Origin of the sequence: Streptomyces sp. NPDC046759, assembly GCF_040645475.1 — a bacterium.
Lineage (GTDB): Bacteria > Actinomycetota > Actinomycetes > Streptomycetales > Streptomycetaceae > Streptomyces.
In genome coordinates, this window is record NZ_JBEYYJ010000013.1 from 56,505 (window position 1) to 171,847 (window position 115,343).

88 protein-coding genes, 2 tRNA genes, 1 pseudogene and 1 riboswitch (2 of these 92 cut by a window edge) are annotated in these 115,343 nt (G+C 71.2%); of the genes and pseudogenes, 54 read left to right on the plus strand and 37 right to left on the minus strand.

All coding sequences use genetic code 11. The features are described from left to right. Positions 1-343, minus strand: the 5' portion of a protein-coding gene (locus ABZ919_RS19165) for a fatty acid desaturase (RefSeq protein ID WP_361248897.1). Its footprint begins 665 nt before the window's first position; only the first 343 of its 1,008 coding nucleotides appear in the window; it begins with the start codon at positions 341-343; its stop codon lies beyond the left edge, outside the window. A 302-nt stretch (positions 344-645) separates the two neighbouring features. Here ABZ919_RS19165 and ppc point away from each other — a divergent pair, with 302 nt between their 5' ends. Beyond that, on the plus strand, positions 646-3,378 hold the full coding sequence (ppc, locus tag ABZ919_RS19170) for a phosphoenolpyruvate carboxylase (RefSeq protein WP_361248900.1): 2,733 nt from the start codon (positions 646-648) through the stop codon (positions 3,376-3,378). Positions 3,379-3,449: 71 nt separating this feature from the next. On the opposite strand, the gene ABZ919_RS19175 is transcribed toward ppc, so the two are convergent. From ABZ919_RS19175 to ABZ919_RS19210, 8 genes are all read right to left on the minus strand, one after another. Then, positions 3,450-4,145, minus strand: coding sequence for a hypothetical protein (locus tag ABZ919_RS19175; protein WP_361248903.1), 696 nt, complete (start codon positions 4,143-4,145; stop codon positions 3,450-3,452). Positions 4,146-4,270: 125 nt separating this feature from the next. Then, positions 4,271-4,786, minus strand: a complete 516-nt coding sequence (locus ABZ919_RS19180) for a hypothetical protein (RefSeq protein ID WP_361248906.1) — start codon at positions 4,784-4,786, stop codon at positions 4,271-4,273. Between the two features lie 89 nt (positions 4,787-4,875). Further along, a complete protein-coding gene (gene pth, locus ABZ919_RS19185; RefSeq protein WP_361248909.1) occupies positions 4,876-5,478 on the minus strand; it encodes an aminoacyl-tRNA hydrolase in 603 nt (200 codons plus the stop codon). Between the two features lie 76 nt (positions 5,479-5,554). Beyond that, positions 5,555-6,151, minus strand: coding sequence for a 50S ribosomal protein L25/general stress protein Ctc (locus tag ABZ919_RS19190; protein ID WP_361248912.1), 597 nt, complete (start codon positions 6,149-6,151; stop codon positions 5,555-5,557). Positions 6,152-6,356: 205 nt separating this feature from the next. Further along, positions 6,357-7,337 (minus strand): ribose-phosphate diphosphokinase, encoded by a 981-nt coding sequence (locus ABZ919_RS19195; RefSeq protein WP_361248914.1) that lies wholly within the window; start codon positions 7,335-7,337, stop codon positions 6,357-6,359. A 154-nt stretch (positions 7,338-7,491) separates the two neighbouring features. After that, positions 7,492-8,940 carry a bifunctional UDP-N-acetylglucosamine diphosphorylase/glucosamine-1-phosphate N-acetyltransferase GlmU gene (glmU, locus tag ABZ919_RS19200; protein WP_361248917.1) on the minus strand — a complete coding sequence of 483 codons (1,449 nt, stop codon included), beginning with the start codon at positions 8,938-8,940 and terminating at the stop codon, positions 7,492-7,494. Between the two features lie 135 nt (positions 8,941-9,075). Then, positions 9,076-9,146, minus strand: a tRNA-Gln gene (locus tag ABZ919_RS19205). An 11-nt stretch (positions 9,147-9,157) separates the two neighbouring features. Continuing rightward, the gene (locus ABZ919_RS19210; RefSeq protein ID WP_361248920.1) at positions 9,158-9,988 is read right to left on the minus strand and encodes a hypothetical protein; all 831 of its coding nucleotides are present in this window, start codon (positions 9,986-9,988) and stop codon (positions 9,158-9,160) included. A gap of 166 nt (positions 9,989-10,154) precedes the next feature. Here ABZ919_RS19210 and ABZ919_RS19215 point away from each other — a divergent pair, with 166 nt between their 5' ends. Then, positions 10,155-11,468 carry a histidine kinase gene (locus ABZ919_RS19215; protein ID WP_361248923.1) on the plus strand — a complete coding sequence of 438 codons (1,314 nt, stop codon included), beginning with the start codon at positions 10,155-10,157 and terminating at the stop codon, positions 11,466-11,468. Between the two features lie 22 nt (positions 11,469-11,490). Here ABZ919_RS19215 and ABZ919_RS19220 read toward each other — a convergent pair whose 3' ends face one another. Together ABZ919_RS19220 and ABZ919_RS19225 are read right to left on the minus strand one after the other, a co-directional pair. After that, positions 11,491-12,027 carry an SUKH-3 domain-containing protein gene (locus ABZ919_RS19220; RefSeq protein WP_361248926.1) on the minus strand — a complete coding sequence of 179 codons (537 nt, stop codon included), beginning with the start codon at positions 12,025-12,027 and terminating at the stop codon, positions 11,491-11,493. A gap of 76 nt (positions 12,028-12,103) precedes the next feature. After that, a complete protein-coding gene (locus ABZ919_RS19225; RefSeq protein WP_361248929.1) occupies positions 12,104-12,619 on the minus strand; it encodes a YwqJ-related putative deaminase in 516 nt (171 codons plus the stop codon). Positions 12,620-12,881: 262 nt separating this feature from the next. Between ABZ919_RS19225 and ABZ919_RS19230 the strand changes: the two genes are divergently transcribed. The 3 genes from ABZ919_RS19230 (at position 12,882) to ABZ919_RS19240 (ending at position 18,252) form a co-directional block, all read left to right on the plus strand. Beyond that, positions 12,882-13,922: an SMI1/KNR4 family protein gene (locus ABZ919_RS19230; RefSeq protein WP_361248931.1), complete on the plus strand. Its 1,041-nt coding sequence runs from the start codon at positions 12,882-12,884 to the stop codon at positions 13,920-13,922. A gap of 10 nt (positions 13,923-13,932) precedes the next feature. Then, on the plus strand, positions 13,933-16,944 hold the full coding sequence (locus ABZ919_RS19235; RefSeq protein ID WP_361248937.1) for an SUKH-4 family immunity protein: 3,012 nt from the start codon (positions 13,933-13,935) through the stop codon (positions 16,942-16,944). A gap of 420 nt (positions 16,945-17,364) precedes the next feature. Beyond that, complete coding sequence (locus ABZ919_RS19240; protein WP_361248940.1) at positions 17,365-18,252, plus strand: cellulose-binding protein; 888 nt, start codon at positions 17,365-17,367, stop codon at positions 18,250-18,252. A 29-nt stretch (positions 18,253-18,281) separates the two neighbouring features. On the opposite strand, the gene ABZ919_RS19245 is transcribed toward ABZ919_RS19240, so the two are convergent. From ABZ919_RS19245 to ABZ919_RS19265, 5 genes are all read right to left on the minus strand, one after another. Beyond that, positions 18,282-19,925 carry a cation acetate symporter gene (locus ABZ919_RS19245; RefSeq protein WP_361248943.1) on the minus strand — a complete coding sequence of 548 codons (1,644 nt, stop codon included), beginning with the start codon at positions 19,923-19,925 and terminating at the stop codon, positions 18,282-18,284. After that, complete coding sequence (locus tag ABZ919_RS19250) at positions 19,922-20,434, minus strand: DUF485 domain-containing protein (protein WP_361248945.1); 513 nt, start codon at positions 20,432-20,434, stop codon at positions 19,922-19,924. The genes ABZ919_RS19245 and ABZ919_RS19250 overlap by 4 nt, the downstream gene beginning before the upstream one ends. Before the next feature lie 277 nt (positions 20,435-20,711). After that, positions 20,712-20,924 carry a DUF397 domain-containing protein gene (locus ABZ919_RS19255; protein ID WP_361248948.1) on the minus strand — a complete coding sequence of 71 codons (213 nt, stop codon included), beginning with the start codon at positions 20,922-20,924 and terminating at the stop codon, positions 20,712-20,714. Continuing rightward, the gene (locus ABZ919_RS19260; RefSeq protein WP_361248951.1) at positions 20,896-21,735 is read right to left on the minus strand and encodes a helix-turn-helix transcriptional regulator; all 840 of its coding nucleotides are present in this window, start codon (positions 21,733-21,735) and stop codon (positions 20,896-20,898) included. Before ABZ919_RS19260 ends, ABZ919_RS19255 begins: the two co-directional genes overlap by 29 nt. 67 nt (positions 21,736-21,802) lie before the next feature. After that, positions 21,803-23,311: an MFS transporter gene (locus ABZ919_RS19265; RefSeq protein WP_361248953.1), complete on the minus strand. Its 1,509-nt coding sequence runs from the start codon at positions 23,309-23,311 to the stop codon at positions 21,803-21,805. Positions 23,312-23,797: 486 nt separating this feature from the next. On the opposite strand from ABZ919_RS19265, the gene ABZ919_RS19270 reads away from it, so the two are divergent. The 8 genes from ABZ919_RS19270 (at position 23,798) to ABZ919_RS19305 (ending at position 45,364) form a co-directional block, all read left to right on the plus strand. Further along, positions 23,798-24,586, plus strand: coding sequence for an ABC transporter ATP-binding protein (locus ABZ919_RS19270; protein WP_361248956.1), 789 nt, complete (start codon positions 23,798-23,800; stop codon positions 24,584-24,586). Next, entirely contained in the window at positions 24,583-27,165 is a 2,583-nt protein-coding gene (locus ABZ919_RS19275; RefSeq protein WP_361248959.1) for an FtsX-like permease family protein, read from the plus strand. The genes ABZ919_RS19270 and ABZ919_RS19275 overlap by 4 nt, the downstream gene beginning before the upstream one ends. Before the next feature lie 247 nt (positions 27,166-27,412). Further along, positions 27,413-30,946: a transcription-repair coupling factor gene (gene mfd, locus ABZ919_RS19280; protein WP_361248962.1), complete on the plus strand. Its 3,534-nt coding sequence runs from the start codon at positions 27,413-27,415 to the stop codon at positions 30,944-30,946. 335 nt (positions 30,947-31,281) lie between these two features. Next, the gene (locus tag ABZ919_RS19285) at positions 31,282-32,064 is read left to right on the plus strand and encodes an HNH endonuclease family protein (protein WP_361248965.1); all 783 of its coding nucleotides are present in this window, start codon (positions 31,282-31,284) and stop codon (positions 32,062-32,064) included. Between the two features lie 285 nt (positions 32,065-32,349). Beyond that, a complete protein-coding gene (locus tag ABZ919_RS19290) occupies positions 32,350-43,473 on the plus strand; it encodes a LamG-like jellyroll fold domain-containing protein (RefSeq protein ID WP_361248968.1) in 11,124 nt (3,707 codons plus the stop codon). A 20-nt stretch (positions 43,474-43,493) separates the two neighbouring features. Beyond that, positions 43,494-43,793: a hypothetical protein gene (locus ABZ919_RS19295; RefSeq protein WP_361248971.1), complete on the plus strand. Its 300-nt coding sequence runs from the start codon at positions 43,494-43,496 to the stop codon at positions 43,791-43,793. A gap of 250 nt (positions 43,794-44,043) precedes the next feature. Continuing rightward, entirely contained in the window at positions 44,044-44,643 is a 600-nt protein-coding gene (locus ABZ919_RS19300) for a hypothetical protein (RefSeq protein WP_361248973.1), read from the plus strand. A 289-nt stretch (positions 44,644-44,932) separates the two neighbouring features. Further along, positions 44,933-45,364, plus strand: a complete 432-nt coding sequence (locus ABZ919_RS19305) for a hypothetical protein (RefSeq protein WP_361248975.1) — start codon at positions 44,933-44,935, stop codon at positions 45,362-45,364. A gap of 31 nt (positions 45,365-45,395) precedes the next feature. On the opposite strand, the gene ABZ919_RS19310 is transcribed toward ABZ919_RS19305, so the two are convergent. After that, positions 45,396-45,839: a hypothetical protein gene (locus ABZ919_RS19310; RefSeq protein WP_361248978.1), complete on the minus strand. Its 444-nt coding sequence runs from the start codon at positions 45,837-45,839 to the stop codon at positions 45,396-45,398. Positions 45,840-46,051: 212 nt separating this feature from the next. Between ABZ919_RS19310 and ABZ919_RS19315 the strand changes: the two genes are divergently transcribed. Both ABZ919_RS19315 and ABZ919_RS19320 read left to right on the plus strand, forming a co-directional pair. Continuing rightward, positions 46,052-46,999 (plus strand): hypothetical protein, encoded by a 948-nt coding sequence (locus ABZ919_RS19315; protein ID WP_361248981.1) that lies wholly within the window; start codon positions 46,052-46,054, stop codon positions 46,997-46,999. Positions 47,000-47,041: 42 nt separating this feature from the next. Next, complete coding sequence (locus ABZ919_RS19320; RefSeq protein WP_361248984.1) at positions 47,042-48,772, plus strand: insulinase family protein; 1,731 nt, start codon at positions 47,042-47,044, stop codon at positions 48,770-48,772. A gap of 47 nt (positions 48,773-48,819) precedes the next feature. Here the strand turns inward: ABZ919_RS19320 and ABZ919_RS19325 are convergent, their stop codons facing one another. After that, positions 48,820-49,188 carry a hypothetical protein gene (locus ABZ919_RS19325; protein ID WP_361248987.1) on the minus strand — a complete coding sequence of 123 codons (369 nt, stop codon included), beginning with the start codon at positions 49,186-49,188 and terminating at the stop codon, positions 48,820-48,822. Between the two features lie 329 nt (positions 49,189-49,517). On the opposite strand from ABZ919_RS19325, the gene ABZ919_RS19330 reads away from it, so the two are divergent. From ABZ919_RS19330 to ABZ919_RS19390, 13 genes and pseudogenes are all read left to right on the plus strand, one after another. Further along, positions 49,518-50,345, plus strand: a complete 828-nt coding sequence (locus ABZ919_RS19330; protein ID WP_361248990.1) for a glycoside hydrolase domain-containing protein — start codon at positions 49,518-49,520, stop codon at positions 50,343-50,345. A 47-nt stretch (positions 50,346-50,392) separates the two neighbouring features. Further along, positions 50,393-50,722: a hypothetical protein gene (locus tag ABZ919_RS19335; RefSeq protein ID WP_361248992.1), complete on the plus strand. Its 330-nt coding sequence runs from the start codon at positions 50,393-50,395 to the stop codon at positions 50,720-50,722. Positions 50,723-50,801: 79 nt separating this feature from the next. Beyond that, positions 50,802-51,401 carry a hypothetical protein gene (locus tag ABZ919_RS19340; RefSeq protein WP_361248994.1) on the plus strand — a complete coding sequence of 200 codons (600 nt, stop codon included), beginning with the start codon at positions 50,802-50,804 and terminating at the stop codon, positions 51,399-51,401. Between the two features lie 157 nt (positions 51,402-51,558). Next, positions 51,559-52,212: a SurA N-terminal domain-containing protein gene (locus ABZ919_RS19345; protein ID WP_361249230.1), complete on the plus strand. Its 654-nt coding sequence runs from the start codon at positions 51,559-51,561 to the stop codon at positions 52,210-52,212. A 204-nt stretch (positions 52,213-52,416) separates the two neighbouring features. Beyond that, entirely contained in the window at positions 52,417-53,475 is a 1,059-nt protein-coding gene (locus ABZ919_RS19350; protein WP_361248997.1) for a nucleoside triphosphate pyrophosphohydrolase, read from the plus strand. Next, entirely contained in the window at positions 53,472-54,794 is a 1,323-nt protein-coding gene (locus ABZ919_RS19355) for a cytochrome P450 (protein WP_361249000.1), read from the plus strand. Before ABZ919_RS19350 ends, ABZ919_RS19355 begins: the two co-directional genes overlap by 4 nt. A 149-nt stretch (positions 54,795-54,943) precedes the next feature. Beyond that, entirely contained in the window at positions 54,944-56,056 is a 1,113-nt protein-coding gene (locus tag ABZ919_RS19360; RefSeq protein WP_361249002.1) for a transglycosylase family protein, read from the plus strand. A 182-nt stretch (positions 56,057-56,238) separates the two neighbouring features. Next, positions 56,239-56,414: riboswitch (cyclic di-AMP (ydaO/yuaA leader) on the plus strand. Between the two features lie 4 nt (positions 56,415-56,418). Further along, positions 56,419-57,114 carry a transglycosylase family protein gene (locus tag ABZ919_RS19365; RefSeq protein WP_361249004.1) on the plus strand — a complete coding sequence of 232 codons (696 nt, stop codon included), beginning with the start codon at positions 56,419-56,421 and terminating at the stop codon, positions 57,112-57,114. Positions 57,115-57,466: 352 nt separating this feature from the next. Continuing rightward, positions 57,467-58,753 carry a phosphopyruvate hydratase gene (gene eno / locus ABZ919_RS19370; RefSeq protein ID WP_361249007.1) on the plus strand — a complete coding sequence of 429 codons (1,287 nt, stop codon included), beginning with the start codon at positions 57,467-57,469 and terminating at the stop codon, positions 58,751-58,753. A 102-nt stretch (positions 58,754-58,855) separates the two neighbouring features. Continuing rightward, positions 58,856-59,332: a septum formation initiator family protein gene (locus tag ABZ919_RS19375; RefSeq protein WP_361249010.1), complete on the plus strand. Its 477-nt coding sequence runs from the start codon at positions 58,856-58,858 to the stop codon at positions 59,330-59,332. A 28-nt stretch (positions 59,333-59,360) separates the two neighbouring features. Beyond that, positions 59,361-59,810: pseudogene (locus ABZ919_RS19380) on the plus strand (DUF501 domain-containing protein); the annotation flags it as partial. Between the two features lie 156 nt (positions 59,811-59,966). Continuing rightward, a complete protein-coding gene (locus ABZ919_RS19385) occupies positions 59,967-60,944 on the plus strand; it encodes a Ppx/GppA phosphatase family protein (protein WP_361249233.1) in 978 nt (325 codons plus the stop codon). Between the two features lie 557 nt (positions 60,945-61,501). Further along, complete coding sequence (locus ABZ919_RS19390) at positions 61,502-62,881, plus strand: NAD(P)/FAD-dependent oxidoreductase (protein ID WP_361249011.1); 1,380 nt, start codon at positions 61,502-61,504, stop codon at positions 62,879-62,881. A gap of 107 nt (positions 62,882-62,988) precedes the next feature. On the opposite strand, the gene ABZ919_RS19395 is transcribed toward ABZ919_RS19390, so the two are convergent. Continuing rightward, complete coding sequence (locus ABZ919_RS19395; RefSeq protein ID WP_361249014.1) at positions 62,989-63,645, minus strand: hypothetical protein; 657 nt, start codon at positions 63,643-63,645, stop codon at positions 62,989-62,991. A 246-nt stretch (positions 63,646-63,891) separates the two neighbouring features. On the opposite strand from ABZ919_RS19395, the gene ABZ919_RS19400 reads away from it, so the two are divergent. After that, positions 63,892-65,184, plus strand: a complete 1,293-nt coding sequence (locus ABZ919_RS19400; protein ID WP_361249016.1) for a cyclopropane-fatty-acyl-phospholipid synthase family protein — start codon at positions 63,892-63,894, stop codon at positions 65,182-65,184. Positions 65,185-65,249: 65 nt separating this feature from the next. Here the strand turns inward: ABZ919_RS19400 and ABZ919_RS19405 are convergent, their stop codons facing one another. Both ABZ919_RS19405 and ABZ919_RS19410 read right to left on the minus strand, forming a co-directional pair. Continuing rightward, positions 65,250-67,778, minus strand: a complete 2,529-nt coding sequence (locus tag ABZ919_RS19405) for an FtsX-like permease family protein (RefSeq protein WP_361249019.1) — start codon at positions 67,776-67,778, stop codon at positions 65,250-65,252. Then, positions 67,778-68,548, minus strand: a complete 771-nt coding sequence (locus tag ABZ919_RS19410) for an ABC transporter ATP-binding protein (protein WP_361249021.1) — start codon at positions 68,546-68,548, stop codon at positions 67,778-67,780. Before ABZ919_RS19410 ends, ABZ919_RS19405 begins: the two co-directional genes overlap by 1 nt. 413 nt (positions 68,549-68,961) lie before the next feature. Here ABZ919_RS19410 and ABZ919_RS19415 point away from each other — a divergent pair. From ABZ919_RS19415 to ABZ919_RS19430, 4 genes are all read left to right on the plus strand, one after another. Beyond that, a tRNA-Leu gene (locus ABZ919_RS19415) sits at positions 68,962-69,048 on the plus strand. 225 nt (positions 69,049-69,273) lie between these two features. Beyond that, on the plus strand, positions 69,274-72,240 hold the full coding sequence (locus tag ABZ919_RS19420) for an AAA family ATPase (protein WP_361249024.1): 2,967 nt from the start codon (positions 69,274-69,276) through the stop codon (positions 72,238-72,240). Between the two features lie 70 nt (positions 72,241-72,310). Then, positions 72,311-72,502: a hypothetical protein gene (locus ABZ919_RS19425; RefSeq protein ID WP_361249027.1), complete on the plus strand. Its 192-nt coding sequence runs from the start codon at positions 72,311-72,313 to the stop codon at positions 72,500-72,502. Between the two features lie 84 nt (positions 72,503-72,586). Further along, positions 72,587-76,483, plus strand: a complete 3,897-nt coding sequence (locus ABZ919_RS19430; RefSeq protein WP_361249029.1) for a carboxypeptidase-like regulatory domain-containing protein — start codon at positions 72,587-72,589, stop codon at positions 76,481-76,483. A gap of 188 nt (positions 76,484-76,671) precedes the next feature. Here ABZ919_RS19430 and ABZ919_RS19435 read toward each other — a convergent pair whose 3' ends face one another. Then, the gene (locus tag ABZ919_RS19435) at positions 76,672-76,923 is read right to left on the minus strand and encodes a hypothetical protein (protein WP_361249033.1); all 252 of its coding nucleotides are present in this window, start codon (positions 76,921-76,923) and stop codon (positions 76,672-76,674) included. A gap of 310 nt (positions 76,924-77,233) precedes the next feature. Next, positions 77,234-77,641, minus strand: a complete 408-nt coding sequence (locus tag ABZ919_RS19440; protein WP_361249035.1) for a helix-turn-helix transcriptional regulator — start codon at positions 77,639-77,641, stop codon at positions 77,234-77,236. Between the two features lie 232 nt (positions 77,642-77,873). On the opposite strand from ABZ919_RS19440, the gene ABZ919_RS19445 reads away from it, so the two are divergent. The 6 genes from ABZ919_RS19445 (at position 77,874) to ABZ919_RS19470 (ending at position 84,421) form a co-directional block, all read left to right on the plus strand. After that, complete coding sequence (locus ABZ919_RS19445; RefSeq protein WP_361249038.1) at positions 77,874-78,089, plus strand: hypothetical protein; 216 nt, start codon at positions 77,874-77,876, stop codon at positions 78,087-78,089. Positions 78,090-78,134: 45 nt separating this feature from the next. Next, complete coding sequence (locus tag ABZ919_RS19450) at positions 78,135-78,353, plus strand: hypothetical protein (protein WP_361249040.1); 219 nt, start codon at positions 78,135-78,137, stop codon at positions 78,351-78,353. 97 nt (positions 78,354-78,450) lie between these two features. Then, entirely contained in the window at positions 78,451-80,376 is a 1,926-nt protein-coding gene (locus ABZ919_RS19455) for a hypothetical protein (protein WP_361249042.1), read from the plus strand. Between the two features lie 892 nt (positions 80,377-81,268). After that, positions 81,269-81,952, plus strand: coding sequence for a hypothetical protein (locus tag ABZ919_RS19460; RefSeq protein ID WP_361249045.1), 684 nt, complete (start codon positions 81,269-81,271; stop codon positions 81,950-81,952). Positions 81,953-82,178: 226 nt separating this feature from the next. Continuing rightward, complete coding sequence (locus tag ABZ919_RS19465) at positions 82,179-83,354, plus strand: 4-hydroxybenzoate 3-monooxygenase (protein ID WP_361249048.1); 1,176 nt, start codon at positions 82,179-82,181, stop codon at positions 83,352-83,354. A gap of 206 nt (positions 83,355-83,560) precedes the next feature. After that, positions 83,561-84,421: a Bax inhibitor-1/YccA family protein gene (locus ABZ919_RS19470; RefSeq protein ID WP_361249051.1), complete on the plus strand. Its 861-nt coding sequence runs from the start codon at positions 83,561-83,563 to the stop codon at positions 84,419-84,421. A gap of 56 nt (positions 84,422-84,477) precedes the next feature. Here ABZ919_RS19470 and ABZ919_RS19475 read toward each other — a convergent pair whose 3' ends face one another. Continuing rightward, the gene (locus ABZ919_RS19475; RefSeq protein WP_020940491.1) at positions 84,478-84,708 is read right to left on the minus strand and encodes a DUF4287 domain-containing protein; all 231 of its coding nucleotides are present in this window, start codon (positions 84,706-84,708) and stop codon (positions 84,478-84,480) included. Positions 84,709-84,807: 99 nt separating this feature from the next. On the opposite strand from ABZ919_RS19475, the gene ABZ919_RS19480 reads away from it, so the two are divergent. Further along, positions 84,808-85,119, plus strand: a complete 312-nt coding sequence (locus ABZ919_RS19480) for a hypothetical protein (protein ID WP_361249053.1) — start codon at positions 84,808-84,810, stop codon at positions 85,117-85,119. Positions 85,120-85,210: 91 nt separating this feature from the next. On the opposite strand, the gene ABZ919_RS19485 is transcribed toward ABZ919_RS19480, so the two are convergent. The 3 genes from ABZ919_RS19485 to ABZ919_RS19495 all read right to left on the minus strand — a co-directional run bounded on the left by ABZ919_RS19485 (position 85,211) and on the right by ABZ919_RS19495 (position 88,673). Further along, positions 85,211-85,987 (minus strand): hypothetical protein, encoded by a 777-nt coding sequence (locus ABZ919_RS19485; RefSeq protein WP_361249236.1) that lies wholly within the window; start codon positions 85,985-85,987, stop codon positions 85,211-85,213. A 292-nt stretch (positions 85,988-86,279) separates the two neighbouring features. Continuing rightward, positions 86,280-87,497 (minus strand): acetyl-CoA C-acetyltransferase, encoded by a 1,218-nt coding sequence (locus ABZ919_RS19490; RefSeq protein WP_361249056.1) that lies wholly within the window; start codon positions 87,495-87,497, stop codon positions 86,280-86,282. A 156-nt stretch (positions 87,498-87,653) separates the two neighbouring features. After that, positions 87,654-88,673, minus strand: coding sequence for an SGNH/GDSL hydrolase family protein (locus ABZ919_RS19495; RefSeq protein WP_361249059.1), 1,020 nt, complete (start codon positions 88,671-88,673; stop codon positions 87,654-87,656). Between the two features lie 161 nt (positions 88,674-88,834). Between ABZ919_RS19495 and ABZ919_RS19500 the strand changes: the two genes are divergently transcribed. Further along, complete coding sequence (locus ABZ919_RS19500) at positions 88,835-90,226, plus strand: cystathionine beta-synthase (RefSeq protein WP_361249062.1); 1,392 nt, start codon at positions 88,835-88,837, stop codon at positions 90,224-90,226. Between the two features lie 495 nt (positions 90,227-90,721). On the opposite strand, the gene ABZ919_RS19505 is transcribed toward ABZ919_RS19500, so the two are convergent. Beyond that, positions 90,722-91,165, minus strand: a complete 444-nt coding sequence (locus ABZ919_RS19505; RefSeq protein ID WP_361249065.1) for a hypothetical protein — start codon at positions 91,163-91,165, stop codon at positions 90,722-90,724. A gap of 182 nt (positions 91,166-91,347) precedes the next feature. Here ABZ919_RS19505 and ABZ919_RS19510 point away from each other — a divergent pair, with 182 nt between their 5' ends. Next, on the plus strand, positions 91,348-92,205 hold the full coding sequence (locus ABZ919_RS19510; protein WP_361249068.1) for a MurR/RpiR family transcriptional regulator: 858 nt from the start codon (positions 91,348-91,350) through the stop codon (positions 92,203-92,205). 105 nt (positions 92,206-92,310) lie between these two features. Here the strand turns inward: ABZ919_RS19510 and ABZ919_RS19515 are convergent, their stop codons facing one another. The 5 genes from ABZ919_RS19515 to ABZ919_RS19535 form a co-directional block, all read right to left on the minus strand. After that, positions 92,311-92,685: a hypothetical protein gene (locus tag ABZ919_RS19515; RefSeq protein WP_061919232.1), complete on the minus strand. Its 375-nt coding sequence runs from the start codon at positions 92,683-92,685 to the stop codon at positions 92,311-92,313. A gap of 20 nt (positions 92,686-92,705) precedes the next feature. Then, a complete protein-coding gene (locus tag ABZ919_RS19520; protein ID WP_361249071.1) occupies positions 92,706-93,209 on the minus strand; it encodes a roadblock/LC7 domain-containing protein in 504 nt (167 codons plus the stop codon). Positions 93,210-93,240: 31 nt separating this feature from the next. Beyond that, on the minus strand, positions 93,241-94,032 hold the full coding sequence (locus ABZ919_RS19525) for a transcriptional regulator (protein WP_361249074.1): 792 nt from the start codon (positions 94,030-94,032) through the stop codon (positions 93,241-93,243). Beyond that, positions 94,029-94,412: a hypothetical protein gene (locus ABZ919_RS19530; RefSeq protein ID WP_361249077.1), complete on the minus strand. Its 384-nt coding sequence runs from the start codon at positions 94,410-94,412 to the stop codon at positions 94,029-94,031. Before ABZ919_RS19530 ends, ABZ919_RS19525 begins: the two co-directional genes overlap by 4 nt. A 180-nt stretch (positions 94,413-94,592) precedes the next feature. Further along, positions 94,593-96,005: a diaminopimelate decarboxylase gene (locus tag ABZ919_RS19535; RefSeq protein WP_361249239.1), complete on the minus strand. Its 1,413-nt coding sequence runs from the start codon at positions 96,003-96,005 to the stop codon at positions 94,593-94,595. Positions 96,006-96,185: 180 nt separating this feature from the next. Between ABZ919_RS19535 and hutU the strand changes: the two genes are divergently transcribed. Genes hutU through hutI form a run of 4 tightly spaced genes read left to right on the plus strand, consistent with a single transcriptional unit; the run spans position 96,186 to position 101,600 of the window. Next, complete coding sequence (gene hutU, locus ABZ919_RS19540) at positions 96,186-97,850, plus strand: urocanate hydratase (protein WP_361249080.1); 1,665 nt, start codon at positions 96,186-96,188, stop codon at positions 97,848-97,850. Then, a complete protein-coding gene (locus ABZ919_RS19545) occupies positions 97,847-99,064 on the plus strand; it encodes an allantoate amidohydrolase (protein WP_361249083.1) in 1,218 nt (405 codons plus the stop codon). The genes hutU and ABZ919_RS19545 overlap by 4 nt, the downstream gene beginning before the upstream one ends. Beyond that, entirely contained in the window at positions 99,061-100,398 is a 1,338-nt protein-coding gene (locus ABZ919_RS19550; protein ID WP_361249086.1) for a formimidoylglutamate deiminase, read from the plus strand. Before ABZ919_RS19545 ends, ABZ919_RS19550 begins: the two co-directional genes overlap by 4 nt. A gap of 26 nt (positions 100,399-100,424) precedes the next feature. Next, entirely contained in the window at positions 100,425-101,600 is a 1,176-nt protein-coding gene (gene hutI, locus ABZ919_RS19555; RefSeq protein WP_361249089.1) for an imidazolonepropionase, read from the plus strand. Positions 101,601-101,645: 45 nt separating this feature from the next. Here hutI and ABZ919_RS19560 read toward each other — a convergent pair whose 3' ends face one another. Together ABZ919_RS19560 and ABZ919_RS19565 are read right to left on the minus strand one after the other, a co-directional pair. Then, positions 101,646-103,217, minus strand: coding sequence for an RICIN domain-containing protein (locus tag ABZ919_RS19560; protein WP_361249092.1), 1,572 nt, complete (start codon positions 103,215-103,217; stop codon positions 101,646-101,648). A 316-nt stretch (positions 103,218-103,533) separates the two neighbouring features. Then, entirely contained in the window at positions 103,534-104,442 is a 909-nt protein-coding gene (locus tag ABZ919_RS19565; RefSeq protein WP_361249095.1) for an RNA polymerase sigma factor SigF, read from the minus strand. A gap of 232 nt (positions 104,443-104,674) precedes the next feature. Here ABZ919_RS19565 and ABZ919_RS19570 point away from each other — a divergent pair, with 232 nt between their 5' ends. The 6 genes from ABZ919_RS19570 (at position 104,675) to ABZ919_RS19595 (ending at position 111,048) form a co-directional block, all read left to right on the plus strand. Next, positions 104,675-105,052, plus strand: coding sequence for an STAS domain-containing protein (locus ABZ919_RS19570; RefSeq protein WP_361249098.1), 378 nt, complete (start codon positions 104,675-104,677; stop codon positions 105,050-105,052). A 301-nt stretch (positions 105,053-105,353) separates the two neighbouring features. Then, positions 105,354-105,923, plus strand: a complete 570-nt coding sequence (locus tag ABZ919_RS19575) for an ATP-binding protein (protein WP_361249100.1) — start codon at positions 105,354-105,356, stop codon at positions 105,921-105,923. A gap of 288 nt (positions 105,924-106,211) precedes the next feature. Further along, entirely contained in the window at positions 106,212-106,901 is a 690-nt protein-coding gene (locus tag ABZ919_RS19580; protein WP_361249103.1) for an LPXTG cell wall anchor domain-containing protein, read from the plus strand. A 534-nt stretch (positions 106,902-107,435) separates the two neighbouring features. Further along, positions 107,436-108,608 carry a hypothetical protein gene (locus ABZ919_RS19585; protein ID WP_361249105.1) on the plus strand — a complete coding sequence of 391 codons (1,173 nt, stop codon included), beginning with the start codon at positions 107,436-107,438 and terminating at the stop codon, positions 108,606-108,608. After that, complete coding sequence (locus ABZ919_RS19590; RefSeq protein WP_361249108.1) at positions 108,605-109,753, plus strand: hypothetical protein; 1,149 nt, start codon at positions 108,605-108,607, stop codon at positions 109,751-109,753. Before ABZ919_RS19585 ends, ABZ919_RS19590 begins: the two co-directional genes overlap by 4 nt. Positions 109,754-109,776: 23 nt before the next feature. Next, entirely contained in the window at positions 109,777-111,048 is a 1,272-nt protein-coding gene (locus tag ABZ919_RS19595) for a hypothetical protein (protein WP_361249110.1), read from the plus strand. Between the two features lie 109 nt (positions 111,049-111,157). Here the strand turns inward: ABZ919_RS19595 and ABZ919_RS19600 are convergent, their stop codons facing one another. Continuing rightward, positions 111,158-112,663 (minus strand): oligopeptide:H+ symporter, encoded by a 1,506-nt coding sequence (locus tag ABZ919_RS19600; protein ID WP_361249113.1) that lies wholly within the window; start codon positions 112,661-112,663, stop codon positions 111,158-111,160. A gap of 494 nt (positions 112,664-113,157) precedes the next feature. Between ABZ919_RS19600 and ABZ919_RS19605 the strand changes: the two genes are divergently transcribed. Both ABZ919_RS19605 and ABZ919_RS19610 read left to right on the plus strand, forming a co-directional pair. Continuing rightward, a complete protein-coding gene (locus tag ABZ919_RS19605; RefSeq protein WP_020940464.1) occupies positions 113,158-113,835 on the plus strand; it encodes a response regulator transcription factor in 678 nt (225 codons plus the stop codon). A gap of 43 nt (positions 113,836-113,878) precedes the next feature. Further along, the gene (locus ABZ919_RS19610) at positions 113,879-115,150 is read left to right on the plus strand and encodes an ATP-binding protein (RefSeq protein ID WP_361249116.1); all 1,272 of its coding nucleotides are present in this window, start codon (positions 113,879-113,881) and stop codon (positions 115,148-115,150) included. 32 nt (positions 115,151-115,182) lie between these two features. On the opposite strand, the gene ABZ919_RS19615 is transcribed toward ABZ919_RS19610, so the two are convergent. Beyond that, a protein-coding gene (locus ABZ919_RS19615; protein WP_361249118.1) for a GtrA family protein crosses the window boundary here: on the minus strand, positions 115,183-115,343 show its 3' portion. 340 nt of this gene lie beyond the right edge of the window; only the last 161 of its 501 coding nucleotides appear in the window; its start codon lies off the right edge, out of view; it ends in the stop codon at positions 115,183-115,185.

The following is a 115,343-nucleotide window of genomic DNA, read 5'->3' on the forward strand; positions in this document are numbered from 1 at the left end:
CCAGGGGGCCCTCGACCGCCAGCGACCCCATGATCGCCAGCGCGATCCGCAGGGGCCGCTTGGCCTTGAACGAACCATGGGTGAAGTACCGGTGGAAACCGATCGTGATGCCGTGGCACCCCAGGAAGTAGAAGAACACCAGCAGGCCCAGATCGAGCCAGCTCACCCCCCAGCCCCAGGCCAGCGGCACCGCCGCCACGAGCGCCAGGAACGGCACGGTGATGAACAGGAGCAGCGTGATCTGCTCGATCGAACGCTTCTGCTCGCCACCCAGCGTGGCGGACGGGATCAGACCGTCGTCGGCCTTACGGGCTTCTTCGATCACATCGGAACTTGAGGTCATACGCGTCCCCTGTGGGGTCGAGGGTCGAGGCAGGTGCCGGGCCGCCGGGACCGAGCGGGACTCGACGGTACTTCCCTACGGTTCCGTAACCTACGGCGTCGTAAGTATGGCAGCGTGTCGAGCGGCGGCAAGAGCCCCAGAGCCTGCGCGTCCCCATCGACACCTATCCTTGAACTCGGTCGGACAGCGCGGTCCGCTGAAGTTTCCTTCCCGGACGCTCAGGCCCGTATGCGGCTCCCGCCGCGTGGCAGCCGCCCGGGTTCCCTCCCAGACGAGCTTCAACACTGCAAGGAGCCGCACCTGTGAGCAGTGCCGACGACCAGACCACCACGACCGGCAGCGAGCTGCGCGCCGACATCCGCCGGCTGGGTGATCTCCTGGGCGAGACCCTCGTACGGCAGGAAGGCCCAGAACTCCTCGACCTGGTCGAGAAGGTCCGCCGCCTCACCCGCGAGGACGGCGAGGCCGCCGCCGAGCTGCTGCGTGGCATCGAACTGGAGACAGCGGCCAAGCTGGTCCGCGCCTTCTCCACCTACTTCCACCTCGCCAACGTCACCGAACAGGTGCACCGCGGCCGGGAACTGCGCGCCCGGCGCGCCGCCGAGGGCGGCCTCCTCGCCCGCACGGCCGACCGCCTGAAGGACGCCGACCCCGAACACCTGAGGCAGACCGTCCAGAACCTCAACGTCCGCCCGGTCTTCACCGCACACCCCACCGAGGCCGCGCGCCGGTCGGTCCTCAACAAGCTCCGGCGCATCGCCGCGCTCCTGGAGACCCCCGTCCAGGGCTCGGACCGCCGCCGCCACGACGTCCGCCTCGCCGAGAACATCGACCTCGTGTGGCAGACCGACGAACTGCGCGTCGTCCGCCCCGAGCCCGCCGACGAGGCCCGCAACGCCATCTACTACCTCGACGAGCTGCACGCCGACGCCGTCGGCGACGTCCTCGAGGACCTGACCGCGGAACTGGAACGCGTCGGCGTCAACCTCCCCGACGAAACCCGCCCCCTCACCTTCGGCACCTGGATCGGCGGCGACCGCGACGGCAACCCCAACGTCACCCCCCAGGTCACCTGGGACGTCCTCATCCTCCAGCACGAACACGGCATCAACGACGCCCTGGAGATGATCGACGAGCTGCGCGGACTGCTCTCCAACTCCATCCGCTACACCGGCGCCACACCGGAGCTGCTGGAATCCCTCGAGCGGGACCTCGAACTCCTCCCCGAGATCAGCCCCCGCTACAAGCGCCTCAACGCCGAGGAGCCCTACCGGCTCAAGGCCACCTGCATCCGGCAGAAGCTGGAGAACACCAAGCAGCGCCTCGCCAAGGGCACCCCCCACGAAGAGGGCCGCGACTACCTCGGCACCAGCGAGATGCTCAAGGACCTGCGGATCATCCAGGTCTCCCTGCGCGAGCACCGCGGCGGCCTGCTCGCCGACGGCCGCCTGGCCCGCACCATCCGCACCCTGGCCGCCTTCGGCCTCCAGCTCGCCACCATGGACGTCCGCGAACACGCCGACGCCCACCACCACGCCCTCGGCCAGCTCTTCGACCGCCTCGGCGAGGAGTCCTGGCGCTACGCCGACATGCCCCGCGAGTACCGCACCAAGCTCCTCGCCAAGGAACTGAGGTCCAGAAGGCCGCTCGCCCCGACCCCGGCTCCCGTCGACGCGGCCGGCGCCAAGACCCTCGGCGTCTTCGAGACCGTCAAGAAGGCCCTGGAGGTCTTCGGCCCCGAGGTCGTCGAGTCCTACATCATCTCCATGTGTCAGGGCGCCGACGACGTCTTCGCCGCCGCCGTCCTCGCCCGCGAGGCCGGCCTCGTCGACCTCCACGCCGGCTGGGCCAGGATCGGCATCGTGCCGCTGCTGGAGACCACGGACGAGCTGAAGGCCGCCGACACCATCCTGGAGGACATGCTCTCCGACCCGTCCTACCGGCGCCTGGTCGCACTGCGCGGCGACGTCCAGGAGGTCATGCTCGGCTACTCCGACTCCTCGAAGTTCGGCGGCATCACCACCAGCCAGTGGGAGATCCACCGCGCCCAGCGCCGGCTGCGCGACGTCGCCCACCGCTACGGCGTCCGCCTGCGTCTCTTCCACGGCCGCGGCGGCACCGTCGGCCGCGGCGGCGGCCCTTCCCACGACGCGATCCTCGCCCAGCCCTGGGGCACCCTGGAAGGCGAGATCAAGGTCACCGAGCAGGGCGAGGTCATCTCCGACAAGTACCTCATCCCCTCCCTCGCCCGGGAGAACCTGGAACTGACCGTCGCCGCCACCCTGCAGGCCTCCGCCCTGCACACGGCGCCCCGCCAGTCCGACGAGGCCCTCGCCCGCTGGGACGCCGCCATGGACGTCGTCTCCGACGCCGCCCACGCCGCCTACCGTCGGCTCGTCGAGGACCCCGACCTGCCGACGTACTTCCTCGCCTCCACGCCCGTGGACCAGCTCGCCGAGCTGCACCTGGGCTCGCGGCCCTCCCGCCGCCCCGGCTCGGGCGTCTCGCTCGACGGCCTGCGCGCCATTCCGTGGGTGTTCGGCTGGACCCAGTCCCGGCAGATCGTGCCCGGCTGGTTCGGTGTCGGCTCCGGCCTCAAGGCGCTGCGGGAAACCGGTCTGGACACCGTGCTCGGCGAGATGCACGAACAGTGGCACTTCTTCCGCAACTTCATCTCCAACGTCGAGATGACCCTCGCCAAGACCGACCTCAGAATCGCCCAGCACTACGTCGACACCCTCGTCCCCGACGAGCTGAAGCACGTCTTCGACACCATCAGGGCGGAACACGAGCTGACCGTCCGCGAGGTGCTCCGCATCACCGGTGAGCAGGAACTGCTGGACGCCCAGCCCGTCCTGAAGCAGACCTTCGCCATCCGCGACGCCTACCTGGACCCCATCTCCTACCTCCAGGTCACCCTGCTCAAGCGCCAGCGCGACGCCGCGGCCGCGGGCACCGACCCCGACCCGCTGCTCTCCCGCGCCCTGCTCCTCACCGTCAACGGTGTGGCAGCCGGCCTGCGCAACACCGGCTGACGCCCACACCACACAAGAGGGTGCCCCCGGGGTCGTACGACGCCGGGGGCACCGCCCTTTCCCGCCTCAGGTCAGCCTCGCGCCTTCCGGCGCCACAGCGCCAGACAGCCGCCCGCGCCGACCAGCGCCGCCGCGACACCCGACAGCACCCCCACCGGAACACCGTTCCCGGTCTCGGCCAGACCACCGCCACCGCCCTGCGCCGACGGCGAGGACGACGGAGCGGGAGCAGCCGAGGACGACGAGGACGCAGAGGAGGACGGAGACGACGAGGAAGGCGACGAGGACGGCGCGGGGGACGCGCTCGACGTCGTACCGGACGACGGACCCGACGACGGCGTACCGCCACCGCCACCCGAGTCCTGACACTCCGACCAGAACACCTTGTGCTTGGCCGCGCCCTTCTCGCCGTCGAAGTTCCAGAACAGCTTGTAGTGCCCGCCGGGAAGGGTCATGTCCTGCGTGCGGCCGTGACCGTCGGCGTCCAGGGACAGGGCACCCGACTTCACCGTCGTGCCCTTCGTCCCACCGGTCGGGGCCCACACCTCGATGTGCCAGTCGACCTGCTGGCCACCGTCGAAGTGGAAGGCATCGATGTAGAAGGAGCACACGTGCGGCTCGTTGCGCTCGTCGGCTGCGTCCGTCGTGGACTTGTGGATCTTCACATCGCCGTTGTCACCGGGCGGAGCCGCGTGGGCCGCGGGGGCGAGGAACAGTGCCGCGCACAGACCAGAGGTCACTGCGCCGGCACGAATGAGGGTACGCATGGGGCTGGCCCATCTTCGAGTGGCCTACGGGAAGGATGTGGAGGGGGCGGCTCAGCTTCCAGCCACGACTGACCCAAGGTCAATCACGAAGACGCAACACCTGTCCGCCGGCCCCGCGCACCCCGTCACGAACCGGCGGACACCGCCAGATAGGCCGCCGTCAGCAACCCGACCCCGGCGAGCCCCAGCACCCACGCCGCCCGCGTCAACCGCATCCCGCCCGCCACCACCACCGATGCCAGCACCAGCGCCCCGCCGAACGGCACCCAGGCGTACAGAATTCCCGCGGGCCCCGAGCGCACCGCGTCCGCCGTACCCGGCTTCAGCACGACGTCGTACGTCCGCCCCCGGCGCACCGCCACCGACTTCGCGATCTCCACGCGCGCGCGTGCCCGCGCCCCCGAGGACGTCGGCGTGAACGGCCCCGTGCAGGTGTGCCCCGAACATCCCGTCACCCGCACCGTGCCGGCCTCACGCCCCTTGACCAGCATCACGTGCTGCGCGGTACCCCAGGAACCCCACACCCCGGCGAACAGGATCAACGCGGCTAGGGCGCCCATCGCCGCGACCCGCCCGAACCGCAACGCGGTCACGGACGCCTGGCGAGCAGAGCTGGCAGAGGCAGGCATGGCCGGGATCATTGGCCATACCGCGACGACCGGTCAACTCGCCGGCAGCCAAAGCCGTACAAGTCCCCCGTTGTACGGCGCGTCGTACCGCGCCCGCACCCTCAGGAGTTGTACGCGCTCTGCGCCCGCTCCAGCCCCTCCGTCACCAGACACTCCACCGCGTCCGCCGCACGGTCCACGAAGTAGTCCAGCTCCTTGCGCTCCGCCGACGAGAAGTCCTTCAGCACGAAGTCCGCCACCTGCATACGACCCGGAGGCCGGCCGATCCCGAACCGCACCCGGTGATAGTCCGAACCCATCGCCTTCGTCATCGACTTCAGACCGTTGTGCCCGTTGTCGCCACCGCCCAGCTTCAGCCGCAGCGTCCCGTGGTCGATGTCCAGCTCGTCGTGCACGGCCACGATGTTCGCCACCGGCACCTTGTAGAAGTCCCGCAGCGCGTTCACCGGACCGCCGGACAGATTCATGTACGACATCGGCTTCGCCAGGATCACCCGCCGGTTCGCCGGACCCACCGGACCGATCCGCCCCTCCAGCACCTGCGCCTGCGCCTTGCCCGCCCGCTTGAACTTCCCCCCGATCCGCTCCGCGAGCAGGTCCACCACCATGAAACCGACGTTGTGCCGGTTCATGGCGTACTCCGGCCCGGGATTGCCGAGCCCGACGATCAGCCAGGGGCCACTGGCAGGGGTGGTCACGTCCATGTCTCCTTGATACGCGCCAGCCGCCGCTCCCCGCGAGGGAAGCAGCGGCTGAACAAATGACGACGACGGTCGAGGATCAGACCTCGGCCGCCTCCTCGCCCTCCTCGGCGGCCTCGCCCTCGGTCTCCTCGACCTGGGCCTGCAGCACCTGGAGGACGACCGCGTCCTCGTCGACGGCCAGGGTCACACCGCTCGGCAGGGTGATGTCCTTGGCGTGGATGGAGGCACCGGCCTGCAGACCCTCGACGGAGACCGTGACGGCCTCGGGGATGTGGGTCGCCTCGGCCTCGACCGGCAGCGCGGACAGGACGTGCTCCAGCAGGTTGCCACCCGGGGCCAGCTCGCCCTCGGCGTGCACCGGGATCTCGACCGTGACCTTCTCGCCACGCTTGACCAGCAGCAGGTCCACGTGCTCCAGGAAGCCCTTGATCGCGTCACGCTGGACGGCCTTCGGGATCGCCAGCTCGCTGGTCTTGCCGTCGATGTCCAGGGAGATCAGGACGTTCGGCGTACGCAGCGCCAGCAGCAGGTCGTGACCCGGCAGGGTCAGGTGCACCGGCTCGGTGCCGTGGCCGTAGAGAACGACCGGAACCTTGTTCTCGCGGCGGATGCGGCGCGCCGCACCCTTGCCGAACTCGGAACGGGTCTCGGCGGCGAGCTTCACCTCGGACATGTTGATCACTCCTCGTAGTAACTCGGAACGGACGTGGTCACCCGGCCACGAACGGCCTGCTACGAAGAGCGCGTCGATAACGGACCGCCGTCATCGCATACGCGACAACGGCCTCCCTCGCCGAGCAACTGCAGCAGTCTACTCGGAGGGGGAGGCCGCACCAAAAGGATCTTCCACTACCACAGGGAGTGGGGCAGCAGAAACCTCACTGCTCGTCGAAGAGGCTGGTCACCGACCCGTCCTCGAACACCTCACGCACCGCACTCGCGATCGTCGGAGCGATCGACAGCACCGTGATCTTGTCCAGATCCCGGCCCAGCTCCGCCGGCGTCGGCAACGTGTTCGTGAACACGAACTCACTCACCCGGCTGTTCTTCAGCCGATCCGCAGCCGGACCCGACAGCACACCGTGCGTCGCGGTGACGATGACATCCTCCGCACCATGCGCGAACAACGCATCGGCGGCCGCACAGATCGTCCCACCCGTGTCGATCATGTCATCGACCAGGACACACACCCGGCCCTTGACCTCACCCACGACCTCATGGACCGTCACCTGGTTCGCCACGTCCTTGTCGCGCCGCTTGTGCACGATCGCCAACGGCGCACCCAGCCGGTCACACCACCGGTCCGCCACGCGCACGCGACCCGCGTCCGGCGACACCACCGTCAGCTTGTCCCGGTCCACCTTCTCACCCACGTAGTCCGCCAACAGCGGAAGCGCGAACAAGTGGTCCACAGGCCCGTCGAAGAAGCCCTGAATCTGATCCGTGTGCAGATCCACGGTCAGAATCCGGTCAGCCCCCGCCGTCTTCATCAGATCCGCGATCAGACGCGCCGAAATCGGTTCACGACCCCGGTGCTTCTTGTCCTGCCGCGCGTAACCGTAGAACGGCACAATCACCGTGATGGAACGAGCCGACGCACGCTTCAGCGCGTCGAGCATGATCAGCTGCTCCATGATCCACTGGTTGATCGGAGCCGTGTGGCTCTGGATCACGAAGCAGTCCGCACCACGAGCCGACTCCTGGTAACGGACGTAGATCTCACCGTTCGCGAAGTCGAAGGCCTTCGTCGGGACGACCCCGACACCCAGCTGCTGGGCGACCTCCTCGGCAAGCTCGGGGTGGGCGCGGCCGGAGAAGAACATCAACTTCTTCTCGCCGGTCGTCTTGATCCCGGTCACAGCACAGTCTCCTCAGAGGTTGTCTCAGCCAGCCGACCGCGTCTGCGACCTCCCGCCTGCGCATGAGAGGCCGAATCAGCTGGTAGGGATGCGGGTGCACGTGTGCGGATGTGCACTTATCACGGTACGCCGTGTTTGGCGCACGCGTTTCCGGTCAGTCCTCGCCCTCGCCCCTCCGGGACGCCACCTCGGCCGCCTTCGCCGCCGCGCTCCCCGGACGCTTCCGAGCCACCCAACCCTCGATATTCCGCTGCTGACCACGGGCCACGGCCAGCGAACCGGGCGGCACATCCTTCGTGATCACGGACCCGGCGGCGGTGTAAGCACCGTCCCCGACCGTGACAGGAGCCACAAACATGTTGTCCGAACCAGTACGGCAGTGCGACCCGACCGTCGTGTGGTGCTTCTCCTGACCGTCGTAGTTCACGAACACACTCGCCGCCCCGATGTTCGTGTACTCACCGATCGTCGCGTCACCCACGTACGACAGATGCGGCACCTTCGTGCCCTCCCCGATCGAGGCGTTCTTCGTCTCGACGTACGTCCCGATCTTCCCCTTGGCACCCAGCCGCGTACCCGGCCGCAGATACGCGTACGGCCCCACGGACGCCTCCGGACCCACGACCGCCCCGTCGGACACCGTGTTGTCCACCCGTGCCCCCGCACCCACCCGGGTGTCCTTCAGCCGGCTGTTCGGCCCCACCTCGGCACCCTCACCGATGTGCGTCGCCCCGGTCAGCTGCGTACCCGGATGCACCACGGCATCCCGCTCGAAGGTCACGGTCACATCGACCCAGGTGGTCGAAGGGTCGACGACGGTCACACCGTCGAGCATGGCAACGGTCAGCAACCGGTCGTTCAGGATCCGGCGCGCCTCGGCCAGCTGCACCCGGTTGTTGATCCCGGCGATCTCCCGGTGATCGGCCGCGACCGACGCCCCGACACGGTGACCCGCCTCGCGGAGGATCCCCAGGACGTCCGTCAGGTACTCCTCACCCTGACTGTTGTCCGTCCGCACCTTCTTCAGCGCGTCCGCCAGCAACTGCCCGTCGAACGCGAACACCCCGCTGTTGATCTCCCGGATCGCCCGCTGGGCATCCGTCGCGTCCTTGTGCTCCACGATCGCGGTCACCGCACCGGTCGCCCCGTCCCGCACGATCCGCCCGTAGCCGGTCGCGTCCGGCACCACCGCGGTCAGCACGGTCACGGCGTTGCCGTCGGCGTGATGCGTCCCGGCGAGCTGCTTCAGCGTGCCGGCGGTCAGCAGAGGCGTGTCCCCGCACACGACCACGACCGTCCCGTTCACGGTGCCGCCCAGCTCCTCCAGGCCCATGCGCACGGCGTGCCCGGTGCCGTTCTGCTCCGCCTGCACGGCGGTCCTGGTGTCCGGGTCGATCTCGGCGAGGTGGGCGGAGACCTGCTCCCGGGCGTGACCCACGACGACCACCAGGCTCTGCGGGTCCAACTCACGGGAGGCGGCCAGCACATGACCGACCAGGGAACGGCCACAGATCTCGTGCAGGACCTTCGGTGTGGCCGACTTCATACGGGTGCCCTCACCCGCTGCGAGAACGACGACGGCTGCCGGGCGGATGGCGCTCACGGGGTTGCCCTTCGGCTGTGGGTGAGTGGGGATGACAGCCGCAGGATACCGGGGCGTTTCCTGGGTGAGGTGAGAGCGGGCCCTGACGGTGGGGTTACCGGTCAGGGCCCGAACGTGGGTCTTGTGTGCTGTGCGCTCCCGGAGAAGGATTCGAACCCTCATTCAACGGACCAAAACCGTTTGTCCTGCCCTTAGACGATCCGGGATGGTTTATGCGCTATGTCCGATTTGATTGATCGGTTTCGCGCACGGCCTCCACTATGCCGTACCAAGAGCCTTCGATGCGACGGTACAAGTCGGCACCTTTCAGGACTTTGATCACGAGGCACCCCCGGTACTTGTCGCCGGTGTTCTTGCGGACCGTCCTGGGGTTGTGCTTCTTGACGGTCGTCTTGTTGAAGGACGACCGGTCGGCTCCGACGAGGTCTGCCCAGTAGTCTTCCGCAGCTGTGACGTCCGCCGTCTCGTGGATCATCACGATGAACCGGAGGCGGTCGCGTTCCACGCCCAGGAGGTCGAGCCAGGCCATGAAGACCTCGATCATGCCGGGGTCGCTGTTGACGAAGGTGACGTTCTCGCGGCGGTCGTACGGCTTGTCCTTGCCTCCCTCCGCCCAGTAGAGGCCCACGCCCAGCAGGAACAGCTCGCGTGTCGACAGGGTGCCGATCGCCAGCTTGGCCCTCTCTTCCCAGCCCTTGCGTGCGACGGCTGCCGCTTCTTCGGGAGTCCGCCTGCGTTCCGGCCTCGGCAGATCCCGCACCCACAGCGAGACCGAACTCCGCGAGCACCCCAGTTCCGCCTCGATCTGGTCGTAGGGCCGGCCCTGGAGCCGTAGCTCGCGGGCCTTGGTCCTGAGGTCGTCCTTTGCGTTCGGGCGTTTGGTCCACTCCGGTGGCGGTTCCCCCTTCACCAGCTGGTTGAGGACGTCGTTGTTGTAGATCTTCAGCTCGTCGCGGATCTGCCGGAGGCTGTGGCCGGCCCGCCGTAACGCGAGCGCCCGCTCCCGCAGCGCCTCGAAGTCGGCGTATTTGCCTTGTGAATGTGCCATGGGCATACCGTCCGGACGGAATGGGGCGTTCCTGAGTCGAACGGGAAGGGTTCACCAGTTCGAGTGATTTGGTGGGTTTTCGAGGTGGCTCGGTTGCGGGGTGTGGTGTGTGGAGGTAGGTGAAAGTCACCGGAAAAGCCGCAGCCGCCGCCCGTAGGCTGGAGGTATGACCACGACGGGGGAAGAGCAGGCCGTGGCCCGGACGGGGCCGTGGTGGTGGGCCAGGCGGCGTAGTGCCGCGCTCGACGGGAGTCTCGCGCTGGTGTCCGCCCTGGAGTGCGGGGCCGAGGGTATTCCGTTCGCCCGGGACGCGGGGCTCCCGGTGGCGGTGGGGATCGTCTTCGGGTTGATCGCCGGGTCCGTGCTGCTGGTGCGGCGGAAGTGGCCGATCGCGGTGGTTCTGGTGGCGATCGCGATCACGCCGGCGCAGATGGGGTTTCTGCTGGGGATCGTCGGCCTGTACACCCTGGCGGCGTGTGAGCTGCCGCGCCGGATCATCGGGGCGCTGGCGGGGATGTCGCTGGTGGGCACGGCGGTGGTGACGTTCGTGCGGGTGCGGCAGGACATGGCGCGTGGCGATCTGACGCTGGGTGACTGGTTCGTGCCGTTCGCGGCGGTGGCGACGGCGTTGGGGCTGACGGCTCCGCCGGTGCTGCTGGGGTTGTACGTGGGGGCGCGGCGGCGGTTGATGGAGAGCCTGAGGGAGCGGGCGGATTCGCTGGAGCGGGAGCTGCAGTTGCTCGCTGAGCGAGCCGAGGAGCGTGCGGAGTGGGCGCGTAACGAGGAGCGGACGCGGATCGCGCGGGAGATGCATGACGTGGTCGCGCATCGGGTGAGTCTGATGGTGGTGCATGCGGCGGCGTTGCAGGCGGTGGCCCGGAAGGATCCGGAGAAGGCCGTGCGGAACGCGGCGCTGGTGGGGGACATGGGGCGGCAGGCGTTGACCGAGTTGCGGGAGATGCTGGGTGTGCTGCGGGCGGGGGAGGGTGTGGGCCGGCGTGCGGCGGGGGTGCCGTTGGCGGCGGTGCGGGAGGCTGCCGCGGCGGCGGCTTCCCTGGCGGTCGAGGCGCAGAGCGCGGTGGACGGGCCGTGGCTGTCGGAGCTGGAGGAGTTGATCGGGCAGTCGGCGGCGGCGGGGATGGCCGTGGATCTGTCGGTGGAGGGGGAGGTGCGGTCGTACCGGGCTGAGGTCGAGCAGACGGCGTACCGGGTGGTGCAGGAGGCGTTGACGAACGTCCACAAGCATGCGGCGGGTGCGAAGACGCATGTGCGGCTGGCGCATCGGGTGTCGGAGATCGCGATGCAGGTGGAGAACGAGCCGCCGTCGGAGCCGGGGTCGGCGTCGGCGGCGGGGCTGCCGTCGGGGGGGAACGGTCTGGTGGGGATGCGGGAGCGGGTGGTGGGGCTGGGGGGTGTGTTTGTGTCGGGGCCTACGGATGCGGGGGGTTTCCGGGTGTCGGCGGTGATTCCGGCGGCGTAGGCCTGTGCTGTGCGGGGGTGTTTCAGCCGGCGGTGAGGCGGACGGGTTCGATGCCGGTGACGAGGGTGGTGAGGGCGTGGTCGATGTCGGGGCCGATGTACCAGTCGCCGGTGTGGTCGAGGGCGTAGACGCGGCCTTCGGCGTCGATGGCGAGGACGGCGGCGGTGTCGGTCTCTTCGCCGAGGGGGCAGAGTTCGGTGCCGAGGGCGCGGCCGAGGTCGCCGAGGGTGCGGGCGTGGTGGAGGCCGTGGAGGGGGTCGAGGTGGAGGGTGGCGGGGGCGATCTGGCGGCCGGGGCCGTTGGGGGTGACGGTGAGGCCGCCGAATTCGGCCCAGGCTTCCACGGCGGCGGGGAAGACGGTGTGCCGGTGTCCGGCGGGTGAGGTGTGGTCGCGGAGGGTGTCGGCCCAGATTTCGGCCTGCTTTATGTCCCAGCGTCCGGGTTGCCAGCCGGCGGTGCGCAGGGCGGTGTCGACGAGTACGGGGAAGCGGGGCGGGGTGGTCCCGTGCTCGTGGCGGGTGGCGGCGGGCCTGGGGGTGGGGCCGTGGTCGGGGTGCATCTGCCCTTCGTTCGTCTCGTGCGTCGTTCGTCGTGCCGGCGGTGTGGTGCGGTGGTACTGGGGTTGACGGTGGTTTTCAGCCGTCGGTTGCCGTGGGGTCGACGATGCGGACGCCGAAGTGGGCGGTGAGGGCGGTGCAGGCGCGGCAGGGGGTGGCGAAGCTGCCGTGGAGGGGGTCGCCGTCCTCGCCTATGCGGCGGGTGGTGAGTTTGGCCTGCTTGAGGGCTTTGCGGGCTTCGCCGTTGGTCATGGGTCTGCGTGCGGCGCGTCTGCTGCGTGCGGTGTCGGCGGCGGTGAGGTGCCGGGAGATGAGGATGGTTTCGGCGCAGCGGCCGGTGAAGCGGTCGCGTTCGCCGCTGGTGAGGGTGTCGAGGAAGTCCTGGACGAGGGGGTGCAGGGCGGGTGGTTGGTCGCCGCGTGCGGCGGTGCCGGTGAGGGTGGCGCCGCGGACGGAGAGGGCGGCGGCGACGGTGGGCAGGATGCCGTCGCGGCGGTGCCGGAGGGTGGGGGCGGGGGGTGTGTCGGTGCCGCTCCAGCCGATGCGAGGGTCGCCGGCCCGCACGTCCGTACCTCCGGTTCGCAAGGTGTTCATGATCGTTTCCCCTCCCCGGGCATCCCCCCGAAGGACACAGGGTGCCAAATGCCGTGGCCGGTGGGGAAGCTGGGGCGGTGCGACACGCCCGGTCGGGGGTGGGTGGTCACGGTGGGGTGACGGCTGGTCACGGAAGCGGAGGGGTGGTTTCCCCGGGGAGGCGGTGGGCCGGTGACCGGGGTTCGCGTACCGCATAGGCTGTCGGCATCCGCGATCGACACCGCCGTTGAGGCCAGAGAGAACGCCGCAGGGGGCTACCGCCATGACGACAGGTCGGCTCGGGCTGGGGGCACCGCCCAGCCGCCAGGCCGGGGGACAAGCCGCGCCGCCGAACGCGGCCTATGCCGGGCAGGTCGTGCACTTCCCGGATCCGGTGCGGGCGGCGCGTCACCCGAGAGGGGTACGGGTCGACGAGCATGGTTACCCGGATTTCTCTCCGTACGCGCGCGTGGCGGTGGAGATCGCCGAGCCGCCGGAGGGGTTCGGTGTCGACGAGTTGCGGCTGACGGACTATGTGTCGGCGAACGCGGCGTTGGCGGCGGCGGGGCACGAGTTGTGGGACACGGTGCCGGATGTGGCGACGCCGCACGGCTGGACGTGGCATCACGTGGTCGGCACGCGGCGGTTGGAGCTGGTTCCGGTCGAAGTGAAGGCGTTGTTGCGGCACCACGGTGGGGTGGCGACGGCGGCGGTGGACCACGGCAAGCGGGGCACGCGGCCGTTGCAGGAGACACGGCCGGCGCATTTCGGGCTGCCGAAGTCCGGTGTGGCGGTGTCGGAGGCGCAGGTGCAGGGTGTCGAGGAGGATCTCGGTTACCGGCTTCCGGGCGCGTACCGCTCGTTCCTGAAGGCTGCGGGCGGGTGTGCGCCGGTGGGCACGGCGCTGGACGCGGAGTCGGGTCTGCTGCTGGATCAGCCGTTCTTCACGGTGCGGGACGAGGCGGCGGTCAACGACCTGGTGTATGTGAACAAGTGTCTGCGCGACCATCTGACGAAGGATTACCTCGGGGTGGGTTTCGTGCAGGGCGGGTTGCTCGCGGTGAAGGTGAAGGGCGAGCGGCTGGGTTCGGTGTGGTTCTGTGCGTACGACGATGTGCGGGACGTGGATCCTTCGTGGTCGCCGGCGGAGCGGGTGGAGCGTCTGCTGCTGCCGTGCGGTGACGACTTCGATGCCTTCCTGTCCCGACTGGCGGGGAGTCCGCCGGAGTTGGAGACGGTGGCGAATCTGATGGTCGACGGTGGTTTCGCCCGTGTCGTCGCGGTGTCGGCCGGCTCGGCGTCTTCCGGCCCGGTGGGGGAGTGAGCTTCAGGCGATGGTGACCTACGCGCAGGCGCAGGAGCGCGCCGAGGAGTGGATCAACGGTGACGTGCCCGCGTACCAGCATCGTGAGGTGCGGGTGCGGGAGTTCGAGCTGGGTTTCGTGGTGTGGGGCGAGGACCGGGCGGAGGGTCCGCGTTCGGATGCGGGCGCGCAGCGGCTCGTGATCGCCCGGGACAGCGGGGAGGCGACGCTGTGGCCGGGGTTGCCGGTGGGTGAGGTGATCCGCCGGTACGAGGAGGAGTACGGCCGTGCGGACGAGCCCCGGGACGCGGTTCCGGCGCCGGCGGCTGCGCGGGTGGATCTGAATCAGACGTCGTTCCTGTTGACTCCGCCGGAGTGGTTGCAGGAGGCGGCGGACAAGCTGGGCATCGGGGACCGGCGGCCGCAGGAGGCCGGTGGTTCGGGTGCCGGGGTGTCCGGTGCCGGTGGCGGTGGGGCTTCGTCGGGTGGGGCGGGGCCGGCTGAGACGCGGGCCGGGGTGCCGGTGGCGTCGTCCGGGGATCCGGCTGTGTCCGGTGGGGCGCAGGGCGGGCCGGGCGTTTCCGGTGTGCCGGGGGTGTCCTCTCCGGTGGCTGCGCCTTCCGCGGAGGTGCCGGCCGGGGCCACGCCGTGGGCCGGTACGGACACGAACGCGGGGTCCGGTGAGGACGACCGTTCGGTGCCGTTGCCCGCGACGGTGTTCGCGCCGCCGCTGAGCGATTCCGAGGACGAGGGCGTGCGGCCTGCGGTGAGCGCGCCGGATGCGAAGACGGCGTTGATGTCGGGGGGCAGCGCGCTGCCGAGGACGGCGGTCGCGCCGGCGCTCGATTCTCCGGACACGCCGGGCGCTCAGGGCTTTGTGCCGGGCGCGCCCGGTGTGCCCGGGGCGCCTCCCGTCCCTGGTGTGCCGGGCGCCGTGCAGGGCGGTACGCCTCCGCCCGCGCCGCCGGGCACGCCTCTGTACGGCTATCCCCAGGCGCCCGCCGCTCCTGGCGCGCCTGCGCCGGGCGCACCCGCGTATCCGCAGGCGCCCGGCACTCCGCTGCCGCCCCCCGCTGATCCTGGTGCGCCGGGTGCTGGGCAGGGCAGCACGCCTGCGCCGCCGCCCCCGGGTGCCTCGCCCTACGGCCATCCGCAGGGTCCCGGCGCTGCGCCGGGTGCTCCCGGTTACGGCTACCCGCCGCCCTCGGGCGACGCGGGTGGGCCGGTGCGGCCGCTTGCGCCGAACGCCGGGGACATCGCGGATGCCGCGACGAGCAAGGCCGCTCCGCCGCCGAAGAAGGCGCGCGGCGGGGTGGGTGCGCCGCCTCCGCCGCCGGGTGCCCCGGGCATGCCGGGCGCACGTCCGGGCAGCGGGGCTGTGCCTCCGGCGCCGGGTGCGCCTGCCGGTGGGTATGTGCCGACGCAGCTGGTGTCGGCGCTCGGTCCGCAGGGGCCCGAGGGGCAGGGCCTGCCGGGTGGCCCGGGCGGCCCGGTGGGCGCGGACGGGGGACGGACGCCGGGCGCGCCGAATGCTCCGGGCGCCCCCCACCCGCCTTCCACGCCTCCGGATGGCGTGCACCATGCGGCCACGGTGCTGGCCGACCCCAGTCAGCTGGGCGGCGCGCCGCAGCCTCCGGGCGCCCCGGGGGTTACGGGTCTGCCGGGCGCGCAGGGAGGTCCGGGCGCCCCGGGCATGCCTCCCGTGCCCGGCGCCCCCGCTGCCCCGCAGCCTGCGGGCCCCCCTGTCGGTCCCGGTGCTCCGGGCGCTGCGGGGGGCGGGCGCGGGGCCGTGCACCACGCGGAGACCGTGCTGGCCGCGCCCCCGGTGACCGGTCCGGGCGCACCTCCTCCGCCACCCGTCCCCGGTGCATTCGGTGCGCCGGGCGGCTCAGGCATGCCGCCGGGCGTTCCGGGTGTTCCAGGCGTCCCGGGGGTTCCCGGCGTGCCAGGCATGCCGCCCGCCGCTCCGGGCGCCCCGCAGCCGATGCCGCCGGGTGCGGTGCCGCCGCCGGGCGCGCCCGGTCCCGAGCAGCCGCCGGCGTACGGGTATCCGCAGCAGCCCACCGGACAGCCGACGGTCGGCCCGGGTTATCAGGCCGTGCTGCGCTATCGCGCGCAGGACGGCTCGGAGCAGCAGCTGATCCGGCGTTCGGCGCCGGGTACGCCGCACCCGGAGTGGCAGATCTTCCACGAGCTGCGGGCGATGAACGTGCCGCCGGGGCAGGTGCTGGAGCTGCACACGGAGCTGGAGTCGTGCGAGCTGCCGGGTGCCTACTGCGCGCGGATGATCCGGGAGCAGTGGCCGCAGGCGCGGATCGCGAGCATCGCGCCGTACGGCACGGATCACGCGAGCCGGCAGCAGGGCATGCAGCAGTTGCTGGCGCACCAGGGCGAGTTGCACCAGGTGGCGGACGGGCCGGCGCGGCCCGCGCCGGTGCGGGCGCCGTTGCCGCCGGTGCAGGCCGCGCCACCCGTCCCGGCGGAGGGCATCGCCCAGGAGCTGGCGGCGGCGTTCGGGCCGGGGGTCTTCCGGTTCGAGCAGCAGGCGGTGTCCCGGCAGGGTGTGCCGCCGGTCGTGGGGCACACCCTGGTGGTGGCGGGTCTGCCGCTGGACATGGGCCCGTTCTTCTGGGCGCAGGCCCAGCCGGGCCGCCCCGTTCCGACGCTGGCGGAGCTGGCGGCCGAGCGCGGGGTGCAGCCGGCGCCCGACGCGGGCTCGTACCTCGTCATGGGCACCGACTTCGGCAGGGCGATCTGTGTCCAGTACGGCACGGCGAACATCGTGGCCGTGCCGGTGGAGGCGGGGCCGGGCGGGGCTCCGGTGCCGCCGCAGTTCGTGAACAGCGGACTGCCGGAGTTCGCGCGCTGCCTGGCCCTGCTGGGCCGGATGTGGCGTCTGCGGTACGGGCTGAACCAGGAGCAGGCGGGCCGCTGGACCGTCGACTTCCAGGCGCAGCTGGCGGCTCTGGACGCGGCGGCGCTCGGTTCGCCGGAGAGCTGGTGGTCGGTGCTGCTGGAGCAGATGTGGGACGGCCTGCTGTAGGGACGCCGGCCGGGAGGTGAGCGGATCATGCCCTTCACGCGCGTGTGAAGGGCATGACGGGCCGGTGGACTTCCAGCCGTACCGGGCCCAGCTGGTGGTGTACTGCCACCGCATGCCGGGCTCGTTCCACGAGGCAGTCGGCCGAACGGGTGGGCGCCGCGGTCCTCACGGCCCCAGGAGAGGGCGGCCCGGTGACGGCCTGTTTCCTCGCCCTGCACGAGGATCACCCGTACGCAGCATGATCATCACTCTGGAGGGGGAGATGCTGCAGGCGGCCCTGCCACCCCACCGATCCTGAAGTGCGGGATTTCGAGCGTGACGTGACTGCGGAGTGTCGCGTTATGAACACTTACGCCCGATCCATCAAGATGTGCGCGAAATCGTCCTGTCGTGTACGGCTGCTGGAGAGGGGTTCCCAGGGTGAGCAGCGCATCGAGGTCACCGCACGGCTTCGTGACCGGCCGGGGGCGCGGCTACCGCCCCGACCAGGTCGACGCCTGCCTGGAGAAGTTGTCGTGCGACCGTGACGCCGCCTGGGAACGGGCCGCGCGGCTGACCGTGCTCGCCAAGGACATGGAGGCGGAGGCCGCGCGGATGCGCGAGGTCGTCGCCCAGCTCGTACCGCACGAGTACGAGGCGCTCGGGGACAGCGCACGGCGGTTGTACCAGTTCGTGCAGGAGGAGGCGACCCGCCTGCGCGAACGCGCGCGGCGTGAGGCGAAGAAGCAGCGCGCGCAGGCCGAAGCGCGTGCCGAGGCCGTACGCCGTCAGGCGCAGGAAGCGGCGGACGCGCTCCGCGCGGAGGCCGACGAACACGCCCGCCGGCGGCTCCTGGCCGCGCGCGCCGAGGCCGACGACATCCGCATCGGCGCGCGGCGCGCGGTGAAGGAGGGGCGCGGACAGCTGCTCGTCGCGCTGCGCGAGGTGCGGCAGCGCACCACCGGCACGGTCGAGGAGCAGTCCCGGGAGCACGCCGGGCGGTGGGCCGAGGTCGAGCGCGAGGAGGCCGAGCGGATCGCCGCGCTGCACGCCCGGCACGCCGAACGGGCGAGCCGGGTCGAGGCCGCGCTGTCCGAGGCCGAGCGGTCCCTGGCCGAGGCCCAGGAGTACGCGCGCCGCGCCCAGGAGGAGGCACGCGCACGTGCCGCCGAGATCCTCGCCGGCGCGCGTCTGCGCGAGGAACGCATCGCGCGGGAGACGGAGCAGGTGCTGCGCGACCACGGGGAGATGTGGGACGACGTGCGGGCGCAGGTGGATCAGGTGCGCAGCAGCCTGATCACGCTGACGGGCAGAGCGGCCCCGGAGTGATCCCCCGGCCGCCGCCGTCCGCCGCGCTCTCAACGTCGCTCGCGCACCGCCCCCGCCAGGATCCGTCCCTCCACCGCCTCGTACTGGTGCCGCTGTTGCTCCGCCTCGGCACGGCCGGAGGCCACCGTGCCGAGCCAGCCGAAGAAGAAGCCGGCCGGGATGGAGACGATGCCGGTCGTGGTGAACGGGAACCAGTTGAAATCGGCGTGCGGGAAGGCCGAGACGGGTGAGCCGGAGACCAGATTCGTGCCCGGCATGAGCAGCAGCACGGTCAGCGTGCCCCCGATCAGCGTGCCCATGAGCCCGCTGCGGGTGTAGCGGCGCCAGAAGAGCCCGTAGACCAGGGCGGGCGCGATGGCCGAGGCGCCCAGGCAGAAGGAGAGCGTGACCAGGGGCTGCAGGCTGTGGTGCTGCACCAGCGTCGCGAGCAGGATCGTCGGGACGCCTATGGCGAGCGCCGCGACGCGGGCCAGGGCCATCTCGCGCCGGGCCGGCATCTCCTGCACACGGGCCGCGAAGACGTCGTGGGCGAGAGAGTTGGCGCAGGCGAGGATCATCCCGGCGACCGAGGCGAGCAGCGTCAGGAAGAGCGCCGTCGTCACCATCGTGAACAGGAACGTCTCCGCCGTGGACACGCCGGTGCCGAACACCGCCCGCGAGCCCAGCAGGTACGCGGTGTTGCCCTGCGGATCGGCCCCGGCGATCGCGGCGCGCCCGACCAGGGCGGTGGCGCCGAACCCGACCACCGTGATGACCAGTACGAACAGGGCGACGATCGACACCGCCCAGGACATCGAGCGGCGCACCTGGCGGGCGCTGGAGGCCGTGTACATGCGCATGGTGATGTGCGGCAGGCAGGCGCCGCCGAGCACCACGGTCAGTTCCGAGGCGATCATGTCCAGGCGGGACCGGCCGGACGTGCCGAACTCCAGCCCGGAGTGCAGGAAGGCCGGTCCGGCGCCGCTCTGCCGCGCGGCCGCGGTGAACAGGGCGCCCGGGTCCCAGTCGAAGCGGCGCAGGATCAGCACGGCGATCGCGGCGCCCGAACCGACCAGCATCACGATCTTCAGGATCTGGATGAGCGCGGTGCCCTTCATGCCCCCGATCGCCGCGTAGGCGATCATCAGCGCACCGAGCCCGACCACGCATCCGGTCTTCAGGGACTCGTTGGAGAACCCCAGGATGAACGCCATCAGCTGCCCGGTACCGGCGAGCTGGACCAGCATCAGCGGCAGCAGCGCGGCGATGGTCACCGCGCAGGCCGTGATGCGTACGCTGCGCCCCGGCAGCCGGCGGGCCAGCGCGTCGCCCATGGTGAACCGGCCCGCGTTGCGCAGCGGTTCGGCGAGCAGGAACATCAGCAGCATCAGCGACAGCGCCGTACTGAGCGCCAGGACGACTCCGTCGTAACCGCACAGGGCGATCACGCCGCCGGTGCCGAGGACGGTGGCCGCCGAGATGTAGTCGCCCGCGATGGCGAGGCCGTTGCGCAGCGGGGACAGGGAGCCGTAACCGGTGTAGAACTCGTCGAGGTCGTCGTGGTCGGGGCCGGTCATCACGCACAGCAGCAGGGTCACCGTGGCAACGGTGCAGAAGGCGACCAGGGACATGGCCTGCGCCGAGCCGCTGAAACCGGCGAAGCCACCGACGGCCGGTGTGCCGGCGGCGGTCATCGGGTGACTCCTCGGCGCGCGTCCAGTTCGGCTTCCCGGCGGATGCGGTCGGCGAGCGGATCGACGTGCCGGCGGGCGGTGCGCTCGTACAGCGCGATCGCGAGCCAGGTGACCGGGAGTTGGATCAGGGCGAGCAGCAGGCCGGCGGGCATGCCGTCGGCGACCGTGCGGGTCATGACGCCGGGCGCGCAGGCGGACAGCACCAGGAACAGCGTGAAGTAGCCCAGTGCGGTGAGGGTGGCGGTGCGCCGCTGCCAGCGGTAGGCGCTGCGCAGCACCCGCAGGTCGCTGTGGTGGCCGAGGGGTTCGCGGGGCGGCCGGCGTTCCGGGCGGGGCGGCTGCGGGGGAGCGGGCTGCCAGGGGTAGGTGAGGTCCGCGGAGGGCGGCGGGTCGTAACGCCGGCGGGCCGGCGGGCCGTAGGACGTGGGGGGCGGCCCGTAGGACGTGGAAGGCGGGACGTAGGGCGTGGGGGGCGGGGCGTAGTGCGGAAGCGGCGGGTCGTAGGACATCCCGGGGCTCCTTGCGTGGCTCGGGTCCGAGGCGGCGGACCGCAGGGAGGTGGGGGGGTGCGGAGCCACGCACGCTACTCGCGCGTGCCGGGCCGCGCTGCGTTTTCACCGAACTGGCCGGTCGGTATGCGCTAGCTCCCCAGGCGTTCATCTCGTACGCCGGCAGCGTGGAGCGGATCGCCGAGCTCATCATGGAAGCAGTCCGGGCGACCTCGCCGAACCCCTGCGACCCCGGCCTGCTCGACGACCTGCACAACGTGTTCGCAGACGAGCAGCCCTAGCGGATCCCGCCGAGGAACTCCGTCCAGGCGGCGGCCGAGAACACGATCGCCGGGCCGGTGGGGTTCTTGCTGTCGCGGACGGGCACGTGAGCGGGGCGGGCGGGGTCGCTCACTTCGAGGCAGTTGTCGCTGCTTCCGCCGCTGTAGCTGGACTTGCGCCAGCCGGACAGCACCGATGCGTCAGAGATGGTCGGTTCGTTGCGCTTCATGCTCGTAATCCTCCGCGACGGACCGGAGCAGGTCCAGTGACTTGCGGTGCGACAAGGCGTCACCCAGTGCTTGATCGTAAAGCTCCTGGCACGTACGCACTACGGACGGTAGCTCCAGGATGCGCCCACTGTTCACGCCTTCCGCATACGCGATCGGCGGCAGGTCGTCGAACCACATGAGCGAGAGGAAGCCAGCCTGGAGGGCGTGGGCACCCACGGAGTAAGGGAGCACATGGACCCGGATACGGCGGCTCGCGCCCAATTCCATGATGTGCCGGAGTTGTTCGCCCATGACGGCCGGTCCGCCGACGACACGCCGCAGCACCGCTTCGTCGAGCAGGAAGCACAGCTCAGGAGACTGGAACGTGTCGAGGACGCGGGCTCGTTCGAGCCGGGTGTCCACCACCTTGTCGCGTGCCTCGTCGTCCTGACGCGGATAGCCGGTACCGAGCACCTCGTAGGCGTACGCCTTCGTCTGCAAGAGGCCCGGCACCAGATTGGCGGCGTACTCCTTGATGGTGGTCGCCCTGCCCTCGAACTCCAGCGCCTCCTTGAAGTGTTCCGCGACCTGCTTCCCGTCCAGTGTCGGCAGGAAGTTCACGAAGAACCCGTCGCCGCCCAACTCCTGGTCCAACCGCCGCGCATCGTCCACATCGGGCCTGCGCCGCCCCGCCTCGATATGGGCGATGTGCGTCCGGGACATCACCGCACGTTGGCTCAGCTGCTCCTGCGTGAGCCCCGCCGCTTCCCGCCTCCGCTTCAGCTCCGCCCCGTACTGCTCCCGTGCACGCGGATTGTCCTCGATCGCCACCCGGCCAACTCCCCTCCGCGGAGACACCGTTGTCACGCTGAGTCGCTCACCGAGCGTACTCGTGCAGCTACTCCTCACGCACCGGGAACCGCCGCGGCGCCACCACCAGCAGCACCAGGAAGGCCAGCACCGCCGCACAGGCGGCGCCGAGGTACACCGCGTGCACGGCCGCGGCGATCGCCCGCCGGGTCGCCTCCGGGGCCGTACCGGCGTCCAGGGCGCGCGTGACGGAGTCCAGGTCGCCCGCCCCGCCCAGCCGCGCGGCCAGCACCCCGTTGGCGACCGCGCCGAACAGCGAGGCGCCCAGGGTCTGTCCGGTCTGCCGGCAGAACAGCACGGACGCGGTCGTGGTGCCCCGCTCCGACCAGCCCACCGTCGACTGCACCCCGACGATCAGCGGCAGCTGGAACAGCCCGAGCGCCGCACCCAGCAGGAGCATCAGCAGCGTCGGCTGCCACCACGAGCCGGGGTACGGCAGAAGCGGGAACACGCACAGGATCAGAGCGGCCAGGCCGATGCCGAGCAGCGCGGTGTCCCGGAAGCCGATGCGCCGGTAGACGTGCTGGCTCAGCGCCGCCGACACCGGCCAGCTGAGCGTCCACACCGACAGCACGAACCCGGCGGCCACGGGCGCGAGTCCGAGCACCGACTGCGCGTACGTCGGCAGGAACACGCTCGGCGCCACCATCAGCAGCCCCAGCGCGCCCAGCGCCAGGTTGACCGCCGCGATCGTCCGGCGCCGCCACACCCACCCGGGAATGACCGGCTGCGCCGCCCGCCGCTCCACCGCGACCACCACACCGGCCAGCGCCAGGCCCGTGCCGAACAGCGCCAGCGACGGCGCCGACAGCCACGGCCAGGCGACCCCGCCCTGTACCAGCGCGGTCAGCAGCACCCCGCCGCAGGCGAACACCGCGAGCGCGCCGGCCCAGTCCACGCGGGCGTGGGCGGTGTTCTCCGGGTCCTGCGGCCGCTCGGGCTCGTGCAGATGACGGACGATCAGCCACAGCGCGGCCGCGCCGATCGGCAGGTTGATCAGGAAGATCCAGCGCCAGTCGGCGTACGCGGCGAGCACTCCGCCGAGCCCCGGCCCGGCCACCGCCGCCACCGCCCACACCGTGGACAGCCTCGACTGGATCCTCGGGCGTTCGGCCAGCGGATACAGGTCGGCGGCCAGCGTCTGCACGGTGCCCTGCAACGCACCGCCGCCCAGTCCCTGCACGATCCGGAACGCGATCAGCGCCGCCATGTTCCAGGCGCCCGCGCACAGCAGCGAGCCCAGCAGGAACGCGGCCGCGCCGGTCACCAGCACGGGCTTGCGGCCGAAGGTGTCGGACAGTTTGCCGTAGACGGGCAGGGTGACGGTGACCGCGAGCAGATAGCCGGAGAAGAGCCAGGAGAAGACCGAGAACCCACCGAGGTCGCCGACGATCTGCGGTACCGCCGTGGAGACGATGGTGGCGTCCAGTGCGGCCAGCGCCATCGCCAGCATCAGCGCGGCGACCACCGCGCCCCGCCGCCGGCCGTCCCGTCGCCGTACCGCGTCGCCGCGTATCGCGGGTGACGTGCTCCCCACCGCAAACCCCTCCCCGAGACTCCCCGCAAGAGCCTGCCCCGCTCCGTGCTCCCTGCATCCATCTGCGATGCGTCAGCTTGCCACGGGGCGCCCACCTCGGCTCCGGCGCTCGGGGCGGCCCCGCGGCTTGACCCTGACGCGACGGCAGGGTGGAGGCTTGGCGCGGCCGATGGGTGGAGACGACCCCGAGAAGGTCTCCGCCCGCGGGTGGAGCACCCCTAGGGGTATCTCCGTACAACGGCTCGGGGCGGGTTCGTCCCGGCGGAGGACGAGGCGGGGCCGGCCCAGTCCTTAACCTGGCTTTACGCCGCAGGGGGGCGGCCGACCGCACCGGCCGGGGTGGGGTTTTCCCCCGGGCAAGAGGGGGCTTCGCACCAGCGCGCCACCGCCCGGCCGACCGCGAGACTCAACGACGTACCCGAGGACGACACCCCGGCCCACCGGGGTACCACTCACCGACCTGTCAACCGACATAGGAGACATACCGTGACATCGGCTGTGACCATTCCCAGGCACGGGGGCACTGGAGGGCGTACGGCCGTTGCCGCGCGGGCGCGGCAGGTCGTGAAGGCGTACGGGTCCGGTGAGACCCGTGTCGTCGCCCTCGACCACGTCGACGTGGACATCATGCGCGGCCAGTTCACCGCCATCATGGGCCCCTCGGGGTCCGGCAAGTCCACGCTCATGCACTGCCTCGCCGGGCTCGACACCGTCACCGGCGGTCAGATCTTCCTGGACGAGACCGAGATCACCGGCCTGAAGGACAAGAAGCTCACCCAGCTGAGGCGGGACCGGATCGGCTTCATCTTCCAGGCGTTCAACCTGCTGCCGACCCTGAACGCCATCGAGAACATCACGCTGCCCATGGACATCGCGGGGCGCAAGCCGGACAAGGCCTGGCTGGACCGCGTGGTGGAGACCGTCGGGCTCGCCGGGCGTCTCAAGCACCGGCCGACCCAGCTCTCCGGCGGCCAGCAGCAGCGCGTGGCCGTGGCCCGCGCCCTCGCCGCCCGCCCGGAGATCATCTTCGGGGACGAGCCGACCGGAAACCTCGACTCGCGCGCGGGCGCCGAAGTCCTCGGCTTCCTGCGCCGCTCGGTCGACGAACTCGGCCAGACCATCGTGATGGTCACCCACGACCCCGTCGCCGCCTCCTACGCCGACCGCGTGCTCTACCTCGCCGACGGCCGGATCGTCGACGAGATGTACAACCCGACGGCCGATCAGGTCCTGGACCGCATGAAGGACTTCGACGCCCGGGGGCGCACGTCATGACCGTCCTGAAGACCTCGATGCGCAACTTCTTCGCGCACAAGGGCCGCATGGCGCTCTCGGCGGTCGCGGTCCTGCTGTCGGTGGCGTTCGTGTGCGGCACGCTGGTGTTCACCGACACGATGAACACCACCTTCGACAAACTCTTCCAGGCCACGTCCTCGGACGTGACGGTCGGCGCCAAGGGCTCCTCCGACACCGGTGAGACCACCTCCCGCACCGGCAAGCCGCCGGTGATGCCGGCCTCCGTCGTCGGCGAGGTCCGCGGCGCCCGGGGCGTGGAGAAGGCGGAGGGCACGGTCTTCTCCACCTCGGTGACCGTCATCGACGCCAAGAAGGACAAGCTGTCGCCGAACAGCGGCGCCCCGACCATCGTCGGCAGCTGGAACGGCAACGACGCCCGCACCATGAAGATCACCTCCGGTGCGGCGCCCAAGGGTCCGGACCAGGTCATGGTCGACGAGGACACCGCTTCCACGCACCACCTGAAGCTCGGCGACGACATCGGCATGATCTCGGTCGTCGGCACGCACCACGCGCGCGTGTCCGGCATCGCCGCCTTCAAGGTGACCAACCCCGGCGCGGCGATCTTCTACCTGGACACGAAGACGGCCCAGCAGACCCTGGTCGGCCGGACGGGTGTGTACACCAACATCAACGTCACCGCCGCCCGGGGCGTGACGAACGACCAGCTGAAGAAGAACGTCACGGCCGCCCTCGGCCACGGCTACAAGGTGCAGACCGCCAAGGAGGTCGCCGACGCCAACCAGAAGAGCGTCGAGAGCTTCCTGAACGTCATGAAGTACGCGATGCTCGGCTTCGCCGGGATCGCCTTCCTCGTCGGCATCTTCCTGATCATCAACACCTTCTCCATGCTGGTCGCCCAGCGCACCCGCGAGATCGGCCTGATGCGCGCCATCGGCTCCTCCCGCAAGCAGGTCAACCGGTCCGTGCTGGTCGAGGCGCTGCTGCTCGGCGTCATCGGCTCCGTGCTCGGCGTAGGCGCGGGCGTCGGCATCGCCGTCGGCCTGATGAAGCTCATGGGCAAGATGGGCATGCACCTGTCCACGGACGACCTGACCGTCGCCTGGACGACCCCCGCCGTCGGCCTGCTCCTCGGCGTCGTGGTCACCGTCCTCGCCGCCTACCTGCCCGCCCGGCGCGCCGGCAAGGTCTCCCCGATGGCCGCCCTGCGCGACGCCGGCGCCCCGGCCGACGCCAGGGCCGGCACCGTCCGCGCGGTGATCGGGCTGCTGCTCACCGCCGTCGGCGGCTGGAGCCTGTACGTCGCCGCGAGCGCCGACAAGGCCAAGGCCGGCTCGGGCTGGCTGGGGCTGGGCGTGGTCGCCACCCTGATCGGCTTCGTCGTCATCGGCCCGCTGCTGGCCGCCGGCCTGGTCCGGATCCTCGGCGCGGTCATGCTGCGGATGTTCGGTCCCGTGGGCCGGATGGCGGAGCGCAACGCGCTGCGCAACCCGCGCCGCACCGGCGCCACCGGCGCGGCCCTGATGATCGGCCTGGCCCTGGTGGCCTGTCTGTCGGTGGTCGGCTCCTCCATGGTCGCCTCGGCCACCGACCAGCTCGACAAGACCGTCGGCACGGACTTCATCATCCAGGGCGACAACGGCCAGCGCATCACCCCGCAGGCCGTCAAGGTCATCAAGGACACCCCGGACCTTGCGCGGGTCACCGAGTACCGGACGACCGTGGCCGACTACACCACCCCCGACGGGCAGACCCTCAAGGACACCGACATCACGGCGGCCGACCCGACCTACGCGACCGACCTGCGCAAGAAGACCGTCGCCGGAGACCTCAAGGACGCCTACCTGCCCGACTCGATGTCCGTCCACGAGAAGTTCGCCCAGGCCCACGGCATCCACCTCGGCTCGAGGATCACCGTCGCGTTCCGGGACGGCGCCACCGCCCACCTGACGGTCCGCGCGATCACCAGCAGCGACGACGTGATCGACCAGGGCGCCAAGTACACCTCCATCGCCACGCTCGCCAAGTACGTGCCCGCCGACCGGATGCCGCTGGACGAGCTGGTCTTCGCCACCGCCAAGGGCGGCCGGCAGGCCGACGCCTACAAGGCGCTGAAGGCGGCCCTGCACGACGACTACCCGCAGTACACCGTGCGCGACCAGACCGACTACAAGAAGGCGCTGAAGGACCAGATCGGCCAGCTGCTGAACATGATCTACGGCCTGCTGGCGCTGGCGATCATCGTCGCGGTCCTGGGCGTGGTGAACACCCTGGCCCTGTCGGTGGTCGAGCGGACCCGGGAGATCGGCCTCATGCGGGCCATCGGCCTCTCGCGCCGCCAGCTGCGCCGCATGATCCGCCTGGAGTCCGTGGTGATCGCCGTCTTCGGCGCCCTGCTCGGCCTCGGCCTCGGCATGGGCTGGGGAGCGACCGCCCAGAAGCTCCTCGCCCTCCAGGGCCTGAAGATCCTCGAGATCCCCTGGCCGACGATCATCGCCGTCTTCATCGGCTCGGCCTTCGTGGGCCTGTTCGCCGCACTGATCCCGGCGTTCCGGGCAGGCCGCATGAACGTCCTGAACGCCATCGCCACGGACTAGCCGCGCTGGGCCGATGCCACGACCACCGCATACGGGGGTTGCGGGGGAAAGACCCGGTGCCGGGGAGTCTTCGGACCGCCCGGCACCGGGTTCTTCTGTCGTCGGCCGGGTTCTCCTGTCGTCGAGGGAGCCCGGGGTTGTCCACAGGCCCCGGCGCCAGCCCCGGCGGAGTCGTACGCTGGACAGCCCCGGCCGTCACACGCGTCGGGTTATTCGCGTTGCCCACCACCGGACGGAAAGCCCCTCCATGAGCCTGCACGGTCTGCTCGACGCCGTCGTCAAGGACCCCGCCCTCGCGGAAGCGATCACGGCGGCCGCGGACGGCAACCGCATGCACGTCGACCTCGTCGGCCCCCCGGCGGCCCGCCCCCTCGCGGTCGCCGCCCTCGCCCGCGAGGCGGGCCGCCCGGTGCTCGCCGTCACGGCGACGGGCCGCGAGGCCGAGGACCTGGCCGCGGCCCTGCGTTCCCTGCTGCCCGAAGCGGGCGTGGTCGAGTACCCCTCCTGGGAGACCCTCCCGCACGAGCGGCTCAGCCCGCGCAGCGACACCGTCGGCCGCCGCCTCGCCGTCCTGCGCCGCCTCGCCCACCCCAGCCATGACGACCCCGAGACGGGCCCGGTCTCCGTCGTCGTCGCCCCCGTGCGCTCCGTGCTGCAGCCCCAGGTCAAGGGCCTCGGCGACCTGGAACCGGTGTCCCTCAGGACGGGCCGGACCGCGGATCTGAACGACGTGGTGGAAGCTCTCGCAGCCGCCGCCTACGCGCGCGTGGAGCTGGTGGAGAAGCGCGGCGAGTTCGCCGTGCGCGGCGGCATCCTGGACGTGTTCCCGCCCACCGAGGAACACCCCCTGCGCGTCGAGTTCTGGGGCGACGACGTCGAGGAGATCCGCTACTTCAAGGTCGCCGACCAGCGCTCCCTCGAGGTCGCCGAGCACGGCCTGTGGGCCCCGCCGTGCCGCGAGCTGCTGCTCACCGACGACGTACGCGCACGGGCGCGTGCCCTCGCCGAGGAGCACCCGGAGCTGGGCGAACTGCTGAACAAGATCGCCGAGGGCATCGCCGTCGAGGGCATGGAGTCCCTGGCCCCCGTCCTGGTCGACGACATGGAGCTGCTGCTGGACGTCCTCCCCAAGGGCGCGATGGCCGTGGTCTGCGACCCGGAGCGGGTCCGCACGCGCGCCGCCGACCTCGTGGCCACCTCCCAGGAGTTCCTGCAGGCCTCCTGGGCCGCCACCGCCGGCGGCGGCGAGGCCCCGATCGACGTCGGCGCCGCCTCCCTGTGGTCCATCGCCGACGTCCGCGACCGTGCGCGCGAGCTGGACATGATGTGGTGGTCCCTCTCGCCGTTCGCCGCCGACGAAGAGCTCGACGCCGGCACCCTCAAGCTCGGCATGCACGCGCCCGAGACCTACCGCGGGGACACCGCGCGGGCCCTCGCCGACACCAAGGGCTGGCTCGCCGACGGCTGGCGCACGGTGTTCGTCACCGAGGGCCACGGCCCGGCCGCCCGCACGGTGGAGGTCCTCGGCAGCGAGGGCATCGCGGCCCGCCTGGACGTCGACCTCGGCCCACTGAGCCCCTCCGTCGTGCACGTGTCCTGCGGCTGCATCGAGTACGGCTTCATCGACCCGGCACTCAAGCTGGCCGTGCTCACCGAGACCGACCTGTCCGGCCAGCGCACCGCCAGCCGCGACGGAGCCCGGATGCCGGCCCGCCGCCGCAAGACCATCGACCCGCTCACCCTGGAGGCGGGCGACTACATCGTCCACGAGCAGCACGGCGTCGGCCGCTACATCGAGATGGTGCAGCGCACCGTGCAGGGCGCCACCCGCGAGTACCTGGTGGTGGAGTACGCCCCCGCCAAGCGCGGCCAGCCCGGCGACCGCCTCTACATCCCCACCGACCAGCTGGAGCAGATCACCAAGTACGTCGGCGGCGAGGCACCCACCCTGCACCGGCTCGGCGGCGCGGACTGGACGAAGACCAAGGCACGCGCGAAGAAGGCCGTCAAGGAGATCGCCGCCGACCTGATCAAGCTCTACAGCGCCCGCATGGCCGCCCCCGGCCACGCCTTCGGCACCGACACGCCCTGGCAGCGCGAGCTGGAGGACGCCTTCCCCTACGCGGAGACCCCCGACCAGCTCACCACCATCGCCGAGGTCAAGGACGACATGGAGAAGTCGGTCCCCATGGACCGCCTGATCTGCGGCGACGTCGGCTACGGCAAGACCGAGATCGCGGTGCGGGCCGCCTTCAAGGCCGTACAGGACGGCAAGCAGGTCGCCGTCCTCGTGCCCACGACCCTGCTGGTGCAGCAGCACTTCGGCACGTTCTCCGAGCGGTACGGGCAGTTCCCGGTGAGTGTGAAGGCGCTGTCCCGCTTCCAGACCGACACCGAGGCCAAGGCCGTCCTCGAGGGCCTGAAGGACGGCGCGGTGGACGTCGTCATCGGCACCCACCGCCTGTTCTCCTCCGAGACGAAGTTCAAGGACCTCGGACTGGTCATCGTGGACGAGGAACAGCGCTTCGGCGTCGAGCACAAGGAGCAACTGAAGAAGCTCCGCGCCAACGTCGACGTGCTGACCATGTCCGCGACCCCGATCCCGCGCACCCTGGAGATGGCGGTCACCGGCATCCGTGAGATGTCCACGATCACCACGCCGCCGGAGGAGCGCCACCCGGTGCTCACCTTCGTCGGGCCGTACGAGGAGAAGCAGATCGGCGCCGCCATCCGCCGCGAACTTCTGCGCGAGGGCCAGGTCTTCTACATCCACAACCGGGTCGAGTCCATCGACCGCGCGGCGGCCAGACTGCGCGAGATCGTCCCCGAGGCACGCATCGCGACCGCCCACGGCCAGATGTCGGAGTCCACGCTGGAGCAGGTCGTCGTCGACTTCTGGGAGAAGAAGTTCGACGTGCTCGTGTCGACCACGATCGTCGAGTCCGGCATCGACATCTCCAACGCCAACACCCTCATCGTGGAGCGCGGTGACACCTTCGGCCTGTCCCAGCTGCACCAGCTGCGCGGCCGTGTCGGCCGGGGCCGCGAGCGCGGCTACGCGTACTTCCTGTATCCGCCGGAGAAGCCGCTGACGGAGACCGCCCACGAGCGCCTGGCCACCATCGCCCAGCACACCGAGATGGGCGCGGGCATGTACGTGGCGATGAAGGACCTGGAGATCCGCGGCGCCGGCAACCTGCTGGGCGGCGAGCAGTCCGGGCACATCGCGGGCGTCGGCTTCGATCTGTACGTCCGCATGGTCGGCGAGGCGGTCGCCGACTACCGGCGCCAGCTGGAGACCGGCGAGATCGAGGAGGAGCCGCCGCTCGAGGTCAAGATCGAGCTGCCCGTCGACGCGCACGTCCCGCACGACTACGCGCCCGGCGAGCGGCTCCGCCTCCAGGCCTACCGCGCCATCGCCTCCGCCAACTCGGAGGAGGACATCAAGGCCGTCCGCGAGGAACTCACCGACCGCTACGGCAAGCTGCCCGAACCGGTGGAGAACCTGCTGCTGGTGGCCGGCCTCAGGATGCTCGCGCGCGCGTGCGGCGTCGGCGAGATCGTGCTCCAGGGCACCAACATCCGCGTCGCCCCGGTGGAGTTGCGCGAGTCGCAGGAGCTGCGGGTCAAGCGCCTGTACCCGGGCACGGTCATCAAGCCGGCCGTGCACCAGGTGCTGGTCCCGCGCCCGAAGACCGCGAAGGTGGGCGGCAAGCCGCTGGTCGGGCGCGAACTGCTGGGCTGGGTCGGCGAGTTCCTCGCGTCGGTCCTGGGGTCGTAGACGGCGCGGCGAACCCCGTTCGTGCGGGGCGTCGTGAGCCTCGTTCGTGCGGGGCGTCGTGAGCGGGCTCACCCGGGTGCCGGCCGTGCTCCCCCGGTGCGGCACCCCATGCCCCAACTCGCTCGCCGGCTGCCGCAAATCGCCACTTTGGTCCTCATCTGAAGTCGGTCTCCCGGCGGTTACCGTAAGAGGCGCAGTATGGGACGGAACGATTCCGCCCGTGTCCTACGGGCGGACCAGGGCGAGTGAGGGGGCGCACCGTGAGGCGTCTGAGGGGCGGGGCGGTCACCGTGACCGGCGGCGATGAGGACAGGACCGGGGGGGCCTTCGGCCTCATGAGGCACAGTGCCGGAGGGCGGCGCGCCGTCCTGGCGTCCGCCGCACTGCTGGCCGCCGGATCCATGCTCGCCGGCTGCAAGGGCGTTGCACCGCCCGCGGACGGCGGACCCTCCGGTTCCGCCGTCTCGACCGCCGGCGACGGCCGGGCCGTGAACCCGCTGGACAATCCGGACGGGACCAAGCCGGGGCTCGCGGCGGTCACCTCCACCGCGGACCAGGCGAAGGCGCGGTCGCTGATCGAGAAGGTGGCGACGAAGGGGCGCGGCCCCAAGACGGGCTACGCGCGGGACGAGTTCGGCTACGCCTGGATGGACTCGGCTCCCGGCGGCATCCCCTATGCGCACAACGGGTGCGACTCGCGAAACGATCTCTTGAAACGCGATGGTGAGAAGGTGCGCTTCCGGGCCGGCTCGGACTGCATCGTCACCTCCATGACGCTGCACGACCCGTACACCGGCAGGACCATCGAATGGAGCAAGTCCCATGCGACGACGGTCCAGATAGACCACGTCATGCCGCTCTCCTACGACTGGCAGATGGGTGCCTCGCACTGGACCAAGGGCAAGCGCGAGGACATCGCCAACGACCCGCTCAACCTCATCCCGGTGGACGGCCCCGCCAACGGAGCCAAGAGCGACTCGGGACCCGCGACCTGGCTGCCCCCGAACAAGCGGATCCGCTGCGCCTACGTGGTGCGCTTCGCCCAGGTGTCGTTGAAGTACGACCTTCCGGTCACGGCCGCGGACAAACGGATGATGCTGACGCAGTGCGGCGGCTGATGTGGTGCTCCCGCCCCTGCTCCCCCAGGTGTTTGCAGGGGTGTTCCCGTCGGCACAGACGTGAAGCGGGCTACAGATGGATAACGGTTGCGGGTAAGGAAAGTGGCGTGCGAGTAAGTCATTGATCAAGACCAAAGCGGGCCGGTCAAAACAAGTCGGGCTGGTTCAGCAAGCGGTGGTCAAGATCGGTACAAGGCTGTACCTTGAACGCTGTCCACAGCGTGTACACAACAGGCAAGATCCCTTCGTTTTCTTGGTCACTCCCTTGCCTGCTGGAGTCATGCCGTGCGCATCCGGCCCCTTCGCCGCGTCCGTTCCGCCCGCCGCACCCGCCGCGGGCAGCGCCGTGTTGCGGTCTTCCTTCTCACCGCTCTCGCGCTGATGGTGATGGGCCAGACGGCCCAGGCCCAGGACATGCAGTTGGGCGCCATCGAACTGCCCGGCCTCAGCCTGAAGTCGATGGCGAAGTGGCTGGAGGACCCGCACTGGGGCAAGCTCCCGCACCAGCAGTCCGGCACGGCCGCAGGACGGCGGCACCACGTCTCCGCGCAGGCCACCGCGGCCCACCGCGGCAAGGGACACAAGCCGGGCAAGGCGCGCGGCGAGCTGTCCGGGTACCAGGCCCACCACCTCACGGTGAAGCGCGGCCGCAGCGGCGGCGGTCACTTCGACCCCAAGACCAGCAAGCGCAGCGCCACCAAGTCCTCACGCAGCCAGACCGTTTACCAGAACGCCGACGGCAGCCTCACCCGGCGGATCTACAACGCTCCGGTCAACTACCAGAGCGGCAAGGGAAGATGGGTGCCCATCGACGTGGACGTGCGGGCCGGGCCCGACGGCCGCTGGCACGAGAAGGCCAACTCCCTCGCCGTCGACTTCGGCCGCAAGGCCACCGACCCCGCCCTCGCCTCCCTCACCCTGGACTCCGCGCACCGCGTCGCCTACGGCCTCAAGGACGCCGCGCCCGTCACGGGCACGGCCCACGGCTCCACCGTCACGTACCGCGACGTCCTGAACGGCACCGACCTCGCCGTCTCGCCCACCGCCACCGGCGTCAAGGAGTCCGTCGTCCTGCGCTCCGCCACCGCGGACAACGCCTGGACCTTCCCGCTCGACCTCAAGGGGCTCACCCCCGTCCAGCACGACGACGGCTGGATCGACCTGCGCAACGCCTCCGGCAAGACCGTCGAGCGCATCCCTCCGTCGTACGCGTACGACTCCAGGGTGAACCCCCGCTCCGGTGACCCGGCCACGACCCACGACGTCACCAGCGAACTCGTCCGCACCAAGGGCGGTTACGCCCTGAAGGTGACGCTCGACGCACACTGGCTGCACGACACGCACCGCGTCTTCCCCGTCACCGTCGACCCGACCGTCGAGGACGGCTGGACCACCACCTACGCCGAGAGCGGCAACCCGGCCGGCGACCACTCCTACGAGCAGACCATCAAGGTCGGCTCCTACGACTCCGGCACCCACAGCGCGGTCAGCTTCGTCAACCACTGGGACACCGCCTGGGACTCCAGCGGCGCCACCGTGACGTCGGCGACCATGACCCTGTTCGACACGTGGGCCGCCACCTGCACCGCCGAGCGGTTCGACGTCGCGCTGGTGACCAGCGCCTGGACCCCCGAGTCCGTCACCACCTATCCGGGCCCGTCGAAGGGCTCCTCCATCGGCAATGCCACGCCGAGCGTGCCCAACGCCTGCGCCAACACCGCCGCCGACCGCAGCGTCGGAGACAGGGTGACCGTCTCGCTGTCCGCCTCCGCCATCCAGGGCTGGTTCAACGGCACCAGCAAGGACTACGGCCTGGCCGTGTACGCGTCGACCTCCGACGCCCTGCACTGGAAGCAGTTCGACTCCTTCAACGTCGCCGGCAAGGGCCCGTACATCGACGTCACCTACACCGGCAACACCGCGCCGCAGCTGTACGAGCAGTTCCCGAACAACAACGCCGTCGAGTACACCACCACGCCCGAGCTGACCGCCTGGGCGGGCGGCGCCAACTCCAGCGGCAGCGCCGGCCAGTACCTCTTCCAGGTCTTCGACTCCTCCGGCACCAAGGTCGCCGACTCCGGTCTGGTCGCCACCGGCGACTGGACCGTCCCGGCGGGCAAGCTGGCCTGGGGCAAGAGCTACACCTGGACCGTCCAGGCCTACGACTCCGCCACCAACCTCTACTCCCCGGCCACGCCGTACGCGATGTCGGTGCAGGTGCCGGAGACCGTCATCACCTCCGGACTGTCGCAGAACAGCAGCGACCACGGCTTCGACGCGACCAGCCGCAACTACACGACGAGCGACACGGACGCATCCGTCTCCACCGTCGGGCCGTCCCTCGACGTCGAGCGCGACTACAACTCCCGCGACCCGCGCTGGACAGGAGCGTTCGGCGCCGGCTGGTCGAGCATCTTCGACGCGAGGGCCACCGAGCACTACACGCCCTCGGGCGCGGTATCCAGCGTCTACGTCACCTACCCCGACGGCTCCGAGGTCGGCTACGGCAAGAACAGCGACGGCACCTTCACACCCGGCAACGGACGTTTCGCCACCTTCAAGTCGGTCACCGGCGGTTACACGCTCACCGACAAGGACGACACCGTCTACACGTTCACCCAGTCCCTGGGCTCCGGTGGCTACGGCCTGACCTCGGTGACCGACGCCAACGGCCGCTCGGAGAACCTCACCTGGTCCGGCGGCCGCATCACCAAGATGACCTCCGCCGTCTCCGGCCGCTCGCTCAGCCTCAGCTGGTCCACGCCGTCCGGCGCCCAGGCCGCGCACGTCGGCACCGTCACCACCGACCCGGTCACCCCGAGCGCCCCGAACACCGCCGAGACGTGGACCTACGGCTACACCGGTGACCGGCTGACCAGCGTGTGCTCACCGCAGTCCAGCACCAAGTGCACCACCTACGGCTACACCAGCGGCTCGCCGTACCAGACCGCCTCCCTCGACCTCGACCCGCACGCCTACTGGCCGCTGTCGGAGTCCTCGGGCACCACCGCCAAGGACGCGGTCATCGCCAACGAGGGCACCACCGACGCCACCTACGAGAACGTCACCCTCGGTGCCGCCGGCCCGCTGACCGGTTCCACCGCCACGGCCGCCTCCTTCAACGGCACCTCCTCCGACATCGCGCTGCCGAAGAACCTCGGCAACGACACCGACTCCGGCGCGCTCTCCCTGTGGTTCAAGACCTCCCAGGGACCGGGCGTCATCTACTCCTACGCCTCGCAGCCCATCTCCTCGGGCCAGGCCGCCGGCTTCTACACCCCGTCGATCTACGTGGGTACCGACGGCAAGCTGAACGCCGAGTTCTGGTACAGCGGCGGCGAGAACCCGATCCAGACCACCGCCTCGGTCGCCGACGGCAAGTGGCACCACGTGGTCCTGTCCGCGGCGGGCAACTCACAGACCCTGTACCTGGACAACACCAAGATCGGCTCGCGTACCGGCTCCGTCTCCATCAAGAGCGCCACCGCCTTCGGCAAGAACCAGGTCTTCAACTACCTGGGCACCGGCTTCCTCGGCGGCGCCTGGCCCGACGAGCCGCACTACTCCACGACTGCGAAGGACGGCTACGCCACCTACTTCAACGGCTCCATCGCGGACGCCGCCTGGTACAGCCGCCCGCTGGTCGCGTCCGACGTCAGCGACCTGTACAAGTACGGCACCCACAGCACCAGTCTGCTCACGTCCACGACGAGGCCGTCCGGCAAGGCGTTCGCCGCGATGACGTACGACACGGACTCCACGGCGCTCACCCAGCTCACCGACGAGAACGGTGGCGTCTGGAAGCTCAACGCGCCCACCGTGGCCGGCTCCAGCGACACCTACCGGGGCGCGGTCCTCGGCGGTGCCCCGAGCCAGTACTACCGGTTCGGCGAGTCCGCCGGTGCGGCCCAGGCCCTGGACGAGGTACGCGGCGGCAACGGCACGTACAACGCGGTGACGCTCGGCGCGAGCGGCCCGTTCAGCGACCACACCACCGCGTCCTTCGACGGCAGCACCTCCTACACGCAGCTGCCGAACGGCACCGTCCCCGGCTCCGGCGCCCAGTCGGTCAGCATGTGGTTCAAGACCTCCACGGCGAACGGCGTGCTCTTCGGCGCCTCCCGTGACCCGCTCTCCAACGGCACCACCAGCGGCGGATACACGCCGGTGCTCTACGTGGGCAGCAGCGGCAAGCTGTACGGCGAGTTCTACTTCTCCGGCGGCTCCACCAAGCCGCTCGGCTCCTCCGCCACCGTGACCGACGGCAAGTGGCACCACGTGGTGATGTCGACGTCGGCCACCAGCCAGTCGCTGTACCTCGACGACTCGCTCGTGGGCACCCAGACCGGCACCGCGGCCATGACCAACCAGCCGTACACGTACGTCGGCGCGGGCTTCGACGGCGGCAACTGGCCGGACGAGGCGCACCACAGCACCACCGACAACACCGGATACGCCACCTACTTCAAGGGCTCGATCACCGAGGTCGCCTTCTTCCGCTCCCAGTTGTCCGCGGACGACGTGGACGGACAGTTCCAGGCCGCCAAGGACTCCACCGGTCTGCTGCCGGTGAAGACAGTGAAGGTGACCACCCCTGCCTCCGCCACGCTCACCTACACCTACGACGTCGTGCACGGCGACCGCCAGCTGAGCGAGACCGACGCACTGGGCAACACCACCCGCTTCGGCTACGACACCGCCGGCTTCGAGCACACGGTGGTGGACCCCAACGGCGCCACCACCATCACCGGCCACGACGTGCGCGGCAACATCGTCTCCTCGACGACCTGCCAGGACCAGGCCGCGAACAAGTGCAACACCGAGTACTACACGTACTACCCGGACGACACCACGGCCCAGCTGACCACCGCCGACCCGCGCAACGACCAGCTGCTCACCTCACGTGACGGCCGCTCGGCGTCGGCCACGGACACCACGTACCTGACGTCGTTCACGTACGACTCGGCCGGCAACCAGACCGCCATCACCGGCCCCGCCGTGCCCGGCTCGCCGAACGGCCGTACCACCACCACCGAGTACAGCGACGGCACCAGCGCCTACCCCTCCGCCGACGGCGGCGTGGTGCCCGCCGGCCTGCCGGTGAAGACGACCAGCCCCGGCGGCGCCGTCAACCAGGTCTCCTACTACGCCAACGGTGACGTCGCCTCCACCACGGACGCCATCGGGCTGGTCACCCAGTACACCTACGACGGGCTCGGCCGGGTCACCAGCCAGAAGGTCGTCTCCGACACCTACCCGGCCGGCCTGACCACCACCTACACCTACAACGGCAACGACGAGGTGACCGCGGAGCACGACCCGCAGATCACCGACCGGATCACCGGCGCCACCCACTCCGCGGTCACCACCACGGTCTTCGACGACGACAGCAACGTCCTTACGCAGACGGTCTCCGACGCGAGCGGCGGCGACAGTTCCCGCACCCAGACGTGGACCTACGACGCCTACGACCACGTGGCGACCGAGTCCGACGCCAACGCCTCGGCGGGCGCGACCAACGGCAACACCATCACCTACTCGTACGACTCCTCCGGCAACAAGACCAAGGAGGTCTCGTCCAACGGCGACGAGACGCGCTACACGTACGACGCCGAGGGCAACCTGCTCACCCAGGGCCTGATGTACACCGGCGACCCGACCGACCCGCAGCCCGCGACCCTCCTCACCGAGTCCTCGCGCGCCTACGACCCCTCCGGCCGCCTCGCCTCGGTCACCGACGCGATGGGCAGCACCACGTCGTACACCTACATGGACGACGGCCTGCTGGCCACGGCGACGAAGAGCAGCGCCGACGGCGGCAGCAAGTACGTCCTGGAGTCCGACTCCTACGACGCGGCCGGCAACCTCACCTCCCGGACCACGGACAACGGGGAGACCGTCACCAACTACGCGGTGGACGCGGCCTCCCGCACCACCTCCACCACGGTCGACCCCAACGGGGTGGACCGCGTCACCACCGTCTCGTACACCCCTGACGACCAGGTCGCCACCCAGAACGACCACGACGCCTCCGGCTACGACCGCACCGTGACCGACAGCTACGACCACATGGGCAACCTGCTCAGCGAGACGCTGTACGGGGACGCCTCCGGTCACCCGGCCGGCTGGTGGAAACTGAACCAGGACTCCGGCACCTCGGTCACCGACTCCTCGGGCACCGGCAACACGGCCACCGCCGGCAGCGGTGTGACCTGGTCGGACAGCGCCGCCCAGTTCAGCGGCGACACCTCCGGCAAGGGCGACGTCGTCGCCACCAACAGCCCGGTGCTGGACACCAGCGCCTCCTACACCGTCTCGGCGTGGGTGAAGCTCTCCGACACCTCCACCTACCGGACCTTCGTGGCGCAGGGCGGCACCAACCGAGCCTCCTTCTACCTGCAGTACTCCAAGACGGACAACGCCTACCGCCTGCACACCTCCAACGCGGACACCGCCTCCCCCTCCGCCTTCTACGACGCGGTCGCCCCCGGCGCGCCGGCGCTGAACACCTGGACCCACCTGGTCGGCGTCTTCGACGCGACCGACGGCTCGATGAAGCTGTACGTCAACGGCACGCTGTCCGGCACCGGCACCGACGCCTCCCCGTGGACCGGCAGCGGCCCGCTCTCCGTCGGCGGCACCAAGAAGGCCGACGGCACGGTCAGCGACGTCGTCAACGGCGCGGTGTCCGACGTCCAGGTCTACCAGCGGCCGCTGTCCGCCTCCGAGGTCTCCTCGCTGTACGGCAAGGGTCGCACCGGCGGCACGGTCGGCTCCTCCGACGAGCAGACCACCAAGTGGACGTACGACAAGCGCGGCCTGCCGACGTCGACGACCGACCCGGAGACGCACACCACGACGTACGCCTACGACGAGGCGGGCAACCTCGCGACGACCACCGCCCCGTCGGTGCAGGCCGAGGTCGACGGCACCGACCCGGTGACCGTCAACCCGGTGACCACCAGCGGCTTCAACACCTTCGGCGAGGCGGTCGAGGAGGAGGACCCGAACGGCAACGTCACCACGACGGCGTACGACGCGAACGGCGACAAGGTCTCCGAGACGCTCCCCTCGTACACCCCGGCGGGCGGCAGCACGCCGAACGCGGGCACCACGGTGTGGACGTACGACAGCGAGGGCAACCAGACCTCGGTCACCACGCCGGGCGGGAAGACCACCCACTACCTGTACGACCAGCTGGGCGACCTGGCCCAGACCACCGAGCCGGACAACACGACGCTGCACGCCACGTACGACGCGGCCGGCGACAAGCTGTCCGCGACGGACGGCACGGGCGCCCAGACCCAGGCGACGTACGACTTCCTCGGCCGCAAGCTGACCGACACCACGATGGAGCGCTACCCCTCGACGCGGACGCTGACGACGCAGTACTCCTACGCGGCCACCTCCGGCAACCCGTACGGCGCCCATCTGTCCTCGGTGACGACACCGGGCGGGGTGAAGACGTCCTACGGCTACAACCGCGCCGGTGACACCACCTCGGTCACGGACGGCGCCGGCAACACGACCGGCTACACCTACGACTTCGAGGGCAACCAGCAGAAGACGCTCCTGCCGGACGGCACCTGGACCGAGACGGACTACAACGCCTCGGGCGACCCGGTGCAGAGCACCCAGTACGACCAGCTGAACAACGTGCTGGCGCAGTCCTCGCAGGAGTACGACGGCAACGGCAACGTCACCGCGATCACCGACGCGCGGGGCCACACCAGCCACTTCACGTACGACGCGGCGGGCACCATCACCCAGGAGGTGCAGCCGGTCGACGACAGCACGTCGATCACGACGAGCTTCGGCTACGACGCCGCCGGGAACCGCACCCGGTTCACGGACGGCCGCGGCAACTCCTGGCACTACACGTACACGCCGCGGGGCCAGCAGGAGAAGGTCGTCGAGCCGACGACGGCGCAGTACACGTCGGCGGCGGACTCGACCACGACCTACGCCTACGACGCGGACGGCCAGCTGACGAACGTCACCCTGCCCGGCGGCGTGAGCACGTCCATGTCGTACGACTCGGTCGGCCAGCTGAAGTCGATGTCGGGCACGGGCGCCGACGCGGCGACCGCGACCCGCCACTTCACCTATGACTCCGACGGCCGGGTGCTGTCGGCGGACACGGACGCGGCGGGCATCACGGGCGCGGCGGACCACCAGGCGGCCACGCACGACACGTTCACCTACGACGACCGCAGCGATGTGCTGTCGACGTCGGGTTCGGCCGGCACCTCCAGCTTCACCTACAACGACGACGGCTCGATGCTGTCCCGCACGGACGCGGCGGGCACGACGAACTACGGCTACGACTCGGCGGGCCGCCTGTCGTCGCTGAACGACGCCGCGACCGGCACGCAACTGACGTACTCCTACGGCAAGCTGAACGAGCTGACGTCGATCAAGTACGGCTCCACCGGCCAGACCCGGGCGTTCACCTACAACGCCGCGCACGAACTGACCGGCGACACCCTGACCCAGGGATCGTCGACGCTGGCGAGCTTCACCTACGGCTACGACAAGAACGGCAACCTGACGTCGAAGACGACGACGGGCGTGTCGGGCGCGTCGGCCAACACCTACACCTACGACTACGCGAACCGCCTGACGTCCTGGAACAACGGCACGACGACGACGAGTTACGCGTACGACGCCTCCGGCAACCGCATCCGCAACGGCTCGGACGTCTACACGTACGACGCGCGCGACGAGCTGACCTCGGACGGCACGCACAGCTACTCCTACTCGGCGCGCGGCACGATGACGCAGGACTCGTCGGTGTCGGGCACGGTGTCCTTCAAGGCCGACGCGTTCGGCGACCAGATCGTGGCCGGCACCCAGTCGTACACGCTGGACGCTACGGGCCGGAACATCACGGACACGGACACGGCGGACAGCTCCTCGCGCACCTTCCAGTACTCGGGGGCGTCGAACACGGTCGCCTCGGACGGTGAGGACACCTACACCTACGACCCGTCCGGGGGCGTGATCGGCATCAAGCCCGCGTCCGGCGGGTCCGGCGTCCTGGCCCTGACGGACCAGCACGACGACGTGGTCGGCACCTTCACCTCGGGCGCCACGGCACTGGCGGGTTCGGCGTCGTACTCGCCGCTGGGCAAGGTGATCTCCCCGACCGACACGATCACGGGCCACCTGGGCTTCCAGTCCGGCTGGACCGAACCGGGCACGGGTGACGTCGGCACGGCATCACGCTGGTACGACCCCGGCACGGGGCAGTTCCTGAACAAGGACAGCATGTCGCTGGACGCGGTGCCGAACTCGGTGTCGGCGAACCCGTTCGCCTACGTCGACGACAACCCGATGGCGGGCACGGACGAGTCGGGCAACTGCTCCTGGTACGACGTGGTCTGCGGAGTGAAGAAGGCCGCGAGCCACGTGTCCCACGCCTGGCACGCGGTCAAGCGCGCGGCGACGCACCTGTACCACCGGGCCAAGGCCGCGGTGCACCGTGCGATCCAGAGGGTGAAGCACGTGGCCCGCAAGTTCGTGCACCACGTGGTGGACGTGTACCGGGCCACGGTCCGCTACGCCCGGCACATCTACCACTACGCGGTCAGACACGTCCGACGCTTCTATCACCGGGTCGTCCATGCGGTGCACTCGGCGTACCACAGGCTCTCGCGTGTGGTGCACCGTGTGGTGCACGCGGTCAAGTCGATCGCGCACAAGATCGCCCACGTGGTGAGGAAGGCCGCGCACGCGGTCGCCCACGCGGCCCGCACCGCGTACCACGCGACGGTGTCGGCGGTGAAGACGGCGGCGAAGTTCGTCAAGCACCATGCCGCGGCGATCACCTCGATGGTGGTCTCCACAGCGGTGTTCGCGGGCTGCGAGGCCCTGACGGCCGGCGTCGGCTCCATAGGCTGCGCGGCCGCGGCGGGCGCGGCCGGCTCCCTGGTGGAACAGGGCTTCAAGTGTGCCGAGGACGGCGGCGGCGACTGCAGCGCGTCCGCGTTCGCGACATCGGCGGTCACCGGCGCGGTCTCGGGCGCCCTCGGCGGCGCCCTGGGCGAGATAGGCGGCAGCCTCCTCGCCAAGGCGGCCCCGAAGGCGATGGAGGCGGTCGGCGGGCTGTTCGGCAAGGGTGCGACGGAAGCGGCGGAATCGGGGGCGTCGGACGCGACGGACACGGCGGCTTCGGAGGCGGAGTCGGAGGCGGCGGGGACGAACGCGCAGTCGCATTCGAATGAGCCGGCGGAAGAGGCGGGTGGTCAGAAGCCGGACTGTGAGGGCGGCAAACCGCACAGCTTCACCGGCTCGACCCAGGTCCTGATGGCCGACGGCACGACGAAGGCCATCGACGAGATCAAGGTGGGCGATACGATCGCCAACTCGGTGCCGGGAGTTGCGGGGACGGAGGCGCACAAGGTCACCGCGGTGATCGTGACGTACACCGACCACGACTTCGTGGACCTGACGGTCAAGAAGACGTCGGAGTCGGTGGCTGAAGGTGCGGCCAAGTCCACGCTGAAGTCGGGGGCCAAGTCCCTGGTCGGCAAGATCGCCAAGAAGGCGGCCCGCAAGGCGGCCTTCGGCCTGGCGGCCTCGGCAGCGGTGCTCGGTGCCCTGTCGGCGAGCCACCACCACGCCGACCGGCCGGCGACGGCACCGGTGGCGACGGTCAGCGAGGCGGGCTCGGCGCACCACGCCAAGACGGCCCACGCAGTCGGCACGGCGCACGAGGGGAATGCCCAGGGCGCACGTCTGACGACGACGTTCCACCACCCCTTCTACGACGAGACCCAGTCGGCCTTCGTCCAGGCCAAGGACCTGAAGGCCGGCGACGTCCTCCAGACCCCGACCGGCACCGCCGAGGTCACTGGTGTCCGCCTGTACCACGCGCACACCACCACCTACGACCTCACCGTCGGCACTCTCCACACCTACTATGTGGAGGCTGGCGATACTCCGGTTCTGGTTCACAATTGCGATCCTGAAATCCAGGATCTCGGAGCAATGACCAGCGGGAGCCAGCAAAATATCTGGAGCATGAGCTCTCGAGACAAGGGCCTTGCGTTCGAAGAGGAGATGGGCTTCAACAACCTGCCTGCTGGACACAAAGCCTTCGATCACTTCGAGGCTGACACCGGCACTGCGATTAGCCTCAAAGCCATGGACACTGGTCTCAAGAGTTTCCAGAACAAGGGCATGCTGTTCCAGCGACTCAAGAGTGCGGTCGACGATGCAGCCAACTACAATGGCGATTACCGCCATCCAGGTGTTCTCGATCCGGCGAATATTGCAAATCGGGTTGTCTACACGATCGTTAGGTCTGGCACTCTTAAGGATATGCACATGGAGCAAATGTCGCGGGCGGTTGAGTATGCCCAAGGTCGTGGGGTAACCCTCCTGTTCGGGGCCACGACAGGTTAGCTAGCGCGAGGGGATTTGACATGGGTTATGAATTTCATATTACCCGGGCGGAATCCTGGACGGATAGCCAGGATTCGCCGATCTCGCGAGACGAGTGGGAATCCCTAGCTGAATCTCGCGAGGCGCTGAAGAATCAGGGCTTCGTCGAATGGAAGGACATCGGTCCTCAGCCTGTCTATGGGCTTACGGACTCATCGGCTTCATTCTCGTGGCGGCATGGTCGTGTCGATGTCACTGGGCATATGAGTGACGAGGAGTGGGAGTTGGCGGAATCGCTGGCTGCCGCTCTCGAGGCGCGGCTGGTCGGTGATGACGAGTGACGGCCCTGTAAAATCGAATAGTCGCGGAATCGTGTGAACCGTCCGTCAGATTTCCGGCGGACGGTGGGCGGGATTCCCTTGCCCTGCAGAACCCCCGTCGGAGTGTTCATACGACGGGGGTTCTGGGCGTCTTGACGGCAACGCTGATCCGCGACTTGGGTGGATCTCTCGAAGGTCAGACATTCCCAGGGCGCGTGAAGACGTATGCGAATGGTTTCTTCAGCTATCTGGGTGAGAGGATGTTTTCGCCGTGACGGACATTCCTGAAGTGGTCGATCGTGTTTCGCGACTTGATGCGAACGGAAAGCTGATGGTCGGAGCGCTTCTGCTCGTGCGTTACTGCAGCATTCATCGCGATCCAAAGTTCTCTCCGTGGTTCGAGCGAGAGCAGCAAGTGTTGGCGCGAGTGGTTGAGGTGGCGAAGAGTCTGGCTCGCGGCGATGTTGGACATGTGGATCTCGAGGGGCTTCGCGAGGATCTCGATGGCGCCCTCGAAGCCAGTGTCCCCGAAGGGCCGGCATTTCAGACGGAAATCGTCGATCACATGGTCTTTGCAACGGAGGTTCTCGATTTCCTCCAGGCGCCTGATGATGCAAGTGCGCTGACCGCTGCACTCGAGAGGGCTGATGAACTCGCTGAGGCGCATGTAGGGATGGGAGAGGAAGATCATCTCGCTGACAGCTGGGACGAGGTTGATCTCAGCGCCCTGGAGGCCGAGCTTCGTGGGCTTGACGCGATCGCCAGTGAGGATTCAGCCGCTGTCCTCGCCAGAAGCGAGAGCTTCGCACGGGTGTACGCGCGCTTGATCGAGGTTTATTACACCAATGAGGACGCTGGCATTGTCGATTGACGCAATGATCAGTCTGCCTGCTGGTGGGCCTGGCAAAGCTGCCTGTTGCTTTGGGTTTGGAGTCAGGTGAGCTGTTTCCTTAGGTAAGGGCCACACAGGTTCGGCGCCGTTGGGTGCCGGACCTTGGGTTATCGGCGGGTGGGGCCTTGCCGTCGGGTGATCTCTGGCCGCAACGGGCTGGGATAATGAGGGACTTACCCCTGGTTAATGACTTCAATGCGGTCTCACCGTCAGTGGCCTCCACACCTGCCTCCAGCTCCGTTATGGCCCGAATCAGTGGTGGCGAGATATGTTTCCTCAGGACGGCAGCGAAGTCATTGTCTCCTGTGAGCCGGCAAGTGCGCGGGTCGTCGCCGTGAACTCGCGGTACGTCACGCTGGAATGGCCATGGAGGTCGATCGACGAATCCGCGAATTTCCGCTGGAACGGAACCTGTTCGCTGCCCCGAGGCGAGTTCGATCCGGAGTGGGTTCCCTACCGGCTCGAACCGGCGGTGTCCGAGCTCCGCCCCGGGGATGTCTGCACGTTTTCCATTCCGCCGACGCGCCTGCATGTCGGGCATTACGAGGAGTACGACCCTCCGCGCGACCTGGGCTGGGCTCCCGCGCCCACGGCGGGAATCTACGTGATTCCCCCTGAGCACACCGACCAGGAGGACGCGGGATGCATGCTCTATCTGGGCGGTGCTGATCCCATCCGCTTGGAGCCGATCGAGGACTGAGGGCTGGCGACCGCCGTCACCGGCGCGTTCCTCACCGGGTCACCGGCAGAGCCTCCGCCAGCCGCGGCCCGTCACCCCGGTGCTGTACGGGAAACGTGACCTTCAGCCCCTTCTCCTGGCCCGCCACCGTCAGATGGGTGACGTACTGCAGGCCGAGGAACGCCTTCTTCGAGTTGCCCGCGGTGACGTACGGCCGGGGCAGGTTCAGCACGAGCGGGCCCGGCTTTCCGCCGCGGTTGCCGTCGAAGAAGAGGATCCGCTGGTCGGTCAGGACCATGTACAGCGGGCGCGGCCTGACGGTCGCGACGACCGTGCCCGCGGTGACCACGCCGACCACCGCCGCGGTGAGGGCCTGCCTGCGCACCGAGACCGAGCCGACGCCGGCCAGGCTGGTGAGTTCCACCTGCTCGCCCCGCAGCAGCAACGGAGCCACCGCCTCGTGGAGTTGGCGGTTGCGGCGGGCGTTCAGTGCCATGGGGACTCCGGGACTCGGTGGGCCGTGAAAACGGCGATTTCCGGACACCAGGAGTGATGCGCCGGACGGGAAGCGCGGACGCTATGGAGACATGGTTAACCAGAGGTGTCCGCCGGGCCTGAAAATGGTCAAGGAATGGTCGAGCCCGTGCCGCCGACGTGCGGATTCGCCCGGTGGCCGTGTTGTCACAGGCCTCGCCTAATATCCGCGGCATGTCGCTTCGCTCTCCCCTGCCGCCGCCCGACTTCGAGCTGGCCTCCGCCTTCCCGGAAGTGGCTTGGTTGCGTCAGGTCGCCGCCGCGTCGGACTGGACGGCCGTACGCCAGTACGTCGACGGCCTCCCGCAGGGCACGGACCGGGCGTTCGTCGTCCGCGTGCTGGCGGAGACACCCGGCGTCGAGCAGTCGTTGCGGGAGCAGGTCGCCGCCGATCCGTACGACGTGTTCGCCCTGACCGTGCTGGGCGCCCGCGAGGTCGACATCGGCTGGGGCATCAGGACCTCGGCGCGCGCCAAGAACGTGACCTGGGAACAGTTCGCCCGGTTCCACGCCCACCTGCGCGACGCGGAACAGCTGCTCATCCGCGCCACCGCCCTCGACCCGTCCTACGACGCCGCCTGGGCCGAACGCCTCAACACCGCCCGGGGACTGCAGTTGGGCAGGAACGAGGCGCGGCGACGGTACGACCGGCTGGCGAAGTACCACCCCGGTCACTTCACGGGGCAGGCACGCCTGCTCCAGCAGCTGTGCCCCAAGTGGGGCGGAAGCTGGGAGGAGGCGCACGGATTCGCCCGGGAGTGCATGCTCGGCGCCCCGGACGGCACCCTGAACGGCGGACTGGTGGCCGAGGCGCACATCGAGCACTGGCTGGACCTGAAGTCCGAGGCCCGTACCGAGTATCTGCACCGGCCGCACGTGCACGCCGAACTCACCGAGGCGGCCGCCCGGTCCGTGCTCCACCCGCAGTTCGGCCGCCCCCATGGATGGGTCACCGTGCAGGGGGCCTTCGCGGCGTTGTTCTCCCTGATGGGGGACACCGCGAGCGCCGCCGTGCACTTCCGGGCGCTGGGCGGTCTGGCGTCGGAGTATCCGTGGAGCTATCTCGGCAAGCCCGCCGAGTCCTACGTCCGGCACCGTGACGCCGCCCTCGCCCGAGGCTGACCGCCCCGACCCAGACGGGACACCGATGAACAGAGGCCGAAGATGAACCCCCAGGCCGCCGTCCACCACACCGAGGTCGACGGCATACCCACCCTCTTCGCGTACGCCGCGGGGCCGATGCGGGCCGGACTCGTCTTCCGCGTCGGCGTCGCCGACGAGTCGCTGGCCGGGGCCGGCGTCACCCACCTGGTGGAGCATCTCGCGCTGCACCGCCAAGGGCTGGCCGACTACCACTTCAACGGCGCCACCAAGGCCGCGTTCACGCACTTCCACGTGGAGGGCGCAGAACACGAGATCGTCGCCTATCTCACCGCTGTGTGCGCCTCCCTCGCCGGCCTGCCCATGGAACGGCTGGAGACCGAGAAGGAGATCCTGCGCACCGAGGAGTCCCGCCGGGAGCCGGGCCAACTGCCGCTGTGGCGCTACGGGGCACAGGGGTACGGCCTGGTCGCCTGCCCGGAGTGGGGCGTGCGCAACCTGCGCCCGGACGACGTGCGGCAGTGGGCGCAGACGTGGTTCACGCACGACAACGCCGTCCTCTGGATCGCCGGCGAGCGGATGCCCTACGGCCTGTCGCTGAAGCTGCCCGCCGGGGTGCGCCGTGCCATGCCGGCGGTGACCTCCGCCCTGCCGGTCACCCCCGCCTACTTCTCCGACGGCAAGGGCGGCGTCCTGCTGGACGCCGTCGTCACCGACACGACCGCGGCCCGGCTGTACGCCGGTGTCCTGGACCGCGAACTGTCGCGCGCCCTGCGCCAGGAGGGCGGCTACTCCTACACGGCGGCGACCGACTACTCCGCACGCCGGGACGGCTTCGCGACCGTGACGGCGTTCGCCGACGCGCTGCCGGACCGTCAGGACGCGGTGCTCGGCGGTTTCGTCGACGTCCTCGCCGGACTCCAGGTGGGCCGGATCGCGCAGGCCGACCTGGATGCGGTGCGCGGCCGCGCCGACTCGGCGCTGACCGCGCCCGAGGCGGCCGCCCGGCGGCTGCCGGGCCTCGCGGAGGACCTGCTCGCCGGGCGGCCGCCGCGCGGCCTCGACGACCTGCGCGCCGAACTGTGGGCGGTGACGCCGCTGCAGGTGCACGCGGTGGCCGTGGAGGCCGCGGGCACGTCCCTGATGCAGGTGCCCTCGGGACACACCGCCGACTGGGCGGGGTACACCGAGGCCCCGACGAGTTCCCCGTACGCCGTCACCGGACGGCGCTTCGAGCAAGCGGGCGACGGTGGCACCGCCCTGGTCGTGGGCGACGAGGGCGTCAGCCTGACGTGCACGGAGCGGGACGGCAGGCAGCGGGCGGCGACGGTGCTCTACCGGGCCTGTGCCGCCGTGCTGAACTGGCCCGACGGCGCACGCCGGCTCATCGGTACCGACGGCATCTCCGTCGACCTGGAGCCGGGGCTGTACGGCGTCGACACGCACACCCTGGCGGTCGTCGACGCGGCTGTGCCGCCCGCGGCCGTGGTACGGCTGCCCCCTCGGCAGAACCGGCCCCGGCCCGAGACGGCGGCAGCGGCACCCGCCGGGAGAGACGTGTCGTCCCCGCCCCCCGCCCCCGTGCGCCGCACGGCCGGACAGACGGCGGCGTTGATCGTCCTCGGTCTGCTCACCGTGGTCTGTGCCTTCGTCGCCCTCTCGGTCACCGCGTTCGGCAACGATCCGCAGACCGGTGTCGGCGCGTGGATCGGGCTCTCGGTGTTCCTCTGGGGCCTGACGGGCCTCCTCGCCTGGCCCGCGGTACGGATCGTGCGCCGCACCCGCAGGGCGTGAGACGGGGCGGGCCCCCGGCCGTGCCGGTCTGCGGGGCCCGCTCCTCGTCAACGCCCGTAGGGGTGGTACCCGTACGGCTGCCCGGGCGGTGCCGGGTGGATCGGCTGGACCGGCACCGGCCTCGGTGTGCGCTGGTCGAAGACGGCGAACAGGAGCATGGCCGTGGCGATCAGCCACGTCAGAAGTGCGGCCGCGCCGAGCACCGGGTCGCCGTTCCCGCCACTGCGGACGGCCGCCCACGGCAGGGTCACCACCTCGTAGAAGGCGAACGCCGCGAACGCCCCCCAGTCCGAGGGCCGTCTGCGGCGGATCGCCACGTACAGGAACGGAACCCAGGCCAACAGGCCGAAGGAGACCCAGACCAAGGCAGACCAGGCGATTCTCTGGATCCAGCCGGCTTCCAGTCGTCTTTCCATCCCACCCCTCCAGGTTCTCCGCGGCAGAGAGGCGGAGAACGTGGGGAAAGGTTAAAGGAGCGCGGCGTCCCGTCGGTGGGCGGCCGGAAAGGTGACCGAAGATCCGAAGACCGGGCAAAGGTTCCACCCGGCCCTGAATCTTTGCCGCGCCTTGAGGAGATCTTGTGACTCCCGAGGGCCGGGGTTTTCCGGGCCTGGTGGCGGCGTCGGTTACGGTGCGATCCGCTCCGGGCGCCGTGTGCGCGTCAAGCGCCCCGCCCGAGTGCACAGCGTCTTTCGACGACCCTGGCGTGCCGCGCACATGAGTCGTCATCAGGAATGGGGTGGGGATGTCCAGCCATCGGCTGTCCAAGAAGGGCCGTTACATCGCCTGGGCGACGGCGGGCGCCGCCGTCGTGGCCGGCGCCGGGATCGCGGCGCAGGCCTCGATGGCAGCCACGTCCTGGCCGGCGCAGAGGACCTTCACGGGCCACGCGTTCGACACCTGCGCCGCCCCGTCCCTGAGCGCGATGAAGGCCTGGCACACCGGCTTCTACGGCGCGGCGGCGGTCTACATCGGCGGCAAGAACCGAGGGTGCAGCCAGCCCAACCTCACCGCCTCCTGGGTGAAGTCGGTCGACTCGACCGGCTGGAAGCTCATTCCGATCTACGTCGGCGCCCAGCCGCCCTGCCAGTCCGGCTCCAACCCGGAGAAGCTCACCGCCACCACCGCCGCCTCCCTCGGCAAGACGGACGCGGACGACGCGGTGTCCAAGGCGTCGGGTCTCGGGATGAAGGCCGGCAGCCCGGTCTTCCTCGACATGGAGCCGTACGACGTCAGCAACACGTCGTGCAACGACGCCGTGCTGACGTACGTGCGGGCCTTCGACAAGGAACTGCGCGCCAAGATCTACCGCCCCGGCTTCTACGGCTTCACCAGCTCCAGCGCCAAGGCGATCGCCACCGCCGCGGACAAGACGGACCTGCCGGGCAACCTGTGGTACGCGCTGTGGGACAAGCAGTACACCACGACCACGGACTGGCCGTGGGGTTCCACCCAGTTCACCGACCACAGCCGTGGTCACCAGTACATGGTGAACAGCAAGGAGACGCGCAACGGCTACACGATCACCGTGGACCGTGACGCGTGGGACGGGCCCGTCGCGATCACCGGCTGAGCCGGGCGCCGACGTCGGAGAGAGGGACGGACATGGAGGTGCAGGGCATGGAGGCTGCCGGCGTCAGGCCGCCGCTTCGGTCGTTCGCCGTACGGGCGGTCTTCGCCGCCCTGCCCGTGGTCAGCTTCGGACTGCTCTGCCCCCTGCCGTCCCTCGTCCTCGCCCTGCTGCGGGGCGCCCGCACCGACTGGTGGGCCTTCGGCGCGTTCAGCGCGGTCCTCGCGGCCTGGGTCGCCGAGCTCGAACTGACGCCGGACACCACGCACGGACCCGTGTTCGCGGCCGACGTGGCGCTGATCCTTCTGTCCGTGGTGGGCGCCTCGCTGCACGCGTGGAACGCGTGGAAGGCGTGGCCCCGGCGGACGGATCCGAGCTGAGCCCGACGCTGCAGGGGCGTCGGGGCGAGAGCAGAGCACGAGAGCGGGCTGGGCGACAGTGGCGAAGCGGGTCAGACAGGTGGCGCAGACGCGGTCGGCGCAGACGGAGGCGACCGGGCGGCTCGGCGCCGTGGGGCGCGCGGCCGTCACATGGCTGCGTGCGCTGCCCGGGCGCACCCTGTGGCTGGTGGCGGGCGTCCTGCTCGCCTGTGCCGGGCTGACCGCGGCCGGCGTGCTGTTCTTCGGGCACGACGACGGCCGTCCGCCCATTCCCGACACCCGCGCACGCCGCTACACGGAGACCGACGCCTGCCTGCTGACCGACGACAAGGGCATCACGGCGGGAACCACCGCCGCCCAGGTCTGGCAGGGGATGCAGGACGCCTCTCTGAAGACGCACGCGCGCGTGAGCTACGCCCCGGTGACGGGGAAGCAGAGCGCCGGTCGTGCGCGTCCGTTCCTCAACAGCCTCCTCCAGCGCTCCTGTGAGGTCGTCCTCGCCGCCGGCCCGGCCGAGGTCACGTCGGCGCAGCAGGCCGCACCGCGCTTCCAGAAGGTCGACTTCGTCCTCGTCGGCGGGGGGCACACGGGGCGGAACGTGGCCACCGTCGCCCCCGGTGACGGCCTGCGGGCCGGCGTCGCGGACGCCGTCGAGCGCGCGGTGAACGCACGGGAGTGACCGAAAGGCGCCGTCCGGGAACGACCCGTGGCGCGGCGGTGCCCGATGCGCGCGCGAATCGTTGGTCGAATGGGTTGGCCGCGGCCTGCCCACTGCCTACCATCGATCACCGCAAGACTTTGTGCACCGTCGCACAATCTCCCCGTTGGAGGTTTCCTTGCACCGCCGCCGTCGCACCGCGCTCGTCCTCACCGCCGCGATCGCCGCCGCGGCACCCCTGCTGACCGCCTGCGGACACGATGCGCATCCGGGCGCCGCGGCCGTCGTCGGCGGGCAGCGGATCACCGTCTCGCAGCTGGAGAGCCGGGTCGCCGAGGTCCGCAGGGCACAGCGCGCCGCGGTGCCGGACGAGTCCCAGTACCAGCAGGTCCTCGCCTCCACCAGCAGTCTGACCCGGGACACCCTGCACAACATGGTCCTCGACCGGGTGCTGCACCGTGCCGCTCAGGACGCGGGCATCACGGTCACCCCCAGGGAGGTCCAGGAGATGCGCACCGACCTGGAGCAGCAGGCCGGCGGCGCCAAGGGCCTGCAGACCGCCTGGCTGCAGAAGTACGGCATCGCCCCGGCCCGCCTCGACGACAACCTCCGGCTCCAGCTGGAGGCGCAGAAGCTGGCCAAGGAGCTCGGCACGGACACCAGCCAGCCCGCCTTCTGGAAGGCACTGTCCAAGGCCTCCGGGGAACTGCGCATCGACCTCAACCCGCGCTACGGCACCTGGGACGTGCGGAAGAGCAGCCGTGTGGACGCCAAGACGCCCTGGATCCGGGAGGTCACCACCGCGGCGGGCGGTCAGCCGGTGACGGCGTAGCGCGGCCGCGCCGGGCTCCAGAACGGTACGGCAGCGGGGCTCCCGGGGCGCCGGAACGGTACGGCAGCGGGGCGCCGGAACGGTACGGCACGGGAGCGAGCCGGTCCCGGGGACCGGGCCGACGCCGGTCATACGATCACACGGTCGTCCCTGCCCTGTGGACAACCGAATCCGCTCCCCGCCGCCGTGGGTTACGTTCGGATCGTGAACGCATCCAGCTCCGACGCCCCCGCCGCCGGCCCCGGGCACATCGTCCTGCTCACCACCAGCCACCGGGTCGCCCCCGGCCTGCTGTCCTGGCCCGCCTGGCAGGCCCTGCGCGCCGCCGACTGCGTGCTGTGCGCGGACGGAGCGCATCCGCAGCTGCCGTATCTGCGCGAGGCCGGCATAGCGGTGGAGCAGGCGTCCCCCACCGCGCAGGAGCTGGTCGACGCCTGCGCAGGCGGGCGGACGGTGGTGGTCGTGGCCACCGGCGAGGGGGAGCCCGCGCTCACCGACGGCCTGGCCCGGCTGGCCGGCTCCGGTCGCGTCGCCATGCCGCAGCTGGAGCTGCTGCCGGCCTCCTACGACCTGCCCGGTGCCCGCCTGCTGGACCTCGTCCAGGTCATGGACCGCATCCGTGCCGAGTGCCCCTGGTCGTCGAGGCAGACCCACGAGGGCCTCGTCAAGTACGGCATCGAGGAGGCGTACGAACTGGTCGAGGCGATCGAGGCCGGCGACCGTGAGGAACTGCGCGAAGAGCTGGGCGACGTCCTGCTCCAGGTCGTCTTCCACTCCCGGATCGCCGAGGAGCACCCGGAGGCGCCGTTCTCCGTCGACGACGTGGCCGGCGGCATCGTCGCCAAGCTCGTCCACCGTCACCCGCACGTCTTCGGGGACGAGAAGGCCGAGACGCCGGAGGACGTCAAGGCGCACTGGCTGCGCACCAAGGCCGAGGAGAAGCGGCGCGCCTCGGTCACGGAGGGCGTTCCGCTCGGCCAGCCCGGCCTGGCCCTCGCCGCCAAGCTCGCCTCCCGCGCGCGTACGGCGGGCCTCGACGTGCCGCTCCCGCAGGGCGAGGGCATCGGCTATCAGCTGCTGGCGCTGGCGGCCCGTGCCGAGGCGGAGGGCGTGGACCCGGAGGCGGCCCTGCGTGCGGCGGCGCGCGCGTACCGGAGCGCCATCCGGGAGGCGGAGGGGGTCGCGCCCGAGGTGATACCCGAGGCCGGCGGCGGGCACCGGGACGCCGAGGCCCACCCGGATCCGGATACCGTCGAGGAGTGACCGACCAGCCCCACCCCCCGACGGCATCCGCCCCCGCCCCCGCGCTCTTCACCTGGGAGTTCGCCACCGACCCCTACCCGGCCTACGCCTGGCTGCGCGAGCACGCGCCGGTGCACCGGACGCGGCTGCCCAGCGGGGTGGAGGCTTGGCTGGTCACCCGGTACGCCGACGCCAAGCAGGCCCTCGCCGACCAGCGGCTCAGCAAGAACCCGGCGCATCACGACGAGCCCGCGCACGCCAAGGGCAGGACCGGCATCCCCGGTGAGCGCAAGGCCGAGCTGATGACCCATCTGCTGAACATCGACCCGCCGGACCACACCCGGCTGCGCCGGCTGGTCAGCAAGGCGTTCACCCCGCGCCGGGTCGCCGAGTTCGCGCCGCGGGTGCAGGAGCTGACCGACCGGCTCATCGACGGGTTCGCGGCCAGGGGCTCGGCGGATCTCATCCACGAGTTCGCCTTCCCGCTGCCCATCTACGCCATCTGTGACATGCTCGGCGTCCCGCGCGAGGACCAGGACGACTTCCGCGACTGGGCGGGCATGATGATCCGGCACGGCGGAGGGCCGCGCGGCGGGGTCGCGCGGTCGGTGAAGAAGATGCGCGGCTACCTCGCCGAGCTGATCCACAAGAAGCGCGAGGCGCTGCCCGGCGAGCCCGCGCCCGGCGAGGACCTGATCTCGGGCCTGATCCGCGCCTCGGACCACGGTGAGCACCTCACCGAGAACGAGGCCGCGGCGATGGCCTTCATCCTGCTGTTCGCCGGTTTCGAGACCACCGTGAACCTGATCGGCAACGGCATGTACGCCCTGCTCACCCACCCCGTCCAGCGCGAGCGCCTCCAGGAGTCCCTGGCCGGGCGGGAAAGGGACCTCCTGGAGAGCGGCGTGGAGGAACTCCTGCGCTACGACGGCCCGGTGGAGCTGGCCACCTGGCGGTTCGCCACCGAACCGCTCACCGTCGGCGGGCAGGACATCGCGCCCGGGGACCCGGTGCTCGTGGTGCTCGCGGCGGCGGACCGGGACCCGCAGCGGTTCGCCGACCCGGACGTGCTCGACCTCGCCCGCCGCGACAACCAGCACCTCGGTTACGGCCACGGCATCCACTACTGCCTCGGCGCGCCGCTCGCCCGCCTGGAGGGCCAGACCGCACTCGCCGCCCTGCTCACCCGGCTGCCCGACCTGCGGCTCGCCGTCGATCCGGCCGATCTGAGATGGCGTGGCGGACTCATCATGCGGGGCCTGCGCACCCTGCCCGTGGAGTTCACTCCGGCCGCCGGAGACACGCCCGAGAAGGGCGCCCCGGAGGTCGTAGAACCGTAAACATGACAGCAGTTCAACTTTGTGATCTTCACGTGATCTGCGCGGCATTAACTTGTGACAAGTGATCGTCTGCCGATACGTTCACCCATCAGCGTGGCGACGAACAGCAGTTCGCCGCGCGACCCCGCTGTCGCACGAAAGGCATCCGCATGCTCTCCGGGAACGGTCGTCACCGTCGCCCCCGTCAGGCTCCGGCCCTCCTCGTCGCTGCCGGAGTGACCGGCTCGGCCATCGCCATCCCGCTGCTCGGCGCCGCGAGCGCCAACGCCGCCGACGGCACCACGTGGGACAAGGTCGCCGAGTGTGAGAGCGGTGGTTCGTGGAGCGCGGACACCGGCAACGGCTACTACGGCGGCCTGCAGATCTCGCAGGACGACTGGGACAGGTACGGCGGCACGCAGTACGCGCAGAGCGCCGACCAGGCCAGCCGCAACCAGCAGATAGCGGTCGCCGAGAAGATCCTCGCGGACCAGGGGACCAAGCCGTGGACCACCTGCGCCCTGCTCTCCGGACTGACCTCCGGCTCGGCTTCGGCCGACGTCGACACCGGCGTCGGCGGCCCGGGGGACACGTCCGGCTCGGGAGGCGGTTCCGACTCGTCCGGTCTGCCGGATTCGTCCTCGGACTCCGGTCCCGGCTCTGACTCCGGGACCGGTTCCGGCTCCAACGCCGGTGCCGCCACGGACTCTTCCGGATCCGACTCTTCCGGTTCGAGCTCCGCCGGCTCGGAGGCGAGCACCACGCCGGCCCCGAGTCCGAGCGAAGGTGTCACCGGAACCCCCGAGGCCACCGGAACCCCCGACGCGGCCGGTGGCTCCGCCGGGACCGGGACCGCGACCCCCGAGTCCGACAAGAGCGGCAAGTCCGGTTCGTCCGACGGTGGAGGGTCACAGGGGGGTGACAGCTCGTCCACAGCGGCACCCGATGTCGACAACTCGGACAATTACCAGCAGAGTGCCGGTTCTTGGAGTCTCATCGACACCGGAGCCCTCGGCAGCGGCGGACGTCACCGCGGCACGAGTGCGGACGAAAGCGCGACAAACGGTCAGAACGCACCGTCTTCGGGTCGGCACGCCGGCCAGGGGCCGGACACCTATACGGTCCGCGAGGGCGACTCCCTCGCCTCCATCGCCGACTCCCTTGGCGTCCACGGCGGATGGCATGCGCTCTACGAGGGCAACAAGAAGGCCATCGGTGCCGACCCGAACCGCATCACCGCCGGTCAGACCCTGAAAGTAGAGGGCGAAAAGGGCGACGGCTAACGCGAGTTGACGCCCCACTTCGTGACTGATGTCCGGTTTGGTGAAAGTGTGGGATGAGTCTCAGAAGCCCTGATCGTCTTTGAAATTCCGCCGATCGCATGTCTACGGTCAGGACCGCTCGTCACCACGAGCCCCGGCAGCCGCAACGCCGAATCCTGCCAGCGGTTGCCCGGGAACAGTCGTCGCGTCAAGCGCCGTAGGCAGGAGCGGGGGACCCAAGGTAAGCGCCGGGCCCAGCGGTTGACGCTGGAACCGGCTAGGGGTGAAGCCGCACGGCTCGCGAAAGCGGGCGTGCGGCCGGGCAACTCAACCGGCCCGAACCCGACAGCTCACCTCGCAGGCGTCGGTGAGGGGATCGATCCATGCTGTTCTCCGGCAAGGGCAAGCACCGTCGCCCGTCCAAGGCCGTCCGCGCCGTCGCGCTCGCCGGTGTCACCGGCGCCGCCGTCGCCGCCCCGCTGATGGCGGCGGGCAACGCCTCCGCCGCCACCGCCTCCGAGTGGGACGCGGTCGCCCAGTGCGAGTCGGGCGGCAACTGGTCCATCAACACCGGCAACGGCTACTACGGCGGTCTGCAGTTCTCCGCCTCCACCTGGGCCGCGTACGGCGGCACCGCCTACGCCGCGCAGGCCAACCAGGCCACCAAGGCGCAGCAGATAGCCGTCGCCGAGAAGGTCCTCGCCGCGCAGGGCAAGGGCGCCTGGCCGGTCTGCGGCACGGGCCTGTCCGGTGCCGCCTACAACGGCTCCGCCCCGACGGGCACCTCGTCGAGCAAGAGCACGAGCGCCGGCACCACCTCCCGCTCCACCGGCCAGCAGGCCGCCACCCGCTCCACCCAGCGCACGGCCCCGAAGGCGAGCAAAACCGTCACCACCCCGACCGGCAAGAAGGTCAAGAAGGGTGACGGCGAGTACAAGGTCGTCAAGGGCGACACCCTGAGCGCCATCGCCGCCACGCACCACGTCGCCGGCGGCTGGCAGAAGCTGTTCAAGCTGAACAAGGACATCGTTCAGGACGCGGACCTCATCTACCCGGGCCAGCAGCTGCACCTGAAGTGATCCCCGGCCCGGTGGCCGCGCACGTGGCTCCCGGCTCCGAACGGACCCGCAGCGCCCTCACACCCTCACCCCCCACACCGAAGGCTCCGTGAGGGCCACCCCCGTCCCCCGCGGACCCCCCGCCCCGGCGCGTGTTCCCCCGTACGCGCCGGGGCGGGGTCTTTCGTTTTCCCGTTCTTCACCCCCACCCCCCTTTGTTCCGCTGGTGAACAATGGGTACCGTCTGCGTGTCCCTCCTGTCCACGGGGCGGTCGGTCGGTGGCCGACGCCCCCGGGACGGTTAGGCTCTAGTCGCAAGGCACAGCCGTAAGGCACCCGCCCCGCACTTCCAGCGTCACATCCCAAGAAGGAGATGCTCGTGCCGTCCATCGACGTCGTCGTAGCCCGGGAAATCCTGGACTCCCGAGGCAACCCCACGGTCGAGGTCGAGGTCGGCCTCGACGACGGCAGCACGGGTCGTGCCGCCGTCCCGTCCGGCGCCTCGACCGGCGCCTTCGAGGCCATCGAGCTGCGCGACGGTGACCCCAACCGTTACCAGGGCAAGGGCGTCGAGAAGGCCGTCCTCGCCGTCATCGAGCAGATCGGCCCGGAACTGGTCGGCTACGACGCCACCGAGCAGCGCCTGATCGACCAGGCCATGTTCGACCTGGACGCCACCGACAACAAGGGTTCGCTCGGCGCCAACGCCATCCTCGGCGTCTCCCTCGCCGTCGCCCACGCCGCCTCCGAGGCCAGCGACCTCCCGCTCTTCCGCTACCTGGGCGGCCCGAACGCGCACCTGCTGCCGGTGCCGATGATGAACATCCTCAACGGCGGCTCGCACGCGGACTCCAACGTGGACATCCAGGAGTTCATGATCGCCCCGATCGGCGCGGAGTCCTTCTCCGAGGCCCTGCGCTGGGGCGCCGAGGTCTACCACACCCTGAAGAAGGTCCTGAAGAACAAGGGCCTGTCCACCGGCCTCGGCGACGAGGGCGGCTTCGCCCCGAACCTCGGCTCCAACCGCGAGGCCCTGGACCTGATCCTGGAGGCCGTCAAGGAGGCCGGTTACGCCCCCGGCGAGCAGATCGCCCTGGCCCTCGACGTCGCCGCCTCGGAGTTCTACAAGGACGGCAAGTACCTCTTCGAGGGCAAGGAGCGCTCCGCCGCCGAGATGACGGAGTACTACGAGGAGCTCGTCGCGGCCTACCCGCTCGTCTCCATCGAGGACCCGCTGTTCGAGGACGACTGGGCCGGCTGGAAGGTCATCACCGACCGCCTCGGCGACAAGGTCCAGCTGGTCGGCGACGACCTGTTCGTCACCAACCCCGAGCGCCTCGCCCGCGGCATCGAGGAGGGCACTGCCAACGCCCTGCTGGTGAAGGTCAACCAGATCGGTTCGCTGACCGAGACCCTGGACGCCGTGGAGCTCGCCCAGCGCAGCGGCTTCAAGTGCATGATGTCCCACCGCTCCGGCGAGACCGAGGACGTCACCATCGCCGACCTGGCCGTCGCCACCAACTGCGGCCAGATCAAGACCGGCGCCCCGGCCCGCTCCGAGCGCGTCGCCAAGTACAACCAGCTGCTGCGCATCGAGGAGATCCTCGACGACGCCGCGGTGTACGCGGGCCGCTCGGCCTTCCCCCGCTTCAAGGGCTGAGCCGACCCGGGCCACGTCTTAGCCAGTCGTACGTACGTCCCCGGATCCGGTCCCGTACCGTGTCCGGGGACGTACGCACGTGAAAGGGGAGGCGGAGAGCCGATGGCCGTGAAGAACCGGGACCGTTTCTCCACCGCGACCAGACTGCGGCTGCTCGGTGAGCAGACGGCGGCCCGGGTCTACCGCTCCCAGACCAGACGGCAGGCCCGCCGCTCCCGGCTCACCGGCCGGGCGGCGCTGCTGGCGCTGGTGCTGTGCTCGATGATCGTCGCCCTCGCCTATCCGATGCGGCAGTACGTCTCCCAGCGCGCGCAGATCTCCGACCTGCAACGGCAGCAGGAGCAGGACCGCAAGCGGGTCGAGCAGCTGCGCGACCTCAAGGCGCGCTGGCAGGACGACTCCTACGCCGAGCAGCAGATCCGGCTCCGGCTGCACTACGTCATGCCCGGCGAGACCGGGTACGTGGTGGTCGACCCGGGCGCGGCCAAGCAGTCCCGCGCCGACCTCAGGTCCGCCCGCCGGCCCTGGTACGCGAATGTCTGGGACGGGGTCGACAAGTCCGACGCCTCCGACCAGTGAACCGACAGAAAGACAGCTGAAGACAGTCATGGAAACGCCTCCGCCGCCCACTCCGCGCACCGAGCCGACCGCCGCGGACGTCGAGGCCTTCAAGCAGCAGCTCGGGCGTCCGCCGCGCGGGCTGAGGGCGATCGCGCACCGCTGCCCGTGCGGGCAGCCGGACGTCGTGGAGACGGCCCCGAGGCTGCCGGACGGCACCCCCTTCCCGACGACGTACTACCTGACGTGCCCGCGCGCCGCGTCCGCGATCGGCACGCTGGAGGCGAACGGCGTCATGAAGGAGATGACCGAGCGGCTGCAGAGCGACCCCGAACTGGCCGCCGCCTACCGGGCCGCGCACGAGGACTACATCCGCCGCCGGGACGAGATCGAGGTCCTGGAGGGCTTCCCGAGCGCGGGCGGCATGCCGGACCGGGTCAAGTGCCTGCACGTGCTGGTCGGCCACTCGCTGGCCGCCGGCCCGGGTGTGAACCCCCTCGGCGACGAGGCCATCGCCATGCTGCCCGAGTGGTGGCGCAAGGGGCCCTGTGTGCAGCCGCTCGAGGCGCCCGACCCGGCGGACGAGCACCCCGGCGAGGAGGGCCGCGTCCTCGACCCCGCCGAGGTCCGCAGCGGCTTCTTCGCGGACCGGCCGATGGTCCCGGAGGGCTTCTCGCGGGTCGCGGCCGTCGACTGCGGCACGAACTCCATCCGGCTGCTGGTCGCGGACGTCGCCCCGGCCACCGGTGAACTGCTGGAGCTGGACCGGCGCATGACGATCGTGCGGCTCGGCCAGGACGTGGACCGCACCGGACGGCTGGCGCCCGAGGCGCTGGAGCGGACCTTCGCCGCCTGCCGGGAGTACGCGGAGGTCATCCGTGAACTCGGCGCCACCAGGGTGCGGTTCGTCGCCACCTCCGCCTCCCGCGACGCCGAGAACCGGGACGACTTCGCGCGCGGCGTGCGGGACATCCTCGGGGTCGAGCCGGAGGTCATCTCCGGTGAGCAGGAGGCCGAGTTCTCCTTCACCGGCGCGACGACGGAACTGAAGGGGCGTGCCGACCTCGCCAGGCCGTACCTCGTCGTGGACATCGGCGGCGGCTCCACGGAGTTCGTCGTCGGCGAGGAGCACGTGGGGACCGCGCGGTCGGTGGACATCGGCTGCGTGCGGATGACGGAACGTCACCTGCTGCGGGACGGCAAGGTCTCCGACCCGCCCACCGAGGAGGAGATCGCCGCCATGCGGGCCGACATCGAAGCGGCCCTGGACCTCGCCGAGGAGACGGTGCCGCTGCGTGAGGCGCGCACCCTGGTGGGCCTGGCCGGGTCCGTCACCACCGTCTCGGCCATCGCGCAGGAGCTGCCCGAGTACGACTCCGCGCGCATCCACCACTCCCGCGTCTCGCGCGAGAGGGTCCGCGAGATCACCGAGTGGCTGCTGCGCTCCACGCACGCCGAGCGCGCCGCGATCCCGTCCATGCACCCCGGCCGGGTCGACGTGATCGGCGCGGGCGCCCTCGTGCTGCTCGCGATCATGGAGCGGATCGGTGCCGACGAGGTCGTGGTGAGCGAGCACGACATCCTCGACGGCATCGCCTTCAGCGCGGCGGACGCGCCGGCGCCGGGTAAGTAGGCCGCCCCGTCGCACTCCCGTCGCACTCCCGTGTCCCTCGTCGTCGTGGTCGACGACGACGGGGGCAGCCGCCCGGATACGGCGGGCCGGTCGGATGGTGCGCGCTGTTGCGCGGCTCTCTTTTACTACTCATCGGTAGCCGTCTGCTGAGCAGGTCGGATAACGTTTGAGCGGCTTCCGAGGCCCCTCGGCGGTGCCAGGGTGATGCCGGGTCGGAAAAGTTCGTGAAGTTCTTCACAAGGAATTTGGCCCGGCTGACGTACGGAAGGCCCCCGGTTGGCCCTTTCGGGGCACGAAGAGGCCTTTGAACATGTTCAGATAGGGGTCGTACGACACCTTCGGATCGCGTGGCGACGAAGGCGTTACGAGCGGCTCACGCCACCGCCCACGCCGAGAGAGGCAGCTCACGCGGCATTGACAACGGACGCGGAGTGCTGCGGTTCCCCTTGCTCGCCATGACCTGCATCACGCGGGCCGCGGAGTGTAGCACAGGCCCTGTCGAAGCTTGTGAAGGGGCGCACGAGCGACCCCCTCGAGGCGGGTGGATACTCGATGGCATGAGCACCACGGAGCGTCCCAGGATCCTCGTAGTAGGCGGTGGGTACGTAGGCCTGTACGCAGCTCGGCGCATTCTCAAGAAGATGCGCTACGGAGAGGCGACCGTCACGGTCGTCGACCCCCGGTCGTACATGACCTACCAGCCCTTCCTCCCCGAAGCCGCCGCCGGCAACATCTCCCCTCGCCATGTCGTCGTCCCGCTGCGGCGCGTGCTGCCGAAGGCGGAGGTCCTCACCGGTCGGGTCACCACCATCGACCAGGACCGCAAGGTCGCCACGATCGCCCCGCTGGTGGGCGAGGCGTACGAGCTGCCCTTCGACTACCTCGTCATCGCGCTCGGCGCGGTCTCCCGCACCTTCCCGATCCCCGGCCTCGCCGAGCAGGGCATCGGCATGAAGGGCATCGAGGAGTCCATCGGGCTGCGCAACCACGTCCTCGAGCAGCTGGACAAGGCCGACTCCACGACCGACGAGGAGATCCGCCGCAAGGCGCTCACCTTCGTCTTCATCGGCGGTGGCTTCGCGGGTGCGGAGACCATCGGCGAGGTCGAGGACCTGGCCCGGGACGCGGCCAAGTACTACAAGAACGTGTCCCGCGAGGACATGCGCTTCATCCTCGTCGACGCCGCCGACAAGATCCTCCCCGAGGTGGGTCCCAAGCTCGGCCAGTACGGCAAGGAGCACCTCGAGGGCCGCGGTGTGGAGATCTACCTCTCCACCTCCATGGACTCCTGCGTCGACGGCCACGTCGTGCTGAAGAACGGCCTCGAGGTCGACTCCAACACGATCGTGTGGACGGCCGGCGTCAAGCCGAACCCGGCCCTGTCCCGCTTCGGTCTGCCGCTCGGCCCGCGCGGCCACGTGGACTGCGAGCCCACGCTCCAGGTCAAGGGCACCGACTACATCTGGGCCGCCGGTGACAACGCGCAGGTCCCGGACCTCGTCGGCCGCAAGGCGGGCAACGAGAACGCCTGGTGCCCGCCGAACGCCCAGCACGCGCTGCGCCAGGCGCGGATCCTCGGCGACAACGTGGTCTCCGGCATGCGGGGCTTCCCGCAGAAGGAGTACGAGCACGCCAACAAGGGTGCGGTCGCGGGTCTCGGCCTGCACAAGGGCGTGGCGATGATCGTCATGGGCAAGATGAAGATCAAGCTCAAGGGCCGCCTCGCCTGGTACATGCACCGTGGCTACCACGGTCTGGCGATGCCGACCTGGAACCGCAAGATCCGCGTCTTCGCGGACTGGACGCTCGGCATGTTCCTCAAGCGCGAGGTCGTCTCCCTGGGTGCCATGGAGAACCCGCGCGAGGAGTTCTACGAGGCCGCGAAGCCCGCGCCGGTCGCCGCAGCCAAGACCGAGGAGAAGGCCAAGGCCTCCTGACCTCCGGTCACCGGAACACCCCGAAGGACCTCCCGCCATCCGTGGTGCGGGAGGTCCTTCGGCGTGTCCGGGCACGGGCTCCCACCGGGGCCGGTGACGTTCCCGGGTCAGGTGAATGTGGCCGGCCCCTCGGCCTGCGCGGTGCCGTGGTGCGGGACCTCGATGCTGTGGAGCACCTGCTCGTAGTCGTGGTCGACGGCGCCCTTCCGGTCACCCGTGCCGACAGCCATGATCATGATCGCCTGCTGGCCGAGGTCGACGAGACGGATGTGCCCCGTCTGGCCGTCCCTGCCGCCGAGCTTCGCCTCCAGGTAGTGGTCGCCGCCCGTGGTGCCGTCATGGACATCGGTGCTGGTCAGCTCGGCAGTGGTGTCGATGATGTTGTAGCCGTGCACCGCCGCCTTCAAGCCTCCCTTCAGGTCCCAGGGGCGGGCCGGGTCCGGACCGTGCCCGTCCAGGACCGAGAAGCCCATGGCCCCGTACCCGGTCGGCACCACGTAGTCGCGGATGTCCACCCCGCTGTCGTCGACCTGCTGCGTCTGGGGTTCTCCGGGGAGCTGGACGGTGATGCCGCTCGGGGCGTCGGTGATCTTCTTCCATTGCGTGGCGCCGTCGTGGTGGCCGGCGGCGGTGACGGGGGCGGTGTGGCCGGCCGCCGGGGCGGCGAACGCGGCGCCCTGTGACAGCACGCCTCCGGTGATCACCGCCGTCGAGGCGGCGAGCAGGGCGAAGCGCTGGAACCTGGAGAGACGGACCATGGTCATTCACATCCGATGGGGAGCGGGGGCGGTCGGGTACGTCATCCATTACGGCCAGGCCCCCCGAGGCCCGTCATGCCCCTGAAAGTCGTGACTTGACGGGGGACGGGATGCGCCGCACGTCTCCCGCCGCCATCTGCATGGCCGCTACAGCTATTTTGCTCGGTTGTAACTCCTTTGCGGGACTGCGCGGGACAGCGGAGGGTGTTTACGTGGTTACCGGCATCCGGGATCTCGTCTTGGAGGTGTGCCATGGCCGAAGCCGCGTCGCGGCTGAGGAGTCTTGCCGAACAGCTGCTGGGAGTCCCGCTCCCCTTGAGGATCCGGGCCTGGGACGGATCGCAGGCCGGGCCGCCGGACGCGCCGGCGCTCGTCGTGCGCAACCGCCGGGCCCTGCGCCGCATGCTGTTCAAACCGGGCGAGCTGGGCCTCGTCCGCGCCTGGGTCGCCGGCGACCTGGGCATCGAGGGCGACCTGTACGCCGCGCTCGATGCGCTGGCGGGACTGGTGTGGGAGCGCGAGGAGGACGCCCGCGGTCTCGTCCAGGCCCTGCGCGACCCCGCCGTGCGGGCAGCGGCACTCGACCTGCTGAAGCTGGCCGGGCCGCCCGTCCCGCCCGCCCCGCCGCGCGAGGAGGTCCGCAGACCGCGCCGGCATCTGCACACCCGGCGCACCGACAAGCGCGCCATCAGCCACCACTACGACGTCGGCAACGACTTCTACGAGATCGTCCTCGGCCCGTCGATGGTGTACTCCTGCGCGTACTGGGAGGACGACGGCACCCTGGAGACCGCGCAGCGCGACAAGCTCGAACTCGTCTGCGCCAAGCTCGGACTGACACCCGGTCAGCGCCTGCTGGACGTCGGCTGCGGCTGGGGCTCGATGGCCGTGCACGCGGCCCGTGAGCACGGCGTGAGCGTCGTCGGGGTCACCCTGTCGCAGGAGCAGGCGGCGTACGCCCGCAAACGCGTCGCCGACGAGGGTCTGACCGACCGCGTGGAGATCCGCGTCCAGGACTACCGGGACGTGGCGGACGGCCCCTTCGACGCCATCTCCTCGATCGGCATGGCCGAGCACGTCGGCGCCGAACGGTACCTGGAGTACGCCGAACAGCTGCACGGCCTGCTCAAGCCCGGCGGACGGCTGCTCAACCACCAGATCGGCCGCCGCCCGCAGCGGGACGAGGCGGCGTACCAGGTGGACCGGTTCATCGACGCGTACGTCTTCCCCGACGGCGAACTCGCGCCCATCGGCACCACCGTCGGCCAGCTGGAGCGCGCCGGGTTCGAGGTGCGCGACGTGGAGTCCCTCCGCGAGCACTACGCCCGCACCCTGCGCCGGTGGGTCGCCAATCTGGAGGACGACTGGGACCGCGCGGTCCGCCTCGCCGGCCCCGGCCGCGCCCGCGTCTGGCGGCTGTACATGGCCGCCTCGGCGCTCGCCTTCGAACACAACCGGATCGGCGTCAACCAGGTCCTGGCGGTCCGCACCCCGGACTCGGGCACCTCCGGGCTGCCGCTGCGCACCCGCACCTGGAACACCTGACCGCCGGCACGGGACGAGGGGCCCCGCTCCGGTGACGGAACGGGACCCCTCGCGGTGCCGTACGGCTACTCGGCCTTGATCGCCGCCAGCATGTTCAGCCGGGCCGCGCGCCGGGCCGGCCACAGGGCGGCCAGGACACCGACCACCCCCGCCAGCAGCAGGAAGACCGCCATCCGGCCCCACGGCAGGACCAGTTCGTACGTGGGCATCTTCGTGCCCAGCAGCTGTCCGGCCGCCCAGCCGAAGAACACGCCCAGACCGATGCCGAGCACCCCGCCGAACAGGGAGATCACCAGGGACTCCAGGCGGACCACGCGCTTGACCGCCTTGCGGTCCAGACCGATCGCGCGGAGCATGCCGATCTCCTGGGAGCGTTCGAAGACCGACATGGCCAGCGTGTTGATGACACCGAGGACCGCGACGATCACCGCCATGCCGAGCAGGCCGTAGACCATGTTGAGCATCAGCGTGAACATCTTCGCGATGTCGTTGGAGATGTCCTGCTTGTCCTGGATCTTGATCGCCGGGTTGTCGTCGAGGGCCTTGGCGAGCCGGTCCTTGGCCGCACTCGTGGCACCGCCCGCCGTCTTGACCATGACCTGCATGTCGGCCGGGTCCTTCACGTGCGGGGTGAGGACCTGCTCGTCGAGGATGATCCCGTTGATCATGTCGTTGCCCTCGTAGACACCGGCGACCGTCAGGGTGTTCGCCCTGCCGTCCTCGAAGTGCGCGGTGAAGTGCGAACCGGACGTCCAGCCGTGGCTCTTGGCGAGGTCCTTGTCCACGACGATGCGGCTGCCGCCGACGGTGAACGAGCCGTCGTCCACCTTCAGGTCGGTCAGCTTCGCGATGGACGAGCCGTCGACGCCGGTCAGGTACTCGGTGTCGCCGTCGATGCGGGCCGGCGCGTTGCGCAGCGGACTGCTGGCGGTGACGCCGTCGGTGGCCGCGAGTTTCCTGGCCACGTCCGGGGAGAGCGGGGAGCGGTTGGCCATCGAGACGACGTAGTCCGCGCGGATCGCCGAGGAGGCCATCTTGTCGATGGCGGTCTGCAGGCTGCCCGCCATCACCGTCATACCGGTGATCAGCGTCAGACCGATCATCAGCGCGGAGGCGGTGGCCGCCGTACGGCGCGGGTTGCGCACCGAGTTCTGGCGGGCCAGCCTGCCCGAGACGCCGAAGGCGCGCAGCACCGGAGCGGCGGCCGCGATCAGCGGGCGGGACAGCAGCGGGGTCAGGATGAACACCCCGATGATCAGCAGGACCGCGCCGAGACCCATCGGTCCCTGGGCGGAGTCGGCGTCCATCGACGTGGCCGCGAGGACCACCGCGACACCGGCCGCCGCGAACAGCGCGCCGAGGGTGTTGCGCAGTACCAGCGACTTGGTGGTGGCCTTGGCGTGCACGCTGCTCATCGCCGCCACCGGCGGGATCTTCGCGGCCCGGCGGCCGGGCAGCCAGGCGGCCAGCATGGTGATGAGGACGCCGACGGCGAGGGCCGTGACCACCGTGCCGGGGCTGATCACGAGCGGCCCGTCGGGCACGCTCGCGCCGAAGGAGCCCAGCAGCGACCGCAGGCCCGCGCCGATGCCGATACCGGCGGCCAGGCCGGCCACACCGGCGACCGCACCGACCGCGAACGCCTCGATGAGCACCGAGCGGGTCACCTGGCGGCGCGAGGCACCGACCGCGCGGAGCAGGGCCAGTTCCCGGGTGCGCTGGGCGACCAGCATGGTGAAGGTGTTGGCGATGATGAACGTGCCGACGAACAGGGCGATGCCCGCGAAGACCAGCAGGCTCTGCTTCAGGCTGCTCATCTGGTCGGAGATCGTCTTCGCCTGGTCGCCGGCGAGCTGCTTGCCGGTGGTGGTCTCCGCCAGGTGGGCGGGCAGGGCCTTGTCCAGCTCGGCCTTCAGCGCGGACTGGCTGGTGCCGGCCGCGGCCTTGACGTCGATCTCGTCGTAGGTGCCGTTCTTGCCGAACAGCTTCTGCGCGGTCGGCGTGTCGAACAGGGCGAGGCTGCCGCCCGCGGCGACGTTCCCGTCGTCGGTGGTGAAGATGCCGGCGAGGGTCGGGGTGAGCACCGGGCCGTCGACGGAGAGCCGCACGGTGTCGCCGACCTGGTAGCCGGCGCGCTCCGCCGTCTTGGAGTCGAGCAGCACCTCGCCCCTGCCGTGCGGGGCGTGGCCGCTGACCAGCGGGTACCGGGCGTCCTTGGCGCCCCAGTAGTTGCCGCCGGCCGACTGCCAGTCGCCGCCGACGAGCTTGCCGTCCTGGTCCGCGACGGCGGTGAAGCCGCTGACGACACCGGTCGCGGAGGCGGCGCCGGGGACCTTGGCCGCCTTGTCCAGCGTGTCCCGGGTCAGGTCGGACAGCTTGCCGACCCGGTCGGCCTTCGCGTCCTGGTACTTGGGCCGTACGGCGACGTCGACCTGGTCGAAGCCCTTGGCGGAGCTCTTCTGGTAGGCGTCGGAGATGGTGTTGGTGAAGACGAGCGTCCCGGAGACGAAGGCCACGCCGAGCATCACGGCGAGCACGGTCATCAGCAGCCGGGCCTTGTGCGCGAGGACGTTGCGCAGGGCGGTGCGGAACATCAGCTGGTACGGCCCTTCGCGTCGAACTGCTTCATCAGGTCGAGGACGGAGTCGGCCGTCGGGCCGTACATCTCGTCGACGATCCGGCCGTCCGCGAGGAAGACCACGCGGTCGGCGTACGCGGCGGCCACCGGGTCGTGGGTCACCATGACGACGGTCTGGCCGAGTTCGCGCACGGAGTTGCGCAGGAAGCCGAGGACCTCGGCGCCGGAGCGCGAGTCGAGGTTTCCGGTCGGCTCGTCACCGAAGATGATCTCGGGCTTGGAGGCGAGGGCGCGGGCGACGGCCACGCGCTGCTGCTGGCCGCCGGAGAGCTGCGACGGCCGGTGGCTGAGCCGCCCGGACAGGCCCACCATCTGGATGACCTGGTCGAGCCAGGCCTTGTCCGGCTTCCGCCCGGCGATGTCCATCGGCAGGGTGATGTTCTCCAGGGCGGTCAGCGTGGGGAGCAGGTTGAAGGCCTGGAAGATGAAGCCGATCTTGTCCCGGCGCAGCTTGGTGAGCTGTTTGTCCTTCAGGGAGCCCAGTTCGGTGTCGCCGATGCGCACCGAACCCGAGGAAAAGGTGTCGAGACCGGCCACGCAGTGCATCAGCGTGGACTTGCCGGAGCCGGACGGGCCCATGATCGCGGTGAACTCGGCCTGCCGGAAGTCGACGGAGACCCGGTCCAGGGCGACCACCCGGGTCTCACCCTGCCCGTAGATCTTCGACAGCTCCGTGGCGCGTGCGGCCACGGCGGTGGTCCGGTCGGCGGTGGGTGTGGTGGTCACGGGACGGTGCTCCTGTCGGGACGACGTGTGTTCCATGGGGACCGTTCCATCGTCCCGGCGCGGCGGGCGCGTGTAGTCAGTCGCTGTTCCGGTTCCTGGGGGCGACTCGGGTCGGACGGGCTGGGCCCGTGTCATACCTGGGGAGGACGGCCGACCCTGAGAGCGGCTTGATCGAACCGTTCTCGAACGGTGGTCGAGAACGGGTGGAACACCCTCGTTCTGGCGGTGAAATTCCGTCATTCCGCGTACGGCCGCAACCACGTCCCGTCACGCTGTTGGCAAGTGCGGATGGCCCGTTCCACGGGCTGATGCACCCTCAGACGTCAATAAAATAAGACAACATCGGTCCACCCTTCCGCTGTTCGGGGGATGCGTCCCGATAGGCTCGAACCTCGAAGCGGAGCCCATGGCCTGCCCGGATGGTGGAATGCAGACACGGCGAGCTTAAACCTCGCTGCCCCTTCGCGGGCGTGCCGGTTCAAGTCCGGCTCCGGGCACCACTTCGTCTGCGACGCGGCGTGCGGGCCACCCTCGGGAGTGCTCCGACAGCGACCCGCCGGCTGCCGTTCCGGTTGCCATCGCCTCACCAGACCCGCCGATGGCGGCCGTTCACCCACTAGCTTCGAGCGTGGGAATCCGCCCGCCACAAACCCGCGGGACGCCCGGACGAGGGCCGCAGAGGGCGACCGGCAGAATGGGTCGCCCTGGCCGGACCGGAGGCGGAGATGAGCGCAGTGGAGAGTGGCGGCGCGCCGGCGCGCCGACCCGATCTCGCCGTACCTCGCCTCGTCGGTCGCGACCGCGACCTCGCGTTGCTCGACCAGGTTCTCGACGAGCGGCCGGGCCTCGTCGTGGTCGCCGGTGAGGCGGGGATCGGGAAGACCCGGCTGCTCCACGAGCTGCTGGGGCGGCGCCGGGAGACGGCGCTGATCGCGGTGTGCCCGCCGTTCCGGGAGCCCTATACGCTCGGCCCGGTCGTCGACGCCGTACGCCGGCTGGCCGATCGGGTCGCCGGTCTGCCGCTCACCGGGCTGGCGGGGGCGCTGCGGCCGGTCTTCCCGGAGTGGGCGGATCAGCTTCCGCCTGCGCCCGGCCCGCTGCCCGACGCCGCATCCGCCCGGCACCGTCTGCTGCGTGCACTCGTGGAGCTCATCGACGCCCTCGGCGTCGGGCTGCTCGTGGTGGAGGACGCCCACTGGGCCGACGAGACCACGCTTGAGCTCCTGTTGTTCCTGCGAGCCCGGCGGGAGCGGGGCCCGCGTCTCGTTCTCACCCACCGGCCCGAGGACGTCCGCCCTGAGTCGCTGCTGCGTCGGCTGGTCGCGCAGACCGGCGTGACCCGTGTGGAACCCAGGCCCCTGGACACCGCCGGGACAGCGGACCTGGTGTCCTCGATGCTCGGCGGAGAGCCGGTCTCGGTGGAATTCGCCGAGTTCCTGCACGGCCACACGGACGGGCTGCCGCTCGCGATCGAGGAGTCCGTCCGCCTGCTCTACGACCGCGCGGACCTGGTCTGTGAGAACGGCGCCTGGCTGCGGCGCGACGTCGAGGAGCTCGACGTACCGCCCAGCATCCGTGACGCCGTGCTCGAGCGGACCTCCCGCCTCGGGCCGACGGCCGGTGCGGTGCTGGCCGCGCTCGCCGTGCTCGAGGGGGAGCGGGCGCCGGCGCTGGTTGCCGAGATCGCCGGCATACCCGTGCAAGAGGCGGAGAACGGTCTGGTCGAGGCCCTCGCCGGCGGGCTGCTGTACGAGGAGCGCGACGCCCGGGTGGGGTTCCGTCACGTACTGGCCGCGCGCAGTGTGTACCACGCCCTCGGCGCCATTCAGCGCAGCCGCCTCCACCGCCGCGCCGGGGAAGCCCTCGAGCGGGAGCCGGTACGCGGCGTCGCCGAGCTGGCCCGGCACTTCCGGGAGGCGGGCGACCCGCGTCGCTGGGCGGCGTACGCCGAGCAGGCGGCGGACCACGCCATTTCGTCGGGCGACCCACGTACGGCGTTCGGGCTGCTCCTCGACCTCCTTACCGGCGGTGCCGTCCGCGGCGCGGCGGTGCCTCGTCTGGTGCGGCGCATGCCGTTGTACGCCGCACCCGGTGACGGGCCGCTGCGCGAGCTCGTCGCCGTGCTGCGAGAGACCGCCGCCGGCGAACTCACGCCCGAGGAGCGGACCGAGACCACCTGGCAGCTGGCCAGGCTGATGTTCCACGTCGGTGATGTGGAGGCCGCCTCGGTCGAGATGGAGCAGGCCGTGCCGGGTCTGCTCCAGCACCGGCCGGCCGCCGCGGTCCACGCGATGATGATGCTCGCTCGCCCGGTCGGTACCGCGCGGCCGGCGGCGCATCACCGTGCCTGGCTGGAGCACGCCGCGCGGCTCATCGAGACCCGGCCCGGTCCGTCGCCCGAGGAGCGGCTCGCCTTTCTCATGGACCGCGCCGCCACGCTCCTGGTACTCGGCGACCCCGCCGGTTGGGCGGCAGCGCACGACCTGCTCGTCGAGGGGGAGACTCCCGGCGAGGTGCTGCAGCGCGCCCGGGGGTTCGCCAACCTCGGTGAAGCGGCGATGCTGTGGGGCCGCTACGACGACGCCCGGCGCCGGCTCGAAGCGGCCGCCGCACTGGCCGAGGAGCACCGACACCTGCGCCTGCGCGACCTCGTCGGGGCGACCCTCGCCCACCTCGACTGGCTCACCGGCGACTGGGCGGCCCCAACGCAGTGGGGTCCCTTGGCCCTTGACGCCGACGAACCCGTGCTGCGCGCGGACGCACTGCTGCTGGCCGGCCTGTTCGACGCCGCTCGCGGCGACCACCGGCGGGCACAGGAGCGGGTCCGCGCCGCGATCGAGGTCGGGCGTCCGCGCGGCCCCGCCGACGGGTCGCGCGACCCGTCCGCCGTGCTCGCGCGGCTGGCGATCGCCGCCGGTCGCCCCGGAGAGGCACTGGCCGCCACCGATGCCGCCTGGCGGCTCGTCGAGGCCAAGGGACTCTGGCTCTGGGCCTCCGAGATCGCCCCGCTCCGGGTCCGCGCCCTGCTCGAAGACGGGTGCGTCGGGGAGGCCGTCCACGCGGCCGAGGACTTCGCGGCGGGTACGCGCGACCTGGATGCGCCGGTGGCTACGGCAGCCCGCCGACTGACCGCGGCCCTGCTCGCCCGTGCCGGCGGTGACCTCACCGGCGCCGCCGGACTCTTCGAGGAGGCGGGCGCCGCCTGGGCCGCCCTTCCGAGACCGTACGACGCCCTGCTGGCCCGCGAGGCGGCGGCGGGCTGTCACCTCGCCGTCGGCGAGCGGGACCGGGCCGTCGGACTGCTCCGCGAGGTCTTCGGCGACCTCACCGCACTCGGCGCGACCGAGGACGCGGACCGGGTGCGGCGTACCCTCGCGGACGAGGGGGTCCGGGCCGGAGCGCGGTCGGGCCGACCCGGCTACGGCGACCAGCTCTCGCCGCGCGAACTCGACGTGGTGCGCCTGCTCGTCGAGGGTCGGACCAGCGCACAGATCGCCCGCGTTCTCGGGCTCTCGCCCCGCACGGTCGAGAAGCACGTCCACTCCGCGATGCGTAAACGGCAAGCGCCCTCGCGCACCGCGCTCGCCGTCGCCGCGGTGGAGTCCGGTGACGTACTGCTGCCGGGGAGCGTGCCGCACCCGCCGACTTCGACGGGGTGGCCACCGGTGACCGTACGGGAGTTTCCCGGGTAGTTCTGCGCATTGCCACTTGATCGCCGCGCCGCGTTCACTGCTGGCTCTGGGACAGAACGGAGCAGCCACGATGACTTCTGGCAACGGCGCCGAACAGTCCGGCGAGGAGCCGGCGCTCGGCCCCATCGACGGTTCCCTCGAGGGTTCCTCCGAGGATTCCGTCGACGGTCAGGACACCACCGTCGATCCGGCCCCGACGGCGAGCGCGGACCAGCCGCGCGAGTACCGACGGAAGGCGGGCGTGGAGTACCGACCGGTCTGACCAGCACCCCACTGGAGTCGGCCCGGCCGACGCACACTCCCGAGAAGAGCGATGCACAGACCAATACGCAGATGGGCCGCTGGGATGGCGGTCGCTTGCGCGGTGGCGTCCGGCCTGATGGCCGTCGCCCCGGCGCAAGCGGCGCCCACCCTGGCCAGCGGCACCCCGCAGAGCACAGCGACCTACAAGCCCGCCGGATGCGCCGTCCCCCTGCCTGCCTCCGAGCAGAAGGGTGACGCGCCCTACGCCACCTGCGACCTCATGGGCGTGACCAACACTCACGGCGCCTTGGCCGCGGGCTCGTCCACCCCGCCCGCCACCGCCCTTACCCCGACCGACGTGAGAGCGGCCTATGACCTGCCCACGGGCGGCTCGGGCGAGACGGTCGCCATCGTCGACGCCGGCGGCTACGCGACCGCCGAGGCCGACCTGGCCGTCTACCGCAGCACGTACGACCTTCCCGCGTGCACGACGGCGAACGGCTGCTTCACCAAGCTCGACCAGAACGGCGGCCAGAACCTCCCGCCCGAGGACGCCGACTGGTCCATGGAGACCGCGCTCGACCTCGACGCCGTCTCCGCCGCCTGCCCGCAGTGCCACATCCTGCTTGTCGAGGCCGACTCCGCCGGCGTCGACGACCTCGGCCAGGCCGAGAACACCGCCGCCGCCCACCACCCGGTGGCCATCTCCAACTCCTACGGCATCCCCGGCGAGGGGGGGAGCTTCGCGACGGCGTATGACCACGACTACGACCACCCCGGTATCGCGGTCACCGCATCCAGCGGCGACTACGGCAACATCGTCAACTGGCCGGCGTCGAACGGGAACGTCGTCGCCGTCGGCGGGACGACGCTGACCCGCGACGGCACCACCGCCCGCGGCTGGACCGAGGCGGCCTGGGCCAGGGGCGGCTCGGGCTGCTCGAGCGTCGAGCCGAAACCGGCGTACCAGCAGGGCATCGACACCGGCTGCGCCAAGCGTGCCATCGCCGACATATCCGCGGACGCCGACCCGGCCACCGGCCTCGGCATCTACAACTCGAACCCCGCGGTCGGCGGCTGGCTCCAGGTCGGCGGCACTTCGCTCTCCTCGCCGCTCGTCGCCGCGATGTACGCCCTCGCGGGCACCCCGACGCCCGGCACCTACCCGGTGACCTACCCGTACGCCGACACGAACGCCGGTGACCTCACCGACGTCACCGCCGGCTCCGACGGCTACTGCGGCAACCAGCTCTGCAACGCCCGCACCGGCTGGGACGGCCCGACCGGGCTCGGCTCGCCCCTCGGCGTCGGCGCGTTCCGCCAGGGCCCGCACGGTCTGGTCACCGGAACCGTGCGCGGCACCGGCTCGGGAGCGGCCAACGGGCCGGTCCCGGGCGCTTCCGTCACCGTCACGAACGCCAGCGGCCGCAGCTACACCGCCACGACCGACGCGTCGGGCGGCTACACACTCGCCCCCGCGCCGGGCGACTACACCCTGACCGTCGCGCAGTTCGGCTACGCGACGGCCACCACCACGCTGAAGGTCACCGAGGGGCTCACGGCGAAGAAGTCCTTCACGCTGCGCGCCCGGCCCACCCACGCCGTCTCCGGCACCGTCACCGACGCCTCGGGCCACGGCTGGCCGCTCTCCGCGACGATCACCGTCGACGGCTACCCCGGCGGCGCGGTCCACACCGACCCGGTCACCGGCCGGTACGCGGTCCGGCTGCCGGACGACGGCAACTACAAGCTGCACGTCTCGGCGACCCTGCCGGGCTACAAGACGGCGGACGACACCGTCACCGTCGGCACCAGCGACGTACGTCACCACGTGTCGCTGCCCGTGGACGCGAGCGCCTGCACCGCGCTCGGCTACCGCTTCGGGTACGACGGCACCACCACCGACTTCGAGGGCTGGGCCGGCGCCACGCCGCAGCATGGCTGGACGGCCACCGACGACAGCGGCTCCGGGATCACCTGGCGCTTCGACGACCCGGGTCACTACGGCAACGACACCGGCGGCACCGGCCAGTTCGCCGAGGTCGACTCCCGCGACGGCGGCATCGACACCGAGGAGACGACCAGCCTGGTCTCGCCGGCGCTCGACCTGAGCGGCGATGCCACGCCGATCGTCTCCTTCGACAACTCCTTCATGTCACCCCGCTACAACTCCAACGCCTACGTCGAGGTCAGCGTCGACGGCGGCCAGACCTGGACCTCGGTCTGGCACATGGCCCGCACGATCGCCTACGGCCCCGAGGTCGTCGCGCTCCCTCAGGCCGCCGGCAAGAGCGACGTGCGGGTCCGGTTCCGGTACGACGCGGTCCACTCGTGGTTCTGGAAGGTCGACAACGTCTTCATCGGCAACCGTTCCTGCGATGCCGCCGCCGGCGGGCTCGTGGCCGGCGCCGTCGATGACGCCAACACCGGCAAGGCACTTTCCGGCGCCACCGTCAGCGTGGCCGGCACCCCGACGGCCACGACGACCGACGGCGCCTACGAGCTCTTCGCGCCCGCTTCGGCCGCCGACAGCTCCGGCCGGACCCCGCTGGGGGTCATCGACGGCGCGTACACGGACTCGACCGCAAAGGTCCCCGTCGCCCGCGATCAGGTCACCCGCAAGGACTGGCGCCTGGGCGCCGGCCGGATCAGCGTCTCCGGCGACTCGCTGCGGGTCACCCAGCCGCTGGGCCGGTCCACGACCCAGACCGTGACGCTCCGCAACACCGGCACGGCACCCGTCCACGTCGTCCTCAACCCGCAGGACGGCTCGTACACGCCGGACTCGCACCCGGGGCAGGCGGGCAAGCCCGGCACCGGCGCGCCGGTCCGGCACGTCGGTGGCGACTTCACCCGGGGGTCCCTGCTCGGCGGTGCGACGCACGGAGCCGGGGCACCGACGGGTTCGACCGACGCGATGACCGTGGCGGGCGCCACCGCGTGGACGACCGCCGACGCCCTGCCGGCACCGGTCATGGACAGCGGCACGGTGACGCTCGACGGGAAGGTCTACGCCTTCGGCGGGACCGACGGGGCGAACCTGCTGTTCAAGGCCTACGTCCACGACCCGGTCACCGGCGGCTGGCAGCGGCTGGCGAACATGCCGGAGAAGCTGGAGAAGCCCGGCGTGGAGGCGGTCGACGGCGCGATCTACGTCGTCGGAGGCTGGGACAGCACCCGCAACGCCTCGTCCGCGGCGTACCGCTACGACCCGAAGCACGACTCGTGGTCCTCGGTGGCGTCGCTCCCCGCGGGCGTCGTCGCCGGCGGCACGGCGGTCCTCGGCGGCCGGTTCTACGTCGTCGCAGGCTGCGGCGGCGACTGCTTCCCGGCCTCGCGGGCGGCCTACGTCTACGACCCCCGGGCCGACGCCTGGAGCCAGGTGGCGAACTACCCGGTCACGGCCGCGTGGTTCTCGTGCGCCGGCATCGACGGCCAGGTCGTGTGCGCCGGCGGGACCGATCCGATCAGCGGGAAGGAGACGACGGCGACGTACGCCTTCGATCCGGTCACCGGCGCGTGGACCGCGCGGGCCGACCTGCCCCATCCGAACTGGGCGATGGCCTCCGCCTCTTCCGGCGGGCGGCTGCAGCTGGTCGGCGGCGTCAGCGGTGGACAGCTGACCAACCAGGCCGAGGCGTACGACCCGGTCACCGACTCCTGGTCGGCCCTGCCGGCGGCCAACGCACTGGTCTACCGCGCCAGCGGCACCTGCGGGCTGTACGTCGTCGGCGGCGCGGACGCGGGCAACCGTCCGGTCGGCGGCGTCGAGCAGCTGCCGGGGTACGGCGACTGCGGCAGCTCGGGCGCCGCCACGTGGCTGTCGGCGCCGCACACCGTCACCCTCGCTCCCGGTGCCGCGGCCGAGGTACGCGTCACCCTGGACGCGGGCGCGGTCGACAGGGCGGGCACCTACACGAGCGGGCTGACGGTCGACACCGACTCGCCCTACGCCGTTCCGGCGCTCACCGCCACGATGAAAGTGACCGGCACGCACTGACCGCGGACCGTCGACCGGTCCACGGCCGACCGAACGGGCACGATCCGACGGGGCTCCCGGGAACCCGAACCCGGGGGCCCCGTCCCGGCATTGCGCCGTCCCGGCATTGCCCCGCCCCGGCATTGCCCCGTCCCGGCATTGCCGCTGCCCGGCATCGCCCCCGCGGGCGCCGCGCAGCGAAAGCCGTCTCACCCGTCGTACACCGTCAGTACCGCACCGTCCACCTCGATGCGCCGCCCCGCGCGCAGGCCGTCCGTGCGCAGGGTGCGCAGGCAGGTGTGGAACAGCGCCAGCTCGTCCGCGTCCAGGATCGCGGCGGCCAGGTCCAGCAGTTCGGTCACCGCGTCCTCGGTGAGTACCTCGGGCAGCTCGCCGGAGAGCAGGACGACCGATTCACCGGCGGGGCCCCGGACCACCGCGGTGGTCGGCCCGCCATGCACGAACAACACGTTCCCCCCAAAGAGCCCGGGGTCGTGCGGCTCTCGCTCCTCGGGCAGGACGAGAGACTAGCGGGGGATCTCGGTGCATTCGGGCACAGTTGCAATTTTTCCGGCGCGGGGGGCGGGCGCGGGGCCGACGCGGGCGCCCGCCACCGCTCCGGTGCGGGCGGCGCCCTTCGCTGCTCGGGCGTGGGTGCCCGTCACCGCTTCCGTGCGGGCGGCCGTGACTGCTGGAGCGTGACCGGCCGGCACGGTTCCGGCGCGGCAGGCCGTCACCGCCGGGTCGGGCCCGCCGGTGCGGGTGGTCGGGTCACTTCTCCGGTGCCGGTCGTGCCGAGCGGCCGAGCAGGGACTCGACCAGGGCGGCGACGTGCCGGCGGTCCTCGGCGGAGAGCTGCTGCACGCTGGCGATCAGCAGGTCCACCTCGGGGTCGGCGGTCGGGGCGGCCGCGGCGTCGGCCTCCTGGCCCGCCGGGCTGCCGTAGACGTGGATGCCGCAGGCCTCGGCCGCGGCCCGGCGCACGGCGTCGAGGGACAGCTGCAGGCCCTTGGCCAGGCCTTCCAGGGTGGTGGCCTGGGGCATCCGGACGACCCGGTCGGTGGTGGCCAGGTGGTGGACGGTGGAGCGGGGCACACCGCCGCGCCGTGCCACGTCGCCGTAGGACCAGCCCTCGCGGTCGAGACGCTCACGGATCAACTGCTGCAGTGCGTTGGCCACCGAAGTCCACTTCCTGCTCGCCGCTCGACCGAACCGTCCCTGTCGGCGCCGATTCTACGGTCGGGTAGCCGGGCCGCCGAAAGGGTGATTCACCGAACGGGTTGCGGAGCGGTGCCCCGAGGCCCTAGTGTCCAATCTCGTTGGACAGCTCGTCCGACCAAGTTGGACAGAGTCCGGGGGGAACCTGACTCGGTCCGACCGGAAATGCCTATTTCCCGAGGGGGAATCGATCATGATGGACGCCCACGAGCTCGAGGCCGAGTCCGCGGAACTGCTGCCCGGCCGCGAGGCCCTCGGCCGGCTGAAGTTCAGCTTCGGCAAGACGGTCAACGTCACCAAGCACGTCGCGAACATCAACGCCCACAACGAGTCCGCCGCCCTGAACGACCACTCGTCGTGGTCCGTGGCCGACTCCGGCGCCGGCCAGACCATCAGCGTCATCCAGTAACGCTCGCGCCCCACCCGACCGAACCACCACGAAAGGACATTCACCATGAGCATGGACATGCGCGAGCTGGACGGCGAGTCCGCGGAGCTGCTGCCGGGCCGTGAGGCCCTGGGCCGGCTGAAGTTCAGCTTCGGCAAGACGGTCAACGTCACCAAGCACGTCGCGAACATCAACGCCCACAACGAGTCGGCCGCCGTGAACGACCACTCCGCGTGGTCGGACGCCGAGTCGTCGGCCCAGCAGACGATCAGCGTCACGCAGTAACGGCACCGCCGGGACTACGGCCGCGGGGGCGGACCGCATGCGTGCGGGGTGGAACGCCCCCGCGGCCATGGGGGGACTGCGTGGGGGGAGACCACGGATGACGGTGCTCGACGACGGCACCAGCGCGCTGTACGACACCGGTCCGGTGCCCGGGCCCGGGGGCTGGCCGGTGACGTACGAACAGGTGACGACCGGCAGCCTGCCGGTCGTCGGAACGCCGGTCGGCCCGGCCCCGCGGCTCAGCGCGGGGCTGCGGCTGCACGGCGAGTACCAGGGCTCGGGCTTCACCGAACCGAAGTACATCGCCCGTCGGGGGGACGGGCAGGTCGTACAGCTGTCGCGGCTGCTGTACCTGGTGGCGTCGTCCGTGGACGGCGTGCGCGACGCCGAGACGATCGCCCACCGGGTCAGCGCCCGCTACGGCCGCGAGGTCAGCGGCGAGAACATCCGCTACCTGCTGGAGAACAAGCTCCAGCCGCTCGGTGTGATCGTGCCCGAGGGCCAGGAGGACGACGAGGTCGACGCCCCGCGCTCCGACCTGCTGCTCGCCCTCAAGGGCCACCGGGTGATCTTCGACGAGCGCCGTACGGCACGGATCGCCAGGGCCCTGGCCTGGCTGCACCGCCCGGCCGTGGTCGCCGCCGTGCTGCTCACGGCCGTCGCCCTGGACGTCTGGCTGTTCGGCTTCTTCGGGGCGATCGAGCCGGTGCTGGAGGTCATGGACCAGCCGCTGCTGATCCTCATCGTCTTCGTCCTCACCGTGGCCTCGCTCGTCTTCCACGAGTTCGGCCACGCCTCCGCCTGCCGGTACGGCGGCGCCCGGCCCGGCTGCATCGGCTGCGGGCTGTTCCTCATCTGGCCGTCGATGTACACCGACGTCACCGACGTCTACCGGATCTCCCGCGCCGGCCGGCTCCGCACGGACCTCGGCGGGGTGTACTTCAACGTCGTCTTCATGCTGGCCATGGCCGGGTGCTACTTCGCCACCGGGGCGCAGTTCTTCCTGGCCGCCGTCTACCTCGGCCACTTCGAGATCCTGGAACAGCTGATGCCGGCCGTCCGCCTGGACGGCTATTACATCCTCGGCGACCTCGCCGGAGTGCCCGACCTCTACGGCAAGATCAAGCCGATCCTGCTGTCGCTGGTGCCGGGCGCCAAGGGCCGTGCGGCGCGCACGGAGGTCGCCGGGCTGAAGAGGTCCGCGCGCACCGTCGTCGCCGCCTGGGTGCTGACGATGGTGCCGCTGATCGTCGGCGAGATGGGCTACGCGCTGTGGAACCTGCCCCGGATCCTCACCACGATGGTCCGTTCGCTGACCGCTCAACTCCTGGGCACCGCCGAGGCGTTCGGACACGGGCAGATCGTCGCCGGGCTCGTCGGGGTGATCGGCAGCGTGATGCTGCTGTGCCCGATGGCCGGTGTCGTCTATCTGTCCGTGAAGATCGGCGGCCGGCTCCTGCGGGCCGCGAACCGTACGACCGCCGGACGACCCCGGCTGCGGGTGGCGTTGTGCGTGCTCGCCCTGGCCGGACTGACCGGGCTCTCCTACGCCTGGGTGTCCGGGATGACGCCGAAACCGCTGCCGAAGAAGCCCCCGATCGCACCGATCCTGCAACCCGGGGTGCCGACCGAGGAGCCCTCGCCCAGTGACGCCTCGACCCCGGCCCACGGCGGGCACGGGGGGTACGGCATCGGCGGCGGGGCCTCCACCTCGCCGTCGGCGGTGCCGGGGGCTTCCGCCTCCGTGCCGGGTGCCGGTGCGTCACCGGGCGCCTCGGGGAGCGCGTCCGCCTCGGCGCCCGGTGCGCCGGCGTCGGGGCCCACGCCCGGCGGTCCGACCGGCTCGCGGTCCCATCAGCCGGAGTCCTCCAGCGGTGGCGCGTCCGCGACCACCGAGCCTCCCACCAGCCCGGACCCCGGACCGCCGTCCTCCCCGACGCCCTCGGAGAGCATCCCGGCGTCACCGACCGGGAGCCCCACGTCCGCGCCCCCCGGCGACTCGCCCGCCCCGGCGACGTCCTGACACCTCGTCCACTTCGGGGAAGACCCACCGCCCCCTTTCAGGCGACCGGCTTTCCCCACGACCCAAGCCCCACCGGGAGCCCCCTCCGGCCGAGGAGCCGCCTCCCGGCGGAAGTTGCTCCCCCTCGGCAAGCCACCTCGTCCTCGTCGGGGCCACCTCGTCGGGGAGCCGGCTCCGATCTGGGGGCAACGCCTGACCGGGGGGTCCCTCCGGGGGAGTCGTCGTCCGGCAGGCAGCCACCTCGTAGCGGGCCACCTCGTCGGGGAGCCGGCTCCGACCGGGGAGCAACGCCCGACCGGCGGTCCCTCCGACGGAGTCGTCGTCCCACGGGGATCCGCGCCGTCGGGAAGTCGGCCTCGACCCGGGGGGCAACGCCCCGGGGAGGCGCTCCGCCGGACAGTCCCCCGGAGGGAGTCGTCGACCGTCGCGGAGCCACCCTCCCCGTCGGGAGTGACCTCGTCGCGGAGTCGGCTCCGACCGGGGGCGACGCCCGACCGGGGAGCAGCGCCCGACCGGGCAGCCCCTCCGAGGGAGTCGTCGTCCATCGGGGAGCTGCCCCCGTCGGGGAGTCACCTCCTCGGGGAGTCGGCTCCGCTCGGGAGTCACCTCCTCGGGGAGTCGGCTCCGCTCGGGAGTCACGCTCCACGGGCGGCGGCCCACCAGTGGGCAGCGCTCGGCCGGGGCCCCACGGAGCCACGCCCGACCCGGGGTGTCGCACCGAGCACGCCCCAGGGAGTCACACCCTCGCACGCGGCGGGAGCCGCCGGCTGTCGCCGGCCGGCCGGCCGCTCCCGCCGATCAGCCGCCGGCTGTCGCCGATCAGCCGCCGGCTCCTGTCCGCAAGCCAAGCCGTCCTCCCGAAAGGGAGCCTCATGTACGCACAGGAGACCCCATGAGCAGCCATCGCAAGGCACGCTCCAGCAACCGCCCCCTAGCCCGCCACATGCTGCGCGCAGGACTCTTCGCGGCCGGAGCGGCCGGCGCCGCCGGTGTGGCGACCGCCGTACCGGCCCAGGCCGTGACCGGCGCGGCGCACGCGGCCTTCGCGTCCGATCACGTCTTCAGCCACGCCGACCGGGCCCATCACACCCAGGGCCGGGACTCCTTCACCATCCGTCAGTTCGGCACCGTGAACGCCGCGGGGGTGCGCAACCAGGCCAACGCCGTCTCCGCCGGCTGCTCGGCCGACGACCACTGCCGGTCGGTCGCACTGTCCTTCCAGATCGTCACGGTCGCGGGCGAGCACACGCACCTGAACGCCGTGAACCTCAGTGACGCGGCCAACAAGGAGTGCACCGGCTGCCAGACCCTCGCCGGCGCCTACCAGTTCGTCGTCTCCACGCCGGCACCGCTCACCCTCGACGCCGGCGCCCGACAGCAGCTCGCCGACATCCATCGCCGGCTGGACGCGCTGACCCGCTCCACGCTGCCCGCGTCCGAGCTGAGGACGCGGGTCGACGGCCTGGCGGGCGAGGTCTCGCAGGTTCTGCACGACGCCGTCGCCCACGCACCGAAGGCGGAGGCGCAGCCCAGCGTGACCCTGCACCGCCATCTGGACGGCTGGCCGGGCCACTGACCGCGCCGGACCGTCCCCTACGGCCGCCCACCGCTCCGCACACCTCCCGCGGACGCGGTGGGCGGCCGCCCGTCTGCCCCCGGACGGCCCAACCGGATCACCCCTGCGCGCCGGTCCATTGACATCGGATGTCCCCCGGCACAGACTCGGCGCCACATCAGTGAAGGAAACTTCACTGTGCGAACACGGATACTCGTGGAGTCGACCCGAAGGGACGGACGAAACGATGCGCACCACCGTCGGGATCATCGGAGCGGGGCCGGCCGGACTGCTGCTCGCGCGGCTGCTGCACCGCGCCGGCATCGACTCCGTCGTCCTGGAGAGCCACGACCGTGCCTACGTCGAGCATCGGCAGCGTGCGGGAATCCTGGAGCAGGGCACGGTCGACGTGCTGCGCGCCGCCGGTGCCGGGGAACGGATGGACCGGGAGGGGCTGCGGCACGACGGCATCGAGCTGCGCTTCGACCGGCGCCGTCACCGCGTGGACTTCTCCGGCCTGACCGGCGGCCGGTCGGTGATGGTCTACGCCCAGACCGAGGTCTGCAAGGACCTCATCGCCCTGCGGCTGAAGGAGGGCGGACCGCTGCTGTTCGAGGCCGAGGCGCTGGCGGTGGAGGGCGCCGAGGGTGAGCGGCCGCGCATCCGGTTCCGGCACCAGGGCCGCGCGGACGTACTGGAGTGCGACTACGCCGTCGGCTGCGACGGTTTCTGGGGCGTGGCCCGCAAGGCCTTCCCGGCCGCCCTGTCCCGGGTGTTCGAACGCAGCTACCCCTACGCCTGGCTCGGCATCCTCGCCGACGTCGCACCCTCGCACGACGAACTCGTGTACGCCCGCCACGAACGCGGCTTCGCCCTGCTCTCCATGCGCTCCCCGTCCGTCTCCCGCCTCTACCTCCAGGTACCGGCCGGAACGGACGCCGGTGACTGGACCGACGACGCGATCTGGTCGGAGCTGGAACGGCGCTTCGAGACCGCGGACGGCTGGCGGCTTCAACGCGGGCCCATCACCCAGAAGTCGGTCACACCCATGCGCTCCTTCGTCCACGAGCCGATGCGGCACGGCCGGCTCTTCCTCGCCGGTGACGCCGCCCACATCGTCCCGCCGACCGGAGCCAAGGGGCTCAACCTCGCCGTAGGTGACGTCGTCACCCTCGCCCGTGCCCTCGTCCACGAGAAGGAGACCGGCTCGGCGGAGCTCCTCGACGCGTACTCCGCGACCTGTCTGCGCCGCGTCTGGCAGGCCGAGCGGTTCTCCTACGACATGACGACCGTGCTGCACCCGGCCCCGGACGCCACGCCCTTCGACGCCCGGCTGCAGCAGGCCCGGCTGGAGAGGATCGCCTCCTCCCGCGCGGCCGAGACCGACCTGGCCGAGGCGTACACCGGGTTTCCACTGGTTTAGCGGTACGTCCCGGGGTTTAGCGGTACGTCTCGGCGAGGTAGCAGGTTGGTCATGGAACACGATCACCCGTGGCCGGGAATCGCCGGTCCGCGTAGCGTGTTGGGCAGCACGGCAGGGGAAAGATCCTCCTCAAGTATCATGGTCGGTCCTTTGCCAATCCATTACTCTTGAGCCAAGGCTGCGCACGGCAGCCATGGAGGAGTGAAATGAGGAGCAGTAACCCGGTCTTCTCGCGACGGGGGTTCAGCCGCGACAGCGGTTACGCCGGCTTCAACACCGCACCGCAGGCCGGGTACGCCCAGGGCAACCCGTACGCGCAGAACCCCTACGCCCAGAACCCGTACGCACAGCAGGGTCTTCAGTACGGCGCACCGCCCCAGGCCCCCGCCACCACCGACCGGATGACCATGGACGACGTCGTCGTCCGCTCGGCCATGACCCTCGGTACCGTCGCCGTCGGCGCCGTCCTCGCCTGGGCGCTGCTGCCGGTCACGGCGACCAGCTACGGCCTGGCCGTCGGTTCGGCGATCGTCGCGTTCGTCCTGGCGATGGTGCAGAACTTCAAGCGCACGCCGTCGCCCGCGCTGATCCTGGGGTACGCCGCCTTCGAGGGCGTCTTCCTCGGTGTCATCAGTGAGATGTACAACAGCCGCTGGAGCGGCGCCCCCTTCCAGGCGGTGCTCGGCACCATGGCGGTCTCGGCCGCGACCCTGCTCGTCTACAAGGCCGGCTGGATCCGCGTCACCGCCCGCTACGCCCGCATCGGCATGGCCATCGCGATGGCCTTCCTGGTGGTCATGGCGGTCAACCTGCTGCTGGTCGTGTTCGGCGTCGCCGAGGGCGGCGGTCTGCGCAGCTTCGGCCCGCTGGGCGCACTCGTGGGCATCGTCGCCATCGTGCTCGGCGCGTTCTTCCTGACGCTGGACTTCAAGCAGATCGAGGACGGCATCGCCTACGGCGCCCCGCGCAACGAGTCCTGGCTGGCCGCGTTCGGTCTCACCGTGACCCTGGTCTGGATCTACCTGGAGATGCTGCGGCTGGTGGCGATCTTCACCAACAACGACTAGCGCCCGCGCCGGTCGTGAGAAGGGCCCCGGAGCTCCGCTCCGGGGCCCTTTCGCGTCTAGAGCAGCTTGCGCGCTGCCCTCCTCAGGTCGTACTCGTGGACGATCGCCTTCGCGTGGCCGTACGCGAGGTCGTACTCGTGCCGGAGCCAGCTGACCTTCTCCTCGAAGCGGAACAGGGCGGGGCCTTCTTCTACGGTGCGCAGCCAGTCGGATACTTCACGACCGGTGCAGTGGGGGATGCGGGCGAGCAGGTTGCGGTGGGTCTCCTCCGAGAAGAGCTGGGACATCGGCGCCTCCGAACGCAAAGGGGATGTAAGCCGGTCCTTCACGTCACCGTGCCTGAGCGTTCGCGTATTGGCAACAGTGCGGCGCGTTACGCTCGGCGCGTGGTTGATACGACGCCCTTGACCCAAGCAGTGGATCACTTCGCCGACCGGTTGCGGGCCGCTCCCCAGAGCCGGCTGCAACGGGGTGCCGCGGCTGAGGCCTTGGCCCTGGCGAGGGAGCTTTCCCGCCGGGCCCAGTTGCTGGAGGACCCTGGGGCCGAGCCCCGGGTGATGCCGGATGCGGGGATGTTCGCCGCGGCTGACCAGATCCTTGTCGCCGCGCACGACTTGGCGACGGTGTTGACCAGTGAGACCGAGGTCGCCGAGGCGGTGAAGGCGGTCGAGGAGGCGCGGGGGAAGGCGGGAGTGTGAGGCGCGTCGGCGGCCCACGGTGCGCTGTGGCCGGTCGCATGGTTCCCCGCGCGCCTGGGAGGCTGGTGCCTGCCCCCGTTGCGAGCCACCGTCAGAGGGACGCTATGACGCGGTCGGCCAGGATGTAGACCATGTCCGCGCCGCAGGCGAAGGTGAGGGTGTAGGCGCCGGAGATGCCGGAGCCGCCCAGGAGGTACGGGGCCTCGCCCGACTCCACCGCCGCCGCCAGGCGTTCGGCGGTCTCGCGGTGGCCCGGGGTCATGCACAGGGTGGTGCCGTCGGCGAAGACGTAGACGTCGAGGGTGCCGAGCGGCCCCGGGCGGACGTCGGAGAGCTCGACGCGTTCGTCGGCCAGCTGCTCCAGGGCGGTCACGGTGCGCTCGTGGTCGTTCACGGCCGGCGACTGCACCGGGACGAAGTCAGGGTGCGAGGGGTGACGGCGGCGGGCCGCGGCCAGCTCCGGGGACTCCCCGGTGAACTCGTCGGCCTCGGTGGTGGGCTCGGACACCGGCTCCAGACCGGCGAAGTCGCTCTGCCGGGGCAGGAACAGGTCGGCGTCGGACAGACCGAGCAGGGTCGGGGTGTCGGAGGCGTCACGTGCCTCCTGTGCGGCCCAGAACGCACGCGCCTCGGCCAGCTCCCGCTCCCGCTCCTCGGCGAGCGCCTCGGCGACGGCTGCGCGTATCTGCTCGGACGCGTCCGGGTTGCTGCGGGCATGCGGCAGCAGCGCACGCATGGCGGCCGACTGGTTCTCGGCGAGCTGGGTCTGCAGCTCGGCCAGCTGTCGGCGCAGCTTCAGGACGGTGCGCAGGACGGCGACACCCACGGCGCCGGTGGCTGCCGTGGTGAGCAGCAGGGCGATCGGCATGGCGCTCACTGACATACTCCCGGTTCAAAGTCGACCCCCGACTTCCTACATCAGCTTGAAGGGCGGACTATCCAGCTGTCAGTGCGTAACGTCACGAAACGGACAGGACTTTGCGTTCGTGATGTTGTCACGCACCGCGCTGACCTGCGTTGACCTGCACTGATGTGTCCGGCGGGCGAGATAGGTCACATCCTGGGGGAGATTGGATCACGAAAAGGCCCGGAACCGTGGAGTTTCCTCGGTTCCGGGCCGATTCCCGACGTTACGTGCCTGCGCCGCTACGGACGGTGGGTCAGCTGAGGCGCTCGACGACCATCGCCATGCCCTGGCCGCCGCCGACACACATCGTCTCGAGGCCGAACTGCTTGTCGTGCCACTGCAGGGAGTTGATGAGCGTGCCGGTGATGCGGGCGCCGGTCATGCCGAAGGGGTGGCCGACGGCGATGGCGCCGCCGTTGACGTTCAGCTTGTCGATGTCGATGCCGAGGTCGCGGTAGGAGGGGATCACCTGGGCGGCGAAGGCCTCGTTGATCTCGACCAGGTCGATGTCGTCGATGGTGAGGCCGGCGCGCCGCAGGGCCTGCTGGCTGGCCTCGACCGGGCCGAGACCCATGATCTCGGGGGAGAGGCCGGAGACGCCGGTGGACACGATCCGGGCCAGCGGGGTCAGGCCCAGCTCGCGGGCCTTGGTGTCGCTCATGATGACGACGGCCGCGGCGCCGTCGTTGAGCGGGCAGCAGTTGCCGGCGGTGACCAGGCCGTCCGGGCGGAAGACCGGCTTGAGGCCCGCGACGCCCTCCACGGTGACACCGGCGCGCGGGCCGTCGTCCTTGCTGACGACCGTGCCGTCGGGGAGGGTCACCGGGGTGATCTCGCGCTCCCAGAAGCCGTTCTTGATGGCTTCCTCGGCGAGGTTCTGCGAGCGGACGCCGAACTCGTCCATCTCCTGGCGGGTGATGCCCTTGGCGCGGGCCAGGTTCTCGGCGGTCTGGCCCATCGCGATGTACGGGTCGGGCAGCAGGCCGTCCTCGCGCGGGTCGTGCCAGGTCGAGCCGGTCGACTCGGCGGTGGCCACCGTACGGGCCTCGGCCTCGGCGAACAGCGGGTTGTGCGTGCCGGGCATGTCGGAGCTGCCGTTGGCGTAGCGGGAGACCATCTCGACACCGGCCGAGATGAAGACGTCGCCCTCGCCGGCCTTGATGGCGTGCAGGGCCATGCGGGAGGTCTGCAGGGACGAGGAGCAGTACCGGGTGATCGTGCAGCCGGGCAGGTGGTCCATGCCCATCTGCACGGCGACGATGCGGCCGAGGTTGTGGCCCTGCTCGCCGCCGGGCAGGCCGCAGCCGAGCATCAGGTCGTCGATGTCCCTGGGGTCCAGCTCGGGGACCTTGGCGAGGGCGGCCTGGATGATCGTGGCGGTCAGGTCGTCGGGGCGCAGGTCCTTGAGGGAGCCCTTGACGGCGCGGCCGATGGGGGAGCGGGCGGTCGAGACGATGACGGCTTCGGGCATCACGGCTCCAGTGAACAGTTCTTCGGGCAGGGCTGGTTGGAAGTTACCGCTACGTATGGGTCAGGTCACCCGTGTCGGGGTGTGACACAGACCGCAATTTACTAAGCGCTTGCTTGGCTCCACTCGGCCCGTCGCCCGGCGCAGCGCCCAGGCGGGTCACACGGACGGACGGGCGGGCTCGGCTTCCGGCACCCGCCGCCGGCGCCTGCGCTTGAGCAGCGCCCACGGCCCCCGCGGCCCCGTCGGCATCGCCGCCGTCACCTCGGTACCGGCTTCGGACGCCGCCTCGGCGGCCGCGCGCGCGACCGGCAGGAAGCCCTCGCGCCGTGTCACGTCCGGCCGTTCCTCCTCCGCCGGCCACAGGCCCAGCGCCGCGCACACCGTGGGCAGGACGGCCATCGCGGCCGTCGCGTAGCCCTCCGCCGAGGGGTGGTAGTTGTCCGGCCCGAACAGCTCCCGTGGGTTCGCCTCGAACTCCGGGCCCAGCAGATCCCCCAGCGACACCGTGCGGCCGCCCTGCTCGACGGCCCCGATCGTCTGCGCCGCCGCCAGCTGCCGGGAGGCCCGCCGGGCCAGCCAGCGCAGCGGCTGCTGCACCGGCTCGATGGTGCCGAGGTCCGGGCAGGTGCCGACCACCACCTCCGCACCGGCCGTGCGCAGCCGCCGTACCGCGGCCGACAGATGCCGTACAGAACGGGTCGGCGGCATGCGGTGCGTCACGTCGTTCGCACCGATCATGATCACGCAGACGTCCGGGACGGGAGTGGACGCGGAGAGGACCAGGGCCACCTGACGGTCCAGGTCGTCGGACTGGGCGCCCGGAGACGCGACGTTCCGCAGGTGCACCGGACGTTCCGCCACCGCCGCCAGGCCCGACGCCAGCAGCGCGCCCGGCGTCTGGCCCGACCGGTGCACGCCCTGCCCGGCCGCGGTGGAGTCGCCGAGCATGGTCAGCCGGAGAGGCGGTTCGCCGGGGACGTCGTACGCGTGGCCGTACACGCCGTCGGCGACCGGGACCCGGCCGCCGCTGCCGTTGCCCACATGGCGCCGGGCCAGGTGCACCTCCGCCAGCAGCAGTCCGACCGCTGCCGCGCCGATCAGCCCGACCCCGCCGCCGCCGTACGCCGCTCCGGCCGCGATGCGCCGGGCCACTCTCGCCCTCGACATGTTCGTCATGCGTCGCCGCCACCTCCTCGTAGCCGTACACCCACTCCTTGCCCCGTACGGACCGTGCGCCAATCTCAACGGGGAGTGAACGGCCCGTCCCAGGCGCACGGCTGGCCTTAGGCTGGCGGCACCACTACGAACAGTTCTTTTTGCAGCGACCGGAGACAACGGTGCAATTCCACGACTCGATGATCAGCCTCGTCGGCAACACCCCGCTGGTGCGGCTCAACAACGTGACCAAGGGCATCCAGGCCACCGTCCTGGCCAAGGTGGAGTACTTCAACCCGGGCGGCTCCGTGAAGGACCGCATCGCCCTGCGCATGATCGAGGCCGCCGAGCAGAGCGGGGAGCTGAAGCCGGGCGGCACGATCGTAGAGCCGACCAGCGGCAACACCGGTGTGGGGCTGGCCATCGTCGCCCAGCAGAAGGGCTACAAGTGCATCTTCGTCTGCCCCGACAAGGTCTCCACCGACAAGATCAACGTGCTGCGCGCGTACGGCGCGGAAGTGGTCGTCTGCCCCACCGCCGTGGCACCCGAGCACCCGGACTCGTACTACAACGTCTCCGACCGGCTCGTCCGTGAGACTCCGGGCGCGTGGAAGCCCGACCAGTACTCCAACCCCAACAACCCGCTCTCGCACTATCACTCGACCGGCCCCGAGCTGTGGGAGCAGACCGAGGGCAAGATCACCCACTTCGTGGCGGGCGTCGGTACGGGAGGGACCATCTCCGGCACCGGCCGCTATCTGAAGGACGCCAGCGACGGCAAGGTCAAGGTCGTCGGCGCGGACCCCGAGGGCTCCGTGTACTCGGGCGGCTCCGGGCGCCCCTACCTGGTCGAGGGCGTCGGCGAGGACTTCTGGCCGACCGCCTACGACCGGACCGTCGCCGACGAGATCGTCGCCGTGTCCGACAAGGACTCCTTCCAGATGACCCGCCGCCTCGCGAAGGAGGAGGGGCTGCTCGTCGGCGGCTCCTGCGGCATGGCCGTCGTGGCGGCGCTGCGCGTGGCCGAGCGGCTGGGCCCGGACGACGTGGTGGTCGTGCTGCTCCCGGACAGCGGGCGCGGCTACCTCAGCAAGATCTTCAACGACGAGTGGATGGCCGACTACGGCTTCCTGGAGGACGAGGGCCCCAGCGCCCGCGTCGCCGACGTCCTGAACGACAAGGCGGGCGGCACCATCCCGTCCCTGGTGCACATGCACCCGGAGGAGACCGTCGGCCAGGCCATCGAGGTGCTGCGCGAGTACGGCGTCTCGCAGATGCCGGTCGTCAAGCCGGGCGCCGGGCACCCGGACGTGATGGCCGCCGAGGTCGTCGGCTCCGTGGTGGAACGGGAGCTGCTGGACGCCCTGTTCAGCAAGCGGGCGTCGCTCGAGGACCCGCTGGAGAAGCACATGTCCGCCCCGCTGCCCCAGGTCGGTTCCGGCGAGCCGGTCGGCGACCTGATGTCCGTCCTCGGCTCGGCCGACGCGGCGATCGTCCTGGTCGAGGGCAAGCCCACCGGCGTGGTCAGCCGGCAGGACCTGCTGGCCTTCCTCGCCAAGGGCGGAAAGCAGTAGCGAACCGTCGGTGAACTGCGGGTTCACCCGCAGGGCTTGCGGTGAGACGGGGTTCGCGGAAGTGGTACGAGCGTGTCACGTGCGCGCAGCACCCGCTTAACACGGGTCCGGCACATTAGGGGGTGCCGGCAGGGACGGGAGCGGCTCCCCGTCCAGGCCGGCGCCGAACGGCGCCAAGGACCTCCGGAGCGGCTCCCGGACCTCCATGGACGCCACGGACGCGAGAAGCCCGGCCCTGACCCGGCCCGCGTCCTCCGCGGGGACCGCCGTCGTCCCGCCCCCCGGAAACGGGGGTGCGGCGGTCCCCGCGCAACTCTTCCGGCAGTGGATCGGCGAGCGGCGCCGGATTCCCGGCTCCCCGGCAGCGCAAGCCGCTCCGCCGTCTCCGGACCCGGTCCGGCAGGGACCGGCAGGGCCCGTCGCCGGGTGCCCCGCCTTCCCTCACACCGCTCGCCGAGGTCGTGGTCCTGCCGACCCGGCAGACGCGAACGCGGCTCAGTCCTGCCGGCCGGACCGTTCGCGGCGGCCGGTGAGCAGCTCCGGGTTGAGCCGTACCGCCTGGGCGAGGTTGACGCCGACGATGCCGAGCCAGGCGGCCACCGTCCCGGCCGTCCCCGCGATGCCTCCGGCCACGGCGGTCAGCGGGATCGCCAGGACCAGCGAGATGATCGCGAGCCCGAAGCGCTCCGGCCAGGAGTCGGTGTCCTTCGGGCGCCGGGCGCCGCGCGCGGTCGCCATCTGCTGCTCGGCCAGCTGGCGCCGCACCCGGCGGTCCACCACGTCGTCGATCCGCTGCTCGACCTTCTCCAGGAAGGAGTCGATCAGCGCGGAGTCGTAGTCGGTGCCCAGTTCGGCGTGCGCCCGCACGGTGGCGTCGAGTTCCTTACGCAGGTCCGGGTCCGTCCTCAGATCGCCGTCCGGCGAGTCCAGTGCGCTCATGGGCTCAACCCTAGGGAGCGCCCACGCCCCTGCGCACTGGGGACAACCCCCGGATCACGAGACGCCCCTTGTCCGGCTGTATAAGCTCATGCAGAGTTCTTAGTGACTGAATAGGCTATCCAGATTTCCGGCCCGTGACGGTACTCTCCCGGGTCCACGGACATCTGGAGGGGGAGCGCGTCATGAGCGTGGACAGGGACACGGTGGCGGACAACCCCGCCAACCGGCTGCAGGCGCTCTTCGAGGGCCACCGGCTCACGCCGACCCAGCGCCGGATCGCGCACAGCATGGTCCGGCGGGCCGCCGACGTGCCCTTCCTGTCCAGCGTGGAGCTGGCGGAGCTCGCCGGGGTCAGCCAGCCGTCGGTGACCCGGTTCGCCGTGGCTCTCGGCTTCGACGGCTATCCCGCGCTGCGCAGGCATCTGCGCGAGATCGTCCCCGTCGAACCGGCCGCCGAGACGGGCGCCTTCAACGAGTACCAGCAGGCCGTCGAGGCCGAGATCGAGAACCTCAGGCACCTCGCCGACCTGCTCGCCGACCCGCGCCCGGTGCAGCGGGCCGGGCGGATCCTGGCCGCCTCCCGGCCGCTGCCGGTGCTCGGCCTGCGCGCCGCCGCTTCCCAGGCGTACGGCTTCGCGTATTTCGCCGCCAAGGTCCACCCGGACGTCCGGCTCCTCAACGAGGGCGGCACGATGATTCAGGACCGGATCGACGCGGCCGTCCGCGCGGGCGCCTCCGCGCTGCTGTGCTTCGCGCTGCCCCGGCATCCGCGCGAGGTCGTCGACACCCTCGCCTACGCCAAGGACATGGGCCTGACGACCGTCACGGTCGCCGACTCCGCGTTCGCGCCGGTCGCCAAGCACTCCGATCTGCTGCTGCCGGCCGCCGTCGGCACCGGGCTCGCCTTCGACACCGCCTGTGCGCCGATGCTGCTCGGACGGGTGCTGCTGGAGGCGGTCTGCGACGACCTGCCGCAGGCACAGGCCCGGCTGGAGGAGTTCGACGCCAAGGCCGCCGCCCGGGGTCTCTTCGTGGAGTGAGTCCGGTGAGTGCGGGGCCTGCGCGGTACGGGTATCGCGGCCGGCGACGCGGCCCCGGACGGGGCCCGCCGCCGTACCGCGGCACTCGTCCGAGTCTCCGGGCGGCTAGACCTCCAGATCCTCCTCGATCTTCTTCAGCTGGTGCCGGGCCATCGCCAGGTTGGCCCGGCTCGCGTCCAGGACCAGGTAGAGGAACAGTCCGTTGCCGCCGCGGCTCTTGAGCAGGCGGATCAGGTGGTACTGGTCCGACAGGGTGATCAGGATGTCCTCGATGCCGCCCTTGAGGCCCAGCATCTCCATCGTGCGCATCTTGGCGCGGATCACGTCGGTGTTCCCCGCGGCGGCCACGTTCAGGTCGAAGCTCTTGCTGCCGCCCATCGTGCCCAGCGCCATCCCGCTGGTGTAGTCGACGAGCGCGACGCCGGTGGCACCCTCGATGGAGGTGAGCGCCTCTTTGAGTGCGGTCTCGGTGTTCGCCATGGTGGATCCTCTCGAATCGTTCAACTGTCGGTTGCGGTGCGCACTTCGGCGCTCGTGGTGCGGGTGGTACGGGTGCGGGTCGGTGGTGCCGGGCTGACCGCGCCCAGCGCCCTCCGGGCCGGGCGGGCGGCCCGGGCGGCGGCCTCGGCGGCGTCGAGCAGCTCCCCGATGCGGGCGCCGGAGCGGCGGCCCTCCAGGTGCAGCCGGCCGACGTTGACCCGGTCCTGGGCGAGCAGGGTCAGGACGGCGGTGCGGCCGGCCGCGTACGTGGCGACGTATCCGCGCTCGCCGCGCACCAGCAGTTCCCGGAAGCCGCCGTTCCCGGTGGCGTCGGCGACCCGCACGGCGACGCCGAGCGAGGCGGCGGTGAGCGCCGCGAGGCCCTCCGGGTCGACTCCGGGAGTGTCGTGGGCGACGACGAGACCGTCGACGCCGGCGGCCAGGGCGCCGGTGAGCTGCGGAACCCGGTTGCGCAACCGGTGCAGCTCGTCCAGGACGGCCTGGAGGTCCTTCTCGGACACCATCAGCTCTCTCCTCTCGGCGGGGCGGTGCCGTTCAAAGCGCCTCCAGCGCATCCCTGAGCCTCTTCAGCAGCGCGATGTCGGGGTCGGTGACCGGGGGCAGGGGCGGCGGCGGGGGTGGCGCGGTCACCGGGCCGAGGTGTCCGGCCGCCGCGAGCCGGCGTACGTCGACCAGCGTGTGGAAGGCCTGCCGGCCCAGGTTCCGGGCGATCGCGGTGGCCGTGCGGACGCCGTCCACGCGGTCCAGGACCGCCCGCTGCCGGGACGTGACCGGCGCGGTGGCGGCCGGGTCCGCGCGGATCAGCGGGGCGCTGTCGGCGGCCGGGTCGGGCCACAGCCGGTGCAGCAGCATCCGGCGGCGCAGTGTCTCGCGTTCCAGCGCGACGACCGGGACCGAGGGCAGCGGACCGATCCGGGGCGCGCGGTCGTAGCGGAAGCGGCCCGGGGCGCTGCTCGGTGCCAGTGCGAAGTACCCGGCGTCGTACAGCGCGTCCAGATGGCACAGCTCCAGCGCGCCGGCGGGCAACAGCCCGCACTCCAGCAGGAGTTCGGCGGCCTGCAGCGGGCCGGGGGTCCGGGCGGCGGCCCACTGCCAGGCGGTGGTCGCGAGGGTGCCGTGGGCCGTGAGGAGCACGTCGAGACCGGGGGCGAGCGGGCTCTCGGCGTGCACCACGCAGCCCTCGGCGAGATACAAGGTGCCGTGCTCGCGGACCAGGACACCGGTGGCCTGCTCCTCGGCGAGCCGGGTCAGCATCGGCGACAGCGCCCGGGTGGCCGACCTGCCCCGCACCGGCAGCGGCGGCGGAGGTGTCTGCACCGCGGTCATCCCAGCACCAGCCGGGCCGCCATCTCACCGAGCCGGATCCGGGCGAGCGCGAGGTTGCCCTCCTCGCGGTCCAGCCACAGGTGCAGGAAGACGCTGCTGTCGAACGACGTGTCCACGAACCGCAGCAGGTGGTAGCTGTCGCGGTTGCTGACGATCACGTCCTCGATGGGTGGCTGACCGTCCCCGTGGGCCGCGAAGGCGCCGTGCTCGGCGGCCATCCGGGCCAGTTCGGCGGACTCGGCCGCGGTCCTCTCGTGATCGCCGCCCGGCGCCTCCCCGACCGTGCCGAGCGCCAGTCCGCTCGTCCAGTCCACCAGCGCCGCGCCGCGGGCACCGGGCAACCGCATCGCTTCCAGCAGGCACTCGTCGATTCCGGGCACCGTGGCTCCCCTCCCACGCCTGGGTCTCCGGCTGAGTGACTGCGACACTACGCAACGTGTGCGCGAGGAGTGAGGCCTTTGGCATTTTCCGGTGGAACATGCGTCCGGCGTACTAGTGTGACCAACTGACCTCTACCCAGCGGGCGTTGGCCCATTTGTTCGAGGGGTGCCGGGGGTGCGTCAACGGCTTTCGGGGGCGCGCAGGGTGGTGAGCGCCGAGACGTGCGCTGCTCCCGACTCCGCCACCACCTCGGCGATGGTCTGCGGCTCCCGTGCGGTCGCGAAGGCGACGTCTCCCGAACCGTCCGGTGCGAAGCCGTAGATGCCGGGGCGGGCGAGGGAGTTGTAGGCGTAGTGGTGGGCGAAGTAGTACGCGCCGGTGTCCAGCGCGGCCGCGTAGTCGCCCTGCTCCAGCAGGGGCAGCGCGCGGCCCTCGGCCAGCAGGTCGCCCGAGAAACAGGCCGGCCCGGCCACGTCCTGCACCACCGCGGGCCCCGGCTTCGGCAGCCCCTCGGCGTCGTACGCGGTGATCCTGAGCGGCCACGCCCCCGGCGCGTACACGGTGCGCGTCGCGACCTGCACACCCGCGTGCGTCACCGCGATCCGCCGTCCGCCCGCGCTCTTGGCGTACTCCACCCGGGCCACCACCGTCCCGTGCTTGGCCAGCAGCGACCGCCCGAACTCGGTCACCAGCCCGTACCGCCCGTCGAACAGCCCCGGCACCTCCTCGGCCAGCAGCCGGGCGTAGCGCGCGTACGACGGTGCCGTCGCCTCGGCCGCGAAGTTCACCGGCAGTCCGCCGCCGATGTCGAGCGTGTCGATCTGCCGCCGCCCCGCACGGTCGTTGATCTCCTCGGCGAGCGCGTACGTCTCCGCCACGCCCCGCGCCAGCAGCGACAGCGGGATGCCCTGTGAACCGGTGTGCGCGTGCAGCCGGGTCAGCCACGGCCGGTCCAGGTATGCCCGTACGACCCACTCGCGCGCCCCCTCGTCGCGCAGCGCCACCCCGAACTTCGAGGTCTCCGTCGCCGTCGAGGTGGCTCCGATGGTGCCGCCGCCGACCTGCGGGTTGACCCGGATGCCGAGCGGAGAACGGCCGCGTGCGCCGGCGGTGCCTGCCGTGCCGTTCGCACCCTGGGGGCCGATCAGGGTGTCCAGGCGGTCCAGCTCCTGCGGGTTGTCGGCGTTCACCGCGATGCCCAGCGCGAGCGCCTCGCGCAGTTCCGCCGGTGTCTTGGCGGGCGAGTCCAGCACGGTCCGGGCGGCGGGCACCCCGGCCGTGCGGGCCAGCGCCAGCTCGCCCGGGCTCGCCACCTCGGCGCCGATGCCCGCCTCGTGCAGCAGCCGCAGCACCGGCACCAGCGGGGTCGCCTTGACCGCGAAGGCGTGCAGCACCGGCGTCCCGGGTGCCACGACCGCGTCGAACGCCGCCCGCAGCGCCGCCGCCGACTTGCGGATCCCGGTCACGTCCAGCAGCCCCACCACGGCCGCGTCCGGTCCGAGCAGTCCCTGCTGCACGGCGGCCCGCACCGCCTGGTCCCGCCGCCCGGCGCGCTCCCGCGCCTCGGCCGCCGCGGCCGCCTCGCCCTCGATGTCCCGCTCCAGATCCCGCTCCACGGAATCTCCCCTCGTGTCGCTGCCGGTCCGCGTGCCGTCCTCACGTACTTCCAGCCAAACACCGGCGGCGCGGACACGGGGTCGCCCCGATGTATTGACTAGTTCTATTCAGGAAGACAGGATGTGAATAGACGTAGTAACAGGAGGAGGCAGACGATGTCGGGACCCCGCCCCGTACGAGCACCGCGCGGCACGGAACTCAGCGCCCTGGGATGGCAGCAGGAAGCCGCTCTGCGCATGCTGCAGAACAACCTCGACCCGGAGGTCGCGGAGCACCCCGACAAGCTCGTCGTCTACGGCGGCACCGGCAAGGCCGCCCGTGACTGGCGTTCCTTCGACGCGATGGTCCGCACCCTGAGGACCCTCAAGCAGGACGAGACCATGCTGGTCCAGTCCGGCCGTCCGGTCGGTGTGATGCAGACCCACGAATGGGCCCCGCGCGTCCTCATCGCCAACTCCAACCTGGTCGGCGACTGGGCCAACTGGGAGGAGTTCCGCCGCCTGGAGGCCCTCGGCCTGACCATGTACGGCCAGATGACCGCCGGGTCCTGGATCTACATCGGCACCCAGGGCATCCTCCAGGGCACGTACGAGACCTTCGCCGCCGTCGCCGCGAAGAAGTTCAACGGCACCCTCGCCGGCACCATCACCCTGACCGCCGGCCTCGGCGGGATGGGCGGCGCCCAGCCCCTCGCCGTGACGATGAACGACGGCGTCGCCATCTGCATCGACTGCGACCCGCGCGCCATCGACCGGCGGATCGAGCACCGGTACCTCGACGTGAAGGCCGACTCGCTCGACCACGCGCTCCAGCTGGCGACCGAGGCCCGCGACGCCCGCCGCCCGCTGTCCATCGGCGTCCTCGGCAACGCCGCCGAGCTGGTCCCGCAGCTCCTCGCGATGAACGCGCCCATCGACATCGTCACCGACCAGACCTCCGCCCACGACCCGCTGTCCTACCTGCCGGTCGGCGTCGCCTTCGAGGACATGGCCGACGCCGCCGCCAAGGACCCGGCCGGCTTCACCACGCGGGCGCGCGAGTCCATGGCCAAGCACGTCGAGGCCATGGTCGGCTTCATGGACGCGGGCGCCGAGGTGTTCGACTACGGCAACTCGATCCGCGGTGAGGCCCAGCTGGCCGGGTACGACCGCGCCTTCGCCTTCCCCGGCTTCGTCCCGGCGTACATCCGCCCCCTCTTCTGTGAGGGCAAGGGCCCCTTCCGCTGGGCGGCCCTGTCCGGCGACCCCGCGGACATCGCCAAGACCGACAAGGCCATCCTGGAGCTGTTCCCGGAGAACGAGTCGCTGGCCCGCTGGATCAAGCTGGCCGGTGAGCGCGTCCACTTCCAGGGCCTGCCCGCCCGCATCTGCTGGCTCGGCTACGGCGAGCGCGACAAGGCCGGCGAGCGCTTCAACGACATGGTGGCCTCCGGCGAGCTGGCTGCCCCGCTGGCGATCGGCCGCGACCACCTGGACTGCGGCTCCGTCGCGTCGCCGTACCGCGAGACCGAGGCCATGCTCGACGGGTCCGACGCGATCGCCGACTGGCCGCTGCTGAACGCCATGGTGAACGTGGCCTCCGGCGCCTCGTGGGTGTCCATCCACCACGGCGGCGGCGTGGGCATGGGGCGGTCCATCCACGCCGGGCAGGTCACCGTGGCCGACGGTACGAAGCTGGGCGGCGAGAAGATCCGCCGCGTGCTGACGAACGACCCCGGCATGGGCGTCATCCGGCACGTGGACGCGGGTTACGACATCGCGGAGTCCGTGGCCGAGGAGCGCGGTGTCCGGGTGCCCATGCGCGAGGGTGACGACGCGTGAGTTTCCACAGCATGTGGGCGGAACTGCTGCCGATCGGCCGCAGTTCCGCCTCCGGCGGCCACCGGCGCTACGCGTGGACCGGTGCCGACGCCGAATGCCGTGCCTGGTTCAGGGAGCAGGCCGAGGCACGCGGGCTGGCCTACGAGGTGGACCGCAACGGCAACCAGTGGGCCTGGCTCGGTGACCCGGCCGCCGGCGACGCCGTGGTCACCGGGTCGCACCTCGACTCCGTGCCGGACGGCGGGGCCTTCGACGGGCCCCTCGGCGTGGTGTCCTCCTTCGCCGCGCTCGACGAGCTGCGCGGCAGGGACGTGCGGTTCGCCAGGCCGCTGGCCGTCGTCAACTTCGGTGACGAGGAAGGGGCCCGGTTCGGGCTCGCCTGCGTCGGGTCGCGGCTGACCGCCGGGCAGCTGACCGTCGAGCAGGCGCACCGGCTGACCGACGGGGACGGGATCACCCTCCCCCAGGCCATGGAGGCCGCCGGTCACGACCCCGAGGCCATCGGGGCCGACCCGGAGCGGCTGGCCCGGATCGGGGCCTTCGTCGAGCTGCACGTCGAACAGGGCCGCGCGCTGGACCTGTCCGGGGACCCGATCGGCATCGCCAGCGCCATCTGGCCGCACGGACGCTGGCGGTTCGACTTCCGGGGCGAGGCCAACCACGCCGGCACCACCCGGCTGGTGGACCGGCGCGACCCGATGCTGTCCTACGCCGAGACCGTGCTGGCCGCCCGCCGTGAGGCGGAACTCGCCGGTGCCGTCGCCACCTTCGGGAAGATCGCGGTGGAGCCGAACGGCGTCAACGCCATCCCCTCGCTGGTGCGCGGCTGGCTCGACTCCCGCGCCGCCGACCAGGACACCCTGGACACGCTCGTCGGGGGCGTGGAGAAGGCCGCCCGCGAGTACGCCGACGCCCACGGCGTCGATCTCGACGTCGTGCGGGAGTCCTTCACCCCGGTGGTGGAGTTCGACCACGCGTTGCGTGACGAACTCGGCCGCATCCTGGGCAAGGACACCGACCTGAGGGTGCCCGTCCTCGGGACCGGTGCCGGACACGACGCCGGAATCCTCTCCGGCAGCATTCCGACCGCCATGCTGTTCGTGCGCAACCCCACCGGTGTCTCGCACTCCCCGGCCGAGTTCGCCGCCGAGGACGACTGCGTGGCCGGGGTGCACGCGCTCGCCGACGTACTGGAAGGGCTGGCCTGCAGGTGACCAAGCGGACCTACTGGTTGGAGCACGCCTGGCTCGGCACGAGCGTCGAGCCGGGTGTGGTGCTGGAGGCAGAGGGCGGGCGGATCGGCGCGGTCCGCACCGGGACGCCCGCTCCGCCGCCCGGCGCCGAGGTGCTGCGCGGGCTCACCCTGCCCGGGCTCGCCAACGCCCACAGCCACGCCTTCCACCGGGCGCTGCGCGGCACCGTCCAGGTCGGCAGCGGCACCTTCTGGACCTGGCGCGAGGTGATGTACTCCGTCGCCGACCACCTGACCCCGGACACCTATCACGCCCTGGCGCGCGCGGTGTACGCCGAGATGGCCCTGGCCGGCATCACCTGTGTCGGCGAGTTCCACTACGTGCACCACGCGCCGGGCGGCACCCGCTACGCCGACCCCAACGCCATGGGCGAGGCGCTGATCGACGCCGCCGCCGAGGCCGGCATCCGGATCACCCTCCTGGACACCTGTTACCTGTCGTCCGGCTTCGGCGAGCCGCCCAACCACCACCAGCTGCGGTTCTCCGACGGCAGCGCGGAGGCGTGGGCCGAACGCTGTGCAGTTCTCAAGGAACGGGATCACGCACGGATCGGGGCGGCGATCCACTCCGTACGGGCCGTGCCCGCAGGGCAGTTGGCGACCGTGGCCGGGTGGGCCGGGGAGCGGCGGGCCCCGCTGCACGTGCACCTGTCGGAGCAGACCGCCGAGAACGACGCCTGCCTCGCCGCGCACGGCCGCACCCCCACCCGGCTGCTCGCCGACCACGGCGTCCTCGGGCCGCGCACCACCGGGGTGCACAACACCCATCTCACCGACGAGGACATCGCCCTGCTCGGCGGCTCCGGCACCGGCACCTGCATGTGCCCGACGACCGAGCGGGACCTGGCCGACGGCATCGGCCCGGCCGTGGCCCTGCAGCGAGCCGGCTCCCCGCTCTCCCTCGGCTCCGACAGCCACGCCGTCGTCGACCTGCTGGAAGAGGCGCGCGCGATGGAGCTGAACGAGCGGCTGCGCACCCGCACCCGGGGCCACTGGACGGCCGCCGCACTGCTGCGCGCGGCGTCGGCGGACGGGCATGCGGCCCTCGGCTGGCAGGACGCGGGCAGTCTGGAGACCGGTGCCCTCGCCGACTTCACGACGATCGCGCTCGACTCGGTCAGGACGGCGGGGCCGCTGCCGCGACTCGGCGCGGAGACGGCCGTATTCGCCGCCTCCGCGGCGGACGTGCGCCACACGGTCGTGGGCGGCCGCCATGTCGTACGAGACGGCGCCCATGCCCTCGTGCCCGACGTGCCGTCGGAACTCGCGGCCGCCGTCGAAGCCCTCCGCGGCTGAACCCCAACGTCACCCCTGAGGACACCATGAGCAGCAGCACCGTCATCACCAACATCGCGACGCTGGTCACCAACGACCCCTCCCTCGGTGACGGATCCCCCCTCGGCCTGATCCAGGACGCGGCCGTCGTCATCGACGGCGACCGCGTCGCGTGGACCGGTGAATCCAGCAAAGCACCCGCCACTGACAACCGGATCGACGCGGGCGGCCGGGCGGTGCTGCCGGGCTTCGTGGACTCGCACTCGCACCTGGTCTTCGCCGGTGACCGCACGCAGGAGTTCAACGCCCGCATGTCCGGCCGCTCCTACACCGCGGGCGGCATCCGCACCACGGTGGCCGCCACCCGCGCCGCGAGCGACGCCGAGCTGGAGGCGAACCTCACCCACTACCTGGCGGAGGCCCTCCGCCAGGGCACCACCACCTTCGAGACGAAGTCGGGCTACGGCCTCACGGTCGAGGACGAGTCCCGCGCCCTGCGCATCGCCGCGCGGCACACCGACGAGGTGACGTACCTCGGCGCCCACATCGTCTCCCCGGACTTCGCCGACGACCCGGCCGCCTATGTCGCCCTGGTGACCGGCGAGATGCTGGACGCCTGCGCGCCGCACGCCCGCTGGATCGACGTGTTCTGCGAGAAGGGCGCCTTCGACGGCGACCAGGCCCGCGCGATCCTCACCGCGGGCAGGGCGAAGGGCCTGCACCCGCGCGTCCACGCCAACCAGCTCTCCTACGGCCCCGGTGTCCAGCTGGCCGTGGAACTGGACGCGGCCAGCGCCGACCACTGCACCCATCTGACGGACGCGGACGTCGACGCCCTGGCCAACAGCGCCACCGTCGCCACCCTGCTGCCCGGCGCCGAGTTCTCCACCCGCGCCGAGTGGCCGGACGCGCGCCGCCTGCTGGACGCGGGGGTCACGGTCGCCCTGTCCACGGACTGCAACCCGGGCTCGTCGTTCACCTCGTCCGTGCCGTTCTGCATCGCTCTCGCCGTCCGCGACATGCGGATGACCCCGGACGAGGCCGTGTGGTCGGCCACGGCGGGCGGCGCGGCGGCCCTGCGCCGCACCGACATCGGCCGCCTCGCCCCCGGCGCCCGCGCCGACCTGACCCTGCTGGACGCCCCCAGCCACGTCCACCTCGCCTACCGCCCGGGTGTGCCCCTGGTCAGCGGGGTGTGGCGGCGCGGCGTGCGGGTGGTCTGAGCAGCCGCTGAGCGGACCGTGCCCGGGCCACGGGCGCGGCCCGTCTCACCTCGCCCCCGCCCGCCATCGCTGGTCCGCGCTGCCGTCCAGCGGATCCAGGACCACCCCGTGCCGGCCCTCCGGGGTGACGGCCGTCTCGATGGCGATGGCCGGGCGGATCGTGCCGTCGGGGTCGACGGTGAAGCGCAGGTTGTCGCCGTTGTCGCCGTAGACGGAGTCGCAGTCCCAGATGCCGACGCCGCGGTCGACCGAGCCCCGGCTGTCCAGGCAGAAATGGTCGTCGGCGCCCGACCGCAGTACGCCCAGGTAGGTGTCGAACCGCCAGCGCTGGGTGTCGGCGGAGGAGCACGGGGCCGTGATGACGTCGTTGCCCTCCGACAGGTCGCCGTCGCGGATGTCCAGACAGCGGCCCGTCGCCAGGTTCACCACCTGGGCGAAGGAGGTGCCGGGCGGGACGAACCGGGGCGTCGGGCGCGGGGTGGGCGCCGACGGCCGGGGAGGGGCCGGGCGCGGGGAACTCGACGTGGGGGCCGGGGACTTCGACGGGGACTTCGACGGGGAGGGCGTGGAGGAGGGCGACGGGGACGGGGTGACGGAGACCGTCGCGGTCACCGTCACCGGCGGAGGCGTGGGTGTCGCCGCCGTCGGCTGCGGGTCGTCGGTGTGCGCCGGGGTGAGCGCGAACACCAGGAGCGGGGCCAGGGCCACGCCCAGGGCGGCCGAGGCCAGCAGGATGCGGTGCCGGGCCGGCCAGGTGGTCTGTACGGCGGGGGGAGCGGGGACGGCCGGCGGCTCCGCTGCGCGTATGTACGTCGTTCCGCTCCACGGCAGCAGGCCCTCCGCCAGGGTCTGCCGGGGCGCGTCCCGCAGGGCCCGCAGGTCCTCGAAGGCGGCCGTGCAGTGCGGACAGCGGGCCATGTGGGCGTCCAGGTCGGCGCTGTAGCGCGGGCCGTCCGGCCGCGCCGCCTCCTCGATCAGCCGGCGGAAGTCGGCGCAGCGCGGGTCGTCGGATGCGGCGAGGCGCTGTCGCAGGCAGGCGTCGGCCAGGGCCTTGAGGGCCTGCGGGGTGCCGTAGGCCACGTCCGCGCGGTTCAGGCCGAGGAAGGCGGCGATCCTGTCCTGCGGCTCCTCCTCCAGCACTCCGTACCAGATCAGGCCCTGCGAGCGGGGCGGCAGCGACTGGAACGCGGGCAGCAGGGGCGGGGTGGGGCCGTCGGGGAGGCCGGACGCGTTCAGCACGAGCAGCAGCCCGGGGTCCACGCCGGCGGAGCGCTCGTCGCGGGCCCAGCCGGCCGCCAGTCCGGCGGCCAGCAGCAGGAACCGGTGGCGCAGCGGGACGGCCGGCTCGACCCCGCGGGCCATCTCGCGGGCCGCCGTGGTGAAGGCCTCGGCCGCCAGCCTGCGGGCGGCGGACTCGCTCGCGGCACACAGCCGCGCGTAGGCCAGTACCGCCGGGTGGTGCCGGCGGCGCAGTTCCTGCAGGGCCGGGTACGCCGTCGGTGTGCGGGAGCGCAGCAGCTCGGTCAGCCGGGCGTCCGGCGCGTCCTCGTAGTCGTCGCCCGACTCGGTGCGGCCCGACTCGGTTCCGCCCGTCCCGGCCCCGTCCCCCTGAGCCATGCGTCCAGCCTCCTCGCACCCACCGGAGACCGCGCCGTTGCGGCCCCCGGGTCTGACAAACCGGCCAGTAGCCAGTTCGGGGGGCCATAGTGGTCGAGGGGGGCCGCCGGGAAAAGAGGTTTCCGTGGGTAACCACATAACGGTTGGGAGCACAGGGCCCCTTGGGGGAAGAAGTCGCCAAGAACCAGGAATGGCAGGCCTCTTCACGGATACCCGCACCAACCGGAGGGGTGGCGCCCTGGGCGGACGCGCCGCGGCGGCCCGGCGTTGCGGGCCGGGCCGCCGCGAAGGCGTCACTCCGGCAAGGATCCCGGGGTCATTCCTCGACCGTCAGTCCCTTGCGCAGCCGTACCAGAGTGCGGGAGAGCAGCCGGGACACGTGCATCTGGGAGATGCCGAGTTCCTCACCGATCTCCGACTGGGTCATGTTCGCCACGAACCGCAGGGAGAGGATCTTGCGGTCGCGAGACGGGAGTTCGGCGATCAGCGGCTTGAGGGACTCGATGTACTCGATGCCCTCCAGACCGTGGTCCTCGTACCCGATGCGGTCCGCGAGCGCGCCCTCGGTCTCGTCCTCCTCGGGCTGGGCGTCCAGCGAGGAGGCCGTGTAGGCGTTCGAGGCGGCCATGCCCTCGACGACCTCGTCCCGGGAGATGCCGAGCTTCTCGGCCAGCTCCTGGACCGTCGGGGCCCGGTCCAGCCGCTGGGCCAGCTCGTCCCCGGCCTTGGCCAGGTCCAGGCGCAGCTCCTGCAGCCTGCGCGGGACCCGCACGGACCACGAGGTGTCGCGGAAGAAACGCTTGATCTCACCGATGATCGTCGGCATCGCGAAGGTCGGGAACTCGACGCCGCGGGAGAGCTCGAAGCGGTCGATCGCCTTGATCAGGCCGATGGTGCCGACCTGGATGATGTCCTCCATGGGCTCGCTCCGGGAGCGGAAGCGGGAGGCGGCGAACTTGACGAGCGCCAGGTTGAGCTCGACGAGGGTGTTGCGGACGTACGAGTACTCGTGCGTCCCTTCCTCCAGCGACTCCAGGCGCTCGAAGAGGGTCTTGGACAGGGCCCGCGCGTCGACCGGGCCGATCTCGTCGTACGGGGGGATCTGCGGGAGTCCATCGACGGGGTCCAGGGGATCGATGGCATGATCCAGTTGTTCCGGTGGGGGTGTCGACGTCGCGATCGGGGTAGGCGATGCGTCGAGCCGGGGTGACATGGTGTCCTCCATCGTTCTCGGCAATAAGGCTGCCGAAGCCAATGCGTGCACGGTGTGCGGCGCCTCCGAAGCCGGCGTGTAGGGGCAGGTGTCCTTACTAGCCCTACCGGGTCTTGGGAGGGGATCGCAAGTGCGTTCTGTTCAGGTATGTCCGATTCTGTGAGGTTGTTCGGGTGCCAGAGTGTGCTTGGAGGGCGTAATGTTCGAGAGCAGTCAGCGTCCACGACCTCGGGAGAGAGACGGCATGGACCACGGGACGGTCGGCAGCGCACAGTCGGGCCGGCTTCTGGTGGAGGTGCGGGAAGAGGGCTCCAGCGCCGTTGTGACACCGGCGGGTGAGCTCGACCACCACACCGCCGATCTTCTGCGTGAGCCCCTCGACGACCTCTTGGGCAAGGGCTTCTCGCGCCTTGTCGTGGATTGCGCGCGCCTGGAGTTCTGCGACTCCACGGGCCTGAACGTGCTGCTCGGCGCCCGGCTGAAGGCGGAGGCCGCCGGTGGCGGGGTTCATCTGGCGGGGATGCGGCCGGTGGTCGCCCGTGTGTTTGAGATCACAGGGGCCGAGGCGGTCTTCACCGTGCACGACTCCGTGGAGGCGGCCCTGTCCGACGGCGCAGGCTGACGCCGCCGTCCCGCCCTCCCGTGTGCCACCGGCCACGGACGCCCGCAGCGGTTACACCGAAAACGGGAGTGTTGTGCCGGAACGGCCGGGCAGGAGAGGGCAGGAGAAGGCGGCACACCCTGACGAGCGCCGGCCCGGACCGCCCCGGGACCGGCGAAGCGACTGGACGTGGACGGGACGTACGTGCGACGGACGGGCGAGCAGGACACCCGCGCGACCTGGGCGGACGACGGACCGGCCGGCACGAACTGGTGCCGGCCCATTGAATTGTGAACCGGTGAATCGGTGAGGTGAAGCGCTGATGAGCACCACCCGGCCTTACTCGCCGGGCGACCGCGGCCCGGAGCCCAGCGGCGCTTCCGGGGCGTCCGCAGGGGGTGCGCCCATGCCGGGCGTGCCCACGGGGGCAGCCGCGCCGTCCGTGCCGTCCGGGGCCGCCGGCGGCACACAGGACACCGGCGGGCCACAGGTCCGCAGAATCGCCCTGCAGGGCGAGAGCGGAGTCGTCCCGCTCGCCCGGGATTTCACCCGCCAGGCGCTGTACGCATGGGGCTGGCTGCCCGCCGGCGGCGCCGACCAGCGGGCCGCGGCCGAGGATGTGCTGCTTGTCGTCTCCGAACTGGTCACCAACGCCTGCCTGCATGCCGAGGGTCCCGACGACCTCCTTCTGACCTGCGACAACAAGGTGATCCGGGTGGAGGTCTCGGACCGCGGCACCGGCCAGCCGGCCCCTCGTACCCCGCACCGAGCCGGTCGTCCCGGCGGCCACGGCATGTTCATCGTGCAGCGGCTGTGCCTGGACTGGGGCGTCGTACGCGCCACGGGCCGGCCGGGCAAGACGGTCTGGGCGGAGCTGGGCGCCCCGGCGTAGTCCGCCGGACGTGCCCGTCCGCGGGACGCATGCCGAGGGGACGGAGGCGGGAGGGCGCACGCCCACACGCTCGACGCCTCGCGACTGGCCGGACAGCGCCGGACAGTGCCGGTGCAGTGCCGAGTTTCCCGGACTCACCCTCCACTCGAGCCACGCGTCACACACGCCGGATCGCCACAACTCCGGCGTGTGATGCGTCTTCCCTCCTCACGGTGCCGGGCGTACCTTGACGGCCGAATCTGATGTGCCGTCAGGAAATGCCGTCGCAATGATTGGGGTGGACCGATCGTGTCGTACCCGAAACGAACCGCCGCGGTCGCGTCCGCCGCGGCCCTGGCCGGCTCGGTGGTGCTGCTGTCCGCACCGGCGGCCCACGCCGACGTCGTCGACGTCGACTACCGCTGTCAGACCCCGATCGGCGTCAAGAGCGCCGTCTCGCCGATCGCCGTGCAGGGAGTCAAGAGCGGCAGCGGCTACAAGATCACCATGTCCTGGCAGAAGGGCGTCTCCTCCAGCCCCGTCGAACTGGGCAAGGGCGCGATGACTCCGAGCGCGAGCATCACACTCGGCGGCGCCGACAGCGGCACGCTTCCGGTCAGCGGACCCGCCAACGCTGCGGCCATCCCCGCCAACACCCCCATCAAGATCAGCGACTTGAGCGGCACGTACACGCCGAGGAAGACCGGCAAGGTCACCTTCACGCCGGGCACGCTCGTCATCAAGGCGCTCGGTACGACGACGACCTGCACCCCGACCAACAATCCCAAGCCCGGGCTCACGCTGGACGTCACCGCGGCAGGCGGTTCCTCCTCGTCCTCGTCGTCCTCCTCGTCCTCCGCGCCTTCCGGCGGACAGCTCCCGCAGACCGGTCCCGAGGACTCAGCGATCGCCCTCGGCACGCTCGGCGGCACAGTGCTCCTCGCCGGCGCGGCGGGCGCGCTCTGGCTGACCCGGCGCGGTCAGGCGGTACGCCGCTGACGGCCGGCCCACCGACCGCCGCCCCCAGGCCACCACCTCCTTGCCCTCGGCCCCGGCCGACTCCCGGGCCGTCGGCCGGAGCCGACCAGCCATCGCCGAACCCCCAGGCCGCCGCTGGAGCCGCCCATGCCACGCACCGCCCGCGCCCGGAGCACCGCCCACACCGACGCCCCGTACCGAACCCGGACCCGCCGCGGGGCCGGAGCCGAGGCCTTCGCTGGGACCGGTCGTGCCGAGTCCTGCGTTGCGACGGGTGATGTCCAGGCGCGCGCCGAGACCGGTGCGGCAGGCGCGGAGACCGCTGTCCGGGCCCGCCGTGGGGCAGAGGGCGCCGGGACCGGGGCTGAGGCGCGCGCCGGGAGCGGTGCCGGGAGGAGCGCCGGGAGCGGCCACCGGCGCTCGCACCGGACACGCGTCCCGCTCCCGTTCCGCGTCTCGCTCCGGTTCCGCGTCTCGCTCCGGTTCCGCGTCCCGCGCCCGGTTCGTGCGCAGCTCCCGGTCCGCGCCCGGCACTCCACACGCCACGCCCTGCCCGTGGTCCTGGGCCTGGGTGCCGTGCTGTGCGTCGTGCTGGGGGCGGTGCTGGGCAGCGCCCCCAGCGCCTGGGGCGCTTCCACGGGATGGTCCGTCTCGCCCGCGGGCGGCGGCCGCCCCTTCTTCTATGCCGAGGGGCCGCCCGGGACGGCCCTGCAGGACACGGTGTCCATCACCAATCCGGGGCGCGCACCGGTCGTCGTACGGCTGTCCGGCACCGGTCTGCGGACCGCCTTCGCCGACGGCGCCGGGAAGGGGATACGCGTCCCGGCCCGCACCCGCGCCGAAGTGCCCTTCACGGTGACCGCGCCGGCGGGGGCCGCGCCCGGCGACCGCGCCGGTGCCGTCGTCGCCCGGGACTCGCGGGGCCGTACGGAGACCGTCGCCGTCCGGCTGCGCGTCGGCGGACCGGCGCTCGCCGCGCTGACCGTGGAACACCTCGCCGTACACGGCCACCGCATCACGTACGAGCTGGTCAACCGCGGTACGACCGTCCTCGTACCGAGGCTCGCGGTGCGTGCGGACGGCGTCCTCGGCCGGATCCTGGACCGCGCGCCCCGCACCCTCCCCGTCCGCCTGCGCCCCGGCACCCGCCTGGAACTCACCGAGCCCTGGGCGGACCGTCCCGCACTGGACGCCGTCGACGTACGGCTGACGGTCACGGCACGGGGCGGAGCCCACGATTCGGCCACCGTATCGGCGCGCTTCGTGCCGTGGCCCGGCGTTACGGGGGCGGCCGGCGTGCTGCTGGCAGGGGTGGCCGTGGTGATCACCGCCCGCGGCCGACGAGACCGCACCCCTTCTGGCGCACCGGCGGCCGCTGGTTCGCACCCGGGCAGCCCGGCGTCCGGCGACGACCGCGCGTCCGGGGCCCCGGCCCCCGGCGTCCTGGCGGCCGACGCCGCGAGGCCTGAGGAGCCGGCGGCCGGGGGCTCTGGGCCGGCGGAACCGGCGTCCGGCGACCCGCTCCCAGGCGGCCCCGGCCCCACGGCGGGCGGCTCCGCGCTGCACGGCCCCACGGCGGGCGGCCCGGTACCGGACGGCCTCACGGCGGGCGGCCCCGCGCTGCACGGCCCCCCAGCAGACGGCCCCCCGACCACTGCCGCCCGCGGTGCAGCGGCTGTCGGGTTGCCGGAGCACGCCGGTGTGTTGACGGAAGGCGCGGTGAAGTGAGCGGGAAGGCGAGGAATCTGCGGCTGGCGGCGCTGGTCGCGGTACTGGCGCTGCTTCTGGTGCCGGTCGGCGGCCCGGCGTCCGCGGCGGGCGGGCCGGGTGTGAAGCTGTCGGCGACCCAGGCCGGTGCCGGCGGCTCGGTCACCGTCAGCGGCACCGGCTGGCGGCCGCACACGTTGCTGATGCTGCTGGTGTGTGGGCGGGCCACCCCGTCCCGGGGGGTGATCGGCGGGACCAACTCCTGCGCCAACGGCGACGGCCGGGCCGTGACCACCGGCGCCCAGGGCGTCTTCAGCAGGAAGCTGCCGGTCGCCGAACCGCCCGTGCCCTGCCCCTGTGTGGTGCACGTGGCCACCGTCACCGGCGCCCAGGCCGAGGCGGACGCCGTCCTCCAGGTGGCCGGGCACCCTGTCGCCCCGCTGCCCGCCGAGCGTTCCGGCGGCCGGCTGGCGGTGCTGTCCGACACCCGGCTGACCGGTTCGAGCGGCCCGCTCACCTGGTTCGGTGCGCCGCCGAGCCGCACCCTCGTCTTCACTGTGGGCAACACCGGCACGAGCACGATCGAGGACCCGGTGTTCCAAGTCGGCTCGGCGCACGGCGTCTTCGCCCCGCAGTGGGACGACCGGCAGTGGCACGGCCGCCTGGCGCCCGGCAGGAAGGCCGAGGTCAGGCTCCCGGTCGAGCTGTCGGCGGGGGCGCACGGCGACTACACCGTCTCGCTGAAGTACGACGGCAGGGTCCTCGCCGAACAGCCGTGGGGCGTGGGCCGCCCCTGGGGCGTGACGCTGTTCTGGATCCTGCTCTGCCTGGTGGTCCCGGCCGCACTGTTCCGCATCGGCATGGCCGTGGTGGACCGGGTACGGCCGCGCCGGTCCGGCGGGAGCCACCGTACCGGCCCCCCGAGCCTGCCCCGGCCCGCCGCCCTGCGCCTGCCCCGGCCCGCCGCCCTGCGCCTGCCCCGGCCCGCCGCCCTGCGCCTGCCCCGGCTGCCGCGCTCCCGCACCCCCGAACCGCCCCCCGCGAACCCCACCCTGCCGTGGTTCGCCCCGCACTCCGGCCCGGGCGACCCGGCCTGCCGGCTCTCCGCACCGCACAACGACAGCCCGTCGAGTCCTACGACCCCCACCAGGAAAGGACCAACGTGAGCATCCGAAGGAGAGGTACGGCCGTGGGCGCCGCGCTGGCGCTGAGCGGTGCGGGCGTCCTGCTGGGCCTCGCCGCGACCCCCGCGCAGGCGGCCGAGGTGTCGTTCGCCACCCACTGTGTGCCGCCGGCGGGCATCAGCCCGGTCGACGGCACCACGAAGGTCGAGATCACCGCGCCGGCCACGGCGAAGGTGGGCGACACGGTGGACGTCGTGTGGAAGTTCGTCCAGGCCGCGTCCAAGAACCCCGACATCATCGACCTGCCCGCGAACTCGGTCCAGCCGTCCGGTGTGCTGAAGGCGGCCGGGGCACAGACCGCCGACATCGCGCTGCAGGGGCCGCGGCAGAACCCGGCGATCCCCAAGGGCGGCGCCATGGTGCTGTCCGACATGAAGGGCAGCATCAAGCTGACGACGGCCGGCGAGGTGACGCTGACACCGGACGCGTACACCGTCAACGCGATGTCGACGGACACCAGGTGCACGCCCAAGGAGAACGTGCAGAAGGCGGCGACCATCCAGGTGACGGGCAGTGACGGCGGAGGCGGCACCTCCAGCGCGACACCGACGCAGTCGACGACACCGACGCAGTCGGGCACCCCGACAGCCACGCCCACGCCCACGACCACCGCCACGGTGACCGGCGGCACCGGTCAGACCGACTACACCGGCAAGGAGGTGCAGATCCCCTACGCCTGCAAGACGCCGATCGGCGACAAGAACGCGACCTCGCCGGTGCAGATCAACGCCAGGAGGAACGGCGGGAACTTCGCCCTCACCGTGCAGTTCAAGAAGTCGGTGATGAACAGCCCCGCCGAGATCCCGGCGAACTCCGTGAAGCCGTCCATGGAGGTGGCGCTGGGCGGTGCCGACAAGGGCACGGTGCATGTGGAGGGCCCGACGAACGCGCAGCCCATCAAGTCCGGGGACCCGATCGAGATCCCGGACCTCACCGGCACCTACAAGCCCGGCGCGAGCGGCAGCTCGACGCTGTCACCGGGCGTGCTGACGGTCAAGGCGCTAGGTACGACGACGACGTGCACGCCGACGAAGACCGAGGTCTCGCTCACCCTGGACACCAGCGGGCAGCCGGGCGGCGCGTCCGGTGGCACGTCCACCTCCGGCGGCACGTCCTCCTCGGGCGGGTCCACCGGCGGCAGCAGCGGGTCCGGCGGCCTCGCCGAGACCGGCGCCGGCGACCACGGCGCGCTGAAGGCGCTCGGCCTGGTGGCCGGCACGGCGATCCTGCTGGGCGGCGCGGTGTTCACGTTCATGCCGAAGCGCAGGGCGCGCTAGCTCCCTGTGCACGAAAGACGCAGGACGCGCCGGCTCCCCTGCGTACGAGAGAGGGCCACCGCATCCCGGGGATGCGGTGGCCCTCTTCAGGGAACGTTCAGGGCCTGCGTCAGTGGACGTCGCCCATGAGCTTGTTGACCTTCTTGCGGTACATCCACACCGCTCCACCGGCGAGGACGGCGAGGACGGCCTCCAGGGCGACGAAGCCCATCTTGTCGAGGTTGACGCCGCCGATGGCCGGGTTGGAGACCAGCGCGGTGATCGAGTCGCCCGCGGTGACCGCGAGGAACCAGACACCCATCATCTGGGAGGCGTACTTCTTCGGGGCCATCTTCGTCGTCACGGACAGACCCACCGGCGACAGCGTCAGCTCACCGATGGTCTGCACGAAGTAGATCGCGACCAGCCACATCGCCGCGGCCTTGTGACCGCCCTCGGCGATCGACAGCGGGGCGAGGAAGAGGAAGAAGGACGCACCGATCAGCACCAGGCCGGAGGCGAACTTCACGATCGTGCTCGGCTCCTTGCCGCGCCGGTTCAGCCACAGCCACGCCCAGGCGAAGACCGGCGCCAGGGCCATGATCATGACCGGGTTGACCGACTGGTACCAGGAGACCGGGAAGGTCCAGCCGGCGATCGAGTTCTTGGCCGAGCTGTCCGCGAAGAGCGACAGGGTCGAGCCGCCCTGGTCGTAGATCATCCAGAAGACGGCGGCGGCGACGAAGAACCAGATGTACGCCGACACCTTCGACTTCTCGGCCGTGTCGAGGTCCTTGTCCCGGCGGATGCGGGCGATGACCATGACCGGGATGATCAGGCCGATCAGGGTGAGCGGGATCAGCGCCCAGTTCAGGGTGAAGTGGCCGGTGCCGCCGACGAGGCCGTAGAAGACGGCGGCGATCGCCAGCCAGATCAGGCCCTTGCGCAGCGTCGCGGACTTCTCCGCGGGGGTCAGCGGGGTCGGGACCTCGCTGCTCTTCGCGCTCAGGTGGCGGCCGCCGAGCAGGTACTGGGCCAGACCCAGCGCCATGCCGAGTGCGGCCAGCGCGAAGCCGAGGTGCCAGTTGACGTTCTCACCGACGGTGCCGATGACCAGCGGCGCGGCGAAGGCGCCCAGGTTGATGCCGATGTAGAAGAGGGTGAAGCCACCGTCGCGGCGCGCGTCGTCCGGACCCTTGTAGAGGTGGCCGACCATCGTGGAGATGTTGGCCTTCAGCAGACCCGAACCGATGGCGACGAGACCCAGGCCGACGAAGAAGCTGGCGGCCACGGGCAGCGCCAGGCACAGGTGGCCCAGCATGATGATCACACCCGAGACGGCGACCGTCTTGCGGGGGCCGAGCACACGGTCGGCGAACCAGCCGCCGGGCAGGGCGAGCAGGTACACGAGCGACACGTACACCGAGTAGATCGCGGTCGCCGTGCCGGCGCTCAGGTGAAGGCCGCCCGGGGCCACCAGGTAGAGCGGGAGCAGTGCCCTCATGCCGTAGTAGGAGAAACGCTCCCACATCTCGGTCATGAAGAGGGTGGCCAGGCCGCGGGGGTGGCCGAAGAAGGTCTTCTCGGAACCGGGGGTGCCCGGGCGGACCGAGTCCTTCGTCAGGCTGGACGCCATGGTCGTTCCTTGCTGGTCGGGACGCGCTTTGGAGCGCTGCGCGCCCGGTGGGGGAGCGGCCGGCACCGGCGGGGTCGGCCGTCCGCCCCCAACGCCCGAGGGGAGTTCCGATTCCGGGTCGCGGAAGCGGTGGACGGCGACCACCGGGATCCACGCCCGGGACGCCACGATGCGTCCGAGCCCGGCCAGAGGTCATTCCTTTCAAGGCTGGTGTTCACCAGCCCGTACACAAAAGAGACCTTCAGCGTCGTCTGCCCGCCAAAGGTCTCCGATGTACTACAGGCGCTCAGGTCACTGTAAGGCAGGACAGTGCCTGATATGGAAGGACTTGAGACACGGATCACAGGTGTCCGCGGAACCGTGCGACCGGAATCGAAGGTCTCTCCTACGATCGCATCCCCAGAGCGATGGTTCGTACCAGCCGCGTACGAAGGTAAGAGTTCCTGGAAGCGATCACACCCCGGCACCCTGCGCAGGCGGTCTACCATCACCTCATGACCCGTGTACTGCTCGCCGAGGACGACGCGTCCATCTCGGAGCCGCTGGCCCGCGCCCTGCGCCGGGAAGGTTACGAGGTCGAGGTGCGCGAGGACGGACCCACCGCGCTCGACGCCGGAATGCAGGGCGGCGTCGACCTGGTCGTACTGGACCTGGGCCTGCCGGGCATGGACGGCCTGGAAGTCGCCCGCAGGCTGCGGGCCGACGGCCACACCGTGCCGATCCTCATCCTGACCGCGCGGGCCGACGAGGTGGACACCGTCGTCGGCCTGGACGCGGGCGCCGACGACTACGTCACCAAGCCCTTCCGGCTCGCCGAACTGCTCGCCCGGGTGCGGGCGCTGCTCCGGCGCGGGGCCGCCGAGCCGCAGCAACCGCCGGCCACCCACGGAGTGCGGATCGACGTCGAGTCGCACCGGGCGTGGATGGGTGACGAGGAGCTCCAGCTCACGGCCAAGGAATTCGACCTGCTGCGGGTGCTGGTGCGGGACGCCGGCCGGGTCGTCACACGCGATCAGCTGATGCGCGAGGTCTGGGACACCACGTGGTGGTCGTCCACCAAGACCCTCGACATGCACATCTCCTGGCTGCGCAAGAAGCTCGGCGACGACGCGGCGAACCCGCGGTACATCGCGACCGTCCGCGGCGTGGGCTTCCGGTTCGAGAAGAGCTGAGCCCCGCCTCCCCGGGACCAGCGATCACCCCAGGTAACGGAACATGCGCCGACGTCTCATCCAGTCCACCCTCGCCGTCGTCCTGGTCGTGATCGCCGTCTTCGGCGTGTCGCTGGTGATCGTCGAGACGCGGACGATCAGCAACAGTGCCCAGGAGCGGGTGGAGTCCGAGGCGGTGCGGCTGGCCAGCATCGTGGACAGCCGGATCCTCGCCGCGGAGAACGTCAGCGCGGACGTCCTGCGCAATCCGGTCAGCAAGGAGCAGTACGCCGTCATCCGCAGGCCGGGGCAGCCCCCGATCGAGATCGGCACCAGGCCGCAGGGTGATGTGATCCGCGCCACACAGCAGGGCGAGGAGGGTGAGACGGTCACCGTGCAGGAGCCGCGCTCCTCGGTGACCCGCGAGGTCGGCCGGACCCTGCTGGTCATCGGCCTGGTGGCGCTGCTCGCGGTGGTCGCGGCGGTCCTGCTCGCCGTACGGCAGGCCAACCGGCTCGCCTCCCCGCTGACCGACCTGGCGGAGACCGCCGAACGGCTGGGCTCCGGCGACCCGCGCCCGCGGCACAAGCGGTACGGCGTCCCCGAGCTGGACCGGGTCGCCGATGTGCTGGACTCCTCCGCCGAGCGGATCGGGCGCATGCTGACGGCCGAGCGGCGCCTGGCCGCCGACGCCTCCCACCAGCTGCGTACGCCCCTCACCGCGCTGTCCATGCGCCTGGAGGAGATCACCCTCACCGACGACCCGGACATCGTGAAGGAGGAGGCGAACGTCGCGCTGACCCAGGTCGAGCGTCTGACGGACGTGGTCGAGCGGCTGCTGACGAACGCCCGCGACCCGCGCACCGGCTCCGCCGTCACCTTCGACCTCGACGAGGTCATCAAGCAGCAGCTCGCCGAGTGGCGGCCCGCCTACCGCAGCGCCGGCCGTGCCATCGTCAGCTCCGGCAAGCGGCACCTGCAGGCCGTGGGCACGCCGGGCGCGGTCGCCCAGGTGCTGGCGGCGCTGATCGAGAACTCCCTCATGCACGGTGGCGGCACGGTCGCGCTGCGCACCCGGGTCACCGGCAACCAGGCCGTGGTCGAGGTCACCGACGAGGGCCCGGGCGTCCCGGCCGACCTCGGTGCGCGGATCTTCGAGCGGACCATCAGCGGCCGCAACTCCACCGGGATCGGCCTGGCCGTCGCACGCGACCTCGCGGAGGCCGACGGCGGCCGCCTGGAGCTGCTCCAGACCCAGCCCCCGGTGTTCGGCCTGTTCCTCTCGCGCACGCCCCCGGCCCGCAAGCACGAGGAGGACCGGCCGACTGTCCGTTGAGGCCGGCCGTGACCCGGGTTGCGGGAAGGGGGCTAGGGAACCCGCTGTGACTTCGGCTCGGGCCGGGACCTCTTCGACTCGGCCACCAGGATCGACTCCGCCTCCTGGGAGGGCAGGGCCCGGAAGACCCAGGTGCGGTAGGACCAGAAGCGGAACAGCGTCGCGATGCCGATGCCGAGGAACTTGAAGACGT

What these genes read in the sequence shown, in the direction of transcription:
- eno (WP_361249007.1), top strand. Translation starts at nt 57,467, where the DNA reads ATGCTCGTGCCGTCCATCGACGTCGTCGTAGCCCGGGAAATCCTGGAC.
- ABZ919_RS19570 (WP_361249098.1), top strand. Translation starts at nt 104,675, where the DNA reads ATGGACCACGGGACGGTCGGCAGCGCACAGTCGGGCCGGCTTCTGGTG.
- ABZ919_RS19520 (WP_361249071.1), bottom strand. Translation starts at nt 93,209, where the DNA reads ATGGTGTCCGAGAAGGACCTCCAGGCCGTCCTGGACGAGCTGCACCGG.
- ABZ919_RS19375 (WP_361249010.1), top strand. Translation starts at nt 58,856, where the DNA reads ATGGCCGTGAAGAACCGGGACCGTTTCTCCACCGCGACCAGACTGCGG.
- ABZ919_RS19465 (WP_361249048.1), top strand. Translation starts at nt 82,179, where the DNA reads ATGCGCACCACCGTCGGGATCATCGGAGCGGGGCCGGCCGGACTGCTG.
- ABZ919_RS19310 (WP_361248978.1), bottom strand. Translation starts at nt 45,839, where the DNA reads ATGGCACTGAACGCCCGCCGCAACCGCCAACTCCACGAGGCGGTGGCT.
- ABZ919_RS19565 (WP_361249095.1), bottom strand. Translation starts at nt 104,442, where the DNA reads ATGGAGGACACCATGTCACCCCGGCTCGACGCATCGCCTACCCCGATC.
- ABZ919_RS19515 (WP_061919232.1), bottom strand. Translation starts at nt 92,685, where the DNA reads ATGGCGAACACCGAGACCGCACTCAAAGAGGCGCTCACCTCCATCGAG.
- ABZ919_RS19385 (WP_361249233.1), top strand. Translation starts at nt 59,967, where the DNA reads ATGGTCCCGGAGGGCTTCTCGCGGGTCGCGGCCGTCGACTGCGGCACG.
- ABZ919_RS19605 (WP_020940464.1), top strand. Translation starts at nt 113,158, where the DNA reads ATGACCCGTGTACTGCTCGCCGAGGACGACGCGTCCATCTCGGAGCCG.
- ABZ919_RS19560 (WP_361249092.1), bottom strand. Translation starts at nt 103,217, where the DNA reads ATGGCTCAGGGGGACGGGGCCGGGACGGGCGGAACCGAGTCGGGCCGC.
- ABZ919_RS19420 (WP_361249024.1), top strand. Translation starts at nt 69,274, where the DNA reads ATGAGCGCAGTGGAGAGTGGCGGCGCGCCGGCGCGCCGACCCGATCTC.
- ABZ919_RS19525 (WP_361249074.1), bottom strand. Translation starts at nt 94,032, where the DNA reads ATGACCGCGGTGCAGACACCTCCGCCGCCGCTGCCGGTGCGGGGCAGG.
- ABZ919_RS19305 (WP_361248975.1), top strand. Translation starts at nt 44,933, where the DNA reads ATGTTTCCTCAGGACGGCAGCGAAGTCATTGTCTCCTGTGAGCCGGCA.
- pth (WP_361248909.1), bottom strand. Translation starts at nt 5,478, where the DNA reads ATGGACGTGACCACCCCTGCCAGTGGCCCCTGGCTGATCGTCGGGCTC.
- ABZ919_RS19335 (WP_361248992.1), top strand. Translation starts at nt 50,393, where the DNA reads ATGGAGGCTGCCGGCGTCAGGCCGCCGCTTCGGTCGTTCGCCGTACGG.
- ABZ919_RS19360 (WP_361249002.1), top strand. Translation starts at nt 54,944, where the DNA reads ATGCTCTCCGGGAACGGTCGTCACCGTCGCCCCCGTCAGGCTCCGGCC.
- ABZ919_RS19405 (WP_361249019.1), bottom strand. Translation starts at nt 67,778, where the DNA reads ATGTTCCGCACCGCCCTGCGCAACGTCCTCGCGCACAAGGCCCGGCTG.
- ABZ919_RS19175 (WP_361248903.1), bottom strand. Translation starts at nt 4,145, where the DNA reads ATGCGTACCCTCATTCGTGCCGGCGCAGTGACCTCTGGTCTGTGCGCG.
- ABZ919_RS19285 (WP_361248965.1), top strand. Translation starts at nt 31,282, where the DNA reads ATGAGGCACAGTGCCGGAGGGCGGCGCGCCGTCCTGGCGTCCGCCGCA.
- ABZ919_RS19320 (WP_361248984.1), top strand. Translation starts at nt 47,042, where the DNA reads ATGAACCCCCAGGCCGCCGTCCACCACACCGAGGTCGACGGCATACCC.
- ABZ919_RS19220 (WP_361248926.1), bottom strand. Translation starts at nt 12,027, where the DNA reads ATGCACCCCGACCACGGCCCCACCCCCAGGCCCGCCGCCACCCGCCAC.
- ABZ919_RS19230 (WP_361248931.1), top strand. Translation starts at nt 12,882, where the DNA reads ATGACGACAGGTCGGCTCGGGCTGGGGGCACCGCCCAGCCGCCAGGCC.
- ABZ919_RS19495 (WP_361249059.1), bottom strand. Translation starts at nt 88,673, where the DNA reads ATGACGAACATGTCGAGGGCGAGAGTGGCCCGGCGCATCGCGGCCGGA.
- ABZ919_RS19245 (WP_361248943.1), bottom strand. Translation starts at nt 19,925, where the DNA reads ATGACCGCCGCCGGCACACCGGCCGTCGGTGGCTTCGCCGGTTTCAGC.
- hutI (WP_361249089.1), top strand. Translation starts at nt 100,425, where the DNA reads ATGAGCAGCAGCACCGTCATCACCAACATCGCGACGCTGGTCACCAAC.
- ABZ919_RS19610 (WP_361249116.1), top strand. Translation starts at nt 113,879, where the DNA reads ATGCGCCGACGTCTCATCCAGTCCACCCTCGCCGTCGTCCTGGTCGTG.
- ABZ919_RS19210 (WP_361248920.1), bottom strand. Translation starts at nt 9,988, where the DNA reads ATGGCACATTCACAAGGCAAATACGCCGACTTCGAGGCGCTGCGGGAG.
- hutU (WP_361249080.1), top strand. Translation starts at nt 96,186, where the DNA reads ATGTCGGGACCCCGCCCCGTACGAGCACCGCGCGGCACGGAACTCAGC.
- ABZ919_RS19575 (WP_361249100.1), top strand. Translation starts at nt 105,354, where the DNA reads ATGAGCACCACCCGGCCTTACTCGCCGGGCGACCGCGGCCCGGAGCCC.
- ABZ919_RS19325 (WP_361248987.1), bottom strand. Translation starts at nt 49,188, where the DNA reads ATGGAAAGACGACTGGAAGCCGGCTGGATCCAGAGAATCGCCTGGTCT.
- ABZ919_RS19190 (WP_361248912.1), bottom strand. Translation starts at nt 6,151, where the DNA reads ATGTCCGAGGTGAAGCTCGCCGCCGAGACCCGTTCCGAGTTCGGCAAG.
- ABZ919_RS19445 (WP_361249038.1), top strand. Translation starts at nt 77,874, where the DNA reads ATGATGGACGCCCACGAGCTCGAGGCCGAGTCCGCGGAACTGCTGCCC.
- ABZ919_RS19180 (WP_361248906.1), bottom strand. Translation starts at nt 4,786, where the DNA reads ATGATCCCGGCCATGCCTGCCTCTGCCAGCTCTGCTCGCCAGGCGTCC.
- ABZ919_RS19330 (WP_361248990.1), top strand. Translation starts at nt 49,518, where the DNA reads ATGTCCAGCCATCGGCTGTCCAAGAAGGGCCGTTACATCGCCTGGGCG.
- ABZ919_RS19400 (WP_361249016.1), top strand. Translation starts at nt 63,892, where the DNA reads ATGGCCGAAGCCGCGTCGCGGCTGAGGAGTCTTGCCGAACAGCTGCTG.
- ABZ919_RS19215 (WP_361248923.1), top strand. Translation starts at nt 10,155, where the DNA reads ATGACCACGACGGGGGAAGAGCAGGCCGTGGCCCGGACGGGGCCGTGG.
- mfd (WP_361248962.1), top strand. Translation starts at nt 27,413, where the DNA reads ATGAGCCTGCACGGTCTGCTCGACGCCGTCGTCAAGGACCCCGCCCTC.
- ABZ919_RS19470 (WP_361249051.1), top strand. Translation starts at nt 83,561, where the DNA reads ATGAGGAGCAGTAACCCGGTCTTCTCGCGACGGGGGTTCAGCCGCGAC.
- ABZ919_RS19425 (WP_361249027.1), top strand. Translation starts at nt 72,311, where the DNA reads ATGACTTCTGGCAACGGCGCCGAACAGTCCGGCGAGGAGCCGGCGCTC.
- ABZ919_RS19365 (WP_361249004.1), top strand. Translation starts at nt 56,419, where the DNA reads ATGCTGTTCTCCGGCAAGGGCAAGCACCGTCGCCCGTCCAAGGCCGTC.
- ABZ919_RS19295 (WP_361248971.1), top strand. Translation starts at nt 43,494, where the DNA reads ATGGGTTATGAATTTCATATTACCCGGGCGGAATCCTGGACGGATAGC.
- ABZ919_RS19505 (WP_361249065.1), bottom strand. Translation starts at nt 91,165, where the DNA reads ATGAGCGCACTGGACTCGCCGGACGGCGATCTGAGGACGGACCCGGAC.
- ABZ919_RS19600 (WP_361249113.1), bottom strand. Translation starts at nt 112,663, where the DNA reads ATGGCGTCCAGCCTGACGAAGGACTCGGTCCGCCCGGGCACCCCCGGT.
- ABZ919_RS19315 (WP_361248981.1), top strand. Translation starts at nt 46,052, where the DNA reads ATGTCGCTTCGCTCTCCCCTGCCGCCGCCCGACTTCGAGCTGGCCTCC.
- ABZ919_RS19450 (WP_361249040.1), top strand. Translation starts at nt 78,135, where the DNA reads ATGAGCATGGACATGCGCGAGCTGGACGGCGAGTCCGCGGAGCTGCTG.
- ABZ919_RS19235 (WP_361248937.1), top strand. Translation starts at nt 13,933, where the DNA reads ATGGTGACCTACGCGCAGGCGCAGGAGCGCGCCGAGGAGTGGATCAAC.
- ABZ919_RS19390 (WP_361249011.1), top strand. Translation starts at nt 61,502, where the DNA reads ATGAGCACCACGGAGCGTCCCAGGATCCTCGTAGTAGGCGGTGGGTAC.
- ABZ919_RS19250 (WP_361248945.1), bottom strand. Translation starts at nt 20,434, where the DNA reads ATGTCCTACGACCCGCCGCTTCCGCACTACGCCCCGCCCCCCACGCCC.
- ABZ919_RS19395 (WP_361249014.1), bottom strand. Translation starts at nt 63,645, where the DNA reads ATGACCATGGTCCGTCTCTCCAGGTTCCAGCGCTTCGCCCTGCTCGCC.
- ABZ919_RS19510 (WP_361249068.1), top strand. Translation starts at nt 91,348, where the DNA reads ATGAGCGTGGACAGGGACACGGTGGCGGACAACCCCGCCAACCGGCTG.
- ABZ919_RS19485 (WP_361249236.1), bottom strand. Translation starts at nt 85,987, where the DNA reads ATGCCGATCGCCCTGCTGCTCACCACGGCAGCCACCGGCGCCGTGGGT.
- ABZ919_RS19475 (WP_020940491.1), bottom strand. Translation starts at nt 84,708, where the DNA reads ATGTCCCAGCTCTTCTCGGAGGAGACCCACCGCAACCTGCTCGCCCGC.
- ABZ919_RS19430 (WP_361249029.1), top strand. Translation starts at nt 72,587, where the DNA reads ATGGCGGTCGCTTGCGCGGTGGCGTCCGGCCTGATGGCCGTCGCCCCG.
- ABZ919_RS19275 (WP_361248959.1), top strand. Translation starts at nt 24,583, where the DNA reads ATGACCGTCCTGAAGACCTCGATGCGCAACTTCTTCGCGCACAAGGGC.
- ABZ919_RS19490 (WP_361249056.1), bottom strand. Translation starts at nt 87,497, where the DNA reads ATGCCCGAAGCCGTCATCGTCTCGACCGCCCGCTCCCCCATCGGCCGC.
- ABZ919_RS19460 (WP_361249045.1), top strand. Translation starts at nt 81,269, where the DNA reads ATGAGCAGCCATCGCAAGGCACGCTCCAGCAACCGCCCCCTAGCCCGC.
- ABZ919_RS19225 (WP_361248929.1), bottom strand. Translation starts at nt 12,619, where the DNA reads ATGAACACCTTGCGAACCGGAGGTACGGACGTGCGGGCCGGCGACCCT.
- ABZ919_RS19255 (WP_361248948.1), bottom strand. Translation starts at nt 20,924, where the DNA reads ATGAAGCGCAACGAACCGACCATCTCTGACGCATCGGTGCTGTCCGGC.
- ABZ919_RS19455 (WP_361249042.1), top strand. Translation starts at nt 78,451, where the DNA reads ATGACGGTGCTCGACGACGGCACCAGCGCGCTGTACGACACCGGTCCG.